Consider the following 106645-nt stretch of genomic DNA (forward strand, 5'->3'; position numbering starts at 1 on the left):
CCCCCCGCCCGCTCCCACGCCCGCCCCCCCCGCCTTGGTCCGGGGCCGGGGGGGGCGGGGGCCCGCGCACCCCCCCCCCGCCCCCCCAGGACCCCGTGCGGTGAGCCAGGACGCGGCACCGCGCGCCGTGCAGCACGCACACGAGAGGGCCCGGTCCAGGAAATCTCCTGGACCGGGCCCTCTCGTTCGTTCTGCGGGTCTCAGACCCCCGCGGCGACCGCAGCGGGCTCGGCCGCGATCAGCCGGGTCCGCTCCTCTTCGCTCATCCCGCCCCACACGCCGTACGGCTCGCGCACGGCGAGGGCGTGCTTGAGGCACGCGTCGAGGACCGGGCACCGACCGCAGACGGCCTTGGCCGCGCTCTGCCGTCGCGCCCGGGCCGGCCCGCGCTCACCGTCGGGGTGGAAGAAGAGGGACGTGTTCTCGCCACGGCATGCGCCGTGGAGCTGCCAGTCCCAGACCTCGGCGACGGGCGTCGGGAGTCTGCGGATGTCGGCCATGTCTCCTCCAGGACTCTATCGAGCCGGAGGGGGCTGTCCGGCTGCAAGGGGCCCGGTGCCCTCGGCGTCCCGCCGTCAAACACAGCCGATTCGCAACTTTTTGCGGTGTGCCCTGCGTCACCGCCCCCCGGTGCCGCTCACCCCGGGGGGTGAGGGCGTCTGTTCCCCCGGTCGGGAGTCGCTCACTGTGGCTCCAGGTCGCGTCGACGTCCGGGCGGGGGATCAACCCGGACGGCCCCGTGACCTGCGCAGAGGCGGCGGACCCCGGGTGGGGTCCTCCGCCCGAGCGACACCCGGCCGGGCGCTTCCCGGCCGGTGGGGGACCCGTCCGCCGTGCGGCCGGGAGGAGTGAGGAGCAGGCGTGATCGAGGACAGGATGCGTGCACCCGTGCACGGCGCGACCGTGTGGGTGTACGACGAGCGGCGGCGGGTCCGGGACGACGTCGCCTCGCGGCTGGTCGCCCTGCCCTTCGTCGGCCGGGTCGAGGTGGTCGGGGACGGTCAGTCGCTGATGTCCCGCCTGGCGACCCGTACCCCCGACGTCCTCGTCGTCGGCACCCAGCGCGCCGTCGACACCGGCCTGTCGGCCGCCACGCAGGCGTTGCGGGCCCACCCGGGCCTGCCGGTGCTGGTGCTCGGTGCCCCCGACGACGCCGAGAGCGTCCGGGCCGCCGTCGCCTTCGGTGCCCGGGGATACCTCCGCTGGGACGCGACCGCGATCGAGATGGGCCTCGGCCTCTCCCGCGTCGGGCTGCGCGCCGACGGCGGACGCATCCCGCAGCAGGCGCCCCAGCCGGTGCCGGCGTGGAGCGGCGCCGCCCCGCTGAACGGCTCCGCCCCGACCACGGTGCGTTCGACCGTCCGCGAGGTGCCGCCGCAGGCGAGCCTGTCGATGCGGGAGATGCAGGTGCTCACCGGCATGAGCCAGGGCAAGAGCAACGCGCAGATCGGCCGCGAGCTCTACCTGTCCGAGGACACCATCAAGACCCACGCGCGGCGGCTGTTCCGCAAGCTGGGTGCCAAGGACCGCGCCGAGGCGGTGGCCACCGGCTTCCGCCGCGGCATCATGACCTGACGGCCGCCCGGCCGACGAACGCACGCCGAGGGCCCTCTCCCGAGCCGGGAGAGGGCCCTCGACGTGCGTTCTCGTCCGCCTGCGCGCCGTGCCGACGGCCGAGTTCCGGGAAGTCGGGCCCTGAACACCGCGTCCGAGCCCGACTTCCCAGTTCTCGGCGCCCGGCACGTGCTCAGCTCAGCTGGGGGACGGCACCCGGCCGCGGTGCGGTCCGGAGGACCGCAGTGTCACAGCTCAGTCGTCGCGGGCGTGGCGGCCGGTGCGTCGGCCGCTGGGCTCGTCGCGCTCGGCGAGCGCCGCGACACCGTCGGCGTAGCCGCTGGCGTAGTCCCAGCTGACGTAGTCGTCGGGGTCGGGGTCGAACGGCGGCTCGTGCCGGCCGGTCTGCCCCTCGTCGAGGAGCTGGCGCAGGTTGGCCTGCATCAGCGCCCAGTCGACGTGGTGCTCCTCCTCGCAGTCGGGGCAGTCCACGACGATGCCCTTGATGCCGGTGGGCTCGAGGAGGGTGCGGAAGACCTCGAGCTCGGCGAGGTCGTCGAGGACCCCGGCGCGCTCCTCCATCGTGAGGGGCGGCGGACCGGAGCCGTCGGCCGGACCGAAGTCCGGTCCGGAGGCATCGTCGAACGGAGACACGGTCACACGGTAGCCGCCGAACAGGCGGCGCACCGCCCGTCGCGCCCCGCCGCCTACGATCGTCCTCAGGTCCCGCGCGCCCGCGAGGTGCGGCGGCCGGTGTCCGACCCGATCTGCCCCGAAGGGTGGCCGCGCACATGCAGCCCGACTCCGTGCCCGAGCTGCCGGCGAAGTTCGCCCGCCTCGGGCTCACCTACGACGACGTCCTCCTCATCCCGGGGGCGTCCGACGTCGTCCCGGCCGAGGTGGACACGAGCAGCCGCGTGACCCGCCGGATCACGCTGGCCGTGCCGCTGCTCTCCAGCGCGATGGACACCGTCACCGAGGCGCGCATGGCGATCGCCATGGCCCGGGTCGGCGGCATGGGTGTCCTGCACCGCAACCTCTCCGCCGAGGAGCAGGCCGGCCAGGCCGACCTGGTGAAGCGGTCCGAGGCCGGCATGGTCACCAACCCGGTCACCTGCTCGCCGGAGAACACCCTCGCCGAGGTCGACGCGCTCTCGGCGCGCTACCGCATCTCGGGTGCGCCGGTCGTCGACGCCGACGGCGTCCTGCTGGGCATCGTCACCAACCGGGACATGCGGTTCGAGACCGACATGAACCGGCTCGTGCGCGACGTCATGACGCCGATGCCGCTGATCACCGCCCCGGTGGGCGTGGACGCCGACACCGCGCTGAGCCTGCTCTCCCAGCACAAGATCGAGAAGCTGCCGCTGGTCGACGACGCCGGCCGGCTCCGCGGGCTGATCACCGTCAAGGACTTCGTCAAGCGCGACCAGTTCCCGCTCTCCACCAAGGACGCCGACGGCCGGCTGGTCGTGGGCGCGGCGCTGGGCGTGGGCGAGGACGCCTACAAGCGGGCCGGCCTCCTGGTCGACGCCGGTGTCGACGTGCTCGTCGTCGACACCGCGCACGGCCACCAGCGCGCGGTGCTGGAGATGGTCGCCCGCGTGAAGAAGGACTTCGGCGGCGATGCGGGCGTGGAGGTCGTCGGCGGCAACGTCGCCACCCGCGCCGGCGCGCAGGCGCTGGTCGACGCCGGTGTCGACGCGGTCAAGGTCGGTGTCGGGCCCGGGTCCATCTGCACCACCCGCGTGGTCGCCGGCGTCGGCGTCCCGCAGATCAGCGCGATCTACGAGGCGTGGCTGGCGGCCGGGCCGGCCGGGGTGCCGGTCATCGCCGACGGCGGGCTGCAGTACTCCGGTGACATCGCGAAGGCGCTGGTCGCCGGCGCCGACACGGTGATGATCGGCGGGCTGTTCGCCGGGGTCGAGGAGGCCCCGGGCGAGCTGGTCTTCATGAACGGCAAGCAGTACAAGACCTACCGCGGCATGGGCTCGCTGGGCGCCATGCAGAAGCGCGGCAACCAGTCCTTCAGCCGGGACCGGTACTTCGCCGACGACGTCCTCTCCGACGACAAGCTCGTCCCCGAGGGCATCGAGGGCCAGGTGCCCTACCGCGGCGCGCTGGCCGGCGTCGCGCACCAGCTCGTGGGCGGGCTGCAGGCCTCCATGGGCTACGCCGGTGCGGCGACCATCGCGGACCTCAAGGAGCGCGGTCAGCTGACCCGCATCACCTCCGCGGGGCTGGTGGAGAGCCACCCCCATGACATCCAGATGACCGTCGAGGCACCGAACTACCGGGGGCGCTGACCGTGAGCGTGCGCGACACCGTCGAGATCGGCCTCAACCGCTTCGCCCGCCGGGGCTACGACCTGGACGAGGTCTCGATCGTCCCGTCCCGGCGCACCCGCGACGTCGATGACGTCTCGACCGCCTGGCAGATCGACGCCTTCCGGTTCGACATCCCGCTGGTGACCAGCCCGAGCGACGCCGTCGTCAGCCCGGCGACGGCGATCGCCGTCGGCCGGGCCGGTGGCCTGGGGGTGCTCAACGGCGAGGGCCTGTGGGCCCGCTACGACGACCCGGCGCCGGTCTACCGCGAGCTCGCCGAGGCCGCCGCGGCCGGCGCCCCGCCCGTGGCGCTGCTGCAGAAGGTTTACGCCGAACCGGTGAAGGCCGACCTGATCACCGCGCGCATCAAGGAGATGAGCGACGCCGGGGTGACCACGGCGATCCGGGTCTCCCCGCAGCACACCGAGCAGCTGGCCCCGGCCGCGCTCTCGGCCGGCGTCGACCTGCTGGTCATCCAGGGCACGATCGTCTCCGCCGAGCACGTGACCAGCCAGGGTGACGCACTGAACCTCAAGGAGTTCATCGCCGATCTCGACGTCCCGGTGATCGTGGGTGGCGCGGCGAACTACACGACCGCGCTGCACCTCATGCGCACCGGCGCGGCCGGCGTGATCGTCGGCGTGGGCGCGGACACGTACTCCACGACGGACTCCGTCATGGGCATCCGGGTGCCGCTGGCCAGCGCGATCGCCGACGCAGCGGCGGCCCGCCGCGACTACCTCGACGAGACCGGCGGCCGGTACGTGCACGTCATCGCCAACGGCCGGATCGAGACCAGCGGCGGGATCGCCCGGGCGCTGGCCTGCGGTGCCGACGCCGTCCAGCTGGGGGAGCCCCTGCGCGTCGCCGCGGAGGCCCCCGGCGGCGGCGTCTGGTGGGACTCGGTGGCCGCCCACCCGCGGCTGCCACGCGGGGCGACCTCGGCGCAGATCGAGCCGGCCGGCTCCCTGGAGCAGGTGCTGCTCGGCCCGGCGGAGTCCGCCGACGGGCGCACCAACCTGTTCGGGGCGCTCGCCCGCACCATGGCCAAGACCGGCTACTCGGACCTCAAGGAGTTCCAGCGCGTCGACCTCGTGATCGGCGGCTGAGCGTGGACTTCCCGACCGTCCTGGTCGTCGACTTCGGCGCCCAGTACGCCCAGCTGATCGCCCGACGCATCCGCGAGGCCGGGGTCTACTCGGAGATCGTGTCGTCCCAGGTGCCGGCCGAGGAGATCGTCGCCCGGAAGCCGGCCGCGATCGTGCTCTCCGGCGGCCCGTCCAGCGTCTACGCGCCCGAGGCCCCGCAGGTCGACCCCACGCTGTTCGAGTCGGGGGTGCCGGCGTTCGGCATCTGCTACGGCTTCCAGGCGATGGCCGCCTCGCTCGGCGGCACGGTGTCCCGCACCGGCGACCGCGAGTACGGCGGCACCCCGCTGACGGTCACGACGCAGTCGCGCATGTTCGGGGCGCTGCCGGTGGAGCAGAACGTCTGGATGAGCCACGGCGACGCCGTCTCCGCCGCACCCCCCGGGTTCACCGTCACCGCCACCTCCACCGGTGCGCCGGTGGCCGCCTTCGAGGACGTCGACCGGCGGCTGGCCGGCGTGCAGTTCCACCCCGAGGTGCGGCACACCGCGCACGGGCAGACGGTGCTCGAGCACTTCCTGTTCGACATCGCCGGCCTGGAGCCGACCTGGACGATGAGCAACGTCGTCGACGAGCAGGTGGCGGCGATCCGCGAGCGGATCGGGGACCGGCGGGCGCTGTGCGCGCTGTCCGGCGGGGTCGACTCCGCGGTGGCTGCGGCGCTCGTGCAGCGGGCGATCGGCGACAAGCTCACCTGCGTCTACGTCGACCACGGGCTGATGCGCGCGGGGGAGACCGAGCAGATCGAGCGCGACTTCGCCGCCACCACCGGAGCGGACCTGAGGGTCGTCGACGCGAGCGGGCAGTTCCTCTCCGCGCTGGCCGGGGTCAGCGACCCGGAGGAGAAGCGGAAGATCATCGGCCGCGAGTTCATCCGGGTCTTCGAGCAGGCGGCCACCGACGTCGTCGCCGACGCCCAGGCGCACGGCGAGACCGTCGACTTCCTCGTGCAGGGCACGCTGTACCCCGACGTCGTCGAGTCCGGCGGTGGCAGCGGGACGGCGAACATCAAGAGCCACCACAACGTCGGCGGGCTGCCCGAGGACCTCACCTTCAGCCTGGTCGAGCCGCTGCGCGCGCTCTTCAAGGACGAGGTGCGCGAGGTCGGCCGGCAGCTCGGCCTGCCCGACCGGCTGGTGCAGCGCCAGCCGTTCCCCGGCCCCGGGCTCGGCATCCGCATCGTCGGCGAGGTCACCCGCGAGCGGCTCGACGTGCTGCGCAAGGCCGACGCCATCGCCCGGGAGGAGCTCACCGCGGCGAAGCTGGACGACGAGATCTGGCAGTGCCCGGTCGTGCTGCTGGCCGACGTCCGCTCGGTCGGCGTCCAGGGCGACGGGCGCACCTACGGCCACCCGGTGGTGCTGCGCCCGGTGTCCAGCGAGGACGCCATGACCGCCGACTGGACCCGGCTGCCCTACGACGTGCTGGCCCGGATCTCGACCCGGATCACCAACGAGGTCGAGGAGATCAACCGGGTCACCCTCGACGTGACGAGCAAGCCCCCGGGCACCATCGAGTGGGAGTAGCGGGACGCCGCTGCCCGGCCGCCTCGCGCTGAGTCGCGGGGTCAGGGGCAGGCTGGGGCGCGCACCGCGTGCGCGTCGGGCGGCGGCGTGCCGAACGCCCCGGGATCGCGCGCGGGCGCCGTCTCGGTGGTGAGATCGGCGGCCTCGATGCGGTCCCAGCGGAACCACCGCGGGGCGTCGCGCAGCCGACACCAGCCGATCAGGTACCAGCGGTCGCCCGTGCGGGCGAGCAGGTGCGGCTCCACCCGCCGGCGGGACACCTCTCCGGCGTCGTCCCGGTAGCGGATGGCGACCACGCGCCGTCGCAGGAGCGCCTCCTCGACGACGGACGCGGGAGCGGGCCGCCCCCGGGCCTCGCCCCGCACCCAGACCCGGCCGCCGAGCTCCCGGGCGGTCTCCCGTGCGCCCGGCCCCATGACGTCGAGGACCTTCTCCAGCGCGGCCCGGCCGTCCGCGGCGAACGGGGCCTCCGACGCCCCGGCCAGGGCGACCGCCAGCGCCACCGCCTGCGCCGGCGTGAGGTTCACCGGCGGCAGCGTCGCGGCCGCGTCGAGCACGTAACCGCCACCTGGGCCGGCGGTCGCCCAGATCGGCACCCCGGCCTGCTGCAGCGCGGCGACGTCCCGCTTGATCGTGCGGGGGGAGACCTCCAGCCAGTCGGCCAGCCGCTGCGCCGTCCGCCCCCGTGCACCGGCGCGACGCAGCTCCTCGGAGACGGCGTGCATCCGGTCCGTGCGGTTCATGCGGCGGATCGTGGCAGAGACGGTGACAGGACGGTGTCACCAGGTGCGCGGCACGGTGTTCCCATGACCGACATCGCGCTCTTCCACTCCGTCCTCGGCGTGCGGCCGGGGATCACCGACGCCGCCGACCGCCTGCGTGCGGCCGGGCACGAGGTGCTCGTCGTCGACCAGTACGACGGGCGGGTCTTCGACGACTACGGCGAGGCCGGTGCGTACGTGGCGGACGTCGGCTTTCCCGCGCTGATGTCCCGGGCGGTGGCGGCGGTGCAGGACCTGCCCGACGGGTTCATCGCCGCCGGCTTCTCCAACGGTGCGGGGATGGCGGAGTTCGTCGCCACGCAGCGGCGGTGCGGCGGCCTGCTGCTCTTCTCTGGCGCGCTGCCGCTGCAGATCTTGGGCGCCGATCGCTGGCCGTCGGGGCTGCCCGCCCAGCTGCACTACACCGAGGGTGACCCGTTCCGGCAGCAGGAGTGGATCGACGCGGTGGTCGCCGATGCCCGCCGCGCGGGCGCCGTGATCGACGTCCACGACCACCCGGGGACCGGCCACCTGTTCACCGACCCGAGCCTGCCGGCCGAGTACGACGCGGCGGCCACCGAGGTGCTGTGGACGCGGGCACTCGACTTCTGCGCGCGCGTGGCCGCCCCGGCGTCGGCGCAGACGGGGCCTCCGGTCACCTGATCGGGGCTCCGACGCGCCGGATGCGGACAGTCGTGGCGGGCTCGACGCCGGCCCCCTGCGCGGCCGGCGTAGCGGCGACTCAGGAACCCACCGGCGCCAGGTCGAAGACGACGAAGTACAGCCCGACGTGCACCAGCGCAGCGGCGCCCACCGTCAGGACGAGGACCGACCTGCCCCGCCGGCTCAGGTTCGCGCCCGCGAGGCAGGTCAGCAGGATCGCGGGCAGCAGCCACTTGAGTCGTCCGAAGCCGTACCAGAAGTCGTGCTCGAGGAGAACGAAGGACTCGAGCAGCGGGAAGGCGGCCACGAGGACCACCTCCCACTGGAACGTCGTGAGCATGCGCCCCGCGATCAGCACGACGACGAGCGCGGCGAGGAAGAACCCTCCGTAGTCGAGGACGAGGGCGTTGACGAACCGCCAGCTCAGCAGCGCGAAACCCTCCTGGGCGCCGACGGCCGACCGGACCTCGGCCCGGTTCAGGAGCGCGCGGAGGTAGGCGAGCGGGGTAGCGCCCGTGGTGACCAGCACGTGCGCGGTGATCAGCACGAGCGACACCGCCGTACCGACCGCTGCGAACAAGTTGGCCAGGTACGCCCGGTCCTTCGTCCGGTGGTGCTTGTACAGCCCGTAGAGCGACCACCCCACGGCGGCGACGGCGCCCGTCCACGTGACGGCGGTCATGGCCCCGCCGATGAGGAGGGCCTGCCACCAGCGCGGCCGACCGGCCCGCCGGACGAAGATGATCAGGGCGGCGAGGAAGACCGGCACCAGGAGCTCGTGGGACCAGTAGACGTGCATGTGGTACCAGAGCGTTCCGGTCGAGAACGTGTACATGGCCGCCCCCGTCACGGCCATGACCTTGTTCCGGGTGAGCAGGAGGACGAGGTACGCCACGAGCGCCACGCTCAGCCCGTGGAGCAGGAGGCCGAACACCTGGCTCGCTGCATAGGTGGTGCCCAGGCCGAGCGCATTCAGGACCAGGTGCAGGACGACGAAGTGGGTGGAGGGGAAGGAGGTGTACACGGTCAGCTGAGGAAGGGCCGCGTTGCGCAGGAACTGCGGATCCGCGCCGATGTACGAGGCGAACTTGTGCCCCGCGATCGGATTGCTGCCGTACACCTCGAGCACGTACTGGTTGTGGATCCACACGTTGGCGTTGTTCAGCCGCTGGTACGGCGTCCAGCCGGAGTTCTGGATCGGGTCCATGCCGAGCGAGGGCAGACGCAGCAGGACCGAGACGGCGAAGAGTGCGGCGACCGCGACGACGGGCCAGTAGCGGGATGAGGTGGTTCGCAACATGTGAGGGCCGCGTGCGCCTTTCCATCGGGGATCGCCGGCTCGGGCGGCCCCGCAGTGCTCGACCGTGCCCCGGGACCGAGCGTAGGGGCGGGCCGCCCCCGCCGATGGGCCCACGGTGACGGCTGAGACGGTCGCGACGGCTGTGCCGGGATGGGCGGTGCCGGTCCCGGCCAGGACGCGGACGGTGGCCGGTGATGGTCATCGCTGCACCCCTCGCCGACCCCCGGACGGGTGGTCCGGCTCGCCGTCCGGCCCGCTCCGTGCTGGGGTGGGAGACCGGACGGCGTCGAGGGTGAAGCGGGGGGAACGGTGACCACCTCGGCGTGGCCGTTCGTCCCGAGCCTGCTCGCGCTGGTCGCCATGGCCGTGGTCATCGTGGTCGCGGGTGTCCGCCTGACCCGCATCGCCGACGCACTCGCCGAGCGCACCGGGCTCGGGGACGCGGTCGGCGGGGCGCTGCTGCTCGGTGCCGTGACGTCGCTGCCCGGGAACGTCACCGTCCTCACCGGGGCGCTGGAGGGCGATCCCGGGTTCGCGCTCGGCAACCCGATCGGCGGGATCGCCCTGCAGACGGTCTGGCTGGCGATCGCCGACCTGCTCTACCGCCGGGTAAATCTCGAGCACGCGAGCGCGTCGCTGGAGAACGTGATGCAGGCGGTCATCCTCATGGCCCTGCTGGCGGTGCCGGTCATCGGCTACGCCACGCCGGGGCTGCGGCTGGGCTGGATCCACCCGGTCACGCTGCTGATCCCGCTCTTCTACGCCTACGGGCTGCGGCTGCTGCGCAGGATGCGGGAGGCACCGATGTGGGTGCCGACGCAGACCGACCAGACCGTGGACGGCGACGGCCACAGCGACGCCGACGGCGACGGCGAGGAGGACGGGGACGCCCGCTCGACCGGCCGCCTCTGGGCCGGCCTCGCCGGGCTCGGGCTGCTCGTCGGGGTGGCCGGCTGGATCGTCGGCCAGGCCGGACTGGGCGTGGTGGCGGCGACGGGGCTGGACAGCGGGCTGGTCGGGTTCACCCTGACGACGGGGATCAGCTCCCTGCCCGAGCTGGTGGTGCTGCTCACCGCCGTGCGGATGGGTCAGCTGACCCTCGGCGTCGGCAACATCATCGGCGGCAACGTCTACGACGTCCTGATGATCACGGTGGCCGACGTGGCCTACCTGGAGGGGCCCATCTACCGGGACGCGGGCCCGACCAGCCTGGTCCTGCTGGGCGGGACGGTGCTGATGATCGCGGTGCTGGCCGGTGGCCTGCTCATGCGGGACCGGAAGTGGATCGGGTTCGAGGGCGTCACCATCCCGCTGGTCTACGCGGGCACGGTCGCCCTGGTCTTCGCCAGCGGCTGACCGGACGCGCCGAGGGCCCGGGAGCGGCAGCTCCCGGGCCCTCGTGACGTCCGCACCCCTGCTCAGCGCCCCCGGTGCCGGGTCTTCTTCAGCTCCGAGATCAGCAACGACACCCCGCCGGCGATCAGCATGAACCAGACGAACCCGCCGTCCTCCACGATGCCCATCGGGATGCTCACGCCGGCCATGAGCACGACCGCGAGGACGATGAACACGATCCCGAAGGCCAGGGCCGGCCGGTCGACCGACCGCCGGGGCGGCTCGGGGGTGTCCTCGGTGGACAGCGGGGTCACGGTCTGCCAGTCCCGCAGCTGCTGCTCCTGCCAGGCGGTCGGGGTGGTGGGGAACTCGCTGTAGTCAGCCACGGGACACCTCCACGTCTCCGACGCCGAAGTCGATCGTGAGGAGGAACTCGGCCTGGTCGTCATCCGTCCAGGCCGCCGAGCCGGTGCCCGGGACGAGCCGGCCGTCGTCGGCATCGTCGTCGCCGAACACCCGGGCGTCGCCGATGCCCTGGTCCAGCCGCACGATGACGTCCGCCGACTCCGGCACGATGACGGTGAGGTCCCCGACGCCGTGCTCGATCGTGGTGCGGATCGGCTCGTCCACCTCGGAGAGGTCCACGTCGCTCAGGTCGACCGTCATCTCGCCGGCACCGATCTCGTACAGCGAGCGGACCTCCGCCGCGGTGGCCGGCCGGTAGCTGCGCTCACCCACCCCGCCGGACCCGGACATGTCCACCGTCGACACGCCGAACAGGACGCCCGAGAGGACGATGCCCAGGGCGATGAGGCCGCCCCGCCCGTTCCGGCGCCCGGTGAACGCGGAGGCGACCAGGCCGAGACCGACGACCACCAGCGCGCTGCCGAGGACGCCGCGGCCGCCGATGTCCCAGCCGGTGAAGTGGTTGATCATCGCCAGTAGCCCGAGCAGGATCAGCAGGGCGGCGACCGTGATGCGGGGGACCGGCGACCGAGGGGCCGCCGGCTGCTGCACCACGGGAGCGCCGGGGGTGCCCGGTGCCCCGGCGGCGGGCGGGCCAGCCGGCATGAGCGCCCACAGCAGCAGGTACACGATGACGCCGGTGCCCGCGGCGAGGGTCAGGGCCACGAAGCCGACCCGCCACAGCAGCGCGTCGATGCCGGTGTACTCGGCCAGGCCGCCGTTGACGCCGCCGAGGATCTTGTCCGTCTGGCTGCGGCGCAGCTGCGGGCGGACCGCCTGCGGCCCCTCCGGCGGGGGCGGCGGCCAGGACGGCGGTTCCATCGGCGGCAGGGGAGGGGGAGCCGCGGGAGGGGGTGCGGAGGTCATGGCACAGAGCCTGCCGATCAGGTGGCCGAGGATCCATCAGGGAACGCCCCCATCCGACCCTGGATCGCCGGCGACTGCTCTTCCAGGGTGATCACCGGTGTCCGAGGCGCGGTCGACGGTGCGACGATCGAGTACGTGACCACCCCTGCGACCGGAGCGCCGCCCGGCCCGTCCGCCGCGCGGCCGCCGCTGGTGCGCCCGCGGTCGGGGCGGCTGGTGGCCGGCGTCGCCGCGGGAACCGCCGCGCACCTGCGCCAGGACCCGCTGATCGTCCGGGTCGCCTTCGTCGTCCTGGCCAGCTTCGGCATCGGTGTCGTCCTGTACGCGCTGCTGTGGCTGACCATGTCCGTGGCCGCGCCGGGCGAGGACCCGACGCCGGGGACGGTGCGGCTGGAACACTCCACCGGCCGCGGCCAGCTGCTCACCCTGGTCCTCCTCGGGATCGCCGCCGCCACGGTCTTCGGTCAGCTGGCGAGCCTGAGCAGCGACAGCCTGGCGGTGCCGCTCGTCGTGGTCGCCGTCGGCCTGGCCGTCATCTGGCGCCAGCTGGACACCGACCGCACGCTGAGCCTCCCCGGCGTCCGGTGGGCGCTGGCCGGTGGTGCGGCGCTGGCCGCGGGTGGCCTCGTGCTGCTGCTGGCCACGACCGGCCAGCTCGCCAACGCCCGCAACGGCTTCGCCGCGACCCTGGTCATCCTCACCGGCGTGGTGCTGGCGACCGCGCCGATCTGGCGTCGCCTCCTCGCCTCCCGCGCCGAGGAGCGCTCGGCGCGCGTCCGCTCGGAGGAGCGGGCCGCCGTCGCCGCGCACCTGCACGACTCCGTCCTGCAGACGCTCGCCCTGATCCAGCGGCACGCCGAGGACGCGCAGGCGGTCAGCCGGCTGGCCCGCGGTCAGGAGCGGGAGCTGCGCGCCTGGCTGTACGACCCGAAGGTGGTCCGCGAGGGCGGCACCTGGGCCGGCCTGGTGGCGCAGATGGTGGCCGACGTGGAGGCCGACCACGACCTGCAGATCGAGCCGGTCGTCGTCGGTGACGCCCCCGCCGACGAGGACATCGTCGCCCTGGGCGCGGCCACCCGGGAGGCGCTGGTCAACGCGGCCAAGCACTCGGGCGCCACGGTGGCCGACCTGTACACCGAGGTCACGCCCGACCGGGTGTCGGTGTTCGTGCGCGACCGGGGGAAGGGCTTCGACCCGGGCACGGTGCCCGACGACCGCCGCGGGCTGCGGGACTCCGTCAGCGGCCGGCTGGCGCGGCTGGGCGGTACCGCCGTCGTCCGGTCCGCGCACGGCGAGGGAACCGAGGTGGAGCTGGTGCTCCCGAGAGGAGAGACATGACCGCCCCGCGCGTCTTCGTGGTCGACGACCACGCGATGGTCCGCGCCGGCGTGCGCGCCGAGCTGGGCGGCGACGTCACGTTCGTCGGGGAGGGCGCCGACGTCCCCTCCGCCGTCGAGGGGATCCGGGCCACCCGTCCGGACGTCGTCCTGCTGGACGTGCACATGCCGGGCGGCGGCGGCCGGACGGTGCTGGAGACCCTGCGCACCGAGCTGCCCGACGTGAAGTGGCTGGCGCTCTCGGTGTCCGACGCCGCCGAGGACGTGATCGCGGTCATCCGCGCGGGCGCCCGGGGCTACGTCACCAAGACCATCTCCGGGCCCGACCTGCTCGACGCCGTGCGCCGGGTCGCCGACGGCGACGTCGTCTTCAGCCCCCGGCTGGCCGGGTTCGTGCTCGACGCCTTCGCCGCCGGCGGCGCCGCGGCACCGGAGCCGGAGGCGGAGGCCACCGATCCCGGGCTGGACCTGCTCAGCGCGCGGGAGCGCGAGGTGATGCAGCTGCTCGCCCGTGGCTACACCTACCGGGAGATCGGCTCCCGGCTGTTCATCTCGGTGAAGACGGTCGAGTCGCACGCCTCGAACGTGCTGCGGAAGCTGCAGCTGTCCAACCGCAACGAGCTCACCCGGTGGGCGGCGACCAACCGGCTGCTCTGACCGGCCGGCTGCTCTGACCGGCCGACGAATGGCCGCTCCCGTGCACCTCCGATAAGCATGTGGCCGACACCACTGCAGGCCTGCCGGTGCAGGCCCGGAGGAGAGGACGGTCGGCATGCTGCGCACCCTGTCGCGCCCGCTGGTCGCGGGCGTGGAGCGGTACCTGCCGGGGGCCTTCGTCTTCGCGGTCGTCCTGACCGTGATCGTCGCGGTCCTCGCGCTGATCTTCGGTGACATCGGTCCCGCCGAGCTGACCCGGGCCTGGGGCGACGGCCTGTCCGGGCTGCTCGCCTTCATGACGCAGGTGGCCCTCGTGCTCCTGCTCGGCTACACGCTGGCGCTCACCAGGCCGGTCAAGGCCGGCCTCACCCGCATCGCCGACATCCCCAAGAGTCCCCGCGCGGCGTACGCCTTCGTCGCCCTGGTGTCGGCCGTCGCCTCCCTGATCAGCTTCGGGCTGGGGCTGGTCGTCGGCGGCGTCATCGCCCTCGAGGTCGGCCGGGCCGCCCGCCGCCGGGGCACCCAGCTGCACTACCCGCTGCTGGTCGCCAGCGCCTACTCCGGCTTCGCCGTCTGGCACATGGGCTACAGCGCCACCGGCCCGCTGGCCGCGGCGACCCCGGGCAGCTTCGTCGAGGAGGCGATCGGCCGCACCATCCCGATCAGCGAGACCGTCTACTCGCCGTGGAACCTGATCGCGATCGTCGTCGCCGTGGCCGCCATCGTGGGCACGGTCATGCTGCTGGCGCCCAAGGGCAGGGACCGCATCGTCGAGCTGCCCGAGCGGTTGGGCACCGAGGAGCCCGACATCGCGCTGACCACCCCGGGCACCCCGGCCGAGCGGATGGAGGCCTCGCGGCTGGTCACCCTCGTCCCCGGCGTCGCCCTGCTGGTCTACCTCGGCGTCTACTTCGCCCAGGAGGGCTTCGACCTCACCCTGGACATCGTCAACTGGTCGTTCCTCGCCGCGATCCTGCTGATCGTGCGCAGCCCGGCCGAGCTGGCGGAGCTCGTCGGCGGGGCGGTGCGCACGGTCGGGGAGGTGCTGCTCCAGTACCCGCTCTACGCCGGGATCATCGGGATGATGACCGCGTCGGGGCTGGCGGCGCAGCTGAGCGGGTGGTTCTCCGACATCGCCACCCCCGGGACCCTGGGCCTGTTCGCCTTCCTGTCGGCCGGCCTGCTCAACCTCTTCGTCCCGAGCGGTGGCGGTCAGTTCGCCGTCCAGGCGCCGATCTTCCTGGACGCCGCGGACTCGATCGGTGTCGATCCCGCCGTCATCACCATGGCGATCGCCTACGGCGACCAGTGGACCAACATGATCCAGCCGTTCTGGGCGCTGCCGCTGCTCGCGGTCGCCGGTCTGGGGGTGCGGGACATCTTCGGGTTCACCGCGATCACCTGCCTGATCACCGGCATCGTGTTCGCCGGCACCCTGCTCGTCCTCGGCGGCGGCTGAGCGGAGCCGCCGGCTCAGGCGGTGTGCACCACGTGGAAGGCCTCGGCGAAGCGGCCCGCCGGCAGACCGAGGCCTTCGGCGGTCTGCCGCATCCACGCGGTGACGAACTCCTCGAGCCGGCCCGCCGGCTGGTGGCTCACCTGGGTCACGTGGCTCCTCAGGGCGGCGAACTTGCGGTCCACCACGTCGGTCACGTCGACGGCGTGGTCGGCGCGCGGGCTCGCACCGAGCCAGACCTCCGACACCGTCCAGGCCTCCAGCCCCTCGTCGGCCAGCAGCTCGGGGAAGGCGAACGGGTTGCGCGCGTCGGGGTACACCGCCCGCAGCGTCGACTCGCCCACGGTCATGTGGTCGGGGTGGCTCGCACCGATCCGCTCCCAGAACCGCTCCGGCGAGCTGGTGAGCACCCGCTGCGGCCGGACCTGCCGGATCACCCGGCTGATGTCCCGGCGCAGGTCGAGGGTGAGCTCCAGCCGGCCGTCCGGGTACCCGAGGAAGCGCACGTCGGTCACGCCCACGGCGGCCGCGGCCGCCCGCTGCTCGGCCTGCCGGAGCGGCCCCATCTCGTGCCGGGGGGTGTCGTCGAAGCCGCCGGCGTCGCCGTCGGTGACGATCAGGTAGGTGACCTCCGTGCCGGCGGCGGTCCAGGTGGCCACCGTCCCGGCGCTGCCGAAGTCGACGTCGTCGGGGTGGGCCAGGACGCACAGCGCCCGCTCCACGTGCTCGGCGGGGCGCGGCGGCTGGGGGAGCGTCACGCGGCCGAGCCTAGGTCGGCGTCGGGAGGACGCCGAGCCCGGCCAGCTTGTCCGGATTGCGCACGATCAGCACCTGCTCGACCAGGCCGTCTGCGGACACCACCAGGGTCGCGGCCATGAACGGCCGTCCCTCCTGCCATGCCGCGATGCCGGGCCGCGCGTTGACCTCGGCCGGCAGCACGACGAACGACGGGTCGGCGCCGGTCGCGGCGATGGCCAGGAGGAACCGGGCCACCTTCTCGGCGCCGGTGATCGGCCGCAACGCGGCCCGCGCCTTGCCCCCGCCGTCGCTCACCAGTACGGCGGACGGCGCCAGCACGGAGAGCAGGGCCGAGACGTCCCCACCGGCGCAGGCGGCCAGGAACCGGTCGGTCACCTCCCGCTGCAGGGCCGGGGTGGGCTCGAAGCGGGGGCGGCGGGCCTGCACGTGCTCGCGCGCCCGGTGCCCCATCTGCCGGACGGCGGCCTCGCTGCGGCCGAGTCCCTCCGCCACTTCGGCCGCCGACAGCCCGAACACCTCGCGGAGGACGAACACGGCCCGCTCGGCGGGGGAGAGCGTCTCCAGCACGACCAGCATCGCCAGCGACACCTCCTCGCCCAGCTCGGCCGTGTCGGCCGGGTCCTGCGGGGCGGGGGCGCCCGCGACGGGGGTGGTCCCGGTGACCAGCGGCTCGGGCAGCCACGGGCCGACATAGCTCTCCCGCCGGCTGCGCGCGGAGTCCAGCCGGTCCAGGGCCAGCCGGGTGGCGATCCGCACCAGGTAGGCCCGTTCGTCGGCCACCTCACCGCGGTCGGCCGCCGACCAGCGCAGCCAGGTGTCCTGGACGACGTCCTCGGCGTCGGCGGCGATGCCGAGCATCCGGTAGGCGACCGAGAACAGCAGCCGGCGGTGCCGGTCGAAGGCGGCGAGGGGCGTGGTCACGGAGGTGCGCGCGGTCAGGAGGTGCGGGCCGGCGCGGCGCAGCGGTCGGAGAAGCCCTGGCTGGTCAGCCCGAGCGCGCTGTTGAGGCGGGACCGCGAGTTCTCCACGGCGACCATCATCGTCAGCTCGACGAGTTCGGCGTCGTCGAGGTGCCGCCGCAGTCCGGCCACCATCTCGTCGGTGACCTGCAGCGGCGTCGTCGTCATCGCCTCGGCGTAGGCTATGACGTCCCGCTCCAGCTGGGAGAAGACGTCGCTGTCGCGCCAGCGGGGCACCGCGCGCAGCTTCCGCGGGTCCACCCCCCGCTGGGTGGACTCCCAGTAGCCGAAGTCCAGGCACCAGCTGCACCCGATGGTCACGGCCGACGCCATCACGGCCAGCGCCTTCAGCGTCGGGTCGAGCCGGTTCCAGCGGGCCAGCGACGTCTCGTGCCGCACGTAGGTGCGCAGCACGCGGCCGTTGTGGGCGATCGCGGCGCCCGGGTCCAGCACCGCGCCGTACGTGCGCCGGGAGTACCACTCGGTGAGGCGGACGACGGGGGAGCGGGGCGGGTCGAGGGGGATGCGGGCCATGGTCGGTTCCTCTCCACGGGACGGTGTCCCCATGGAGACGGGACAGCGGCCCCGGACGTGACATCGGGGCGGTGGCACGGGGACGACGGCGGTCCCGCAGACTCGGCCCGTGCCCGAGTACACCCTCGCCCTCGCGCTCCGCTCCTCGGCCCCGCTGGACGACGACGCCGTCGACGCCGTCCGAGCGGTCCTGCGTCCGGACGACGCCGGGCTGCGGGTGTGGCGGGAGCCGGACCGGGCGGTGCTGCGGGTGACCACCGAGTGCACGGCCGAGGACCTCCGGGCGGCGCTGGAGCTGGGCCGCGACCTGGCCGACGAGGCGAACGACGCCTGCCCCGGCCGGGTGTTCGAGGTCGCCGCCATGGACGACGAGGACTCGATGGTCTGGCGCGCCGGCCCCTGATCGCCCTGGGACCCGGAGGCGGCCGGGCGTCAGAGGTGGCCGCGGCCCTGGCGCAGCAGCACCATGCCGAGCGCGGCGCCGTCGGGGCCGAGCTCCGTGCGGAAGCGGGAGAGCACCTGCTGCTCGCGGGAGAGCGACAGCCGGGTGCCGCCCGACGCGGCGCGCAGCGCCCCGATCTCCCGGGAGACCTCCAGGCGACGGCGGACGAGCTCGATGATCTCGGCGTCGCAGGCGTCGATCACGCCGCGCAGCTCGCCGATCCGCTCGGCCGGGTCATCGGGGGCGGTCGGGCCGGCGGCGGGGGGTGCGGTGAGGGTGCTCATGGGGTGTCCTCGGGAGTTCGTGGACCCGGGACCCCGAGAACGAGAAACGCCCCGGGCTCTCGGGCCCGGGGCGTCTGTTGCGGCGTGTGCTCAGCCAGCGGTGACGGACACCGGATCCCGGTGGCCGTAGTAAAAGCTGACGGTGGCGAGCACGGGGCCGAGTGTGGCACAGCCGCGCCGGACCGGGCCAGCCCGAGGGCACCGGGACGCGTGGTGCGGCTGGTCCCGTGGCCGCCGGGACCGTCACCCGTCCGGCTTACAGTGACGGGGCGATGAACCGACCTCACGAAGACGCTCCGCCGGCGCACCACGTCCCTGCGGGGGCCCCGGCATGAGCAGCGTCCAGCAGTCCCTCCCCGGTACCGCCGCCCTGCAGCGCAACGCCCCCGGCTCGGTCGGTCGCGAGCTGGACCGGATGCTCGCCGGCCTCAACGGCCCGCAGCGGGACGCCGTCGTCCACGAGGGCAGCCCGCTGCTCATCGTCGCCGGAGCCGGGTCGGGCAAGACCCGCGTGCTCACGCACCGGATCGCCTACCTGCTCGGCGCCCGGGGGGTGCAGCCGGGGGAGATCCTGGCGATCACCTTCACCAACAAGGCCGCCGGCGAGATGAAGGACCGGGTGGCCGCGCTGGTCGGGGCGCGGGCGCGGTCGATGTGGGTGTCGACCTTCCACTCGATGTGCGTGCGCATCCTGCGGGCCGAGGCCGCGAAGCTGGGCATGAAGTCGTCGTTCACGATCTACGACCAGGGCGACTCGATCCGGCTGATGACGATGGTCGCGCGCGACCTCGACCTGGATGCCAAGCGCTATCCCGGGCGGAGCCTGTCCAACCAGGTGTCCAACCTCAAGAACGAGCTCGTCGACGAGGAGTCGTTCAGCCCCCAGACGGCGCCGGAGAAGGTGCTCAAGGAGGCATACACGCTCTACCAGCGGCGGCTGCGCGAGGCGCACGCCATGGACTTCGACGACCTGATCATGACGACGGTCCACCTGCTGCAGGCCTTCCCCGACGTGGCCGAGCACTACCGCCGTCGCTTCCGGCACGTGCTGGTCGACGAGTACCAGGACACCAACCACGCCCAGTACATGCTGGTGCGCGAGCTGACCGGCACCGGTGCGGGCCCGGTCCCGCAGGCGGAACTGTGCGTCGTCGGTGACGCCGACCAGTCGATCTACGCGTTCCGCGGCGCGACTATCCGCAACATCGACGAGTTCGAGCGCGACTACCCGCAGGCGACCACGATCCTGCTGGAGCAGAACTACCGCTCCACCCAGCGGATCCTCAAGGCCGCGAACACCGTCATCGCCAAGAACACCGGCCGCCGGCCCAAGAACCTGTGGACCGACTCCGGCGACGGCGAGCTGATCGAGGGCTACGTCGCCGACAACGAGCACGACGAGGCCGCCTGGGTCGCCGAGCAGATCGACGCCCTGGTCGACGAGGGCGAGGTCAGGCCCGCCGACATCGCGGTCTTCTACCGCACCAACAACGCCTCCCGCGTGTTCGAGGAGGTGTTCATCCGCGTCGGCATGCCCTACAAGGTCGTCGGCGGGGTGCGGTTCTACGAGCGCAAGGAGGTCCGCGACGCGCTGGCCTACCTGAAGCTGGTCGCCAACCCGGCCGACGTGGTGAGCCTGCGCCGGATCATCAACGTGCCCAAGCGGGGGATCGGCGACAAGGCGGAGTCCTGCGTCGAGTCCTTCGCCGACCGGGAGCGGATCGCCTTCGGCACCGCGCTGCGGCGCTGCGCCGAGGTGCCGGATCTGGCCACCCGCTCGCTCAAGGCGCTGCAGGAGTTCGTCGCCCTGCTCGAGGAGTTCGAGCAGCTGGTGGAGACCGGGTCGGGCCCGGCGGCGCTGCTGGAGAGCATCCTCGACCGCACCGGCTACCTCGCCGAGCTGCAGGCGAGCACCGATCCGCAGGACGAGGGCCGCGTCGACAACCTCAACGAGCTGATCTCGGTCGCTGCCGAGTTCGAGGCCGCCAACCCCGGCGGTTCGGTCACCGACTTCCTGGAGCAGGTGTCGCTGGTGGCCGACGCCGACCAGATCCCGGTCTCCGGTGACGACGCCGGCGTGGTCACCCTGATGACCCTGCACACGGCGAAGGGCCTGGAGTTCCCGGTCGTCTTCCTGACCGGGCTGGAGGACGGCGTCTTCCCGCACCTGCGCGCGCTGGGTGACCCGCGCGAGCTGGAGGAGGAGCGCCGGCTGGCGTACGTGGGGATCACCCGCGCCCGGCAGCGGCTCTTCATCTCCCGGGCGACGGTGCGCACCAGCTGGGGGCAGCCGGCCTACAACCCGCCGTCCCGGTTCCTCGACGAGATCCCGGCCGAGACCATCCACTGGGAGCGCACCGACCCGGTGCCCGCCCCGTCGACCGGCTACAAGTCGGCCCAGACGCGGGTGGCCGCCACCGGCCTGTCGACCGGCGGCCTGCGCGGGGGCGCCGGCAACCGGCAGGTCATCTCGGTCGAGGTGGGGGACCGGGTCAGCCACGACGCGTTCGGGCTGGGCACGGTGGTGGAGGTGACCGGCGTCGGCGACAAGGCCCAGGCCACGGTCGACTTCGGCTCCGGAGGCACCAAGCGCCTCGTCCTCCGCTACGCCCCCCTCGTGAAGCTCTGACCTGAGGAGCGCGGGCCCGAAGGGTCCCCCGACGAAGGTCGAGAGCCGCGGCAGTCGGTGGAGGTCGCGCTCGGGTCGCGGATCATGACGGGACGCGCCCTGCGAGGTGCTCCGAGAAGAGGGCCCGGAGGGTCCTCGACGAGCGAGCAGGACGCGCTCAATACATCGGGGGACGGCACGTGGTCGCGGTGTCGGCCGGAGGCCGACGGATCAAAGAGCCGCGGCTCCTGGCCCTCGTCGGGGACCTTCCGGGCCCCGCTCCTCGAGCTACACACTCACTCCGCGCTCGCCCAGCCAGGCGCGCGGGTCGATCGGGCGGCCGTTCATGCCGCCGCGGTGGATCTCGTAGTGCAGGTGGGGGCCGGTGGACTGGCCCTCGTTGCCGACCTTGGCGATCTGGTCGCCCGCGGTGACGAGATCGCCGGCGGCGACGTCGTAGTAGCGCATGTGCCCGTAGATGTGCACGTTGCCGTCGGCGTCCTGGATGTAGACCGCGTTGCCGTAGCCGGAGGCCCGGCCCGCCCGGACGACGACGCCGTCGGTGGCGGCCAGGATCGGCGTGCCGAGCGGGGCGGCGAGGTCCAGCCCGTAGTGCATGGTGCCCCAGCGCCGGCAGAAGCAGGTGGTGAGCGTGCCCTGGGTGGGGGCAACGGTCTTCGGCTGGCGGGCGGCGCGCGAGGCGGCCAGCTCGCTGAGCCGGGCCTGCGCCTCGGCCTCGGTGATGCCCCGTCGCGCGTCGGCCCCCTCGAGGCCGCCGGCGAAGCTGACCTCGGTGCTCTCGCCGAGGCCGTAGTCCGACGCGCTGGCGGAGACGTTCTCCGGGGAGCCGGTCATGGCGGGGACGCCGGCGAGGACCGCGCCGGCGACGAGCGCGGCGAGCCACAGGGGGGCGCGGCGGCCCGGGGGGTGCGGCAGGCGGCGGCGGGTCGCGGGCTGGTCGGTGGCGGCGGGGACGGGGGCGGTCGCGGGCGCCTGGCTGTCGGGGGCGATCCGGGGCCGGGGCACGTGGGCGAGCCCGGCAGCCGGCTTCTCCAGCACCGTTGCACTGCTGCGAGACACGGCGAACCTTCCCGGACAACCTGGCCCGGCGAGCGCCGGGAGGCGTTCGTCGGGGGAGCGACGACGGCGAGGACGTCGCCGGAGCGGTGTCCGCCGGAGGACCCGGCGCCGTGATCGAACCGTAACGATGGGTCAGGACCCGACCAAGCACCGAACGATGCGTGTCGCGATGGCTGCAAGTCGTGATGACGCCGAGTCGACCCGGTACCGGACGTGCGGATCGATCCCGCGGCTCAGGCGACGGCGGCGACGGGGTGGTGCCGATCCTCGACGTCCCGGACGCCGGCCAGCGTGGCCGCGACCTCGTCGAGCACCCCCCGGTGGATGGGCAGCGACATGTGCCCCACCCCCCGGACGCGGACGTTGCGGGTGTCCAGGTCGGGGTGGTCGCAGCGCGCGGAGTTCGTGGGCAGCACCATCTGGTCGAGGTCGCTGTAGACGGCGGTGACCCGGGTCCGGCAGCCCGTGGCGGGCTCCTCGAGCTCCTGCAGCACCGGGGATCCGGGGCGGAGCTGGCGGACCAGCGGGGTGGGCCCCACGTGCGCCAGGATCGAGCCCTGGTGCGGGGTGCCGAGCGTCACCAGCGAGTCGATCCGCCGGTCACCGCCCTGCCGCTGCACGTGGTAGCGCGCGATCAGCCCGCCGAGGCTGTGGCCGACGACGTGCACCCGGTCGTGGCCGGTCTGCTCGCAGATCCGCTCGATGTGCCGGCCGAGGTCGGCGGCGCCCTGGGCGATGTCCGAGAGGAACGGGCTGTAGTTCCACGAGCACACGTGCGCGAAGCCGCGCCGGCGCAGGCTGCGGCGCATGACGGCGAACACGGAGCGGTTGTCGACCAGCCCGTGGACGAGCAGGACAGGGACGCGGGCGGCCAGCGGGTCGGCCGCGAAGAGCGCGCGTACCGCGGGCGGCTGCTCGCCGTTCCGCTTGCGCAGATCCGGGCGGAGCTGCTCCATGCGGGTGCCCAGCGGGTACATGAGGACGTGCGCGCCGACCCAGGCCAGCTCGGTGAGGCCGCCGGCCAGCGTGGTCGGCGAACACAGCGCCCGGAGTCCCCGTGGCGCGACCTCGGCGTCGGCCGCGGTGTGCCACCCTGGAGCGGAGCCCAGGTCGCTCGATGGGCGCATGGCTGCCCTCCCCGTTGGAGCCGTCGGCGGAGTTCGGCTCCGGCCGTCCCGCCGACGGCGGTGCACGGTGTGTGCTCCGTTCACCCGAAGGTAATGCCGCGGTGTGGCGGTCGTCACATGAACGTCACCGCTTCGGCGCCGATCGAGTCCTGTTCGTGACCACGCAGCCGAAGGGGGAGCCGTGTCCACCCGCGACGACCGCGCTCGGACCGACCGCACCGGAGCGACCGCCCGCCGGGCCGCCCGGGGCGCGGCCGCGTCGCCGGAGGCGGAGGAGGACCGCCTGGTGGTCGGCACCGTCCCACCGGCGGTCCGCATCTGCGGTCTGCTCCTGGTCCTGACCGGCCTCACCGGTGCCGCCGCCGCGCTGCCCACGTACCTGGTGGTCGGCGGCGAGGAGCTGCGGCACGTCCGCGGGCTCGGCGATGCGCTGGTCGCCTTCCTGGTCCCCGCTGTGCACGTGGCGGTCGGGGTGACCCTGCTGCGTCGCGCGGTGCCCAAGTTCGGCCTCGCCTACGCGGCCGTCGCCGGCGCGCTGGCGGTGGGGGAGCTGCTGATCGAGATTTACCGCGGCAGCAGTTCCACGTCGCGCCCCGGGATCGAGGTGCTGGCGGGGGAGCGGGTGCTGACCAGCAGCGTCCAGGTGGGCGCCGGCTGGATCCTGGGGATCGTCGCGCTGGTCCTGACGGTCGTGGCCGGCGTGGTCGCCATGGCGGCCTGGGGGCGGACCGTGATGGAGGACCGTGGCGCGCTCGACCCGATCCGCTCGCTGCTGGCCGGCGCGGCGGTGCTGCTGGCGGTCGCCGCCGTACTCTGCCTCGCCCTCCCGGCCGCCGACGTGCCCGGCCAGCTGCGCACCGACCCCGCGACCGGCCTGGAGGTCGTGGTGACCCGCGAGGGGCCGCAGGCGCTCCTCGAACGGCCCGGCCTCGCTCTGCTCGGTGGCCTGCTCCTGGCCGGGACGCTGCTGCTGTGCTCGGTCATCGCCCCGTCGCTGCGCCCGCGGCTGGGCGCGGTCGGCGGGCTGCTCGCCGTCGCCGTCACCGTGCTCGGCGCGGGGCTCGGTGGTCTGCGCGACGCGATCGCCTCGGACGAGCTGGTCTGGACGGTCCCCGGTGCCGGGCTGGTCGTGGTCGGTCTCGGGATGCTCGCCCTGACCCTCGTCGCGTGGCGGGCCGGGCGGTCGCGGACGTGACCCGCGCCACGTCCGCGGGCTGGAACTCCTAAGCTGCCACCCGTGGACGAACGCATCCGGGTGGTCATCGCGAAACCGGGACTGGACGGGCACGACCGCGGCGCCAAGGTGGTCGCGCGGGCGCTGCGCGACGCGGGGATGGAGGTCGTCTACACCGGCCTGCACCAGACGCCGGAGCAGATCGTGGAGACGGTCGTCCAGGAGGACGCCGATGCGGTGGGGCTCTCGGTCCTCTCCGGCGCCCACATGACGCTGTTCGCCCGGCTCACCGAGCTGCTGCGCGAGCGCGGGGTCGACGACGTCGTGGTCTTCGGCGGCGGGATCATCCCCGAGGAGGACGTGCCCGAGCTCGAGCGGCTCGGCGTCACCGGCATCTTCACCCCCGGCGCCACCACCACGGACATCGTCGACTGGGTGCGGACCCACGTGGGCGAGCCCGCCGGCGCCTGAGCCGGGCGGCAGGCCGGCTCCCTGGTGCGAACGGGTGAGTCGGCCTGTGATGCAGCCCACGCCGGAAGCGTCCCGTCCGCGCCCCGGGGCAGCGGGCTGGTGGCGAGCGGGCTACGGTGCCTTTTCGTGGATCTCTTCGAGTACCAGGCCCGTGACCTGTTGGCCTCGCACGGCGTCCCCGTGCTCCCCGGCGGCGTCGCCGAGACGCCCGATCAGGCGGAGGCGATCGCCCGCGAGATCGGGCAGCCCGTCGTCGTCAAGGCGCAGGTGAAGACCGGCGGCCGCGGCAAGGCCGGCGGCGTCAAGCTCGCCGACAACGCCGAGGACGCGAAGGCCCGCGCCCTGGACATCCTGGGCCTGGACATCAAGGGCCACATCACGCACCGCGTGATGGTCGCCCAGGCCAGCGACATCGCCGAGGAGTACTACTTCTCCTACCTGCTCGACCGCTCCAACCGCACCTTCCTGGCCATGGCCAGCGTCGAGGGCGGCGTGGAGATCGAGCAGCTCGCCGTCGAGCGCCCCGAGGCGCTGGCCCGCATCCCGATCGACGCCAGCAAGGGCGTCGACACCGCCAAGGCCGCCGAGATCGTGGACGCCGCCGGCTTCGCCGCCGAGGTGCGCGACCAGGTGATCGCCATCGCCGTGCAGCTGTGGGACGTCTTCAGCAAGGAGGACGCCACCCTGGTCGAGGTGAACCCGCTGGCCAAGGCGCCCGACGGCACCGTCCTCGCGCTCGACGCCAAGGTCACCCTCGACGAGAACGCCGGCTTCCGGCACACCGAGCACGCCGCGCTCGAGGACGCCGCCGCCGCCGACCCGCTCGAGGCCCGCGCCAAGGAGAAGGACCTCAACTACGTCAAGCTCGAGGGCCAGGTCGGGATCATCGGCAACGGTGCCGGCCTGGTCATGAGCACCCTGGACGTCGTCGCCTACGCCGGTGAGGAATTCGGCGGCGTCAAGCCGGCCAACTTCCTGGACATCGGTGGCGGCGCCTCCGCCGAGGTGATGGCCAACGGCCTGGAGATCATCCTCTCCGACCCCGACGTCAAGAGCGTGTTCGTGAACGTCTTCGGCGGGATCACCGCCTGCGATGCCGTCGCCAACGGCATCGTCGTCGCCCTGCAGCAGCTCGGTGACCAGGCCACCAAGCCGCTGGTGGTCCGCCTCGACGGCAACAACGTGGAGGAGGGCCGGCGCATCCTCGCCGACGCAAACCACCCGCTGGTCACCGTCGTGGACACGATGGACGGCGCCGCGCGCCGGGCCGCCGAGCTCGCCGCCGCCTGATCGCCCCGACTCCGGACAGGACACCACTCAGATGTCGATCTTCCTCAACGAGAACAGCAAGGTCATCGTCCAGGGCATGACCGGCTCCGAGGGCATGAAGCACACCTCGCGCATGCTCGCCTCCGGCACGGCCATCGTCGGCGGGGTGAACCCCCGCAAGGCCGGCACCAGCGTCGACTTCGACGGCACGAACGTGCCGGTCTTCGGCAGCGTCGCCGACGCCATGAAGGAGACCGGGGCCGACGTCACCGTCATCTTCGTGCCGCCGCCGTTCGCCAAGGCCGCGATCATCGAGGCCGTCGACGCCCAGATCGGGCTCGCCGTCGCCATCACCGAGGGCATCCCGGTGCACGACTCGACCTACGCATGGGCGCACGCCCAGGGCGGCGCGACGCGCATCATCGGCCCGAACTGCCCGGGTTTGATCAGCCCCGGGCGCAGCAACGCCGGCATCATCCCGGCCAACATCACGAAGCAGGGCAAGATCGGCCTGGTGTCGAAGTCGGGCACGCTGACCTACCAGATGATGTACGAGCTGCGGGACATCGGTTTCTCCACCGCGATCGGCATCGGTGGCGACCCGGTCGTCGGCACGACGCACATCGACGCCCTGCAGGCCTTCCAGGACGACCCGGAGACCGAGGCCATCGTGATGATCGGTGAGATCGGTGGCGACGCCGAGGAGCGGGCCGCCGACTTCATCAAGGCCAACGTGACCAAGCCGGTCGTCGGCTACGTCGCGGGCTTCACCGCCCCCGAGGGCAAGACGATGGGGCACGCCGGCGCCATCGTGTCCGGCTCGGCCGGCACCGCGCAGGCGAAGAAGGAGGCCCTCGAGGCCGCCGGCGTCCGCGTGGGCAAGACCCCGTCGGAGACGGCGCAGCTCATGCGCGAGCTCGTCGGCTCCTGATCGCCGGGCCCCCGTCCAGGGGCCGTCCACGTCACCTGCCCGGCGACCGCTCCCCGCGGTCGCCGGGCAGTGCCGTTCCCGGGCGGCGCGCCGGCCGGGGGACCCACCGTTGCGACCCCGAGGCCGCGACCGCCACGATCATGGCGCCCCTGATCCGTCCCGGAGGAGATCCAGTGACCGCCAGCCAGCCCCCGCAGCCGCCCGAGGACGGTCAGCCGCCCGCCGGCGCGCAGCCGCCCTCAGGGGAGGGGCCCCCGCCTCCCGGGCAGCAGGGGCCCGGTCCGCAGTACGGCCCTCCGCAGTACGGCGGTCCCCAGTACGGCGGTCCTCAGTACGGCGGTCCGCAGTACGGCGGTCCGCAGTACGGCGGTCCCCAGTACGGTCAGCAGCCCTACGGTCAGCCGGGGCAGGGACAGCCCGGTCACGGGCAGCCGCCGTACGCGGCGGGTCAGTACGGGCAGCCGCCGTACGGGCCGGGCCAGTACGGCCAGCAGCAGTACGGCCAGGGGCCCTACCCCCAGCAGCCCTACGGCCAGGCTCCGTACGGCCAGCCTCCGTACGGCCAGGCCCCGTACGGCCAGGCCCCGTACGGACAGCCTGGCTACGGGCAGCCCTACGGCGCACCCGGCTACGGCGCGCCCTACGGCGCTCCCGGGGAGCCGGGCGGCCGGCGGCCCGTGGGCGCCGACTTCTCGTTCGACCCGAAGCGGCCGTCCTGGCGCGACTACGCCGTCGCCGGCGGGTCGCTGCTGTTCCTGCTCGTCGCCCTCCTGCCCTGGTGGCGCTTCGGCGACGCGACGTTCGGGGTCACCTTCACCGGGATCGAGGACGGCATGGTGCGGTCGGCGTTCGTGCTGCTCCTGCTGGCAGGCACCTGGGCGGTGCTGCCGGCCTTCGTGCGCATGACGGTGACCTTCCCGCGGTCCGGGCTCACCGTGGCGCTGGCCGGGCTCGGTCTGGTGCTGACGCTCTTCGCCTGGCTGGACACGTTGCGCTACGCCTTCTCGTTCTGGGCGCTGCTCGGCCTCCTGACCGCCGCGGGCATCGCCACGGTCGCCGTGCTCGCCCTGCGCCAGGAACTGCGGGACCGCCCGGCCCGGCCGAGCGCTCCGCAGGGGCACTGGCCGGCGCAGCCCCATCCTTACGGTGCGCCACCGCCGTACGCGCCGGGGCAGTTCCCGCAGCAGGGGTACCCGGGGCAGCCGGGGCCCGGCCCGACGACACCCCCGTGGCCGTCATCGCCCCCGCCACCGTCCGGAGCGCCCGAGGGCGGGAGCAACGGCACGCCCCCCGGTGGCTCGACCGCCTCCGGCACTACCGACAGCGATCGTCCGCGCACGGACACCTGACCGTCGGTCCGGCGCCGCCGACACGGAGGAGCCGCTCCGGCGAGTGCGCCAGGCATCCGCCGGGGCGGCTTGCGAGAGTGGAGGGGTGGCCCCCCTGCTCGCACGCCTGCCCTCCCGGCGGGACGACGGGTCGGCCGCGCGGTCCGCTCCGCCCGCCGTCCTCGCCGCCGTCGCCGCCCTGGCCGTCACGGTCACCGGACTGGTCGGCCTCGGCCTCGCCCTCGTCGTCGTCCAGACGCTCGACCCCGACGGCGGCATGTCGGCGGGCGCGTCGGCGTCGCTGGGCGCCCGGCTCTGGCTGCTGGCACACGGCGCCGAGCTGCGGCCGTCGCCGGGGCCGCTGGCGCTGGCCCCCCTCCTCCTGACGGGGCTGGTGGCCAGTGGTCTGTCCTGGGCCGGGCGGGTGGCCGTCCGGGCGCTGGACGACGTCGCACCGGCGAGGGCCGTCGTCCGGGCGGCCGCGCTGGTCGTGGTCCTGCACGTGGCGCTCACCTGGCTCCTGGCCCTGGTGGTGGACGACGAGGCCGCGGGCACCGGATGGCCGCGCACGCTGCTCGTCCCCCCGGTGCTGGCCGTGCTCGCCGTCGGCTGGGGGGCCGGCCGGGAGTCGGGCCTGACCGGCGCCGCCCTGGACCGCCTGCCGGACGTCCTGCGGCCGGTCCTCCGCGGCGTGCTGGCCGGTCTGCTCGCCGCGCTCGCCCTCGGCCTGGTCGTCGTCGCGGTGGCGCTGGCCAGCGACGCCGGGGGCTACGCCGCGCTCTCGGGCACCCTCGGCGGAGCGGGCGCGGGCGCCGTCGGGCTGCTCGCGCTCGGGGCCCTGTACCTGCCGAACGCGGCCGTGGCCGTCCTCGGCCTGGCGGCGGGTCCCGGCTTTTACGTGGGCAGCGGCACGCTCGTCTCGGTGCACGGCGTGACGCTGGGCGCGGTGCCCGCCCTGCCGCTGCTCGCCGCCCTGCCGGACACCCAGGCGGTGCCGCTGGTCGCCTTCGTCTCGCAGGCGATCCCCGCCGTCGCCGGCCTCGTGGCGGGGACGACGCTGGGCCGGTGGTTCGACGACCGCCACGGCGGTTCGGTCGTCGCCGGCCTCGCGGGGCTGCTGGCCGGGTTGCTGCTCGGCGTCCTCACCGGGGGGCTGGCCTGGTTCGCCGGCGGTTCCCTCGGCGACGGCGCCCTCGCGGTGGTCGGCGCCCCACCCGTGGCCACCGGCCTGGCGATCGCGGTGCAGGCGGGGATCGCCGCGGCGGTGGCCGGCGCGGTCACCCGCTGGCGGTCGCTGGGCTGACCGGGACCGGCCCGTCGGGAGCCCGGACGACCCCGGATAGGGTCGCGGACGTGCCCGCCGACGAGCCTGCCCAGCGGGCGCGCGTCGTCGTCCTGCTGTCGGGCACCGGCTCGCTGTGCGCCGCCCTGCTGGACGCGACCGACGACCCCTCGTACCCGGCCGGCGTGGTCGCCGTCGGCGCCGACCGCGACGCCCCCGGCCTGGAGCACGCCCGCCGGCGGGGGCTGCCCACCTTCGTCTGCGCGCTGGCCGATCACCCCGACCGCAGCGCCTGGGACCGCGCGCTGGCCGACCGGATCGCCGGTTTCGCACCCGACCTCGTCGTCTCCGCCGGGTTCATGAAGATCGTCGGCCCGGCGGTCCTCGACGGGTTCGAGGGCCGGCTGATCAACACCCACCCGGCGTTGCTGCCGGCGTTCCCCGGCGCGCACGCGGTGCGCGACGCCCTCGCGGCCGGGGTCGCGACGACGGGCTCGACCGTGCACCTGGTCGACGCCGGGGTCGACACCGGACCGGTGCTGGCCCAGCGCGAGGTGCCGGTGCTGCCCGGCGACGACGAGGCGCGCCTGCACGAACGGATCAAGCACGTGGAGCGCGAGCTCCTGGTGGAGACGGTGGCGGAGTTCGTCACCCCACCCCCGACCAGCCCGCACCGGACGAGGAAGAGCCCCTGATGAGCGACCGCACGCCGATCCGCCGCGCCCTGCTGGGTGTGTACGACAAGACCGGTATCGAGGAGCTGGCCGCCGGGCTGGCCGCTGCCGGCGTGGAGCTGGTGAGCACCGGCGCGACCGCCCGGCGCATCGCCGACGCCGGGGTGCCGGTCACCCCCGTCGAGCAGGTCACCGGCTTCCCCGAGTGCCTCGACGGCCGGGTCAAGACGCTGCACCCGGCCGTGCACGCCGGGATCCTCGCCGACCGCCGCAAGGCCGACCACGTCGCGCAGCTGGAGGAGCTCGGCATCGCGGCGTTCGACCTCGTCGTCGTCAACCTCTACCCGTTCACCGAGACCGTGGCCTCGGGTGCCACGCCGGACGAGTGCGTCGAGCAGATCGACATCGGCGGGCCGGCGATGGTGCGGGCCGCGGCCAAGAACCACCCGTCGGTCGCCGTCGTCGTCGACCCGGCCCGGTACGACGACGTCCTCGCCGCCGTGTCCGCCGGCGGGTTCACCATGGCCGAGCGGCAGCGGCTGGCCGCCGCCGCGTTCCGGCACACCGCCTCCTACGACATCGCCGTCGCCTCCTGGATGGGCAACGTGCTGGCGCCCGACGACGAGAGCGGCTTCCCGGCGTGGGTGGGGGGCAACTGGGAGCGCGCCGACGTGCTCCGCTACGGCGAGAACCCGCACCAGGCGGCGGCGCTGTACCAGGCCGGGCGGCCGGGGCTGGCGCACGCCGAGCAGCTGCACGGCAAGCAGATGTCCTACAACAACTACGTCGACACCGACGCCGCCTGGCGGGCCGCGCACGACCACGACGAGCCGTGCGTCGCGATCATCAAGCACGCCAACCCGTGCGGCATCGCCGTCGGCGCCGACATCGCCGCCGCGCACCGCAAGGCGCACGCCTGCGACCCCGTGTCGGCCTTCGGCGGCGTGATCGCCGCCAACCGCGAGGTCGACCTGACCATGGCCGAGCAGGTGGCCGAGGTGTTCACCGAGGTGGTCGTGGCCCCCGCGTTCACCGACGACGCCGTCGCGGTGCTCACCGGCAAGAAGAACATCCGGCTGCTCCGGCTGCCACACCTGCCGGAGGCCGGCGTGGAGCTGCGCCCGATCAGCGGCGGTCTGCTCGTGCAGACCCGCGACCGCATCGACGCCGTCGGCGACGACCCCACCACCTGGACCCTCGCCACCGGGGAGCCGCTGGACGCCGCCGGCCTCGACGACCTGGTCTTCGCCTGGCGGGCGGTGCGCGCGGTGAAGAGCAACGCGATCCTGCTGGCCCACGACCGGGCCACGGTCGGTGTCGGCATGGGCCAGGTCAACCGGGTCGACTCCGCGCGCCTGGCCGTCGCCCGGGCGGGGGAGCGGGCCGCGGGCGCGGTCGCGGCCTCGGACGCGTTCTTCCCGTTCGCCGACGGCCTGCAGGTGCTGCTCGACGCCGGCGTGCGCGCCGTCGTCCAGCCGGGCGGGTCGGTGCGCGACGAGGAGGTCGTCGCCGCCGCCGCGGCGGCCGGCGTGCCGCTGTACCTGACCGGCACCCGCCACTTCGCCCACTGAGGAGACCGGTGATCAGCACGCGGCCGCACGTCGGCCCGCCGGAGGCCGGCGCGGTCGTCGAGGACGAGGACTTCGCGCGGGTCGACTGGTGGGGAGCCGAGCTCGACGGCGTCACCTTCGTCCGGTGCCGGTTCGACGACGCCGGGCTGGAGGAGCTGGTCACGCGGCGCTGCGTGTTCGAGGAGTGCGTGCTGACCGGGGTGCGCATGGCGGGCGCGCGGCACTCGGGGTCGGCGTTCCTCTCCTGCCGGTTCGACCGCGCCACCCTGGTCGACGTCACCTGGGACGGCTGCAAGCTCACCGGATCGCAGTTCCCGGGCGCGCAGCTGCGCCCGATGACGGTGACCGACTGCGACTGGAGCTACGCCGCGCTGCGCGGTGCGGACCTCTCCGGGCTCGACCTGTCCGGTCAGCGGTTCCGCGAGGCCGACCTGACCGACGCCGACCTGCGCGAGTGCGACCTCACCCGCGCCGTCCTCGACCGCGCCCGGCTGCAGGGCACCAAGCTGCGCGGGACCGACCTGCGCGGCGCGTCGACCGACGGGATCAACTGGCGCGCCCTCGAGCTCACCGGCGTGCGCCTCGATCTCGTCCAGGCGGTGCAGTTCACCGCCGCCCACGGCGCGCTGGTCGAGAGCTAGCGCGGATACCGGGGGCCGGTCAGCACGGCCTTGAGCGAGCCCAGCAGGCCGAGGACGGCGACGGCGACGGCGCACCAGAAGCCGGGGCCGAAGGAACCGACGTCGAAGCCGGCGTCGGCCAGGGGGACGATCACGGCGGCCGCGACGACGCCGCTCACCACCAGGGCCACGAACCCGACGATCCTGTGGCTGCGGGCGGGCAGCCACAGGGCGATGCCCAGGAGGAGCAGGAGGCCACCGCCGAGCACGATGGCCAGGGGCTGCCAGCCGCCGTCGTCGACGATCTCCCCGAGGTCGCCGAACGCGTCCCGCACCAGGCGCCAGCCGCTGTCGTCGCGATCGCGCAGCCACTCCAGTGGCAGGCTGATGGCGGCGGCGATCCCGGCGAGGATGAGCAGCAGTCCACCGAGGCTCTCGGGCCCCCGGAAGGCCACGGGCCGGTCGGAGTAGACCGGCGCCGTCGCACCGGTCGGGATCTGGTCGCGCTCGGTCATCGCGCACCTCCGCATGTCCGCAGGGCAGGGTCCCCGCCACCGGAACCCTAGGGCCGCGGCGACACCCACGACACCCGCGGCAGCCTCTCCGGCAGACTGTCGGCGTGCCCGCGACGACATTGGACGGCAAGGCCACCGCGGCGGCGATCCGCGCCGAGCTCACCGAGCGGGTGGCCGCTCTCACCGCGGCCGGTCACCGGCCCGGTCTCGGCACGCTGCTGGTGGGTGACGACCCCGGCAGCCGCTGGTACGTGGGCGCCAAGCACTCCGACTGCGCCCAGGTGGGCATCGCCAGCATCCAGCGCGAGCTGCCGGCGACCGCCACCGAGGCCGACGTGCTCGCCGTGGTCGCGGAGCTCAACGCCGACCCGGCCTGCACCGGCTACATCGTGCAGCTGCCGCTGCCCGCGGGCATCGCGGAGAGCACGGTCCTCGAGGCGATGGACCCGGCCAAGGACGCCGACGGGCTGCACCCGGTCAACCTCGGACGGCTGGTGCTCAACGTGCCCGGGCCGCTGCCCTGCACCCCCGTCGGCATCGTGGAGCTGCTGCGCCGGTACGAGGTGCCGATCGCCGGCGCCGAGGTCGTCGTCATCGGCCGCGGCATCACCGTCGGCCGCCCCCTGGGCCTGCTGCTCACCCGCCGCTCGGAGAACGCCACGGTGACCCTGTGCCACACCGGCACCCGCGACCTGGCGGCGCACGTGCGCGCGGCCGACGTCGTCGTCGCCGCGGCAGGGGTGCCCGGCCTGATCACCGCCGACATGGTGAAGCCGGGGGCCGCCGTCCTCGACGTCGGGGTCAGTCGGGTCGACGGGAAGATCGCCGGGGACGTCGCCCGGGACGTGGCCGACGTCGCCGGGCACGTGGCACCCAACCCCGGCGGCGTGGGCCCGATGACCCGCGCGATGCTGCTGCGGAACGTGGTGCTCGCCGCCGAGCAGGCCGCGGCAGCCGAGGCGCTGTCGGCCTGACCGTGACGCGCCCGCCGCTCTACGTCCGCCGCCCCTTCCTCGCGGGGCTGGTGCGGCAGCTGCCGCTGCTGGCGGTGCTCGTCGTGGTGGCCGCCGGGCTGCTGCTGGTCACCTTCGAGCACTGGCGCTGGGGGCTGGTCGTCGTCGGGCTGGCGATCGTCGGGGCAGCGCTGCTGCGCCTGCTCCTCCCGGTGCGGCGGGTGGGCTTCCTGGCCGTGCGCAGCCGCCCGGTCGACGTCGTGCTGCTCGCCGGTGCCGGGATCGCGCTCACCGCCGTCGCGCTGGCCATCCCGGGCACGTGAGAACTCACCCGGGGCGGCACGAGGCGCCGACCAGCGCTAGGTTGACGGCCATGGCGAAGCAGCCCAGGAACGGGAAGGTCACCGTGGTCGGTGCCGGCTTCTACGGCTCCACCACCGCACTCCGCCTGGCCGAGTACGACATCTTCGAGACCGTCGTGCTCACCGACATCGTGGAGGGCAAGCCCGAAGGGCTCGCGCTGGACATGAACCAGTCGCGACCGATCGAGGGATTCGAGACCGAGGTGGTCGGGGTCGGCGGGGGCTCCTACGAGGGCACCGAGGGCTCCGACGTCGTCGTCGTCACCGCCGGCCTGCCGCGCAAGCCCGGCATGAGCCGCATGGACCTCATCGAGACCAACGCGAAGATCGTCCGCCAGGTCTCGGAGAACATCGCGTCCACCTCGCCCGACGCGGTGGTGGTCGTCGTCTCCAACCCGCTGGACGAGATGACCGCGCTGGCGCAGCTGGCCACCGGTTTCCCGCACCAGCGGGTGATGGGGCAGGCGGGCATGCTCGACACCGCGCGCTTCACCAACTTCGTCGCCGAGGAGCTCGGTGTGCCCGTCGCGTCGGTCCGGACGCTGACCCTCGGGTCGCACGGCGACACGATGGTGCCGGTGCCCTCGCGCTGCACCGTCGACGGCAAGCCGCTGGCCGACGTGCTGGCCCCGGACCGCATCGAGCACCTCGTGCAGCGCACCCGGAACGGTGGCGCCGAGGTGGTCGCCCTGCTCAAGACCGGATCGGCCTACTACGCTCCTTCCGCCGCGGCTGCCCGCATGGCCCGCGCGGTCATGGAGGACTCCGGCGCAGTGATGCCGGTGTGCACGTGGGTCGACGGCGAGTACGGCATCTCCGGGGTGTACCTGGGGGTGGAGGCCGAGATCGGCCGCGGGGGCGTCAAGCGCGTCGTCGAGAGCGACCTGTCGGAAACCGAACGGGCCGGCCTGCGGGAGGCGGCCGAAGCCGTACGCGCCAAGCAGGCCGACGTAGCCGACCTCTGACCGAGCCGGTCAGAGCTGCAGAGAGGGAATCAACCACGTGAGCAAGATCAAGGTCGAGGGCACCGTCGTCGAGCTCGACGGCGACGAGATGACCCGGATCATCTGGCAGTTCATCAAGGACCAGCTGATCCTCCCGTACCTCGACGTCAACCTCGAGTACTACGACCTCGGCATGGAGCACCGCGACGCCACCGACGACCAGGTGACCGTCGACTCCGCCAACGCGATCAAGAAGCACGGCGTCGGCGTCAAGTGCGCGACCATCACGCCCGACGAGGCGCGGGTCGAGGAGTTCGGGCTGAAGAAGATGTGGCGGTCCCCGAACGGGACGATCCGCAACATCCTCGGCGGCGTGATCTTCCGTGAGCCGATCATCATGCAGAACGTGCCGCGCCTGGTGCCGGGCTGGACCAAGCCGATCATCGTCGGCCGGCACGCCTACGGCGACCAGTACCGCGCCACCGACTTCAAGTTCCCGTCGGCCGGCAAGCTGACCGTCACCTTCACCCCGGACGACGGCTCGCAGCCGATCGAGCACGAGGTGTTCCAGGCGCCCGGCGCCGGTGTCTCGCTGTCGATGTACAACCTCGACGACTCCATCCGCGACTTCGCGCGCGCCTCGCTGAACTACGGCCTGGACCGCAAGTACCCGGTGTACCTCTCCACGAAGAACACGATCCTCAAGGCCTACGACGGCCGGTTCAAGGACATCTTCGAGGAGACGTACCAGGCTGAGTTCGCCGACAAGTTCAAGGCCGCCGGCATCACCTACGAGCACCGGCTCATCGACGACATGGTCGCCGCCTCGCTCAAGTGGGAGGGCGGCTACGTCTGGGCGTGCAAGAACTACGACGGTGACGTGCAGTCCGACACCGTGGCCCAGGGCTTCGGCTCGCTGGGCCTCATGACGTCGGTGCTCGCGACCCCGGACGGCCGCACGGTCGAGGCCGAGGCCGCGCACGGCACGGTGACCCGGCACTACCGGCAGCACCAGAAGGGCGAGCAGACGTCGACCAACCCGATCGCGTCGATCTTCGCCTGGACCCGGGGCCTGGCCCACCGCGGCAAGCTGGACAACACCCCCGAGGTGACCCGCTTCGCCGAGACCCTGGAGAAGGTCTGCATCGACACCGTCGAGAGCGGCCAGATGACCAAGGACCTCGCGCTGCTGATCTCCAAGGACCAGCCGTGGCTGAACACCCAGGACTTCCTGGCGGCCATCGACGCCAACCTGCAGAAGGCCATGGCCTGACGTAGGCACCCGTCCCCGCGGGCCCCTCGACCTCCGGGTCGGGGGGCCCGCGGGCGTTCCGGCCCACTCGCCCGCCGGCGAGTGGCCCACTTCCCCGAAGTCGGGCTCCAGAGGGCTTTGCGGAGGCCTGCTTCCCCGAAGTCGGACTCCGGTGCCGCGCCGGGCGTGCCTGTGGATGACGCCGACAGCCGATCCGCCGCTCGGGCACGCTTCGCCGGTGCCTGCCCCTCACCGCCCGCCGGCCCTCCGTGGACGCGTCTTCCGGAAGCGGGACGTCGTCGCCGACGGGCTGCTGACGCCTGACGCGCTCCGCAGCTCCGCATGGCGCCGGCTCTACCGCGGGGTCTACGCCGACGCCGCACTGCCGGACTCCTACGGTCTGCGCATCACCGGTGCAGCGCTGCTCGTACCGGCGTCGTCGGCGTACAGCGGTCGGACGGCGGCGCACCTGCTCGGGGCCCGGGAGCTCGCCGAGGCCGACGCCGTGGTCGAGGTGTCCGTGCCGGCAGGCGTTCGGTTCGGGCCGGTCGCAGGCCTGCGGGTCCGCCAGGTACGCCTGGAGCCGTCCGATGTGACGACCGTCGGGGGTCACAGGTGCACGACCGGTCTCCGGACCGCGCTGGACATCGCCAGGCGGGAGGCGCTGCCCGACGCCGTGGCAGCAGTCGACGTCCTGGTGGCGCGAGGGGTCGTGGGCATCGGCGAGCTGACCGAGCACGCTGCTGCCGGGGAGGGACGGGGCGCTGCGCGTGCCCGCCGGGCTGGTGAACCCGCTGGCCGAGTCCCAGCCGGAGAGCCGGCTCCGCGTGGCGCTCGCGCTGTCCGGCCTGCACGCCGTGCCGCAGTACTCGGTGCGCGACGCAGCTGGTGACTTCGTGGCCCGCGTGGACCTCGCGTTCCCCGAACAGCGGGTCGCACTCGAGTACGACGGGCTCTGGCATGCCGGGCCGGCCCAGTTCGCCAAGGACCTGCGACGCCTGAACCGCCTGGTGGCGGCCGGTTGGACGGTCCTCCACGTGACCGCAGCCGACCTGGGACGACTCGACGAGCTGGTCGTGCGGGTGCGCGCGCTTCTCGAGAGGACCGGCACTTCTTCGGGGAAGTAGGGCTCCCGGACGGTCGCCGAGGCCCTGCTTCCCCGAAGTGGGGCGCGAGGAGGGTGGTCCGTGGGTGCGGGTCAGGCGAAGAGCTGGGTCCACCAGGTGCCGCCGGTGCCGCTGGCCAGCCCGACGCCGAGGCTGCGCAGCGTGCAGTCGAGGATGTTGGCCCGGTGCCCGGGGCTGGCCATCCACGAGCCGACGACAGCGGTGGCGTCCTGTTGGCCGCGGGCGATGTTCTCCGCCCGCGCGGTGAGCCCGGCCGCCGTCGCGCGGTCGAACGGGCTCCGCCCGTCGGGGTCGTCGTGGCCGAAGAAGCCCCGGTCACGCATGTCGGCGCTGTGCGCGCGGGCGACGGCGGCCAGCCGGGCGTCCGAGGTCAGCGGCGAGCAGCCGGCCCGTGCGCGCTCCTCGTTGACCAGCGCCACCACCCGGGCCTCCGCGTCGACGGCCGCGGCCGTGGGGGCGGTCGTCGTGGCGCCGGTGGTCGTGGGGCTGGTGGTCGTGGGGCTGGTGGTCGTGGGGCTGGTGGTCGTGGCCGCGGTGGCCGCGGTGGGCGCCGGGGCCGACGCGGTGCCGTCGGCCGGGCTGTCGCCGGTGGTGGGGGTGCCGGCCGCGGTGGCGGGGGGCCCGGCCGGCATCCCCGTCGTCGACGGCGGCACGGTCGGTTCCTCCGTCTGCGCGCGCGCGTCCGGGACGCGGTCGCCGTCCGCAGCGGAGGTCGACGTCGGGCCTCCGGTGACGGCCGACGGCTCCCCGGCATCCGGCGACTCCGCGGCGGACGACGGCGATCCGGTCCCCGCCGTCCCCGCCGGGACCCGGGCCGATCCGGACGCCGGACCGGCCGCCGACGAGCCTGCCGCCGACGAGCCCGCCGCCGACCTGGCCGCCGACGACTGCGACGAGGCGTCCAGGGCGACCGACGGCGACTCCGTCGGCCCGGTCGCCACGGGCACGGCCAGCACCGCCGCGGTGACCGCCACGGTCACGAGGACGCCGAGTCCCACCCGGCGGGCGTGCCGGTGCGCCCAGCGGGACAGCAGGAGCCCGGCTCGGTGGAGCGCCGCGCTCAGGCGGGCGGACAGCGGGGGACCGGACGGCAGGTGGTGCATGTGGGTCCTCAGAACTATCACGATCCGTTATCGACCGCAGACTAACCGTGTTCAGACCTCAGCGGTAGCCCGCAAGAGTGCGCACCCTCACCCACCCGGTTCGGGCACCCGGGCATGCGCGCCGCACCGCCGGGCAGCATGCAACCGGCACCATGGACCCGTCCGCCCGTACCCAACCCCCCGAGGAGCACGCCGCCGGTGAGCGACGTCTGGCTCAGCATCGTCATGGTCGTCGCCTTCATCATGCTCGGCGGCGTCTTCGCCGGAGCCGAGATCGCCCTGGTCTCGCTGCGCGAGTCGCAGGTCCGGGCCATGGCCGAGCAGGGTGGCCGCCGCGGTCAGGCGGTGCAGAAGCTGCTCAAGGACCCGAACCAGTTCCTGGCCGCCGTGCAGGTGGGCGTGACCCTGGCCGGCTTCTTCTCGGCCGCCTTCGGTGCCAGCACCCTGTCCGCCCCGCTGGCTGACTGGATGCAGGGCCGCGGCGTGAGCGAGGGCCTGTCGGGCACGCTCGCCCTGGTGCTGGTCACCATCGCGATCAGCTACGTCTCGCTGGTCGTCGGCGAGTTGACGCCCAAGCGGCTGGCCCTGCAGCGCGCCGAGGGCTTCTCGCTCACCGTCGCCGCGCCGCTCAACCTGATCGCCAAGCTGTCCCGCCCGGTCATCTGGCTGCTGTCGAAGTCCACCAACGGCCTCGTCCGGCTGGTCGGTGGTGACCCGAAGGCCAGCGGCGAATCGATCAGCCAGGAGGAGCTGCGCGACCTGGTGGCGGCGCACGAGTCGCTCAGCAGCGACGAGCGACGGCTGATCGACGAGGTGTTCCGCGCCGGCGAGCGCGAGGTGCGCGAGGTGATGACGCCGCGCACCGAGGTGCAGTTCCTCGACGCCTCGATGACCGCGAGCCGGGCCGCCAAGCTCGTCGCCGAGTCGAACTGGTCGCGGTTCCCCGTGGCCGGGCGCGACGAGGACGACGTCATCGGCTTCGTGCACGTCCGCGACCTGTTCCTGCCCAACCACCCCGCGGGGCGGGCGGCGACCGTCGGCGACCTGGCCCGCGAGGTGACGCGGCTGCCCGGCACCGCCGCCGTGCTCACCGTGCTCAGCGAGATGCGCCGGGACAACCAGCACCTGGCGATCGTCGTCGACGAGTACGGCGGCACCGACGGCATCGTCACCCTCGAGGACCTGATCGAGGAGGTCATCGGGGAGATCTACGACGAGTACGACGAGGAGGTCGCCCCGGAGGACCGGCAGTCACCCGACGCACCGCGCGAGGTCGACGGCCTGCTGAACCTGGACGACTTCACCGAGGCCACCGGGCTGGAGCTGCCCGAGGGGCCGTACGAGACGGTGGCCGGCTACGTGCTTGCCGAGCTCGGCCGGCTGCCCGGGATCGGCGACTCCATCGAGGTCGAGGGCCGCACCGTGCAGGTGCTGGAGCTCGACGGACGACGGATCTCCCGCCTGCTGGTCGGCCCCCCGCCGGCTCCGGCGCCCGGGGACGACGAGAGCAGCGAGACCCCGGCCGGCTGACCGCGGGAGGCGTCAGCGGCGGGCCTGCGCGACCTCCCAGGCGTCGCGGACGATGCCGACCAGGTCGGTGTGCTTCGGCGTCCAGCCCAGGTCGGCCCGGATCCGGTCGCTGGCGGCGACCAGCTGGGCGGGGTCGCCGGACCGGCGCTCGCCGACGGTGACCGGGATGGGGTGGCCGGTGACCTCGCGGGCGGCCTCGACCACCTCCTGGACGGAGAAGCCGGTCCCGTTGCCCAGGTTGTAGATCCGGTGCTCGCCCGCGGCCGGGGCGGGCAGGGCCAGCAGGTGGGCGTCGGAGAGGTCCTCGACGTGCACGTAGTCGCGGATGCAGGTGCCGTCCGGGGTCGGGTAGTCCTGGCCGTAGACGGTCAGCGACTCCCGCTGCCCGGCCGCCACCTGGAGCGCGATCGGGATGAGGTGGGTCTCGGTGGCGTGCCGCTCGCCGAGCCCGTAGGCGGCGCCCGCGACGTTGAAGTACCGCAGGCTCACCGCGGCGAAGCCGTGGGCGACGGCGTACGAGGTGAGCATGTGGTCGACGGCGAGCTTGGAGGCGCCGTAGGTGTTGGTCGGCCGGGTCGGCGCGTCCTCGCGGATCGGCACCTGGTCGGGCTCGCCGTAGGTGGCCGCGGTGGAGGAGAAGACGATCCGGCGGCAGTCGGCGGCGCGCATCGCCTCGAGGAGCGCGAACGAGCCCGCCACGTTGGTCTGCCAGTAGTCCTCGGGACGCTGCTGGGAGACGCCGACCAGGCTCTTGGCGGCGAAGTGCAGCACCGCCTCCGGGCGGACCTCGGCCAGCACGGGCGCCGAGTCGTGCAGGGAGACCTCGGCCAGCGTGGCACCGGCGGGCACGGCGTCCGCGTGACCGGTCGAGAGATCGTCGAGGACGGTGACGTCGTGGCCGTCGGCCAGCAGAGCCGCCGTCACTACGCTGCCGATGTAGCCGGCTCCGCCGGCGACGAGTACGCGCATGGGCTCACCTTATGAGGGCGGCCCCGGAGGTGGAGGAACTCGATGGTCAGTGCCCGACCGGCGGTGCAGTCGCTCCCGGCCTACAAGCCCGGCCGCAACCCGGCCGACCTGGCCCGGGAGATCGGCGTCGAGCGGGCGGTGAAGCTCGCCAGCAACGAGGTCGCGTTCCCGCCGCTGCCCGCCGTCGTCGAGGCGGTGTCCGCGGCCGTGACCGAGACCCACCGCTACCCCGACAACGGCGCGGTCGTCCTCACCGGCGCCCTGGCGCAGCGGTACGGGGTGGACGCGGCGCAGGTCGCCGTCGGCTGCGGCGCGGTGGCCATCTGCCAGCAGCTGGCCCAGGCCTACAACGACCCGGGGACGGCGATCGCCTTCGCCTGGCGGTCGTTCGAGATGTACCCGCTGCTGGCGCGGGTGGCCGGCGCCCACGCGATCCAGGTGCCGCTGACCCCCGGCCGGCCGGGCGGGGCCGCCGACACCCACGACCTGGACGCGCTCGCCGCCGCGGTCGACGGCACGACCCGGCTGGTCTTCGTCTGCAACCCGAACAACCCCACGGGGACGGCGGTGCGGCGCGCGGAGCTGGAGCGGTTCCTCGACGCGGTGCCGGCGGAGACGCTCGTGGTGCTCGACGAGGCCTACCGCGAGTTCGTCACCGACCCCGAGGTCCCCGACGGCGTCGAGCTGATGCGGGGGCGGCCGAACGTCGCCGTCCTCCGCACGTTCTCCAAGGCCTGGGGCCTGGCCGGGTTGCGGGTCGGCTACCTGCTGGCCGAGGCCCCTGCGGTCGCGGAGGCGGTGCGCCGGACGCACCTGCCCTTCAGCGTGGGCATGGTCGCCCAGGCCGCCGCGGTGGCCGCGCTGACCAGCGAGGACGAGGTGCGGGCCCGGTGCGCCGCGGTCGTGACCGAGCGGGCCCGGCTGACCGGCGAGCTGCGCGCGCGGGGCCTCGAGGTGGCCGACAGCCAGGCCAACTTCGTGTGGCTCCCGGTGGGGGAGCGCGCCGTCGGCCTGGCGGCCGCGCTGGAGGCCCGCGCGGTGATCACCCGCCCCTTCGCCGGGGAGGGCATCCGGGTCACGGTCGGCACTCCCGAGGAGGACGACGTGTTCCTCGGCGCGCTCGACGACGCGCTGGCCGCGACGCCCTCCTGACCTGGGGTGGGACGCCCCCGCGGACCGGCCCGCGGCGCGGAGGGACGGGGGAGGGCGGCACGGCGGGCGGTCCCGGCTGGTTTGATGGCCGACGTGGCTCTTCCCCGTGTCCTCTCCGGCATCCAGCCGACCGCGGACTCCTTCCACCTCGGCAACTACGTGGGTGCGCTCCGGCAGTGGGTCAGCATGCAGGAGGACCACGAGGCCTTCTACTGCGTCGTCGACCTGCACGCCATCACCCTGGAGCAGCCGGATCCGGCGGTCCTCCGCCGGCGCACCCTGGTGTCGGCCGCCCAGCTGCTGGCCCTCGGGGTGGACCCCGACCGGAGCACCCTGTTCGTGCAGAGCCACGTGCCCGAGCACGCCCAGCTGGCGTGGGTCCTGCAGTGCCTGACCGGGTTCGGCGAGGCCAGCCGGATGACCCAGTTCAAGGACAAGAGCACCCGCGAGGGCGCCGGCCCCACGTCGGTGGGGCTGTTCACCTACCCGGTGCTGCAGGCCGCGGACATCCTGCTCTACCAGGCGCAGCGCGTGCCGGTGGGCGAGGACCAGCGGCAGCACCTCGAGCTGACCCGTGACCTCGCCACCCGCTTCAACGGCCGGTACGGCGCCACGTTCACGCTGCCGGAGGCCTACATCCCGGCGGGTGGGGCGAAGGTGCTCGACCTGCAGACGCCGGAGAAGAAGATGAGCAAGAGCCTGCCGCCGGCCGGCTGCATCAACCTCCTCGACGAGCCGAAGGTGACGGCCAAGAAGCTCCGCTCGGCGGTCACCGACACCGGCCGCGAGGTCGTGGCCGACCCGGTGGCCAAGCCAGGCGTCACCAACCTGCTCACCATCCACTCGGCCTTCTCCGGGAAGAGCACCGCCGAGCTGGAGGAGCACTTCGCCGGCCGGGGCTACGGCGACCTGAAGAAGGAGCTCGCCGAGGTCGTCACCGAGGCCCTGGCGCCGATCCAGCAGCGCACGGCCGAGCTGCTGGCCGACACCGCCGAGCTCGAGCGGGTGCTGGTCGCGGGGGCCGCGCGGGCCCGGGAGGTGGCCGGTACCACGCTGGAGACCGTCTACGAGCGGGTCGGCTTCCTGCCCCCGGCCGGGCCCCGCCCGTGAACGACGACACCTTCGTGGGCCGGCTGGAGGCACCGCCGGAGACCGCGGTCCTGGGCGTCATCGTCCCGGTGCCCGAGCCGTGGGCGACGCTGCTGGTCGACTGGCGCACCAAGGTGGGCGACCCCCAGGCGGCGCTGGTCCCCCCGCACGTGACGCTGCTGCCGCCCACCGAGGTGCCGGTCGCCTCGCGGGGCGCCATCGCCGAGCACCTGGCCGCGGTCGCCGCGGGCCACCCCCCGTTCGACATGCACCTGGCCGGCACGGGCACGTTCACGCCCGTCTCCGACGTCGTCTTCGTGACCGTGGCGCGGGGCATCGGCAACTGCGAGCTGCTGGCCAACGACGTCCGCCAGGGCCCGCTGGCCCGGGCGCTGTCCTTCCCGTATCACCCGCACGTCACCGTCGCCCACGACGTGCCGGCCGACATGCTGGAGCTGGCCTACAGCGGGTTGCAGGAGCTGTCGGCGGAGTTCCGGGTCGAGCACTTCACGGAGTTCGAGCAGGTCCCCGGCGGCGGCTGGGCGGTCGCCCGCGAGTACCCGCTCACCGGTTCCGCGCGCTGAGGGCGCGGCGCGGGGGCCGATCGCCCAGACTCGGGCGGTGAGTTCCGCGAGCTCCGGTGACGCCCCGGCCCGGAAGGGCTGGCCGGCCCGGATGTGGGACCGCGTCGAGGGCACCATCGACGCCGCGCGCCGGCGGTCCCCGTGGTTCGACCACCTGGCTCGCGCCGGCGGCCGCTACCGCCGGGTGCAGGGCGACCTGATGGCCGCCGGCGTCACGTACTTCGTGTTCCTGGGGCTGTTCCCCGTCCTCCTCATGGCCGCCTCGGCGATCGGGCTGGTGCTCGCCGGCGACGAACTGCTCCAGGCCGAGCTGTACGACGCCATCCGGGAGACGTTCCCCGGCACCACGGGGCAGGAGATCGTGGCGCAGCTGCGCGGCGCCGTCGGCTCGGCCGAGGTGGTCGGCGTCATCGGGCTGGTCGGCTTCCTCTACGCCGGACTGCGCGCGATGGACAAGCTGCGCGTCGGCATGGAGCGCATCTGGAAGGGGCACGCCGACGAGCCGGAGTTCCTCCGGGACAACGTCCAGGACCTCCTGGCGCTGGTCCTGCTCGGAGTCGTCGGCCTGCTCAGCCTGGGGCTGACGGGGGTCGCCACATGGGCGACGTCCTGGGTCCTGGAGGTGCTCGGTCTCGACGGCGCGCCGGGGCTCTTCGTGCTCACCGCGGTCGTCAGCCTGGCGCTGGCCTTCGCCGGCGACACGGTGGTGTTCCTGTGGCTGCTGAAGGTGGTGTCCTCGACGCCGCACCCGGTGCGGCGGCTGCTGCCCGGGGCGCTGTTCGGCGCGGCCGGCTTCGAGGCGATGAAGCTGATCGGCAACCTCTACCTGTCGCTGATCTCCGGCAGCGTCACGGCGTCGGCCTTCGGCGGCGCGGTGGGCATCCTGGTGTGGATCAACATCGTCTTCCGGTTCGCCTTCTTCACCGCCGCCTGGACCGCCAGCCACCCCGCGGTGGAGGGCGCCGCCCAGGAGTCGGCTCCGGAGGAGTCGGACGTGCCCGACGACGAGCGGGAACCGTCGCGCTGACCGCGCCGAGCACCGCGAGCGCGACCACGGCGAATGCGGCCGCCGTCCACTGCCGGCCGGCCCCGTCGGCGACCGGTCCGGCCTCCGCCTGGGCGGCCGCCGTGCCCGGGAGGGCGACCGCCGGCGGGGTGGTGCTCCGCGTCGTCGTCGGCGTCGACACGAGGTCGCCGGGGCGGACCAGCCGGCCCACCCCGGTGCCGGTCGGGGGGACGGCGAAGCCCCAGTCGAGCAGCCGGGCGGCCTGGTCGGCGGCCCGCAGCGGCACGTTCTCGGTGTCCAGCACGCTGACCACCAGCCGGCGGCCGTCCCGCTCGGCGGCGGTGACGAAGGTGTGCCGCGCGGCGTCGGTGAACCCGGTCTTGCCCCCGAGGTTGCCCGGGTAGCTGCCGAGCAGCGGGTTCTGGTTCTGGATCTGGAAGCCGGGCCCCCGCCCCTCGACGGCCGGCATGTCGGCCGTCGGGGTCCGCAGCACCTCCGCGGTCACCGGGTCCTCGACGAGCGCGCGGAAGATCAGGGCCAGGTCGTAGGGCGACGTCGACTGCCCCGCGACATCCAGCCCCGACGGGCTGCCGGCGACGGTGTCGAAGGCGCCCAGCTCCGCGGCGGTCCGGTTCATCGCGGCGAGCGTGGCCGCCTCCCCGCCGGCCGCCCGGGCCAGTGCCGACGCCGCGTCGTTGCCCGACTGCAGCACCAGGGCGGTGAACAGCAGCGGGACGGGGTAGCGGCCTCCGGCGACCAGACCCACCCGGCTGCCCTCGATCTGCTCGTCATCCACCGTGCCCTCCACGACCTGCGCCGGGTCGAGCCTGGGGACCAGCGCGAGGAGGGTGAGGGTCTTGAGCGTGCTCGCCGGGTAGTAGCGCCCGTGCGGGTCCCGCGCGCCGAGCACCGCGCCGGTCCCGGCGTCGGCGACCAGCCAGCCGGAGGCGGCGATGCCGTCGGGCAGCGGGGGAGCGTCGGCGGTCACGACCACGCCGCGGGTGCGCAGCCGCTCGCCGCCCACGGTGCTGCCGTCGGGGGCGCTGCCCCGGGGAGGCAGGCCGGTGCGGGGCGCCGTGGGCGTCGGGGCGGTGGGATCGGCCGTGGGTCGGGGCGACGTCCGGGTCGCCCCGGCGGCCGGGTCCGCCTGCGCCGGGACGGGCGCCGGAACCCCGGTCACGAGCGCCGCGGCGAGCACCACGGACGCCGCCCGCCACCGTCGTCCCATGTCAGGGCAGGTTATCCGCCGTGACGCAGGCCACCGCGATGGGGAGGCCCGGGACACGAACGCATGAGGGTTCGCAACGATCGGGTCTCAGTCCGGACCAGACGTTGTAGACCCCTCGGTCAGCGGGATTAGCGTCCGTGGTCGTCCCTTCCCGTGGGTCGCCCGAGGCGGCTTCCGGGGACACGTGCTTCCCACCCCCGGGAGACCCGCCTCGAGGCGGGACATCCCCCCAGAAAAGGAGATCGTCTTGCGCCGAGCGCGGATGACGAAGGCCGCGGCGCTGCTGCTGGCCGGCAGCCTGGCCCTCGCGGCCTGTGCCAGCGACGAGGACAGCACCTCGGGCGGCACCAGCGGCGGCGGCGAGAGCGACCTCATGGTCGGTGTCGCCTACGACACCGGCGGTCGTGGCGACAAGTCCTTCAACGACTCGGCGATCGCCGGTGTCGAGGCCGCCATCGAGGACCTGGGCGGCAGCGTCGAGGACGACATCCAGGAGCTCTCGCCGAACGAGGACGGCTCCGACCGCGCCGAGCTGCTGACCCAGCTCGCCGAGAACGGCTACAACCCGGTGATCGCGGTCGGCTTCGCCTACGGCGACATCATCGGCGACATCGCCGCCGACTACCCCGAGACCCAGTTCGCGATCGTCGACACCTCGGTCGCCGACATGGGCGTGGACAACCTCACCGGTCTCATCTTCGCCGAGGAGGAGGGCAGCTTCCTCGCCGGCGTCGCCGCCGCGTCGAAGAGCGCCACCGGGCACATCGGCTTCGTGGGTGGCCAGCAGAGCCCGCTGATCGAGAAGTTCCAGGCGGGCTTCGAGGCCGGCGCGCGGGCGGTCGACCCCGACATCATCGTGGACACCCAGTACCTGTCCCCGGCCGGTGACCCCTCCGGCTTCGGTGACCCCGAGGGCGGCAAGGTCGCGGCGCAGGGCATGTTCCAGAACGGTGCGGACATCGTGTTCCACGCCGCGGGCGGCTCCGGTGAGGGCGTCTTCGAGGCGGCCGTCGAGGCCGGCCAGCGCGCCATCGGCGTCGACTCCGACCAGTACGCGAGCGCCTCGCCCGACCAGCAGGCCGTCATCATGACGTCGATGCTCAAGCGGGTCGACAACGCGGTGGAGGCCTACATCAAGGACTTCGCCGAGGGCAACATCGACGGCGGCGTGGACATCCTCAACGACCTGTCCACCGGCGGTGTCGGCCTGGCCACCTCGGGCGGCTTCATCGACGACATCCAGGACGTCATCGAGGACTACCGTCAGCAGATCATCGACGGTGACATCGAGGTCCCGACCACCCCGTGATCGGTGCGGGCCCGCCTGCCGGCGGGCCCGCGTCCACCGGAACGGTCCACGGCGGGCCCGGGCGCACACGCCCGGGCCCGCCGTCGTGGTCCCGGGTGCCGCACCGGCGCGGGGGCGGGCTCCGGTGACGCGGGGCGGTGGGGGATCATGCCCGGGCCGGATCGGCTGGGCCGTCCCCCGGTCCCCGGTACGACCCGGCGTGACGGAGAGACCCCGTCGTCGCCGGAGCAGACGAGTGGACGTGCGCCGCCTACCCGCGGCCGCACCGCGAGAGAGAGGCCCCCATGGCCGCAGCAGGAGCGACCGGCGGAACACCGCCGGCCGGTGACGGACCGGGCTCCGGTGCCCCCTACGCCGTGGAGCTGCGCGGGATCACCAAGCGCTTCCCCGGCGTCGTCGCCAACCGCGACATCGAGCTGCGGGTCCGCCGCGGCGAGGTGCACGCCATCGTGGGGGAGAACGGCGCCGGCAAGTCGACGCTGATGAAGACCCTCTACGGGATGCACCGGCCCGACGAGGGCACGATCCTGCTGGACGGCCGCGAGGTGTCGCTGCGCAGCCCGGCCGACGCGATCGCCGCGGGCATCGGCATGGTGCACCAGCACTTCATGCTCGCCGACAACTTCACCGTCCTCGAGAACATCGTCCTCGGCAGCGAGCCGACCAAGGGTGGCCGGCTGGACCGGGCCGAGGCACGGCGCCGCATCCGGGACATCTCCGACCGGTACGCCCTCAACCTCGAGCCCGACGTGCTGGTCGAGGACCTGGGCGTCGGCGACCGGCAGCGGGTCGAGATCGCGAAGGTCCTGTACCGCGGCGCGACGACGCTCATCCTCGACGAGCCCACCGCGGTCCTGGTGCCGCAGGAGGTCGACGAGCTCTTCGGCAACCTCGGCGAGCTCAAGCGCGAGGGGCTCACCGTCATCTTCATCTCGCACAAGCTGGACGAGGTCCGCAAGGTGGCCGACTCGATCACCGTGATCCGGCGCGGCACCACGGTCGGCACGGCGGACCCGGAGACCACCACCGCCCACGAGCTGGCCGAGCTCATGGTCGGCTCGGAGCTGCCCTCCCCGGGGGCCCGCACGTCCACCGTCCGCGAGACCCCGGTGCTGCAGCTCCGGGACGTCACCGTCACCACGCCGGGGGCCCGCCGGCCGGCCGTCGACGACGTCACGCTCACCGTCCGCGAGGGCGAGGTCGTCGGCATCGCCGGCGTCGAGGGCAACGGCCAGGCCGAGCTGGTCGAGGCGATCATGGGCCTGCGCCCGCTGGCGGGGGGCTCGGTCGTCCTCGCCGGCGAGGACGTGACCGGCTGGAGCACCCGGGCCCGGCGCGAGGCCGGCGTCGGCTTCATCCCCGAGGACCGGCACCGCCAGGGCATGCTGCTCGACGCCCCGCTGTGGGAGAACCGCATCCTCGGCCACCAGACCCGTCCGCCGGCCGTCAAGGGGCCGTTCATCGACCGCAGGGGCGCCCGGGCGGACACCCAGCGGATCATGCGCGAGTACGACGTCCGCGCGCCCGGACCCGACACGCTGGCGGTGGCCCTCTCCGGCGGCAACCAGCAGAAGCTGATCATCGGGCGGGAGATGAGCTCGGCTCCCCGGCTGCTGCTCGCCGCGCACCCCACCCGGGGTGTCGACGTCGGCGCCCAGTCCTCGATCTGGGAGCTGCTCAAGGACGCCCGCGCGGAGGGGATGGGGATCCTGTTGATCTCGGCCGACCTGGACGAGCTGATCGGCCTGTCCGACACGCTGCACGTGATGCTGCGCGGCCGGCTGGTCGCCAGCCTGGACCCGACGTCGGTGACGCCGGAGCAGTTGGGCGGGCACATGACCGGGGCCACCGGCGGCTCGGTGGGTGCCGCGTGACCGCCGTCCGCCGGCTCGGCTCGTCCCTGCTCGCGCCCGCCCTGGCCGTCGCCGTCGCGATCGTCATCACGACGCTGGTCATCCTCGCCATCGGGCAGAACCCGGCCACCGCGCTGCAGGTGCTCTTCGACTTCGGCGACACCCCGTCGCAGCAGACGCAGGCCATCGTGGTGATCCTCAACCGCGCGGTGCCGCTGTTCCTCGCGGGGCTGGCCGTCTCGGTCGCCTTCCGGATGGGCCTGTTCAACATCGGCGTCGAGGGCCAGTACCGCATGGCGACGGTCCTCGCCGCCGGTGCGGGGGCGGCCGTGGTGCTCCCCGCGCCCCTGCACCTGCTGCTGATCATGGTCGTCGCCATGGCGGTCGGCGCGTTCTGGGCCGGCATCGTGGCCGTCCTGAAGGTCACCCGGGGCGTGAGCGAGGTGATCAGCTCGATCATGCTCAACTTCATCGCCCTGGGCACCGCCTCCTTCCTCCTCACCGGGCCGCTCCGGGGCAGCGAGGAGGGCGCGGCGATCATCACCACCGAGGACCTCCCGGAGTCCGGCCGCTTCCCGGCGCTCAACGGGCTGTTCGACGTCGTCGGGCTGGCCCAGCCGCGCTCCTCGCTGTACGGCTTCCTGCTCGTGGCGGTCGTGGTGGGCATCGTCGTCTCGGTGCTCGTCAAGCGCACCCGGTTCGGCTTCGACCTGCGCGCCACCGGGTTCTCGCCGTCCGCGGCCACGGCCAGCGGGATCGACGCCAAGGCCATGGTCATCAAGACGATGCTCATCTCCGGCGCGATCGCGGGCCTCATCGGCCTGCCCGACCTGCTGGGGCGCACCTACCACTTCGGCACCGAGTTCACCGCCGGCCTGGGCTTCCTGGGCATCGCGGTGGCGCTCCTCGGCCGCAACAACCCGCTCGGCATCGCGTTCGCCGCGCTGCTGTTCGCCTTCCTGGACCGGGCCGCGGTGCCGCTGCAGTTCGCCGACATCCCGGCCTCGGTCGTCACGATCATCCAGGGCACGATCGTGCTGTCGGTGGTCGTCGCCAACGAGGTCGCCCGCCAGCTCACCCGCCGGCGGGCCGGGCGGGACAGCGGCCAGGGCGACACGGGGACCGCCGACGGCGGCACCTCCGCCGGCCCCGAGGGCCCGATCGGCACCCGGATCACCGACGACCGCCAGGAGGCGGGACGATGAGCACCGCGACGTCCGCACCCGCCACCACGCCCAGCCGGGGCCCGCTCACCGAGCTCTTCTTCGGCGGCGGCCGGGCCCGGCGCTTCGCCTGGCTGTTCATCGGCCTGATCCTGCTGATGTCGGTCGTCCGGATCATCTCCGGCGAGCAGGCGCTCACGTCGTCGTCCACCTTCGCGGCGGCGCTGCTGCTGGCCGTGCCGATCGGCCTGGCCGCGCTCGGCGGTCTGTTCGCCGAGCGCGCGGGCGTGGTCAACATCGGCCTCGAGGGCATGATGATCCTGGGCACCTGGGGCGCCGGCTGGGCCGGCTACCAGTGGGGCTGGGTGGCCGCGATCATCGGCGGCGCCGTCTTCGGCGCGCTGGGCGGGCTGCTGCACGCGGTCGCGACCGTGACCTTCGGCGTCGACCACGTCGTCTCCGGCGTGGCGATCAACATCCTCGCCGAGGGCGTCGTGCGCTTCCTGTCCGAGCTGCTGTACGCCGGCGGCACCGAGGGCGGTGGCGTGACCCAGTCCCCGGCGCTGGCCAGCCGGCCGCCGAACTTCTCCCTGCCGGTGCTCTCCTCCGGCCCGGACCTGCTGGGCGACGTCGAGAGCACCGACGTCTTCCTGCTCTCCGACATCGCCGGGCTGCTGCGCGGCCTGACCAGCGGCGTCGGGGTGCTCACCCTGATCGCCGTGCTGCTGGTGCCCGCCAGCTACCTGCTGCTGTGGCGCACCGCCTTCGGCCTGCGGCTGCGCTCGTGCGGCGAGAACCCGGCGGCCGCCGACTCACTCGGCGTCCCGGTCTACCGGCTCAAGTACCTCGCGGTGATCATCTCCGGGGCGCTCGCCGGGCTGGGCGGCGTCGCCCTGGTGTTCGTGGCCAACATCTACCGCGAGGGGCAGACGGGCGGCCGCGGCTTCATCGGCCTGGCCGCGCTGATCTTCGGCAACTGGCGCCCCGGCGGCCTGGCGGCCGGCGCGGGCCTGTTCGGTTACGCCGATGGGTTGCAGCTGCGCAGCCGCGGCGCGGTCGTCGCCCTCCTGCTGCTCATCGCGATCCTGCTGCTGGCCGTCGCCTTCTACCAGGTCGGCCGGCGCCGGCTCGTCCAGGCGGGGCTCGCCGTCGTCTTCGCCGCCGCCAGCCTGGTGGCGTTCCTGACCATCGAGGAGCTGCCCGAGGGCATCGTCTCGTTCACCCCGCACCTGATCACGCTGCTGGTGCTCTCGCTGGCCGCCCAGCGGCTGCGGATGCCCAAGGCGGACGGACTCGTGTACCGACGAGGGGACCACTAGTGACCGCCCTGCCCGAGCCCGACTGGGAGGCCCTGCGGGCCGCGGCCCGCGAGGCCATGACGCACGCCTACGCCCCCTACTCGCAGTTCCCGGTGGGCGTCGCCGGGCTGGTGGACGACGGCCGCGTCGTCACCGGCTGCAACGTGGAGAACGCCTCCTACGGGCTGGCGCTGTGCGCCGAGTGCGGCATGGTCAGCGACCTCGCCCGCACCGGCGGCGGCCGGCTGGTGGCGGTGGCCTGCGTCGGCGGGGACGGGCAGCCGCTCATGCCCTGCGGCCGGTGCCGGCAGCTGCTGTGGGAGCACGGCGGCGCCGACATGCTCATCGAGACGGTGTCGCTCGGCATCGTCCCGATGCGCGAGGTGCTGCCCGATGCCTTCGGCCCCGAGGACCTCACGGCTGCCGCCACGCGGTCCGCCGGTGGGGCAGCGACGGCCGAGCGGGGGCAGGGCTGATGGCCGCGCACGACGCGATCGACGTCATCCGCGCCAAGCGGGACGGCGCCGAGCTCTCGCCCGAGCAGATCCGCTGGGTGATCGACGCCTACACCCGGGGCGCAGTGCCCGACGAGCAGATGAGCGCGCTGCTGATGGCGGTGTTCTTCCGCGGGATGGCCGCCGGCGAGCTCGCCGCCTGGACGCAGGCGATGATCGACTCCGGCGAGCGCAAGGACCTCTCGTCCCTGGGCCGGCCGACCGCCGACAAGCACTCCACCGGCGGCGTCGGCGACAAGATCACCCTGCCGCTGGCCCCGCTCGTGGCGGCGTGCGGGGTTGCCGTGCCGCAGCTGTCGGGCCGGGGCCTCGGGCACACCGGCGGCACGCTGGACAAGCTCGAGGCGATCCCCGGGTGGCGCGCCGACGTGCACGAGAAGGCCTACCTGGCGCAGCTGCGCGACGTGGGCGCCGTCGTCTGCGCGGCCGGCCACGACCTGGCTCCCGCGGACAAGCTGCTCTACGCGCTGCGCGACGTCACAGGGACCGTCGAGTCGATCCCGCTGATCGCCAGCTCGATCATGAGCAAGAAGATCGCCGAGGGCGCCGACGCGCTCGTGCTCGACGTCAAGACCGGTTCGGGTGCCTTCATGAAGAGCGCCGACGACGCCCGCACGCTGGCCCGCACCATGGTCGGCCTGGGCGAGGCGGCCGGCGTGCGCACCGTGGCCCTGGTGACGGCGATGGACCGGCCGCTGGGCCGGGCCGCGGGCAACGCGGTCGAGGTCGCCGAGTCCGTCGAGGTGCTCGCCGGCGGCGGCCCGGCCGACGTGGTGGAGCTGACCCTCGCCCTGGCCCGGGAGATGCTCGCCGGCGCCGGGCGGGAGGACGTCGACCCCGCGGAGGCGCTCCGCGACGGCCGGGCCATGGACGTGTGGCGGCGGATGATCGCCGCCCAGGGGGGCGACCCCGACGCCCCGCTGCCGCGGCCGGCCGAGACCCACGTGGTGACCGCGCCGGCCACCGGCACCCTCACCCGGCTGGACGCCTACTCCCTCGGCGTCGCCGCGTGGCGGCTGGGCGCCGGGCGGGCCCGCAAGGAGGACCCGGTGCAGGCCGCCGCCGGCATCGTGTGGACCGCCGGGGTGGGGGAGCAGGTGACCGCCGGCCAGCCGCTGCTCGAGCTGCAGACCGACGACGCCGACCGGATCCCGCGCGCGCTGGCCGCGCTGGAGGGCGCCATCGGCGTCGACACCGGTGACGAGCCGCTCCCGCTGGTCCTCGACCGCATCACCGCAGGGTCGTAGGGGACACTGGTCTGTCGTGACCCGAACGACGGCGACGGCGGCGCCGCTGCGGCAGCCGGCCTCCCCGCTCGACCCCGAGGCCGCCATCTCCATCCGCGGCCTGGTCAAGCGGTACGGGGAGCGGGCCGCCGTCGACGGTCTGGACCTCGACATCCGGCGCGGCGAGATCTTCGCGCTGCTCGGCCCCAACGGCGCCGGCAAGACGACGACGGTCGAGATCTGCGAGGGCTACCGCGGGCGCGACGGCGGTGAGGTGCGCGTGCTGGGGGTCGACCCGGCGAAGGGCGGCCGCCGCTGGAAGGCCGACCTCGGCATCGTGCTGCAGTCCGGCGCCGGGGACAGCCAGCTGTCGGTCCGCGAGCTGCTGACCGCCCAGGCGTCCTACTTCGCCGACCCCCGCGACCCGGACGAGGTGCTCGAGCTGGTCGGTCTGACCGACAAGGCCGGCGCCCGCGGCCGGACGCTGTCGGGCGGCCAGCGCCGCCGGCTGGACGTGGCGCTGGGCATCGTCGGCCGGCCCCGGCTGCTCTTCCTCGACGAGCCGACGACCGGGTTCGACCCCGAGGCGCGGCGCCAGTTCTGGGCGCTCATCCGGTCGCTGCGCGAGCTGGGCACGACCATGCTGCTGACCACCCACTACCTCGACGAGGCCGAGGAGCTGGCCGACCGGGTCGGTGTCCTCGCCCACGGGCAGCTCGCCGAGGTCGCCGTCCCCACGGCGCTGGGCGGACGCGGCACCGCGCCCGCCGTCGTCAGCTGGACCGAGGGCGGCGCCCGGCGGACCGCCGAGACGGCCACGCCGACCGCGTTCGTCGCCGAGCTCGCCGCGCGCTTTCCCGGCGAGGTGCCCGATCTCGCGGTGAACCGGCCGACGCTCGAGGACGTCTACCTGAAGATGATCGGGGACCACTCGTGACCGCCACCGCGCCCGCACGCACCGCCCTGCCGTCGGTCGGCCGGGTCTGCCGCTCGCGGGCCGGGGTGGAGCTCAAGGAGTTCTTCCGGCAGCGCGAGTCCGTCGTGTTCACCCTGCTGTTCCCGGTGATCCTGCTGCTCGGCCTCGGGGCGGTGCTCGACTACGACCTCGGCTCGGGCGTCGACTTCCCGCAGTACTTCATGGCCGGGGTGATCACCGCGGGCATCGTCGGGGCGAGCCTGCAGAACATGGCGATCCACATCGCCGGCGAGCGGTCCGATGGCACGCTCAAGGCCCTGGCCGGCACCCCGATGCCCAAGAGCGCCTACTTCGTCGGCAAGGTCGCGCAGGTGGTCGCCGTGACGCTGGCGACGATCCTCGTCCTGCTGCTCGTCGGCGTCCTCGTCTTCGGCATCGACCTGCCGTCCGGGGGGGACTGGCTGACCTTCGCGTGGGTCACCGTGCTCGGCGCGGCTGCCTGCACGCTGCTGGGCATCGCCGTCTCGTCGCTGGCCCGCAACTCCCGGTCGGCGTCGGCGACGGTGACCCCGATCGCCCTGGTGCTCGAGTTCGTCTCCGGCGTCTTCATGCCCTTCGACCAGGTGCCCCGCTGGCTGCAGGACGTCGCGGCGGTCTTCCCCGTCAAGTGGCTGGCGCAGGGGCTGCGGTCGGTCTTCCTGCCGGACTCCCTGGCCGCCCGCGAACCGGCCGGCTCCTGGGAGCTCGGCACGGTGGCGATCGTGCTCGGGATCTGGTGCGTCGTCGGCCTCCTCCTGTGCGTGCGCACCTTCCGCTGGCAGGACCGGTGAGCCGCTGGGTCACCCCTGCCCGGACCCCTCCGGGGCCCACTCGGCGTGACCCGTAGCGTTGTGACCATGGCAGTGCTGAACGCCGAGAACGTCCGTCGCGCCCCGAAGGTCCTGCTGCACGACCACCTGGACGGCGGGCTGCGACCGCAGACGGTGCTGGAGCTGGCCGACGAGCTCGGCTACCGCGCGCTCCCCGCTGCCGACGCCGAGGCCCTGGGCCGCTGGTTCCGGGAAGCCGCGGACTCGGGGTCCCTGGTCCAGTACCTGGAGACGTTCGCGCACACCGTCGGCGTGATGCAGACCCCCGAGGCTGTCCAGCGGGTCGCCCGCGAGTGCGCGCTGGACCTGGCCGCGGACGGCGTCGTGTACGCCGAGGTCCGCATGGCCCCCGAGCTGCTCACCACCGGCATGCCGATGGAGGCGGCCGTCGAGGCGATGCTCGACGGCTACGCGCAGGGCAGCCGGGAGGCGGCGGAGGCGGGGACGCCGATCCGCATCGGCACCCTGCTCTGCGCGATGCGGCAAGCCGACCGCTGGGACGAGGTCGCCGGGCTCGTCGTCCGGTACCGCGACGCGGGCGTGGTCGGCTTCGACCTCGCCGGCCCGGAGATCGGCTTCCCGCCGGACCGGATCCCCTCGGCCCTCGCCGTCCTCGACCGGGCGCAGGCGCACCGCACCATCCACGCCGGCGAGGCGGCGGGCATCGACAGCATCGTCGCCGCACTCGACGGGGCACGCGCCGAGCGGCTGGGCCACGGCGTGCGGATCGCCGACGAGGTCGCCGCCGACGGCACCCTCGGGCCGGTGGCCCGGCGGGTACGCGACGAGCGGATCGTCCTGGAGATCGCCCCGTCGTCCAACGTGCAGACCGGCGCCTACGCCTCGCTCGCCGACCACCCGGTGGACCGGCTGCACCGGCTCGGCTTCGCCGTGACCCTCAACACCGACAACCGGCTGATGAGCGGGGTCTCGGTGACCAGCGAGGTCACCGCCGTGGCGACGGAGTCCGGCTGGACCTGGGAGGACGTACGGACGGTGACCGAGCAGGCCCTGGCCGGGGCCTTCCTGCCCGACGCGGAGCGGCAGCGGCTGCTCGACGACGTCGTCCGCCCCGGCTACGCGGCACTGCTGGGCTGACCCGTGTCAGAGCTCGCCGGTCCGACCGGGCAGACATGGGCCCAGGTCGGTGATCTGGGGGTCGCGTTCGTGCTCTCGGCGCTCATCGGCTTCGAGCGTGAACTGCGGCACAAGGCGGCGGGGCTGCGGACGCTCACCGTCGTCGGGTTCGCCGCGGCGCTGTTCATGGTCATCAGCCAGGCGCAGTTCGGCGATTCCCGGGTGGCGGCGCAGGTGGTCTCCGGCCTCGGGTTCATCGGGGGCGGGCTGATCTTCGTGCGGCGCGACGCGGTCCGCGGGCTGACGACGGCGGCGATCGTCTGGCTGACCGCGGCCGTGGGGATGGCGGCCGGCGCGGGGCTGTGGCTGTTCGCCGTCGTCGCGACCGCCGCGCACTTCGCCATCTCCTACGGGTTCACCCCGCTCGCCCGCCGGCTGTCCGGCCGGATCACGCGGGTGCACTCCCTGGTGCTCACCTACCGGGACGGCGAGGGGGTGCTGCGCCGGGCGCTGGCCGAGTGCACGCAGCGCGGCTTCGCCGTGCGCGACCTGGCCACGGCCACCGACGACGGCGGGGGCGGCACCGGGTCCGGGCAGGCGACGGTACGGCTCTCGGTGGAGGGCACCGGCCCGGTGACCTGGCTCGCGGCGGAGCTCGCGGACCTCGACGGCGTACTGGCGGTCAGCGCCGATGACGCCGACGAGGAGGCCGACTGACCTGCGGCGTGGGCGTCGTCACCCCCGGTCGCGGGAACAGCGTCGCGATCTTCGCTGCTACCGTAGGCGTACCGGCACAAGGCCGGTCATCCTCCCGGACGGTTTGTCCGGGCACGAGCGCATCCGTGCAGATCCCGCGTTCCATCCCTGGGCGCAGACGATCGCCAAGTGAGGACGCCGGTACGTCACGGTGCTCCTCCTCTTTCACGGGACGCGCTCCGAGCAGTATCGGAGCCCCACCCCGCATGACTTTGGTCCACCCTGCTTCGTTCGAGTCCAAGACGACCCAGAACGACGGTCAGAACACCACTGAGAACGTCATCGAGAACACCGCCGCGGCCGCCGCGGTGGAGAACACCGTCGAGGCCCCGTCGGGCCCCACGTTCCACGAGCTGGGCCTGCCCCAGCCGCTGGTGACCGCGCTCGAGCGGCGCGGCATCCACCGCCCCTTCGCCATCCAGACCTCGGCCCTGCCCGACGCGCTCGCCGGGCGCGATGTGCTGGGCAAGGCGGCCACCGGCTCGGGCAAGACCCTGGCCTTCGGCCTGCCGCTGCTGGCCCGCATCGGTGCGGAGGTCAAGAACGGCCGCCGCGCGCCCCGCGGGCTGGTCCTCGTGCCGACCCGCGAGCTCGCGCAGCAGGTGCACGACAACCTGGCCCCGCTCGGCCAGGCGACCGGCGTGCAGCTCGCCACCGTCTACGGCGGTGCGCCCATGTACCGCCAGATCCAGCAGCTGCGCCGCGGCGTCGACGTCGTCATCGCCACCCCCGGCCGGCTGCAGGACCTGATCAGCCAGGGCGAGTGCACCCTGGCCGAGGTCGTCATCACCGTGCTGGACGAGGCCGACTTCATGGCCGACCTGGGCTTCCTCCCGGTCGTCAAGGAGCTGCTCGACCAGACCGACCGCAACGCCCAGCGCCTGCTGTTCTCGGCGACGCTGGACGGCGAGGTCGACTCGCTGGTGCGCCGCTACCTGAAGGACCCGGCCCGGCACGAGGTCGTCCGCCCCGGCGGCGAGGCCCCGCCGGCCGAGCACCTGGCCTTCACCCTCGCGTTCCGCGACAAGCTGCAGGTGGCCACCGAGCTCGCCGGCCGCCCCGGACGCACGATCATCTTCGCCCGCACCCAGCTGGGCGTGGACCGGCTGGCCGAGAACCTGAAGGCCGCCGGGATCAAGGCCGAGGCCATCCACGGTGGTCTGCCGCAGGCGGCGCGCAAGCGTGCGCTGGAGGAGTTCACCGACGCCCGCTCGCCGGTGCTGGTGGCCACCGACGTCGCCGCCCGCGGCATCCACGTCGACGACGTCTCCCTGGTGCTGCACTACGACCCGCCGACGGACGCCAAGACCTACCTGCACCGCTCGGGCCGCACGGCTCGCGCCGGGGCCGCCGGTGTCGTCGTCTCGCTGCTGCTGCCCGACCAGGTCGGTCAGGCCAAGCGGCGGTTCCGCACCGCGAAGGTCGACCCGCCGCTCGACCGGACCCGCCCGGGTGACAAGCCGATCCTGGACCTGGTCGCGGCCGGCATCCCGGTCGAGCCCAAGGAGCGCACCCAGCGCGACATGCGCCGCGGCGGCGGTGGCCCCGGTGGCCGTCCGCGCCGCGACGGCGACCGCCCCGGCGGTCCGCGCCGGTCCTACGGCGACCGCAACCGCTCCGGCGGCGGCGAGCGCTCGGGCCGGCCCGGTGGCGATCGCCGGTTCACCGGTGAGCGCTCCGCGCGTCCCCCGCGCCAGGGCTGATCACCCGCACCACCCACGACGGCGGCCCGTCCCGGAATCCCGGGGCGGGCCGCCGTCGTCGTCGGTCCCCGGTCAGTCGCGGAAGACCAGGGCACCGCTCACGGTGGTGACGATCTCGTCCCACTCCGGGCGCAGCTTTGCGGCGTCGGCGGCGGCCAGCGGCGTCTCGGGCTGCCGGTCGGCGCGGGCGACGGCCTGGCCCACGGGCGCGGACGGGGCGAGCAGCTCCTCGACCCGGGACAGGCCGGCGTACTCGGCGAGGTCGCGCGCCCCCTCGACCGGCTGCAGCAGCGCGCGGTGGGGGACCAGCCCGGCGGCGCCGTCGGCGACCTCGGCGAGGACCTCGGAGAGCTCGGTGAGGTCGTAGCGGTCCTGCTCGGCGGGCAGCGGCGGGGTGTCGGTGTCGGCGACCTCGGGCCAGGAGGCGATCTCGGTGAGGTCGTGCGGCTCGTCGCTCGCGCAGAACCGGGCCAGGTCTGTCGGGGTGTCGAAGACGAACACCTCGCCGTCCCGGCCCAGGAAGCGGGCGACGTCCTCCACGTAGCAGCGCAGGGTCACCCCGGCGCCCTCGGGGACGACGATCTCGACCGGCAGGATGCCGACTGCCTCCCAGAACTCCGCGGCCGCGGCGACCGCGGCGGGGGAGGCGGTGACCCGGCCGCCCCGCGCGATGGTGCGGACCCCGCCCCGGGTGGCCGCCGAGGCGGCGGTCGCGCCGGTGCGGGCGGCGCCGGCGGTCCGGCCCGCGACCACCGGGGTGTCGTCGTCCTCGTCCTCGTCGTCCTCGGGGATGCCGAGTGCGGAGTCCTGCTCGGCCGTCTCGGAGGCCGAGGGGTACTCCTCGACCGTGGCGGTGCCCCCGCCGGTCCAGTCGAGGTGCTCCGAGAGCTCCTCGACGACGTCCTCCCAGAGCTCGTCGAGCACGGTGCCGACACCGATCCAGGCGTCCTCGCCGGAACGCCCGACGAAGGCCTCCACGCCGAGGCCGAGCGAGCCGATCTCCGGCTTGCCGGCCAGTTCGGCGACGGCCTCGAACTGCTCGTCGTCGTCCTCGTCGGTGGTGTCCAGGCACTCGGCCAGCCGGCTGACGATGTCGACGGTCGCGGCCAGCTCCTCCACCGCCCACCGGTCGGGGTTCTCCGCGGCGATGTCGTACACGCCGTCGAGGTCGTAGCGGTGGTCGTCGTCGGGGGTCAGGTCGGGGGCGCCGAGCCCGGCGACGACCGGCCACACCGGGTGGTCGGCGAGGTCGTGGTCGGTGCTGGTGCGGCAGAACGCCGCGAGCTTGGCCGGCGTGGGGAAGAGGTGCACGGTGGCGACGTCGCCCTCGGTGGTGCCGAGGAACGCCTGCCACTCCTCGCCGTCCTCCTCCCACGGCGGAGCCCACAGGGTGTACCCCGTGCGGTCGTCGAGGGTCAGTGCGATGGGGACGATGCTGGGCCTGGCCACCCGACCATCCTGCCCTGTCGGGCAAGCGGCGCACCTCGGGGTGGTGACGGGTCGCCACCGGGCCGGTCGGAGGTCGGACGCCTGGCCCGGCGCGGCCGGATCAGACCCCGATCGGGTGCCAGACGGTCTTCGTCTCCAGGAACGGGGTCATCCGGGACAGGCCCGGGTCGGCGGTCCAGTCGGGCTCGGTCACCGGCGGGCGCACGACCCGCTTGATGGTGCCGGCGGCCTCCCGCTCGAACTCCATGGCCCGGCCCGCGGGGGCGCCGGTGAGGTCGATGCCGTCGACGTCGGCGTGCTCGGCCAGCCACGGGCCCAGCTCCTCGGCGTCGCCGGTGAGCAGGTTGACCACGCCGCCGGGGACGTCGCTGGTCGCCAGCACCTCGCCGAGGGTGACGGCCGGGATCGGCCGCTCCGCGGAGGTGACGACGACGGCGGTGTTCCCGGTGGCGAGCACCGGGGCCAGGACGCTGACCAGGCCCAGCAGGCTCGACTGCTGCGGGGCCAGCACGGCGACGACCCCGGAGGGCTCGGGCAGGGAGAAGTCGAAGTACGGCCCGGCCACAGGGTTGGCGCTGCCCAGGACCGCGGCCAGCTTGTCGGTCCAGCCCGCGTACCAGACCCAGCGGTCGATGGCGGCGTCGACCGCGGCCCGTGCCTTGGACCCGGACAGGCCCTCGGCGGCGGCGACCTCCTCGCAGAACTGGACGTGCCGGCCCTCCATCACCTCGGCCACGCGGTAGAGCACCTGGCCGCGGTTGTAGGCGGTGGCACCCGACCACTTCCCGAAGGCTGCGCGCGCGGCGACGACGGCGTCCCGGGCGTCCTTGCGGGAGGCCCGGGCGACGTTGGCCAGGAAGTGGCCCTTGGCGTCGGTGACCTCGTAGGTGCGGCCGCTCTCCGAGCGCGGGAAGGCGCCGTTCACGTACAGCTTGTAGGTCTTGCGCACGGCGAGGCGGTCGTTGCCGATCACTGGTCGTTCCCCTTGTCGTCAGGGAGCTTCCGCGCGCGCTCCGCTCCTCGCTCGTTCCTCGCTGCGATGCTCACTTGCTGTCAGCTCCCGTCAGGTAGGCGGCCAGGCCGTGGCGGCCGCCCTCTCGCCCGTAGCCGGACTGCTTGTAGCCGCCGAAGGGCGACGTCGGGTCGAACTTGTTGAACGTGTTGGCCCACACCACGCCGGCGCGCAGCTGATCGGCGATCTTCAGGATCCGCGACCCCTTCTCGCTCCAGATGCCGGCCGACAACCCGTAGGTGGTGTTGTTCGCCTTCGCGACGGCCTCGTCGGGCGTGCGGAAGGTGAGCACGCTCAGGACCGGGCCGAAGACCTCGTCGCGGGCGATGCGGTGCGCCGGGGAGACGTCGGTGAAGACGGTCGGCGGGAACCAGTAGCCGCGCTCGGGCAGCTCGCCGGCCGGCTGCCAGCGCTGGGCGCCCTCGGCCTCGCCGATGTCGGACAGCTCCCGGATGCGGGCGAGCTGCTCGGCGGAGTTGATGGCGCCGATGTCGGTGTTCTTGTCCAGCGGGTCGCCGACGCGCAGGGTGCCGATCCGCCGCTGGAGGCTCGCGACCACCTCGTCGTGGATCGACTCCTGGACCAGCAGCCGGGAGCCGGCGCAGCAGACGTGCCCCTGGTTGAAGAAGATCCCCTGGACGATCCCCTCGACCGCCTGGTCGATGGGGGCGTCGTCGAAGACGATGTTCGCTGCCTTGCCACCCAGCTCCAGGGTCAGCTTCTTGCGGGTGCCGGCGACGGCGCGGGCGATGGACCGGCCCACCTCGGTGGAGCCGGTGAACGCCACCTTGTCGACGTCGTCGTGCTCCACGACCGCCCGGCCGGTCTCCCCGGCGCCGGTGACGACGTTGACCACGCCCGGCGGCAGGTCGGCCTGCCGGCAGATCTCGGCGAACAGCAGCGCGGTCAGCGGCGTCGTCTCGGCCGGCTTGAGGACGACGGTGTTGCCGGTGGCCAGGGCGGGCGCGACCTTCCACGCCAGCATCAGCAGCGGGAAGTTCCACGGGATGACCTGCCCGGCCACGCCGAGGGGGCGGGGGTCCGGGCCGAGGCCCGCGTGCTCGAGCTTGTCGGCCCAGCCCGCGTGGTAGAAGAAGTGCGCCGCGGCCAGGGGGACGTCGACGTCACGGGACTCCCGGATCGGCTTGCCGTTGTCCAGCGACTCGAGGACGGCGAACTCGCGGGCGCGCTCCTGCAGCAGCCGCGCGATGCGGAAGAGGTACTTGCCGCGGTCGGCGGGGCGCATCGGCCCCCAGGTCTTCTCGAACGCCTTCCGGGCGGCGCGCACCGCGCGGTCGACGTCGGCGGCGGTGCCGGTGGCGACCTCGGTGAGCACCTCCTCGGTGGCCGGGTTCACCGTCTTCATCGGCTCACCGGAGCCGTCGACGAACTCGCCGTCGACGAAGAGCCCGTAGGACGGCGCGATGTCGACGATGGACCGCGACTCGGGGGCGGGTGCGTACTCGAAAACGCTGGTCATCGCTGTCAGTCCACCGTGACGTAGTCGGGGCCGGAGTAGTGGCCGGTGCGCAGCTTCTGCCGCTGCAGGAGGAGGTCGTTGAGCAGGCTGGAGGCGCCGAAGCGGAACCAGTCGGGGTCCAGCCAGTCGGGGCCGGCGGTCTCGTTGATCAGCACCAGGTGCTTGATCGCGTCCTTCGTCGTCCGGATGCCGCCGGCCGGCTTGAAGCCGACCTGGCGGCCGGTGGCGGCGCGGAAGTCGCGGACCGCCTCCAGCATCACCAGCCCGACCGGGAGGGTGGCGGCGGGGCTCACCTTGCCGGTCGAGGTCTTGATGAAGTCGCCACCGGCGAGCATCGCGATCCAGCTGGCCCGGCGGACGTTGTCGAGGGTGACCAGCTCCCCGGTCTCCAGGATCACCTTGAGGTGCGCGTCCCCGCACGCCTCCTTCACCGCGACGATCTCCTCGTAGACGTCGAGGTAGCGGCCGGTGAGGAAGGCGCCCCGGTCGATGACCATGTCGATCTCGTCGGCGCCGTTGGCCACGGCGTCCCGCACGTCGGCGATCTTCACCGCGCGGCTGGCGCGGCCGCTCGGGAAGGCGGTGGCGACGGCGGCGACGTGGATGCCGCTGTCGCCGAGGGCCTCCCGGGCCACGCCGGCGAGGTCGCCGTAGACGCAGACCGCGGCGACCTGGGGCGTCGTAGGGTCGGACGGGTCGGGCCGCCGGGCCTTCGCGGCCAGGCTGCGGACCTTGCCGGGGGTGTCGGCGCCCTCGAGGGTGGTGAGGTCGACCATCGAGATCGCGGTGTCGATGGCCCAGGCCTTCGACGTCGTCTTGATCGAGCGGGTGCCCAGCTGCGCCACCCGGGCCTCGGCGCCGACCTGGTCGACGCCGGGCAGGCCGTGGAGGAAGGTGCGGAACGCCGAGTCCGAGCGCGTGACGTCGTCGTAGGGGGGCGTCGGCGCGGCCAGCGCCCGGGCGTCGTCCGACAGCGCGCCGGGATCGAGCACGTGGGTCATGCCGGCCATTCTCCCCTGCGCCGTCCGGACGGCCGACACTGCTCACCCGCGGTGGGGGCGCAGCGCACCGGACGGCGTCCTCCCGGAGTGGGGGAGGGCACCGCACCGCGCCGGGCGTCGTCCCCTCAGCGGACATCCGGGGCGGCGGGATGTCCGCGCCGAGGACACCGCCTCCCGCCGTCGGGAGAGCGCAGCCGGGCCGTCCGCTGCCCGGCGTCGGAGGTGCTACCGCGCCGTCCGGGGCATCGCATCCGGGAGGCAGGTGCGGGCGGGACCCCGCCGTGCCCGGCGACGGCCGATACGGTGTCCGCCGTGCAGCTCACCGTCGTCGACCACCCGCTCGCCCGTGCCCGCCTCACCCGCATGCGGGACGAGCGCACGGACAACGCCATGTTCCGGGCCGCCCTGCGCGAGCTCACCCAGATGCTCGTCTACGAGGCCACCCGCGATCTCGAGGTGGCCGAGGAGAAGATCACCACCCCGGTCACGACGACGACGGGCTACCGGCTGGCCGCCCCCCCGCTGATCGTCCCCGTGCTGCGGGCGGGCCTCGGCATGGCCGACACCGCGCACGGGATGCTGCCCGAGTCGCAGATGGGCTTCGTCGGGCTGGCCCGCAACGAGGAGACCTTCCAGCCCGAGGCCTACATGGCCTCGCTGCCGGAGACGCTGGTCGGGCGCGACGTCTTCGTCCTCGACCCGATGCTGGCCACCGGTGGCTCGCTGGTGCACTGCTGCGAGCTGCTCACCGCCCGCGGCACGACGTCGATCACCGTGCTGTGCGCGCTCGCCGCGCCGGACGGCATCCGCCGGCTGGAGGAGAGCGGCCTGCCGCTGCGGGTGTTCACCGCCAGCATCGACGAGGGCCTCAACGAGAAGGCCTACATCGTCCCGGGGCTGGGCGACGCCGGCGACCGCCAGTTCGGCGCGGTCTGACCATGCGCTTCGGGGTGCTCGGCACCGGTCACTGGGCGGGTGCCGTGCACGCGACCGCGCTCGCCGGCCACCCGTCCGCCGAGCTGGTGGGCGTGTGGGGGCGCGACGTCGCCAAGGCGAAGGCGCTGGGTGCCGAGTTCGACGTCCCCGGCTACGCCGACGTGACGGCCCTGCTGGCCGACGTCGACGCCGTCGCGATCGCCCTCCCGCCCGACGTCCAGGCGCCGCTCGCGGTGCAGGCGGCCGAGGCCGGCAAGCACCTGCTCCTGGAGAAGCCGATCGCCCTCGACGTCGCCGGGGCCGACCGCGTGGTCGACGCGGTGCGGAGCTCCGGCGTCGCGTCGGTCGTGTTCTTCACCTTCCGCTTCCAGGCGGCGACGTCGACCTGGCTGACGCAGGCCGCGCGCACCCGGCTGGCCGGCGGTGCCGGGTCGTGGCTGTCCTCCCTGGCCGGGACGCCGTTCGCCGGTTCTTCCTGGCGGCAGGAGCGCGGCGCGCTCTGGGACATCGGCCCGCACGCGCTCTCGGTGCTGCTGCCGGCGCTGGGACCGGTGGTGGCGGTGCAGGCCGGCGCCGGGCTCCGGGACACCGTGCACCTGGTGCTCACCCACGAGTCGGGCACCGCCTCGACGGTCACGCTGTCGCACACGGTCGCCCCCATGTCGACCGGCATCGAGTTCTACGTGCACGGCGACGCCGGCCGGCTGGTGCTGCTGCCCGACGTCGACGCCCCGGTCGAGGCGTTCCGCGTGGCGGTGGACGAACTCGGCGCCGCGGCGGTCGCCGGGGGCACCCACCCCTGCGACGTCGGCTTCGGCCGGGACGTCGTCGCCGTCCTGGCGACGGCGGCCCGCGCGCTGGAGTCCGGCTGCCGGGAGCCGGTCGCGGGCTGACCGCTGCTCAGGGGCGCCGGACGGCGTAGCGCAGCAGGACGACGCCGTTGCCGAACTGCCGGGTCTCCACCAGATCCAGGTCGGTCGGGGAGTCCGCCGTCTCGAACAGCCGTCGCCCGCGGCCGAGGACCACCGGCATGACGTAGAGGCGGTACTCGTCGATCAGGTCCAGGCGCCGGAAGGTCTCGACCACGTCGGCGCCGCCGAGCGTCATGTCACCGCCCGGCTGCTGCTTCAGCGCGCGCATCTCGTCGGCATCCACCTCGGAGCGGACCGTCGCGTTCGGGCCGGGCTGCCGCAACGTGCGGGAGAAGACGATCTTCGGCACGGACCGCCAGATGCCGGCGAACTCCTTCGTGGTCGGCGGGTTGTCCGGGTCCTGGTCGGCGGTGGGCCAGTACGACTCCATCAGCTCGTAGGTGACCCGGCCCTCGAGGAACGTGCTCATCGTCGCGAGGTGCTGGTTGAAGTGGGCGTGCAGCTCCTCGTCCACGAGATGCCAGCTGATGTCGCGGTCCGGGCCCTCGAAGAACCCGTCCAGCGACAGCCCCATCTGCACGACGATCCTGCGCATCGTTCCTCCTGGCCTCGCGCCGACGTCGACAGCTCCGACCGGGGGAGGCCGCCGAACTCATCGGTGGGGGCCGGTCAGATCCCCAGGGCCGCGGACATCTCCGTGCGCAGCTGGTCGAGCTCGTCGGCCCCGCGTCCGCGGGCGGCGATCAGGCCGGCGTCGTCGTGCACCGGGACGACGGTCTCCAGGTAGGCCTTCAGCTTCGGCTCGGTGCCGCTGGGCCGCACGATCACCCGCACCCCGTCACCGAGCAGCCGGACGGCGTCCACCGGCGGCGTCCCGTGCGCCAGGTCGGCGAACTCCACCGGCCGGCCGAGCAGCGCGGCCGGGGGTGCCGACCGCAGCCGGGCCATGGCGCCGGAGATGACCGAGAGGTCCTCCACCCGCACCGACAGCTGCCCGGTGACGAAGAGCCCGTGCTCGTCCGCCAGCTCGTCGAGCCGGTCCAGCAGGGTGCGCCCGTCGGCCTTGAGCTCGGCCGCCAGCAGCGCCACCGCGAGGGCGGCCGAGATGCCGTCCTTGTCCCGGACGACGTCCGGCGCCACCGAGTAGCCCAGCGCCTCCTCGTAGCCGTACACCAGGGGAGCCGACTCCGACCCGGCCCGCATGATCCACTTGAAGCCGGTCGGGGTCTCCTCCGACGGCGCCCCCGAGGCCTCGGCGATCGCGTGCATCAGCGAGCCGCTGACCAGCGACGACGCGTACGTCCCGCGCACGCCGCGGCGCAGCAGCCAGTCGGCCAGCAGCGCGCCCACCTCGTCACCGGTGAGCTGCCGGCCGCCGCACACGACGGAGCAGCGGTCGGCGTCGGGGTCCTCGGCGATCGCCACGTCGGCGCCCACCCGCTCGGCCAGGGCGACCAGCAGGTCGACCGCGCCGGGCTCCTCCGGGTTCGGGAAGGAGACCGTCGGGAACGCCGGGTCGGGCGCGTCCTGCTCGGGCACGCAGGCCGGCTCCGCGAACCCCGCGGCGGCGAACACCAGCCGGGTCGTCGAGGCGCCCACCCCGTGCAGAGCGGTGTAGGCCACCGTCAGCGCGGCGCGGTCGGCGGCCGGGACCCGCTCGGGGTCCAGCGCCTGCACCACCGCGGTCACGTACTCGGTGAGGATGTCGTCACCCAGGATCCCGTGGCCGCCGGTGAGCGGGATCTCCCGCGCCGGGCCGACGGCGTCGATGGCCGCCTCGATCGCCCGGTCGGCCGGTGGGACGAGCTGCGCCCCCTGCTCCAGGTAGAGCTTGTAGCCGTTGTCGTCCGGCGGGTTGTGGCTCGCGGTGACCATCACCCCGGCCACCGCGCCGAGGTGCCGGACGGCGAAGGCCAGCACCGGGGTGGGCAGCGGCCGCGCCATCAGCTGCACGGCGAAGCCGAGCCCGGAGAACACCTGGGCGGAGAGCGTGGCGAACTCGTCGGACCGCCGCCGTGCGTCGAACCCGATGACGACGGTCCCGCCGCCGTGCCCGGTGTCCAGCAGGTGCCGGCCCACCCCTGCCGCGGCGCGGAGCACCACCGCGGCGTTCATCCCGGCCGGCCCCGCGCGCAGCGGTCCGCGCAGCCCCGCCGTCCCGAAGGTCAGCGGTCCGGCGAAGCGGCGACCGAGCTCGGCCCGGTCGCCCGCCTCGATCAGCGCCTCGATCTCGGCGCGGTCGCCCGCGTGCGGATCGGCGTCGGCCCAGGCCCGGGCGGTGGCGAGCAGGTCGTCGGTCATGCCGGGAAGTTCTCCGCGTCGAACTCAGACGTCGTGTACTCGCCGCCCACGCGGCGGTGCACCGGGTCGGTCAGGTCGGGCTCGCCGTGGACCTCGATCAGCGCGCCGGCGTACCGCTCGGCGTCGTCGGTGGACCGGTACCCCAGCGCCTCGGCGGCCGAGAGGTCCCACCAGCGGCGGGTGTTGCCGGAGACGCCCCACACCACCGAGAAGCCGGGGGACGGGGCGGAGAGCGCGGCGTCGACCAGCGACACGGTGTCGGCGGGGGAGAGCCAGGTGGACAGCTGTCGGGTGGTCGTCGGCTCGGCGAAGGCGCTGCCGATCCGCAGGCAGACGACGTCGAGGCCGTACCGGTCGACGTACAGCGAGCCGAGGGCCTCCATGGCCACCTTCGAGACGCCGTAGTAGGTGTCCGGCCGCGGCGGTGCGTCGGCCTCGCGCAGCATCCCGTCGGCGGGCCGCTCGGTGTAGCCGGAGGCGTGGTTGCTGCTGGCCAGGACCACGCGGGGGACGCCGGCCAGCCGGGCGGCCTCGAGCGCGCAGTAGGTACCCTCGATGTTGGCGTGCGAGATCGCCGCCCACGTCGACTCGCCGGAGATGCCGGCCAGGTGGACGACGGCCGAGGCGCCCCGGGTGGCCTCGGTCATCGCCGCCAGGTCGGTGACGTCGGCGACGAGGTGCTCCTCGCCCGGGCGCGGCTCGGGCACCGGCACGACGTCCAGCGAGCGCACCGCCCAGCCGCGTTCGGGCAGCCCGGCCCGGAGCACCGTGCCGATCCGGCCGGCGGCGCCGGTGACGAGGACGGGGCCGCCGTCGCCCTGTCCGCTCACGGCAGCCGCCCGATGAGCTCGACCAGGAACTCCCCGAGCCGGCCCGCGGCCGCCCGGCCCGCGGTGATGACCTCGTCGGCGTCCAGCTTCTCGCCGGTGACCCCGGCAGCGGCGTTGGTGACCAGCGAGAGCCCGAAGACCTCCAGGCCGGCGGCGTGCGCGGCGATCGCCTCGAGTGCGGTCGACATGCCCACGAGGTCGGCGCCCAGCGTGCGGAGCATCCGGATCTCGGCCGGGGTCTCGTAGTGCGGCCCGGGCAGTGCCGCGTAGACGCCCTCGCTCAGGCCCGGGTCGAGCTCGCGGGCCAGCGTGCGCAGCCGTGCGGAGTAGAGGTCGGTGAGGTCGACGAAGTGCGCGCCCACCAGCGGCGACCGCGCCGTGAGGTTCAGGTGGTCGGAGATGATCACCGCCTGGCCGACCTGGTGCTCCGGGGCGAGCCCGCCGGCGGCGTTGGTGAGGATCACCGTCTTCACCCCGGCGGCGGCGGCGGTGCGCACGCCGTGCACGACCGGCTCCACACCGCGGCCCTCGTAGTAGTGGGTGCGGCCCAGGAAGAGCAGGACCTTGCGGTCGCCCACCCGCACCGAGCGGACCTGACCGCCGTGCCCCACCGCGGTCGGCGCCGCGAAGCCCGGGAGGTCGCCGATCGCCACGGCGGCGTCCGCCTCGCCGAAGGCGTCGGCTGCGGGCGCCCAGCCCGAGCCCATGACGACGGCCACGTCGTGCGGTCCGCCGACGGCGCGGACCAGCTCCTCGGCGGCGAGGGTGGCGAGGGTCTGCGGGTCGTTCCCGGGGGGCTGGCTCACGCAGGGACGCTAACGCAGATGCCTCCGGACGACGCCGTCGCGATACCACCGGCCCCGCCCGGGGCGCTGACCTGCGCATCCGGTCGGCGGGGCCGGACACCGCCCTCGGTTAGCGTGCACCGGGGAGTTCCGCAGCGACGACGATCGGGGAGGTATGGACGACCTGGAGCTGATCGCGACCGAGCAGGGCGTCACGTACCTCGTGCGCGGCCCCGAGGACCACGGCCGGATCCTGGACCTCGAGATCGACGGGCGACGGGTGTGGTCCTTCCCCGTGGCCGACGACCCCGCCCCACCGGAGGAGCGACCTCCCGGTGTGCCGGCCGACCGGGCCCGGTTCCAGGCCTGGCCACCGAGCCTCAAGGAGCAGCTGAGCGGCCGGTTCGAGGTCGGTGTCCGGTCCACCGACGGGATGCCGGCGCCGATCGAGGCCACGACCGAGGTCCGGCTGGGCGACGGCGACGGGCCCGTGCAGCTGACCGACGAGCACGGCCGGCCCTACGTCGTCAACAAGTGGGGCCGTCTCGGGCACGCCTTCGCCGACGCCCACCCCGACCTGGTGGAGCGGCTCCTCGACAACATGCAGGGCATCCGCCGCCTGCTGCAGGACCGCCTGGGCGACCGGGTGTTCGTCTCCGGGGGGACCCTGCTGGGCCCCGTGCGCAGCGGTGGCTCGCTCATCGAGCACGACGACGACGCGGACCTCGGCTACGTGAGCCGGCACGACCACCCGGCCGACATCGCACGGGAGGGCTTCGAGCTGGGCCGGCTGCTGCGGGCAGCCGGCTACCAGGTGGTCCGGCTGTCGGCCGGGCACCTCCAGATCCACTTCGACGACGACGGGGTGCCGGACCACCACGTCGACGTCTTCACCGGCTTCCTCGCCGGGGGCTGGTGGTACCAGGTCTTCAACATCCGTGCGCGAGCCGACGAGCAGGACCTGCTCCCTCCGCGCCCGGTGCTCGTCGAGGGCCGGCAGGAGCCGGCGCCGCGGCGGCCGGAGGTGAAGCTCGAGGCCCTCTACGGCTCCGGATGGCGGGTGCCGGACCCGTCGTTCACCTTCTCCCTGCCCCCGTCCACGGCGGACCGGTTCCACGGATGGTTCGCCGACTACAACGTCGACCGCGAGCAGTGGGACGACGACTACCTGCTGCGGCGATCCGGGCCGGAGCAGCCGGAGGAGGCCGCGCCGTCGCCGTTCGTGGCCTGGGCCGCCGCGCAGTCCCCGCCGGGGTCGCCGGTGCTGGAGCTGGGGTGCGGTACCGGCGCGGACGCGCGCGCCCTCGCCGCGGCCGGTCGCACCGTGCACGCCGTCGACTACTCACGGCGGGCCATCGCGCTCGCCTCCGCCGCCCGGCCACGGCAGGGCGGCCACCCGGCCTTCCGGGTGCTCAACCTGCTCGACCTGCGGCTGGTCCTCCGGCTGGGTGCCGAGCTCGCTGCCCAGGGCGCCGGCTGGACCCTCCTCGGGCGGCAGCTGCTCGACGCGCTCGAGGACCGGGGCCGGGACAACGTCTTCCGGCTGTGCGCCATGCTGCTGCGCGACGGCGGCGCGGCGTACTTCGACGTCGTGGCCGACCCGGAGGTCCCCGCCGACCGGCCGGGCGGACCGCTCACCGTGGCCGGCCTGCGCCGGGAGGCCGGCCGGCACCGTCTGGAGGTGGTCGCGGTGGACGAGGCGAGCGAGCAGGTGGTGCGGCTCGGCGACCCGGAGCCCCGGCTCGTCCGGACGGCACGTCTCACGGTCCGCAGGGCACCGGAACGAAGGAGGTCGGCATGATCCGCGGCTGGTTGGTGCGAGGCCCGGTACGGGCACTCCGCCGCGTCCTGGCGCCGGCCTCCCTCGAGCTGGCGGGCGAACTGCCCGGGCTCCGCGCGGAGCTGGGCCGGCTGACCGCCGAGAACGCCGGCCTCCGCGAGGCGCTGGACGACGCACGCCAGGCGCTGGACGACGCGCGCGAGACGCTGCGCCGGGTCGAGGAGCGCGTGGCCCTGGGGGAGCAGCGGGACGTGGAGCTGGACGAGGGGCTCCGCGAGGCCCGGCGGCTGAACCTCCGGATCGCCGAGCTGACCGACGTCGTCACCGAGCTCGTGCTCCCCCTGCACCACCGCGAGGTGGATCCCGCCGTCCTCGCGCGGCTGGCACCCGACACGCTGTGACGGCGGGCCGGGCCGGGGACGGTCCCGGTCCGGGGGCCGTCGCCCGGTGGGGGACGGTGATCGAACCTAGACTCCCGATGGTGGAGATCCCCTTCCGTAGCTCGGAGCGCGCCAGCCTCGGTGTGGAGTGGGAGCTGCAGCTCGTCGACCGGGAGACCCGCGAACTCTCGCCCGGCGCCGTGGAGATCCTCGAGGCGCTCCGGCCCGAGGGCGCCGAGGAGCACCCCAAGGCCAAGCACGAGCTGCTGCAGTCGACCGTCGAGATCATCACCGGCGTCTGCACCACGGTGAGCGAGGCGAAGGCCGACCTGGCGGGCACGCTCGCCGACGTCGTGGCGCAGGCCGACCGGCGCGGCCTCGGCGTGCTGTGCGCCGGCACGCACCCGTTCACCGACTGGCAGACCCAGGAGATCTCGCCCAAGGAGCGCTACCAGGACCTGGTCGAGCGGATGCAGTGGCTGGCCCGGCGGATGCAGATCTTCGGCGTCCACGTGCACGTCGGCGTCCGGGCTCCGGAGAAGGTCATCCCGATCGTCAACGCGCTGTGCCAGTACGTGCCGCACTTCCTGGCGCTGTCGTCGTCCTCGCCGTTCTGGGTCGGCTGCGACACCGGGCTGGCGTCGGCCCGCACCAAGGTCTTCGAGGGCATGCCCACGGCCGGGCTGCCCTTCCAGCTCGCCGACTGGGACGAGTTCGAGGAGTACATGGAGACGCTGATCTCCACGAAGAGCATCGAGAGCGTCCGGGAGGTGTGGTGGGACATCCGCCCGCACCCCGACTTCGGCACCGTGGAGCTCCGGATCTGCGACGGGCTGCCGACCCTCGACGAGGTGGGTGCGGTCGCCGCCCTCGCACAGTGCCTGGTCGAGCAGTTCGACACCCAGCTCGACCGGGGCTACACCCTGCCCCGGCCCGAGGAGTGGGTGGTCCGGGAGAACAAGTGGCGGGCGGCCCGCTACGGGTTGGACGCCGAGATCATCGTCGACGAGCACTTCGCCGTCCGGCCGGTGCGCGAGGCGATCGCCGAGCTGGTGGAGGAGCTCATGCCCACCGCCAGGCGGCTGTCCTGCGAGGAGGAGCTGACCGACGTGCTGCGCGTCCTGGAGGTCGGCGCCTCCTACCAGCGGCAGCGGGCGGTGGCCCTGGAGCACGACGGTGCGCTCGCGCCCGTCGTCGACGGCCTGCTGGCCGAGCTGCGCGACGGCCTCCCGGCGACCGGCCCCGCGGGACACCCCGACGGCCCGGTGCCCGGGCCGGCCGAGTGCGCGGGCGGGCACGCCGCATGACCCCCGTCGTCGAGAAGCTGGCCACGGCCGTCGACGACTGGGTCGGGACCCACCACCCCGAGCTCGTGTCGGTCCGGCGGCACCTGCACGCCCACCCGGAGCTCGCCTTCGCCGAGTTCGAGACGACGTCGTTCATCGAGCAGCGGCTGCGCGCGGCCGGGCTGCGCCCGCGCCGGCTGCCGACCGGCACCGGCCTGGTCTGCGAGGTCGGCGCCGGTGACGGACCGGTCGTCGTGCTGCGCGCCGACATCGACGCCCTGCCGCTCGCCGACCTGAAGGACGTGCCGTACGCCTCCACCCGCGAGGGGCTCTGCCACGCCTGCGGGCACGACGTGCACACCACCGTCGTGCTGGGCGTCGCGCTGGCGCTCGCCGAGCTCGACGGCATCCCGGGCCGGGTGCGCTGCGTCTTCCAGCCCGCCGAGGAGACGGTGCCCGGCGGGGCCACCGAGGTGGTCGCCTCCGGGGTCCTCGACGGCGCCTCGCGCGCCTTCGCCCTGCACTGCGACCCGTCGGTGCCGGCCGGGAAGGTCGGGCTGCGCACCGGCCCGATCACCGCCGCGTGCGACCGCATGGACGTCACCCTCACCGGTCCTGGCGGGCACACCGCCCGGCCGCAGCTCACCGTCGACCTGGTCGACGCCCTCGGCCGGCTGATCACCGACCTGCCCTCGCTGCTGTCGCGGCAGGTGGATCCCCGCGTCGGGATGTCGCTGGTCTGGGGCGCGGTCAACGCCGGGGTGGCCGCCAACGCGATCCCGCAGCGCGGCACGCTGCGCGGCACGGTGCGGGTGCTCGACCGCGACGCGTGGAAGGGCGCCGAGGAGCTGCTGCGCTCGCTGGTGGAGCGGGTGGCCGCGACGACGGGCGCGGAGGTCGGCGTCGACTACATCCGCGGCGTGCCGCCCGTGGTCAACGATCCCCGCTCCGTGGCGCTCCTGCGGTCGGCCGCGCTCGGCAGTGTCGGGGCGGAGCACCTGGTCCTCTCGCCGCAGAGCATGGGCGGGGAGGACTTCGGCTGGTTCGCCGACGTCATGCCGATCGCGCTGGCCCGGCTGGGCACCCACGGGGGCGGCGCCCCCTACGACCTGCACCGGGGCACCTTCGACGTCGACGAGCGGGCGATCGGCGTCGGCGTGCGGCTGCTGGCGCGCACCGCGCTGCTCGCGCTGGAGGCCGACGCGGAGGCGTCCCCGACCGGCCCGCAGCCACCCCCTCGCACGCGCCGACCGGCGCCCGGAGACACTTCAGCCCGACCCTCTGGGGAGGAGACCCACCGACGATGAGTTCCACCGGACAGCAGGCTCCCGCGGCGGCCGACGCCGAGGTGCCGGCCGAGCACGAGGTGCCCGAGGCCCTGGCGCTCGCGGGCGAGTTCGACGCGGTGACCCGCGACCAGTGGCGGGAACTGGTCGCCGGCGTGCTGCGCAAGGCCGGCCGCGAGGACCTCCCCGACCCGGTCGAGGACGCGCTGCGCCGCCCGGTGGCCCCCGGCGTGACCGTCGCCCCGCTGTACACCGCCGAGGACGCCGGCGACCTCCCGGCCGCGGTCGGGCAGCCCGGCCTCCCGCCCTTCGTGCGCGGTTCCCGCCCGTCCGGCGGCCCGGCCGGATCGGCCGAGGTCACGGCCGCCGGTGGGGCCGACGGTGGCGCCCCCGGCGGGTGGGACATCCGCCAGCGGCACGCGCACCCCGACGTCGCCGTCACCAAGGAGGCGATCGCCGCCGACCTGGAGAACGGCGTCACCTCGCTGTGGCTGGTGGTCGGCGACGGCGCGATCCCGGTCGACTCCCTCCGCGACGTCCTCGCCGACGTCTACCTCGACCTGGCGCCGGTGACCGTCCAGGGCGTCGGCCCGGGCGCGGGCGTCGAGGCGGCCGAGGGGTTCCTCGCGCTCGTCGACGGGCGCACCGACCTCGCCCCCGGCGGTTCGCTGGGCCTGGACCCGCTCGGCGTCCAGGCCGCCACCGGCGAGGAGCAGGACCTCGCCGGGCTGGCCGACGTCGCCCGCCGCGCCGCCGCCCATCCCGGCCTGCGCACCGTCGTCGTCGACGGCACGGTCTTCGCCGACGCCGGGGCCTCCGTGGTCGAGGAGCTCGGCTGCTCGCTGGCCGCCGGGGTGGCCTACCTCCGGGCGCTGACCGATGGCGGGATGGGCGTCGACGAGGCGGTCGCCGCCCTGGAGTTCCGCTACTCCGCCTCCGCCGACCAGTTCACGACCATCGCCGCGCTGCGCGCCGCCCGCCGGCTGTGGGACCGCGTCGGCGAGGTCAGCGGCGCGTCGGCGGAGCTGCGCGGCCAGCACCAGCACGCGGTCACCTCGTCGGTGATGACGACCAGGCGCGATCCGTGGGTGAACATGCTGCGCACCACCGTGGCCTGCTTCGCCGCCGGCGTCGGCGGTGCGGACACCGTCACGGTGCAGCCGTTCGACGCCGCGCTGGGCCTGCCCGACGCCTTCTCCCGCCGGATCGCCCGCAACACCCAGAGCCTGCTGGTGGAGGAGGGGCACCTCGCCCGTGTCCTCGACCCGGCCGGCGGCTCCTGGTACGTCGAGTCGCTGACCGACGAGCTGGCCCGCGCGGCCTGGGAGTGGTTCACCGAGATCGAGCGGGCCGGCGGGTTGTCCGCCGCCCTGACCTCGGGCCTGGTGCGGGACCGGATCGGTCAGGCCTGGGACGCCCGCGCGAAGCGGCTGGCCACCCGTGCCGACCCGCTCACCGGCGTCAGCGAGTTCCCCAACCTCGCCGAGAAGCTGCCCGAGCGGCAGCCGGCGGCGGAGGTCCTGCCGGCCACCGGCGGACTGCCGCGCGTGCGGGCCGCGCAGGAGTTCGAGGCGCTCCGCGACGCCGCCGACGCGGTGGGGGAGCGGCCCGCCGTCTACCTCGCCACGATCGGCCCGATCGCGCGGCACACGGCCCGGGCAACCTTCGCCGGCAACCTGTTCCAGGCCGGCGGGCTGGCCACGCCGGCCGACGACGCGGCGAGCGGGTTCCCGGCGGCGGGCACGACGGTGGCCTGCATCTGCGGCACCGACAAGGACTACGCGTCCGGGGCCGCCGCGCTCGCGGCGGAGCTCAGGGCCGCCGGCGCCACGCAGGTGTGGCTGGCCGGGAAGCCGGACCTCGCCGTGGACGGGGTCGACGGATACGTCTTCGCCGGGTGCGACGCCCTCGCGGCGCTGCGCACGGTGCACGCCGAGCTGGGTCTCGAAGGAGTGCAGGCATGAGCGCGATCCCCGACTTCGGTTCCGTCGAGCTGGGCCGCCCGGCCGCGTCGGCCTCGGCGGACGACTGGGCCAAGGCGTTCGAGGAGGCGACCGGCCGCAGCGTGGCGGAGGCGACCTGGGAGACTCCCGAGGGCATCGCCGTCCCGCCGCTGTACGCGCCGGCCGACCTGCAGGACCTGGACTTCCTGGAGACCCTGCCCGGGCTGCCGCCGTTCCTGCGCGGCCCCTACCCGACGATGTACACCACGCAGCCGTGGACGGTCCGTCAGTACGCGGGCTTCTCCACCGCCGCGGAGTCGAACGCCTTCTACCGGCGCAACCTCGCCGCCGGGCAGAAGGGGCTGTCGATCGCCTTCGACCTGCCCACCCACCGCGGCTACGACTCCGACCACCCGCGGGTGCCCGGCGACGTCGGCATGGCGGGCGTCGCCATCGACTCGATCCTGGACATGCGGCAGCTGTTCGACGGCATCCCGCTGGACCGGATGAGCGTCTCGATGACGATGAACGGCGCGGTGCTGCCGGTGCTCGCGCTCTACATCGTCGCGGCCGAGGAGCAGGGGGTGGCGCCGGAGCAGCTGACCGGCACCATCCAGAACGACATCCTCAAAGAGTTCATGGTGCGGAACACCTACATCTACCCGCCCAAGCCCTCGATGCAGATCATCAGCGACATCTTCAGCTTCACCTCGCAGCGGATGCCGAAGTTCAACTCCATCTCGATCTCCGGCTACCACATCCAGGAGGCCGGGGCGACGGCCGACCTGGAGCTGGCGTACACGCTGGCCGACGGCGTCGAGTACCTGAAGGCCGGTCAGGCCGCCGGGATGGACGTCGACGCGTTCGCGCCCCGCCTGAGCTTCTTCTGGGCCATCGGCATGAACTTCTTCATGGAGGTGGCGAAGCTCCGGGCCGGCCGCCTGCTGTGGGCCAAGCTGGTGAAGGAGGCCGGTGCGCAGAACCCGAAGTCGCTGTCGCTGCGCACCCACTCGCAGACCTCCGGCTGGTCGCTGACCGCGCAGGACGTCTACAACAACGTCGTCCGCACCTGCCTGGAGGCGATGGCCGCGACCCAGGGGCACACCCAGTCGCTGCACACCAACGCCCTCGACGAGGCGCTCGCGCTGCCCACCGACTTCTCCGCGCGGATCGCCCGCAACACCCAGCTGATGCTGCAGCAGGAGTCGGGCACCACCCGCGTCGTCGACCCGTGGGGCGGCTCGGCCTACGTCGAGAAGCTGACCTACGACCTGGCCCGCCGCGCCTGGGCGCACATCCAGGAGGTCGCCGAGCACGGCGGCATGGCGCAGGCCATCGACGACGGCATCCCGAAGCTGCGCATCGAGGAGGCCGCGGCCCGCACCCAGGCGCGGATCGACTCCGGCCGCCAGCCGGTCATCGGGGTGAACAAGTACCGGGTCGACGCCGACGAGGCCATCGAGGTGCTCAAGGTCGACAACGCCGACGTGCTCGCCCAGCAGAAGGCCAAGCTGGAGCAGCTGCGGGCCGACCGGGACGGCCGTGCGGTGACCGAGGCGCTGGGCCGGCTCACCGACGCCGCCCGCGCCGCCGCCGAGGGGCGCCGCGGCAACGACCTCGACGCCAACCTGCTGAAGCTCGCCGTCGACGCCGCGCGGGCCAAGGCGACCGTCGGGGAGATCTCCGACGCCCTCGAGGCCGTCTACGGCCGGCACGCCGGCCAGGTGCGCACCATCTCCGGCGTCTACCGCGACGAGGCAGGAGCTTCCGGGCCCATGGAGGAGACGCGGCGGCTGGCCGAGGAGTTCGCCGAGGCCGAGGGTCGGCGCCCCCGCATCCTGGTGGCCAAGATGGGCCAGGACGGGCACGACCGCGGCCAGAAGGTCATCGCCACCGCCTTCGCCGACCTCGGCTTCGACGTCGACGTCGGCCCGCTGTTCCAGACGCCCGACGAGGTCGCCCGGCAGGCGGTCGAGGCCGACGTGCACGTCGTCGGCGTCTCGTCGCTGGCCGCCGGCCACCTCACGCTGGTGCCGGCGCTGCGCGACGCGCTGGCCGAGCTCGGTGCCGACGACGTGCTGATCGTCGTCGGCGGGGTCATCCCGCCCGACGACGTGCCGACCCTCAAGGAGATGGGCGCCGCCGCGGTCTTCCCGCCCGGCACGGTCATCGCCGAGGCGGCGCAGGAGCTGCTGCGGGAGCTGTCGCAGCGCCTCGGTCACTGAGCATGGCGCGTGAGATCGACGTAGCCGCGCTGGTCGAGGGGGTGCGGGCCGGCGACCGGCGGGTGATGGCGCGCGCCATCACGCTGGTCGAGTCCCGCCGGGCCGACCACCGCGAAAAGGCGCAGGAGCTGCTGGTCGAGCTGCTCCCGCACGCCGGGGGAGCGCGCCGGGTCGGCATCAGCGGGGTGCCCGGCGTCGGGAAGTCGACCTTCATCGACCAGCTCGGGGTGGACCTCACGGCCGGCGGGTCGAAGGTCGCCGTGCTCGCCGTCGACCCGTCGTCGGCCCGGTCGGGCGGCTCGATCCTGGGCGACAAGACCCGCATGGCCCGGCTGGCGGTCGACGAACACGCGTTCATCCGGCCCTCGCCCACCTCCGGCACCCTCGGCGGGGTCGCGCAGGCGACCCGCGAGTCGATGGTCGTCGTCGAGGCGGCCGGCTACGACGTCGTCCTGGTGGAGACCGTCGGCGTCGGCCAGTCGGAGATCACCGTCGCCGAGATGGTGGACTCGTTCCTCTTCCTGACCATCGCGCGCACCGGTGACCAGCTGCAGGGCATCAAGCGCGGCATCCTCGAGATCGCCGACGTCATCGCCGTCAACAAGGCCGACGGGCCGGCCGCCGCCGATGCCCGGAAGGCCGCGCGCGAGCTCTCCTCCGCGATCCGGATGCTGCGCGGGCGCGGGGAGCCGTGGGACGTGCCGGTCCTGACCTGCGCCGGGCTCACCGGCGAGGGGATCGACGAGGTGTGGGCCAAGCTGGTCGAGCACCAGGAGCGGGCGAAGCTCTCCGGGGCCTTCGACGAGCGCCGCCGCGCCCAGCAGGTGCGCTGGACCTGGCAGCTGGTCCGCGACTCCCTCGAGCACTCCCTGCGGGCGCACCCCGGCGTGCGCGCCGCCGTCCCCGACCTGGAGAAGGCGGTGCTGGCCGGCGAGCTCACCCCGGCGCTGGCCGCCCGGCAGATCCTGGACACCTTCCGGACCGCCTGACCCCTCCGGTCAGGGACCGGTGGAGCGGCAGTCGCGGACGCGCAGTTCGCGGACGTAGTCGTCGGGTGCGCCGGCGGACTCGGCGGCGTCGGCGACGGCACCGAGGTGGCGCGCCGAGGGCAGCCCGCCCTCGAAGGCGTCGAGCACGTAGACGTAGGCGACGGCATCCCCGCCGAGGGTGTGCACCCGCAGGTGCACCCGGCGGTAGAGGCCGGAGTCGGCGCCCTCCCACGCGTCCAGGGCCCGCTCGTCGGCCTCGGTCAGGTCGTAGAGCGCCACGAAGACGCCCGGTACGTCGTCACCGGTGGGCACCAGGGTCGGCAGGGCGCCCTCCCAGCCCAGCTCCTCGCCGCCGAACGTGAGCCGCCAGCCGCGGATCCAGCCGGTGCCGGTGTGCGGTGACGACGGGCAGCGGCGCAGCATCTGCGCGGGATCCATGTTCGACCCGTACGCGGCGTAGAGGGCCATCAGGGGCGAGACTAACCGGGGCGCCCGGCAGGCCGGGAGCGGGCGGTGGCGCGGAACCCGAGCGGCACCGGGGACAATGGGCGCCGACCGACCGCTCGGCGAGGAAAGTTGGACCCATGACCAGGATCGTCATCATCGGTGGTGGCCCGGCCGGTTACGAGGCGGCGCTGGTCGCCGCGCAGCTCGGCGCCGAGGTCACCGTGATCGAGCGCGACGGCATCGGCGGGGCCAGCGTGCTCACCGACTGCGTGCCCTCCAAGACCCTCATCGCCGCAGCCGGCGCCATGACGTCGGTGCGTGACTCCGCCGTCCTGGGCGTGCACGGCGCCGAGCTGGCCACGGTGAGCCTGGACCTGCCCGCGGCCAACCAGCGGGTGAAGAACCTCGCCATGGCGCAGTCGGCCGACATCCACGCCCGCCTCGAGGCGGAGGGCGTCCGGATCATCTCCGGCCAGGCCCGGCTCGCCGACGACGAGCCCGGCCTGGCCGCGCACGAGGTGGAGGTCCTCGACGCCGGCGGCAGGGTCGTGGAGGAGGTCGAGGGCGACGTCGTCCTCATCGCCACCGGCGCCGACCCCCGGGTGCTGCCGGGGGCCGAGCCCGACGGCGAGCGGATCCTCGACTGGCGCGACGTCTACGACCTGCAGGAGCCGCCCGAGCACCTGGTCGTCGTCGGCTCGGGGGTCACCGGTGCCGAGTTCGCCTCCGGCTACCTGGAGGCCGGTGTACCGGTCACCCTCGTCTCGTCCCGCGACCGGGTGCTGCCCGGCGAGGACTCCGACGCCGCCGAGGTGCTCGAGCAGGTCTTCCAGTCCCGCGGTGGCCGCCTCGAGCGCGGCCGGGCGGCCGGCGTGCGCCGCACCGAGAAGGGCATCGCCGTCGAGCTCACCGACGGGCGCTGCGTCGAGGCCTCGCACGCCCTGATGACGGTCGGCACCGTGCCGAACACTGCCGGGCTCAACCTGGAGCAGCACGGCATCCAGGTCACCGAGTCCGGGCACGTCGTCGTCGACCGGGTCTCGCGCACCTCGGTGCCGGGCATCTACGCCGCCGGCGACGTCACCGGTGTCTTCCAGCTGGCCTCCGTGGCCGCCATGCAGGGGCGGATCGCCATGTGGCACGCCCTGGGCGAGGCGGTCGCGCCGATCAAGCTCAAGACGGTCGCCGCCAACGTCTTCACCCACCCCGAGATCGCCACCGTCGGGGTGCAGGAGAAGGCGCTGGCCGAGAGCGTTGACGTCGAGGCGGTGCGGCTGCCGCTGGCGACCAACGCGCGGGCCAAGATGGGCGACCTGCACGACGGCTTCGTGAAGCTGTTCGCCCGCCGCTCCACCGGCGTGATCATGGGCGGCGTGGTGGTGGCCCCGGGCGCCTCCGAGCTGATCCTGCCGATCGCGCTGGCCGTGACCAAGGGGCTGACGGTCGACGACCTGGCGCAGACCTTCGCGATCTACCCGTCGCTGTCGGGCTCGATCACCGAGGCGGGGCGCCGCCTGATGGGCGCCGACGACCTCGCCTGAGGTGGTTCCCCGGAGGAGTCCGGGGCGCCTGCGGCGGGTGTGACGGGAGTTCGGCTCAACATCGCCGATCCCGTGCCGACCGGGCGCGGGGCCGCCGATTCAGGAGTCGATGTCTGCTGACCACGACTCCCGTCGTCCCCGCGGCCCCCGTCGTCCGATCCGCGCCCTGGCGCTGGCCGGGGCGGTGCTGTCCGGGGCTCTCGGCGTCGTGGCGGTCCCGGGGATCGCCGCCGCCGACAGCGGCACGACCGTCGTCGGCGAGCTGGTGCACGCCTGGGCGGAGGGGCAGCCGGCGAGCGCCGGCCACGCGGGCGGGGACGACCACGACGGGGACACCCTGCTCAGCTGGGTCGCCACCGCCGACGGCGCCGTCCGCGTGCCGTCGGACCAGGTCGCCGCCGTGCCGGCCGGCTCCAAGGTCGAGCTGACCGTCGGCGAGCAGGTCGAGGACGAGGCCGGCGAGGACGGCTACGAGCCGGCCGTCACGGTGCTCGAGAGCGACGTCCTCACCCCGCCGCCGGCCGCGGACCCCGAGCCGGTGCCCGCTCCGCGGGGCGGGGTGACCAACGAGGTCACCGTCGTCATGGTGGCCCCGGCCGGCACCACCCCGGACGGCACGAGCCTGCGGGACGTCGTGGCGACCGTGGACGGCGAGGTGTCGGCCTTCTGGTCCGAGCAGACCGGCGGCGCGATCACCGTCGGCGTCACCGGGCGCCAGGACTGGATCAGCACCTCGGCCGGCTGCGCCACGCCGGAGGCGCTGTGGAACGAGGTCGCGGCCACGGTCGGCTTCGTCCCGGGACCCGGCAAGCACCTGCTGCTCCGGCTGAGCAGCCAGACCGCCACCCAGCCGGGATGCGCCTACGCGTTGGCCCAGGTCGGCGTCGCGCCCGCCTCCGGTGGCCGGCTGTACGTGCGGGACACCTCCGCCGCGGTGATCGCCCACGAGCTCGGCCACAACTTCGGCCTGGGCCACTCGTCGGGGCTCCAGTGCGACGGCACGGTCGAGGAGGGCACCTGCCGCACCGCCGGCTACCGCGATTACTACGACGTGATGGGTGCGTCGTGGGCCCGCTTCGGGGCGCTCAACGCCGTCCAGGCGTCGGCCCTCGGCGTGCTCTCCGGCGACGCGGAGCGCACCGTGCAGGTGGGGGAGGCCGCCACCAGCGTGACGCTGGCGCCGCTGGCCGGCCGCACCGGCGTGCGGGCCCTCCGGCTGGTCGACGCCGAGGGGACCGCCTACTGGCTGGAGCTGCGGGCCGCGGCCGGGCGCGACGGCTGGCTGGCCACCCGCGACAACGTGTACCGGCTCGATGCCGGGGTGCTGCTCCACCGGGCCGGCCGGTTCCCGGACACCTCGCTCCTCCTGGACGGCACGCCGGGCGCGGCGGCCCGCTGGGACGCCGACCTGCAGTCCGCCGTCCCGGTGGGCACGCCGCTCGTGCTCTCCGGCGGGGACTTCACCGTCACGGTGCGCAGCGTCGACGGTGGTGCGGCGGTGCTGGACGTCGTGCCGGCACCGGAGCCCGCCGCCGGGCAGGCAGCGGGCCAGGCCGTCGGCGGGTCCGCGAGCTCCGCCGGCAGCTCGGGCCAGGGGGGTCGCGGCACCCTCACCGGTACGCCCCTGGTGGTTCCGGAGGCGGCCGAGGTCGCGCCGCAGGCGGCGCCGTACTGGGCACCGGACGGCGGGCTCAGCGTGCCGCGCGGCGGGGTCGCGCTCGAGCCGGTCGCCGACAGCTCCGGCTTCCTCGGGGCACTCCTGCTGCCCGGCGCGGGCGCCGTGCTCAGCGGGGCCACGCTGCTGCTGCTCCAGGCGCTGCGTCGCTCCCGTCTGCGCGGGCGCTGAGGGCCTCCCGGTCCGCCCGGCGACGGGCACCGATCCGCCGCGCACGGTTCAGTTCCGCCTCCCGCACGCCGATGCAGGGAGCAGTCCCTTCGTCCTGGAGTCCTGCCGTGCGCGCTGCCCTTGGGGGCTGGTCCCTGCGACCGCCTGTCGTCGTCACCGTGGCCGCCGTGCTGCTCGGCATGGTCACCGCTCCGCCGGTGCGGGCGGAAGAGCCGTCCGCGGCCGCCGGTGAGGTCGTCGTCGGGGAGCTGGTCCAGGCCTGGCCCGACCCCGAGCCCGTCGCCCCGGACGCCGAGCACGGTGACGAGCACGGAGACGAGCACGAGGCCGAGCACTCCGACGAGGGGCTGCTCAGCTGGATCGACGTCGCCGACGGCGAGTCGGTCCGCGTCCCCACCGACGACGTCGCGGACATCGAGGTGGGCGCGACGGTCGAGGTGACCGTCGGTGCCGAGGTCCGGGACGAGGCGACGGTGGAGCAGGGCCTGGAGCCCGCCCGCGAGGTCGTCACCGCCGAGGTCGTCGCCCCGGCGGAGCCCGCGGCCGCCACCGTGCCGCACACCAACGGCGTGACCGTGGTGATGGTCCAGCCCGGCGGCGCGCCCCGCGACACCCGGCAGCTGGCCGACGTCGTGGCCGCGGTCGACGGCTCGGTCCGGCAGTTCTGGCAGGAGCAGAGCGACGGCGCCGTCACCGTGGCGGTCACCGCCGGCCACGACTGGATCACCACGACGGCTGACTGCAGCGCCCCTCTCCAGCTGTGGCAGGAGGCGGCCACCGCCGTCGGGTGGACCGGCGGGGCGGGGAAGCACCTGCTGCTCTACGTGCCGAACGGCACCCCCGGCTGCTCCTACGGACTGGGCACGATCGGCTCCGGCGTCGGTACGGGCGGCCGGGCGTACGCGCAGGCCATCACCACCTCGGTGCTCGCCCACGAGCTGGGGCACAACTTCGGGCTCGGGCACTCGTCGGCGGTCCAGTGCGACGCCTCGCCGGAGTCAGCGCCGTGCCGGACGGTGGCGTACCAGGACATGTACGACGTCATGGGCGTCTCCTGGCACCAGGTCGGCTCCCTCAACGCCCCGAACGCCGCGCTGCTGGGTCTTCTGCCGTCGTCGGCGCAGCAGCCGGTGTCCTCCACCGGCACCGGGGGCACGTACACGCTCACCCCGATGGGCAGCCGCAGCGGCCTCCGGGTGCTGGCGCTGACCGCGGGCACCGCGCGCTACTGGGTCGAGTACCGCACCGCGACGGGCCGCGACACCTGGCTGTCCGACCCCGCTGCGAACTACGGCCTGCAGGCCGGTGTCCTCGTGCGCCGCGACGGTCCAGGGTCGACCAGCGACACCTCGCTGCTGCTCGACGGCACCCCGGCGGCGCAGGCGGACTGGGACCGCGACGAGCAGACCGTGCTGCCCGCCGGGGGCCGGATCTCCCTCGGTGAGGGGCTGACCGTCAGCGTCACCCGCACCTCCTCGACGGGGGCGACGGTGACCGTGCGGACCGCGGCCGACGGTCCGGTGGCCGACAGCCCGATCACCGTCCTCTACACGTCGCTCGGCGGTCCGCGCAGCTGGCTGGGGGCCGCCCTCGCGGCCGAGCGGTGCGGGTTGCGCGACGGCGGGTGCATGCAGTCGTTCGAGCGCGGGTCGATCTACTGGTCGCCGGCCACCGGGGCCCGGACCCTCAGCGGGGCGCTGGGCGCCCGCTGGGCGGAGCTCGGGGCCGAGACGAGCTGGCTGCGCTACCCGACGGGGAACGCCGTCTGCGGTCTGCGCAACGGCGGCTGCTTCCAGCTGTTCCAGGGCGGCGGGCTGTACTGGTCGCCGGCGACCGGCGCCCGGGCGGTGAGCGGTGGTCTCTGGGGGCGGTGGGGGTCGCTGGGCTACGAGGGTGGCCAGTTGGGCTATCCGACCGGCGATCCGGTGTGCGGGCTGCGGGACGGCGGGTGTTTCCAGCTGTTCCAGGGGGGTGGGCTGTACTGGTCGCCGGCGACCGGCGCGCGGTTGGTGAGCGGTGGTCTCTGGGGGCGGTGGGGGTCGCTGGGCTACGAGGGCGGCTGGTTGGGCTACCCGGCCACCGACCCGGTCTGCGGGCTGCGCGACGGCGGCTGCTTCCAGCACTTCCAGCGGGGATCGCTGTACTGGTCGCCGGCGACCGGCGCCCGGGCGGTGAGCGGTGGTCTCGGACTGCGCTGGGGCTCGCTGGGCTACGAGAACGGCCGACTGGGCTACCCGACCGGCGATCCGGTGTGCGGGCTGCGGGACGGCGGGTGTTTCCAGCTGTTCCAGGGGGGTGGGCTGTACTGGTCGCCGGCGACCGGCGCGCAGCTGGTGAGCGGTGGTCTCTGGGGACGGTGGGGGTCGCTGGGCTACGAGGGCGGCTGGTTGGGCTACCCGGCCACCGATCCCGTATGCGGGCTGCGCGACGGCGGGTGCTTCCAGCACTTCCAGCGAGGGTCGCTGTACTGGTCGCCGGCGACCGGCGCCCGGGCGGTGAGCGGTGGTCTCGGACTGCGCTGGGGCGCGTTGGGCTACGAGTACGGCTTCCTCGCGTACCCGACGACCGACGGCATCTGCGGGCTGCGCGACGGCGGGTGTTTCCAGCTGTTCCAGGGCGGGGCCCTGTACTGGACGCCGGCCACGGGGGCGCTGATCATGTACGGACCCATCTACGCGGCGTGGGCCGCGACCGGGTGGGAGACCGGACCGCTGGGCTACCCCGTCGAGGACCCGCGCCCGGCCGGCGGAGGGCAGTCCCAGCGTTTCCAGGGCGGCGTCCTGACGCTGGAGACGCGTACCGGTCAGGTGCGCCGTACGGCGTGACCGCGGGGAGCGGCCACGCCGTACGGCCGGCTACTCGCCGGCGTCGGCGATCGTGCAGATGACCGCGCCACTGGTGACCGAGGCGCCGACCTCGGCCGACAGGCCGGAGACCGTGCCGGCCTTGTGCGCGGTGATCGGCTGTTCCATCTTCATCGCCTCGAGCACGACGACCAGGTCGCCGGCCTCGACGGTGGCGCCGTCCTCGACCGCGACCTTGACGATGGTGCCCTGCATGGGCGAGGTGAGGGAGTCGCCCGAGGCGGCCGCGCCGCCGCCGCCGCCCCCGCGCTTGCGCGGCTTGGCGGCCGCACCGGGCGCCGCAGCGCCGCCCCCGGCGGCCAGGCCGGCCGGCAGTGACACCTCGAGGCGACGGCCACCGACCTCGACGACGACCGTCTGCCGGGGGGCGGCCTCGTCCTGCTCGGACGGAGCGGCGTCGTAGGGCTGGACCTGGTTGTCCCACTCGGTCTCGATCCACCGGGTGTGCACCGTGAAGGGCTCGGTGGTGAAGGCCTCGTCGCGGACGACCGCCCGGTGGAACGGGATGACCGTGGGCATGCCCTCGACGACGAGCTCGTCCAGCGCGCGCCGGGCCCGCTGCAGGGCCTCCTCGCGGGTGGCGCCGGTGACGATGAGCTTGGCCAGCATGGAGTCGAACGCCCCGGCGACCTCGCCGCCGGTCTCGACGCCGGAGTCCCAGCGCACGCCGGGCCCCTGCGGGATCTCCAGCCGGTCCACCGGGCCGGGGGCCGGCATGAAGTTGCGGCCGGCGTCCTCGGCGTTGATCCGGAACTCGATGCTGTGACCGCGCGGCTCCGGGTCCTCGGTGAGCTCCAGCGGGAGCCCCTCCGCGATGCGGAACTGCTGGCGGACCAGGTCGATGCCCGAGGTCTCCTCGGAGACCGGGTGCTCGACCTGGAGCCGGGTGTTGACCTCGAGGAAGGAGATCGAGCCGTCGGTGCCGACGAGGTACTCGACGGTGCCGGCACCGTGGTAGCCGGCCTCGGCGCAGATGGCCTTGGCGGAGGAGTGGATGCGCTCCCGCTGCTCGTCGGTGAGGAACGGCGCCGGCGCTTCCTCGACGAGCTTCTGGTTGCGGCGCTGCAGGGAGCAGTCCCGGGTGCCGACGACGATCACGTTGCCGTGGGTGTCGGCGAGGACCTGGGCCTCGACGTGCCGGGGCTTGTCGAGGAACCGCTCGACGAAGCACTCGCCGCGGCCGAAGGCGGAGACCGCCTCGCGGACGGCGGAGTCGAACAGCTCGGGGATCTCCTCGATGGTGCGGGCCACCTTGAGCCCGCGCCCGCCACCGCCGAACGCCGCCTTGATCGCGACGGGCAGGCCGTGCTCCTTCGCGAACGCGACGACCTCGTCGGCGCCGCCGACCGGGTCCTTCGTGCCCGGGACGAGCGGCGCGCCCGCGCGGGTGGCGATGTGCCGGGCGGCGACCTTGTCACCCAGGTCGATGATCGCCTGGGGCGACGGGCCGATCCAGGTCAGCCCGGCGTCGATGACCGCCTGGGCGAAGTCGGCGTTCTCCGACAGGAAGCCGTAGCCGGGGTGGATCGCGTCCGCGCCGGACTGCTTCGCCGCGTCGAGGATCTTGTCGATCACCAGGTAGGAGTCACCGGGCGTCGTGCCGCCCAGGGCGAACGCCTCGTCCGCGACGCGCACGTGCAGCGCGTCCCGGTCGGGCTCGGCGTAGACCGCCACGCTGGTCAGACCCGCGTCCTTGCACGCGCGGGCCACCCGGACCGCGATCTCGCCACGGTTGGCGATCAAGACCTTCTGCACCGGTGCTCTCCCTCTTCTGTGGGCCGGTCGGACTGTTGTCGGTACCGCGCGGGCGCGGTCGATCGGGGACCTCGGTGCGGCTCAGCGGCGCCAGAGGTCGGTGATGGCCAGACCGCGCTTGGCCAGCTGGGTGCGCAGGACGGTCAGCGACAACCCCACCACGGCGGCCGGGTCACCCTCGACCCGGCGCACGAAGGGGGCGCCGAGGCCGTCCAGGGTGAATGCGCCCGCCACCGCCAGCGGCTCGCCGGTGGCGAGGTAGGCCTCCACCTCCGGCGGCGTGGGCTCGGCGAAGTAGACGACGGTCGACGCCACCGCGATGTCCCGGCTGACCACCGCGCCGTCCCGGACGTCGAACAGCGCCTGGCCGGTGTGCAGGACGCCGGAGCGCCCGGCCATGCGCCGCCACCGGTCGCGCGCCTCGGCGGCGTCGGCGGGCTTGCCCTGCGGCTTCCCGGCGAACTCGAGCAGCGAGTCCGCACCGATGACCAGGGCGTCGGTCTCCTGCTTGGCGACGGCGGTGGCCTTGGCGGCGGCGAGCAGGGCGACCTGCTCGGCGACGCGGGGGGCGGTGTGGGTGGACTCGTCGACGTGGCTCACCACGACCTCGGGCGCGAGGCCCGCCTGCCGCAGCAGGGACAGCCGGGCCGGGGACGCCGACGCCAGCACCAGCCGGCGGTCGACGCTCATGCCGGGCCCCCCGCGGCGCGCCAGCCGCCGGGGCCGGCCTGCAGCGGACGGCGGTGGGTGCGGCCGGACGAGCCCCACGCGCCCACGGGGGTGGGGCGCTTGCGGGGCCGGCGCTGGGAGAGCGCGGCGACGACGACGGTGAGCGCGGCCAGCTCCTCGGCCGACGGCGCACCCCTGACCACCCGGAGCAGCGGGCGCTGGTCCTCGCTCACAGGGGGATGTTCCCGTGCTTCTTCGGCGGCAGCGTCTGGCGCTTGTTGGCCAGCACGCGCAGCGCCTTGGTCACCTGCACGCGGGTGTGCGACGGCGGGATGACCGCGTCGACGTAGCCGCGGTCGGCGGCGATGTACGGGTTGGCGAGGGTGTCCTCGTACTCCGCGATCAGCTCGGCGCGACGGGTGTCCGGGTCCTCGGCGGCGGCCAGCTCCTTGCGGTACAGGATCCCGACCGCGCCCTGGGCGCCCACCACGGCGATCTGCGCCGTCGGCCAGGCGAGGTTCACGTCCGCGCCCAGGTGCTTGGAGCCCATGACGTCGTAGGCGCCGCCGTAGGCCTTGCGCGTGATGATCGTGACCTTCGGGACGGTGGCCTCGGCGTAGGCGTAGATCAGCTTGGCGCCGCGGCGGATGATCCCCTCCCACTCCTGCGAGGTGCCCGGCAGGAAGCCCGGGACGTCGACGAAGGTGAGCACCGGGATGTTGAAGGCGTCGCAGGTGCGGACGAACCGCGCTGCCTTCTCGCTGGCGTCGATGTCCAGGGTGCCGGCGAACTGGGTGGGCTGGTTGGCCACGATGCCGACCGGCCGGCCCTCGACCCGGCCGAAGCCGATGAGGATGTTCGGCGCGAACAGCGGCTGCACCTCGAGGAACTCGCCGTCGTCGAGCACGTGCTCGATGACGGTGTGCATGTCGTACGGGGTGTTCGCCGAGTCGGGGACGAACGAGTCGAGCTCGAGGTCCTCGTCGGTCAGCGCCTCCGGCAGCACGGTCTCCACCGGCGCCGTCTCGAGCGCCGGCAGGGGGTCGAGGTTGTTGCTCGGGAGGTAGGACAGCAGCGCCTTGACGTAGTCGAGGGCGTCGGCCTCGTCCTCGGCCAGGTAGTGCGCGACACCGGACCTGGTGTTGTGCGTGCGCGCGCCGCCGAGCTCCTCGAGGGAGACGTCCTCGCCGGTCACGGTCTTCACGACGTCCGGGCCGGTGATGAACATCTGGCTGGTCTTGTCGACCATGACGATGAAGTCGGTGAGCGCGGGGGAGTAGACGTGCCCGCCGGCCGCCGGGCCCATGACCAGCGAGATCTGCGGGATGACGCCCGAGGCGTGCACGTTCCGCCGGAAGATCTCGCCGTAGAGGCCCAGGGAGACCACGCCCTCCTGGATGCGGGCGCCACCGCCCTCGTTGATCCCGATGACCGGGCAGCCGTTCTGGATCGCGAAGTCCTGGACCTTGACGATCTTCTCGCCGTAGACCTCGCCGAGGCTCCCGCCGAAGACGGTCACGTCCTGCGAGAAGATCGCCACCGGCCGGCCGTCGACCGTGCCGTAGCCGGTGACGACGCCGTCGCCGAAGGGGCGCTTGCCGGCCATCCCGAAGTTCGTCGACCGGTGCCGGGCGAACTCGTCGAACTCGGTGAACGAACCCGGGTCGAGCAGCGCCTCGATCCGCTCGCGGGCGGTCATCTTGCCCGCGGCGTGCTGCTTCTCCACGGCCCGCTCGGAGCCCGCGTGCTGGGCCTCCTGCACGCGGCGCTCGAAGTCGGCGAGCTTCCCGGCCGTCGTGTGGATGTCGATGTCGTCGGGGATCTGCTCCCCGGCGCTCTCCAGTTCAGCCGCGCTCACGTGTCCTCCTCGCTGGCGCCCTCGGCCGCGTCCGCGCGCCGCTGGTCTGCTCGTCCGTGACCCACCCGGCCGGTCACGTGTCCTGCCTCGCGGATGACCGGAAGGCCCTCGCGTCCGTGCCGTGCCCGTGTGCCGGCCCCGGCGTGCCGGGGCTCCGGGTTCCGTAGCGTAGGGGAGTCCCCGGGACGTCTTCCTGCTGGCGTCCGGTGGTCCGCCGTTCGGGTGCCCGGCGGAACGGGCCGGAGGGCGCCGCCGGGCGCCGGTGGCTAGCGTGGCCGGGTGCCCGATGCCCCCTCCTCCCGATGGTCGGACCTGGAGCGCCCGGCGCTCGACGCGCGGGCGCTCGGGTCGGCGCTGCGCCGGGACAGCGGCCTGTGGCGGTCGTTGGAGGTCGTCGACGAGATCGGCTCGACCAACGCCGCGCTCGCCGCGGCCGCTGCGGGGGATGCCCCCGAGGGCACCGTGCTCGTCGCCGAGCACCAGGTCACCGGGCGGGGCCGGCTCGACCGGGTGTGGACCTCGCCCCCGCGGGCCGGGCTGACCGTGTCCTTCCTGCTGCGTCCGGACGTGCCGGCCGCCCGCCGGGGCTGGCTGCCCCTCCTCACCGGAGTGGCGCTCGCCGAGTCGGTGCGGGAGGTCAGCGGGGTGCTCGCGTCGGTGAAGTGGCCCAACGACCTGCTCGCCGGCGACGGGCGCAAGCTCGCCGGCATCCTGGCCGAGTCGGTTCCCGGCGGCGACCTCCCGGCCGGCGTCGTCGTCGGTGTCGGGCTCAACGTCTCGACCACGGCCGCCGAGCTGCCGGAGACGGGGACGTCCCTGTCGGTGGTCACCGGCGGCACCGTCGACCGGGCGCCGGTGCTGCTGGGTTTCCTGCGCGCCCTCGAGCGGCGCTACCGCGGCTGGGTCGCGGCGCTGGGCGATCCGGTGGTCTCCGGCCTGGCGCGGGACTACCTGACCTGGTCGTCGACGATCGGCAGCACCGTGGAGGTGACCCTGCCGGACGGTTCGGCCCTGGTCGGCACCGCGCGGGCGATCGACTGGGACGGCCGGCTCGTGGTCGATGCCGCCGAGGGCACCGTCGAGCTGGCCAGTGGTGACGTCCGACATGTCCGCCCGGCCTGACCTCGGTGGCACGGGCGGGATCCGTGTGACGGGCGGGACCGACACCCCCGTCCGAGGCGCCGGCGCTCCCGGTCGGCGGGCGGCCGGCGGCCTAGCGTGCCCGTTCGATGACGCACCGTCGCCGACCGCCGGCACCCACCGTGACCACGCCGCGGTCGGCGGGGGGCGAGATCCGCGCGCTCACCGGGCTCCGGCTGGTCGCCGCCCTCTGGGTCGTCGCGCACCACTTCTGGCTGTTCACGCCTGATCCGTCGTGGGCCCTGCGCCTCGAGCCGCTCCTCCCTCTGCTGGCGAGCGGCTGGCTCGGCGTGGACCTCTTCTTCGTGCTCAGCGGCTTCGTGCTGGCGCACAACTACGTCACCGTCCTCGGCAGCCGCCCCGGCCTGCGTGCGACGGCCGACTTCTACTGGGCCAGGCTCAGCCGCATCTGGCCGACGTGGATGGTGGTCCTGGGCGCGGTCAGCGTCGGCCTCGTCGTCCGGGAGTCGCTCACCGGGCAGGCGTCCCGGGCCGCGACGGGCTCCGGTCTCGATGCGGCGGCCGTGCTGCGGCAGGTGCTGCTCGTGCAGGTCTGGGACCGGCCCGACTACGCCGCCACCGGTCCGGTGGGACCGGGGTGGTCGCTGAGCGCCGAGTGGCTGGCCTACCTGGTTTTCCCCCTCGTGGTCGTCCTGCTCTTCCGGGTGCGCGGGTGGCGGCCGGCGGTCCTGGGTGGGCTGGCCGTGGCGGCGGTGACCCCGTTCGCCTGGGCCTGCGTGGCGTCCGGCACGCACGACTGGCGCTGGAGCTGGCTGCTGCGCCTGGCCGGGTGCTTCCTCGCGGGGGCGCTGGTCGCGCTCTGCGCCCGCCGGATCCGCGCGACCGGACGTGCGGTGCGTGCGGCGGGCGGAGTCGCCGCGGGGGCGGCGGTGCTGATCGTCCTCGTGGCCTGGGTGGCCGGTGCGGAGCGCAGCGGCGTGGCCGTGGTCGCCTTCCCGGTCCTGGTCGGTGCCCTCGCCCTGGCGGACGGCGGGCCGGCACGGGCGCTGGCGGCGGGGCCCGTGGTCCTGGGTGGCCGGGTCTCCTTCGCGCTCTACCTCGTCCACATGGCGGTCTTCGAGACGGCCTGGACCCTGGCGGACGTCGTGCCGGGGGCGGGGCCGCTCCTGCACCTGCTGGTGCCGGTCCTGCCGCTGCCCGCGGCGTGGCTGCTCTGGCGGTTCGTCGAGGAGCCCGCCCGGAGGCGGATGCGCGCGCTCGGTCCCGCACGTCCGCGAGCCACACCCGCTCGGCCACCGGCGGTGCGGGTGGACGCGCCGGTGCCGGCGAACGCCTGAATCGCCCTGGTTCGCGGCATCCTTGGACCGTGCCGTACCCCGACAAGCTCCTCGCCGACGACGAAGAGGTGGTACGCCACCTGCACCCGCACTGGCTCACCGTCTTCTGGCCGGTGGTGTTCTTCCTGCTCGTGGTCGGTGGCGCCTCGTTCGGCGCTGCGCTCGTCCCCGCCGGTCCGCAGCAGGGGATGATCCGGCTGGCGATCGTGGTGCTGGCGGCGCTGCTGCTGCTCGTCCTCGTCGTCGTCCCGCTGTTGCGCTGGCGGACGACGCACTACGTGGTCACGACGCACCGGCTGCTGTTCCGCGAGGGCGTCCTGGCCCGCCGCGGCCGCGACATCGGGCTGGCGCGGATCACCGACGTCTCCTACACCCAGACGCTGTGGGAGCGGATCATCAGGTCCGGGACGCTGACCATCGAGACCGCCGGGGACGGCGGCGCCACCGTGCTGCGGCAGATCCCCGACAGCGAGGGCGTCCAGCAGTTGATCAACGTCATGGTCGAGGAGGACGCCGACCGGCGGGCCCAGGAGAGCGCCGGCTACCTCCGCGGCGAGGAGGGCTGGCCGCCACCGGACGGCTGGCGGACCACCAGCGTGCTCTGATCGCGGACCGCATGTGACGGGTCCGTCACGGCGCGCCTGAGCGGTTCTGTCGGACCCCCTCCCTACCTTCCGTTCCCATGCGGCTGCTGCACACCTCGGACTGGCACATCGGCCGCACCCTGCACGGCACCGACCTGCTCGCCGAGCAGGAGGCGGTCCTCGGCGGGCTGGCCGCGGTCGTCACCGCCGAGGGCGTCGACGTCGTGGTCGTCGCCGGGGATGTCTACGACCGCGCGGTGCCCTCGGCCGACGCCACCGGCGTGCTGGACCGCGTCATCGGCCGGCTGCTGGCCACCGGCGCCCGGGTGGTCCTCACCCCGGGCAACCACGACTCCGCCCGCCGGCTCGGCACGTTCTCCGGCCTGCTCAGCGCGGCCGGCCTGCACGTCCGGGCGGTCACCCCTCGGCTCGACGAGCCGGTGCTGCTCGCCGACGAGCACGGCGAGGTGGCGGTCTACGGCATCCCCTACCTCGAGCCGGAGGTGGCCCGCCACGAGCTGGGCGTCCCCGGCGCGCGGGGCCACGAGGCGGTGCTGCGCGAGGCGATGGACCGGGTGCGCGCCGACCTGTTCCTGCGGCCGGGGGCCCGGTCGGTGGTGCTCGCGCACGCCTTCGTCGGCGGCGGGGTGGCCAGCGAGAGCGAGCGGGACATCTGCGTCGGCGGGGTCGACCTGGTGCCGGCGGACGTCTTCGACGGCGTGGACTACGTCGCGCTCGGGCACCTGCACCGGCCGCAGACGCTCTCCCCGCGGATGCGGTACAGCGGGTCGCCGCTGGCCTACTCCTTCGGCGAGGCCGGGCAGCAGAAGCAGGCGTGGCTGGTGGAGCTCGACGCCGCGGGGCTCGCCGAGGTGCGCGCGGTGCCGCTGCCCACGCCCCGGCCGCTGTCGGTGCTCACCGGCACCCTGGAGGAGCTGCTGGGTGAGCCGGCGCACGCCGCCGCGGAGCAGCACTTCGTCTCCGCCCGCCTCACCGACCCGGCCCGCCCGGCCGACCCCATGCGCCGGCTGCAGGAGCGGTTCCCGTTCTGCGTGCACCTGGACTGGGCGGGTGCGGGGACGGCGGGCGAGGGCGGCAGCTACCAGGAGCGGATGAAGGGGCGCAGCGCCCTCGACGTCGCCGGCGAGTTCGTCAGCCACGTGCGCGGCGTGCCGGCCACCGCTGGGGAGCGGGAGCTGCTGGCCCGGGCGCTGGGGGCCGCTGACCGCGCGGAGGCGGCCCGATGAGGCTGCACCGGCTGTCGGTCACCGCGTTCGGCCCGTTCGCCGGCACCGTCGAGGTCGACCTGGACGAGGTCGGCCGCGACGGCCTGTTCCTGCTCTGGGGCCCCACCGGCGCCGGCAAGACCACCCTGCTCGACGCCGTGGTGTTCGCCCTCTACGGGCGGGTGCCCGGTGCGCGCGGCGAGGAGAAGCGGCTGCGCAGCGACCACGCCGACGCGGCCACGCGCACGGAGGTCACCTGCGAGCTGACCCTGGGCGCGGAGCGGCTGCGGGTGGTCCGGCGGCCGGAGCAGCAGCGGCCGAAGAAGCGCGGCGAGGGGTGGGCCACCGAGCAGGCCAAGCTGCTGGTCTCCCGGCTCACCGACGGTGGCTGGGAGCCGGTCAGCACCCGGATCGACGAGGGGTCCGAGCACCTGCGCACGCGGCTGGGGCTCGACGTCCACCAGTTCTGCCAGGTCGTGCTGCTCCCGCAGGGCGACTTCGCGCGCTTCCTGCGCGCCGAGCCGGAGCACCGGGCCGAGCTGCTGCGCACGCTCTTCGACGTCGACCGGTTCGCCCGGGCGGAGGACTGGCTGGCCGAGGAGCGCGCGGCGGCCCGGGAGCGCACCGCGGCCCAGCGCGCGCAGCTGGGCACGCTGGTCGCCCGGGTGGCCCAGATCGCCGACGTCGACGTGCCCGAGGAGCTCGCCCCGGAGCTGGTCGGGGCGGGTCCGGGCACCCGGGTCGTGCCGTGGGTCGAGCAGGTCCGCTCGGCGGCGACCGCGCGCCTGGCGCAGGAGGCGGCGCGGGCCGATGCGGCCGCCGCGGAGGTCGCCACGATCGACGCCGAGCTGGCCGCCGCCCGGACGCTGGAGGAGCGGCACGCCCGGCGGGCCCAGGCCGTCACGGAGCTGGCCGGGCTGACGCAGCGCGAGCCCGCGCTGGCGCCCCTGCGTGCGGAGCGGGACGCCGGCCGCCGGGCCGAGCCGCTGCGCGACGTGCTGCAGGCGGCCGGTGCGGCCGCCCTGGCCGCGGAGCACGCGGCGGACGTGCTGTCGGCCGCGGCCGCCGCCTGGACGCCGGTGGCCGACGGGCGCGCGGCCACCCCGGCGGTCGTCCGCGAGTTGCGGGACCAGGTGGCCGGAGCGCGGGCGCTGCTGCCCGAGCTGGAGCGGGCGGCGGCGGTCGAGCGCACCGTCGCGGCGCTGGACCGCACCGTCGCCGAGCTGGCCGGGCGCTGTGCCGAGGGGGAGCGGGCCCTCGCCGGCTTCCCTGCCCTCATCGCCGACCACGAGGAGCGCCTCGCCCGGGCGCGGACGGCAGCCACCGAGCTGCCGGCGCAGCGGAGCGCGCTCGACGCCGCCCGGGCCGCGCTGGAGGCCGCCCGCGCCGCCGAGGCGCTGGACCGCCGGCTGGAGGGCCTGCGCGAGGACGTCCGGACGCGCCGCGAGGTGTGGGCCGACGCCCGCGAGCGATGGCTTGACCTGCGCGGGCGGCGGCTGGACGGGATGGCCGCGGAGCTGGCCGCTGCGCTCGCCGACGGGGAGGGGTGCCCGGTCTGCGGCGCCACCGAGCACCCGCGGCCGGCGGTGCACGAGGGCGCGCGGGTCACCGCGGCCGACGAGGATGCCGCCCGGGCGGGGGCCGACGCCGAGGAGGCCGCGCTCGGCACGGCGGTCGCCCGGCTCGACGCCGTTGAGCGGGAGCTGGCCGGGCTGCGCGCCCGCGCGGGGGAGCTCCCGGGGGCGGAGCAGGCCGAGCGGGTCGCCGACCTGGTCACCGCCGTGCAGGCCGTGGAGGAGCTGGCCGGCGGGCTCGCCGCGGCCGAGGCCGCGCTGCAGCGGCTGGCCGGCGAGCGGGAGGCCGCCGTCACCGGGCTGGCGGCGGACCGCGAGGAGCGACGTGCGCGGACCGCGGAACGGGAGGCGCTCGCCCTGGGGCTGGCCGAGCTGACCGAGCGGCTGACCGCTGCGCGCGGGAACGACGCCGACCTCCCGGCCCGCGTCGCGCGGCTGTCGGCGGCGGCCGACCGGTGCGAGGCGGTCGTCACCGCCGGGGCCGAGGACGTGCGGGCGCGCGCGCAGGCGGAGGCCGCCCGCCGGGCCGCCGAGGAGCGGGTGGCGGCTGCGGGCTTCGACGACCTGCTCGACGCGGCGGCGGCCCTGCTCGAGCCAGGCCGCCTCGTCCGGCTGGACCGGGAGCTGGACGAGCATGACCAGCGCGTCGCGCTGCTGCGCGGGCGGCTGGCCGACGCCGAGCTCGCGGACCTCCCCCCGCGGCCCGACCTGGGCGCCCTGGAGCACCGCTGCGCGGGCGTGACCCGGCGGCGGGAGGACGCGGTGGCCGCGCTCGAGCAGGCGCGGCGCTGCACCGCGTCCCTGGCCGACCTCGTCGGCCGGGTGACCGCCGCGGAGATGGAGCTGGCCGAGCTGCGCGGCTGGGCCGATCAGGTGACCGCGCTGGCCGACCTGGCCCACGGCCGCGGTGCGAACACCCGCCGGATGCGGCTGCAGTCCTTCGTGCTCGCCGCCCGCCTGGAGCAGGTGGCCGAGGTCGCCAGCCGGCGGCTGCTGGACATGTCCGGCGGCCGGTACACCTTCCTGCACAGCGACGCGCAGGGCCGGCACGGTGCCCGGGGCGGGCTCGGCCTGGACGTCTTCGACGAGTACACCGGCGTCCGGCGGCCGACGAAGACGCTCTCCGGTGGGGAGAGCTTCATGGCCTCGCTGGCGCTGGCCCTCGGCCTCGCCGACGTCGTCACCGCCGAGACCGGTGGCGTGCGCATCGACACGCTCTTCGTCGACGAGGGCTTCGGCACCCTCGACGCGCAGGCGCTGGACGCGGTGATGACCGTGCTGGACGAGCTGCGGCGGGGCGGTCGCACGGTCGGTGTGATCAGCCACCTGGAGGAGCTGCGCACCCGCATCCCCACGCGGCTCGAGGTGATCGCGGGCCGCAACGGGTCTCGCCTGGCCGGCTGACCTCGAGCGGCCCGAGCGCAACCGGCCGGGCTCAGGCAGAGCGCGCCGTCGGAGGCGGGGCGGCGGGCGGTCAGTCGGTCGGCGGCGGGAAGGCGCGATCCTCCAGACGACGGATGCGCTCCTCGTACGCGGACAGAGACGACAGACGAGCGCGGATGCGGGCGTGCTCGTCGCGCACGACCTCCACCAGCATGCGCGACTCGGGCAGGTCGGCACCGTCGGACCGGACGACGAGCGGCCGGGCCTCGCGCTCCAGCCGCTGCTCGAACGCCGCCGCCTGCGGCGCCAGTCGGGAGATCTGGTGGGCGTTCCAGGTCGCCTGCTCGTCCAGCCGCCGGAGCTGCTCCCCGGCCGCTCCGGTGACCTGGTCGAGCCGGTCCACGCGCTCGGAGACGTTCTTCAGGTCCACGGCGGCGGCCAGCTCGTCGATGCGGGCGGCCATGGCGTCCAGCCGGCGGTCGAGGTGGTCGTTGCGCTCGTGCAGTGCGCGCAGGCTCTCGTCGATGCGCGCCTGGACGAGACGGTGCAGGCGCACGCGGACGGGACGGGGAAGCAGGCTCATCGGGGTCCTCTCGTAGGCGAGGGCGTCGGTCCGGTCAGGACCACATGCGGGTGCGGTCGTCGGCCAGCCAGCCCCGCATCAGGGCCGCCTCCTCGGCGAGCCGGTGCTCCGGCGTGATGGTGGTGGTGTTCCCGGAGGCGTGCGACCAGCTGGTCTGGGTGGCGTCCTCGACGAAGGAGTAGCCGGCCAGCTCGACGCGGGCGTCCGGGAACGCGTCGAGCGCCCACCAGGCGGCCAGGGTGCCGGTCGTCGACCAGACCCCGTCCCGGATGCTGTCCAGGCCGAGCTGGTCGGACAGCCGCAGGGTCGCATCGGCGTTGGAGAGGTGCACCTGGCCCAGGTCGGCCGGCCACCAGTCGGGCAGCGCCTCGCGCTCCCAGTGCAGGCGACCTGGCTCCACCAGGACGTAGAGCCGGTCGTGGTAGTTCTCGAAGAACCAGCGGGTGGCCACCACCCCGCGGTGGAAGAAGACCGTGTCGACGCGGCGGCCGTAGGCCGGCGGCTCGCCGTCCTCGTCCACCCGGAAGCTGTTGACCCGGATCACCAGGTCGCAGTCGTCGACCGCCGCGGCCCGCTCGGAGGAGGGCTCCAGCGGCTTGTTGCCCAGCACGGCGACCGAGCGCACCCGGCGGTCGCGTGCGTAGCTCCGGACGAGCTCGCGCACGTCGTTGCGCCGCTGCACGTCCGTCGTCTCGCTCATGGTCCTCCAGCCGTCCGCGCGGTCCGGCCGATGGTAGAGCGCGCCCCGGCCCGCTCCGCCCGGTGCCGGGCGGTGGGCCGGGACAGCGGGGGAGAACGGCCCGGCTGCTGTGGCTGCGGTGAACGCGTGGGGCGGACGGGCCGTGGGGTCGTCGTCCGGGCGACCGACCGGCGGCGTTCCTCTACCGTGGGTGACATGTCGGCACCTGCCCCGAAGATGACGATCGGTGCCCGCCCGATCGGGCCCGGACACCGCCCGCTGGTCATCGCCGAACTCGGCATCAACCACGACGGCGACCTGGACCGGATGCACCGCATGATCGACGACGCGGCCGACGCCGGGGTCGAGTGCGTCAAGTTCCAGTCGCACGTCGTCGAGGACGAGATGATCCCCAACGACGTCGTCCCGGGGAACGCCGACGAGTCGATCTACACGATGATGCAGCGCTGCGCCCTGTCCGCCGCCGAGGAGAAGGACGTCTTCGCGCACGCGCACGACCGCGGGCTGATCGCGCTGTCCACGCCGTTCAGCCGTGCCGCCGCCGACCGGCTGGCCGGCATGGACGTCCCGGCGTTCAAGATCGGCTCGGGCGAGTGCAACAACTACCCGCTGGTGCGGCACATCGCCTCGTTCGGCAAGCCGGTGCTGCTCAGCACGGGGATGAACGACGTCTCCACGATCCGCCCGTCGGTCGAGCTGCTCCGGGCCGCCGGCGTGCCGTTCGCGCTGATGCACTGCACGAGCCTCTACCCGACGCCGCCGGAGAAGGTCCGCCTCGGCGGGATCACCGAGCTGCAGGAGGCGTTCCCCGACGCGGTGCTGGGGCTGTCGGACCACACCACGTCGATCTACGCCTGCCTCGGCGGGGTGGCGGTGGGCGCCGACGTGCTCGAGCGCCACTTCACCTCCGACATGTCGTGGCCCGGGCCCGACATCCCGATCTCCAGCCTGCCGGCCGACTTCGGCCGGCTGATCGAGGGCGCGGACGTCCTCGCCGCGGCCCGCGGGGGCCGCAAGGAGATCCTCCCGGAGGAGCAGCCCACCATCGACTTCGCCTACGCCTGCGTGGTCACCATCGCCCCTGTGGCGGCGGGCGAGCCGTTCGGCGTCGACAACGTGTGGGTCAAGCGACCCGGCACCGGCGAGCTCAAGGCCGTGGACTACGACACGGTGCTGGGCCGGGTGGCCGCCCGCGACCTGCCCGCCGACGTGCAGCTGTCCTGGGCGGACCTGGCGGCCGGGTGAGCGAGCCGGCCAGGGCCCGCCGCATCATCGGCATCACCGGCACGCGGGCCGACTTCGGGAAGATGCGCGACGTCTTCCTCGGCCTGCAGGACGCCCCCGACGTCGACTTCTCGCTCGTGGTCACCGGCATGCACCTGCTGCGCCGGTACGGATACACCGTCCGCGAGATCGAGCGCGCCGGGCTCCGGCACGTCCACCACGTGCCCAACCAGGTCGAGGACGAGCCGATGGCCCTCGTGCTCGCCAACAGTCTCAACTCCATCGCCCGGCTGCTGCTCGCCGAGTCCGCGGACATGGTGCTGGTGCACGGGGACCGCGTCGAGGCGCTGGCCGGCGGGCTGGCCGGCAGCCTCACCAACACCCGGGTCGCCCACGTGGAGGGCGGCGAGGTCTCCGGGACGATCGACGACTCGATCCGGCACTCGCTGACCAAGCAGGCGCACGTCCACTTCGTCGCCAACGAGTCGGCGTGCGCACGGGTCCGGCAGCTCGGCGAGGACGAGGACCGCATCTTCGTCGTGGGCAGTCCGGAGGCCGATGCCCTCGCCGCCGCGGCGGCCAGCCCGCTGGGGCCGGTGCGCGAGCGGTACGACACCCCCGAGCCGCCGTACGGGATCGTCGCCATGCACCCCGTCACCACCGAGGCCGGCTCCAACCGCCGCCAGGCCGAGGAGCTCGTCGACGCCGTCCTGGAGATCGGGGGTCCCTGGGTGGTGATCGACCCCAACAACGACGAGGGCACCCCCGACATCCGGGCCGCGCTCGAACGCCTGCACGGGCTGCCGGGCATCGTCCGGCTGCCGTCCATGCGCTTTCCCGCGTACCTGACCCTGCTCCGGCACGCCGAGGTCATCGTCGGGAACTCCAGCAGCGGGGTGCGCGAGGCGCCGGTGCTCGGTACCCCGGCCGTCGACGTGGGCTCCCGGCAGAACGGCCGGTCCCCGGCCACGTCGGTGCAGCACGTCGAGGCGCGCGCCGAGGAGATCGTGGCCGCCGTCCGCCGGGCCCGGGCACAGGGTCGGACGCCGCCGGAGGAGCACTTCGGGTCGGTGGGGGCCGCCGGGCGCATCGTGTCGCTGCTGCGCGACGACGCGGTGTGGCGGCTGCCGCTGCAGAAGCGGTTCGCCGACCGCTGACCTCCGCCTAGCCCGCGTCGGGGTCGCCCGCCGCCGCGCGCACCCGGTCGAGGTCCTGGAGGGTGTCGACGTCGGCGCTCCGCTCGGCGGGCATCGGGACCGCTGCCACCTCGGGGACGATCACCGAGTCCGCGGCGCGCATGGCGCCCAGGGCGGTGGCGTAGACGGCGCCGTTGATCCGCAGCGCCTCGGGGAGCTCCTGCCGGGGAGCCTCCAGGTCCGGCCAGGTGCGCACCGGGCGCGCGGAGCCGTCCGGTCCGACCAGCAGCTGCTTGTAGGGGTGGTGCTCGGCGGGGGTGACGGTGAGCGTCGTGCGCACGTCACCCCGGGCGTGCCGCTCGAGGACGGCGCGGACGTCGCCGGCCGTGCGCAACGGGGACGTCGGCTGGAGCAGGACGACCGTCGCGTCGTCGGGCAGGTCGAGCGCCTCCGCGGCGTGCAGCAGCGCGGAGACCGTCCGGCTGCTCCCGGTCGACAGCTCGGCCGGCCGGTGCACCACCGTCGCTCCCAGCCGCTCCGCCTCGGCGGCGATGTCGGCGCCGTCGGTGCTGACGACGACCTGCTCGATGCCGGCCCCCCGCGCGCTGCGGACGGCGCGGGCCACCAGGGACGCGCCTCCGACCGTCATGAGGTTCTTCCCCGGCAGGCCGCGGGAGCCGGCCCGGGCCGGGACGACGGCGACCACCCGGCCGCCCGGGGCCGGCCTGCTCACCGGGTCCGCTCGGCCACGGGCGGCTCGGCCACGGGCGGCTCGTCCCGGGTCGCAGCGGGCTCCTCGACGAACACCCACCGCCGGTACGCGAGGAAGCGCAGCACCGTGCCGAGCCCGATGGAGAGGAGGTTGGCTCCCTGCAGCACCAGCGCGCTGTCCTGCCCGAGCGGGTAGCGGACGACGCCGATGATGGCCAGGCCCAGGAGCAGGGCGGCGGCGTTGACCACGACGAAGAGGGTGTACTCGCGGCGCAGGCCGGTGCGGGCGCGGTCGGAGAACGACCAGAACCGGTGCCCGACGAACGCGAGGGACATCGACACCAGCGTGGCCAGCAGCTTCGACGTCACCGCGCCGAGGCCCACCTCGGCGTAGAGCAGCTGGAACAGGCCCACGTCGACCAGGAAGCACACCGCGCCCACGACCCCGAAGGCGCTCAGTTCCCGCACGAGGCGGCTGGGGCCGTCGCGCAGGAGCCGGCGCAGCTGCGCGAGGGGGGCCACGGCCGCAGTCTACGGAGGACCCGGAGGGTGCCGCGGTCACGAGGGCGCCGGGCTAGCCTTCGGGCACCATGTCTGCTGCCCTGCACCCGCACACCGGCCTGCCCGTGGTCGCCATGGTCGGCGGCGGCCAGCTCGCCCGCATGACCCACCAGGCCGCCGTCGCGCTCGGCCAGTCGCTGCGCGTCCTGGCCGCCGGCCCCGAGGAGTCCGCCGCCCTCGTCGCCGCCGACGTGCGCTTCGGGGACCACCGGGATCTCGACGCCCTGCGCGCGCTGGCCGAGGGCGCCACCGTCGTCACCTTCGACCACGAGCACGTGCCGACCGAGCACCTGGAGTCGCTCGAGGCGGCGGGCACCCGGGTCGCGCCGGGCCCGCGGGCGCTGGTGCACGCCCAGGACAAGCTCGTGCTCCGGCGGGCGCTGGCCGAGGCGGGGGAGCCGCAGCCCGCGTGGGTGGAGGCGCGCACCGTCCACGACGTCACCGTGTTCGCCGACGACGTCGGCTGGCCGGTCGTGCTCAAGACCCCGCGCGGCGGCTACGACGGCAAGGGCGTCTTCGTCGTGCACGGGCCCGACGAGGTCGCCGAGCTGCTCGAGCGGCACGGCACGCTGCTGGCCGAGGAACGGGTGCGCATGGTGCGCGAGCTGTCCGCGCAGGTGGCCCGGTCGCCGTTCGGCCAGGTCGCCGTGTGGCCGGTGGTGGAGACCGTCCAGCGCGACGGGGTGTGCGCCGAGGTGATCGCCCCGGCGCCCGGCCTGCCCGAGGAGCGGGCGGTCGCGGCGCAGGAGCTCGCCGTGCGGATCGCCGACTCCCTCGGCGTCGTGGGCATGCTCGCCGTCGAGCTGTTCGAGACCCCCGACGGCGTGCTGGTCAACGAGCTGGCCATGCGCCCGCACAACTCCGGGCACTGGACCATCGAAGGCGCCCGCACGAGCCAGTTCGAGCAGCACCTGCGCGCCGTCCTCGACTACCCGCTGGGCTCGACGGCGATGACCGCGCCGGTCGCGGTGATGGCCAACGTCCTGGGTGGTGCCGCGGCGGCCGAGGGCTGGTCGGGGCCGGCGCTCGACGAGCGCGTGCACCACTGCATGGCGCACTGGCCGGACGTGAAGCTGCACTGGTACGGCAAGACGCAGCGCCCGGGCCGCAAGCTCGGGCACGTGACGGCGCTGGGCGACGACGTCGTCGAGGTGCGGGCCCGGGCGGTCGCCGCCGCGCGCTACCTCGCCGACGGGGTCGTGGACCCCGCCTTCGCCTTCGAGCACGACCACTGAGCGCCCGATCCCCCGAGCCCCGAGGAGGCCCCCGTGAGCCAGCCGGTCCCCGCCGACGACCCGGTCGTCGGCATCGTCATGGGCAGCGACTCCGACTGGCCGATGATGGCGCCGGCGGCCGAGGCGCTGGCGGAGTTCGGCATCGCCTACGAGGCGCACGTCGTCTCGGCCCACCGGACCCCGCGCCGCATGCTCGACTACGCCGAGGGCGCGGCCGCCCGGGGGCTGCGGGTGATCGTCGCCGGCGCCGGGGGAGCGGCGCACCTGCCGGGCATGGTGGCCGCCGCCACGCCGCTGCCGGTCATCGGTGTGCCCCGGCCGCTGGACCGGCTCGACGGGCTCGACAGCCTGCTGTCGATCGTGCAGATGCCGGCCGGCGTACCGGTGGCGACCGTGGGCATCGGTGGCGGGCGGAACGCCGGCCTGCTCGCCGTCCGCATCCTCGCCGCCGCCGACCCGGAGCTGCGCGCCCGGGTCGAGCGGTTCCAGGCCGAGCTCGCCGAGAGCGTCGTCGCCCGCGACGCCGCGCTGACCGAGCGACTCCGCTCCGACCGGTGACCCGCGCAGCAGGGAGGACGGCGAGGGGCCTGCTGGCCACCGTGCGACCGCGGCTGGCCCGGCGTGCCCGGCCGGCCCTCCGGCGCGCCGTCTTCGGCGTGCGTCCCGTCGACGAGCTTGCGGAGCAGCTCGGCCTGGACGGTGAGGACGTCGCCCTCGCCGAGCACTTCAACCGGTCGCGGGAATCCTTCCCGAGGCGGCTGCCCGGTCTGGTGCGCTGGCAGCGGGCGACCCAGCCGTGGCACTGGACCGACCGGGGCAACCGGCTGGCGCGCTACTACGTGCAGCGCTGGTGCGGCTTCACCGTCGGGCGGTACACCTACGGGTTCGAGCAGTGGATCGAGCACCCGAGGCCGGCGCTGGCGTCGATCGGGTCGTTCACCAGCATCGCCCTGGACGTGACGATCGCCGGGTTCAACCACCCGCTCGACCGGGTCACCACCAACCCCATCACCTACCTCCGGTCACGGGGCTTCGTCGACCACGACGGCGAGGCAGAGCTGGTGGACCGGCCGAACAACCGGCCGGTCACCATCGGGGACGACGTGTGGATCGGTGGTCGGGTCACCATCGTGCGGGGGGTGCACATCGGCACGGGGGCGGTCGTCGCCGCGGGCGCCGTGGTCACCCGGGACGTGCCGCCCTACGCCATCGTCGGTGGGGTGCCTGCCCGCCTGATCCGGTGGCGGTTCCGGGAGGAGGTCCGCGAGGCCATGCTCCGCTCGCAGTGGTGGACCTGGCCGGACGACCTCATCCGGGAGCGGATCGCGGACTTCTCCGACCCCGAGTCGTTCGCCCGCCGCTACGGAGGTCTCGGGACCGCACCGGACCAGTCCCCGGCCTGACAGCTGCTCACCCGCATGGAGCGCCTCGCTACCGACGGGTAATCGGACGTCCTACGATCGGCGGCGTGGGTACGAACAGCGGGCTGTACGCGTTGACCGAGGAGCACGAGGCGATCCGGGCGGCGGTGCGCGACATCGCCGAGCGGGAGATCGCCCCCTACGCCGCCGAGGTGGACGCGGACTCGCGCTACCCGATCGAGGCGCAGAAGGCGCTCACCGCGGCCGGCTTCCACGCCACGCACATCCCCGAGGAGTACGGCGGCGAGGGCGCGGACGCGATCGCCACCTGCATCGTCATCGAGGAGGTCGCCCGCGTCGACGTCAGCGCCTCGCTGATCCCCGCGGTCAACAAGCTCGGGTCGATGCCGATCATCCTGTCCGCGTCCGAGGACGTGAAGCGGAAGGTCCTGCCGTCGATCGCCTCGGGCGACGCGATGATCAGCTACGGCCTGTCCGAGCGCGAGGCCGGCTCCGACGCCGCCGCGATGAAGACCCGCGCCCGGCTGGAGGGCGACTCCTGGGTGCTCGACGGCACCAAGGCCTGGATCACCAACTCGGGCATCTCCGAGTGGTACACGGTCATGGCCGTCACCGACCCGGGGAAGGGGGCCAACGGCATCTCCGCGTTCGCCGTGCACCGCGACGACCCCGGCTTCGCCGTGGGCCCGAAGGAACGCAAGATGGGCATCAAGGGCTCGCCCACCTGCGAGCTGTACTTCACCGGCTGCACCATCCCCGCCGACCGGATCATCGGCGCGCCCGGGACCGGCTTCAAGACGGCGCTGCGCACGCTGGACTTCACCCGGCCGACCATCGGCGCGCAGGCCGTCGGCGTGGCCCAGGGCGCGCTGGACGCGTCGGTGGCCTACGTCAAGGAGCGCCGGCAGTTCGGGACGTCGATCGGCTCGTTCCAGGGCGTGCAGTTCATGCTCGCCGACATGGAGATGAAGATCGAGGCCGCCCGCCACCTGGTCTACGTCGCCGCGGCGGCGGGGGAGCAGGGCCGGCCCGACGTCACCCGCGTCTCGGCCTCGGCCAAGGCCTTCGCCTCCGACGTCGCCATGCAGGTGACCACCGACGCCGTCCAGCTCTTCGGCGGCGCCGGCTACACCCAGGACTTCCCGGTCGAGCGGATGATGCGCGACGCCAAGATCACCCAGATCTACGAGGGCACCAACCAGGTGCAGCGCATGGTCATCGCGCGGAGCCTCCTGAAGTAGCCGCGGGGGGGGGGGGGGGGGGGGGGGGGGGGGGGGGGGGGGGGGGGGGGGGGGGGGGGGGGGGGGGGGGGGGGGGGGGCGGCGGGCGGCTCGGGGGGCGGCGGGGCGGGGGTGGGGGGGGGCG

The 106645-nt window shown here is 74.3% G+C and carries 97 protein-coding genes; 64 read left to right on the plus strand and 33 right to left on the minus strand.

Annotated elements, in window-relative coordinates; translation table 11 throughout:
- Nucleotides 1–200: 200 nt before the first annotated feature.
- Nucleotides 201–500, minus strand: coding sequence for a WhiB family transcriptional regulator (locus tag ACI79T_RS14905; protein WP_456610855.1), 300 nt, complete (start codon nucleotides 498–500; stop codon nucleotides 201–203).
- A 361-nt stretch (nucleotides 501–861) separates the two neighbouring features.
- Between ACI79T_RS14905 and ACI79T_RS14910 the strand changes: the two genes are divergently transcribed.
- Entirely contained in the window at nucleotides 862–1575 is a 714-nt protein-coding gene (locus tag ACI79T_RS14910) for a response regulator transcription factor (protein ID WP_456610856.1), read from the plus strand.
- Nucleotides 1576–1809: 234 nt separating this feature from the next.
- On the opposite strand, the gene ACI79T_RS14915 is transcribed toward ACI79T_RS14910, so the two are convergent.
- On the minus strand, nucleotides 1810–2208 hold the full coding sequence (locus ACI79T_RS14915) for a DUF5319 family protein (RefSeq protein ID WP_269192835.1): 399 nt from the start codon (nucleotides 2206–2208) through the stop codon (nucleotides 1810–1812).
- Nucleotides 2209–2345: 137 nt separating this feature from the next.
- Here ACI79T_RS14915 and guaB point away from each other — a divergent pair, with 137 nt between their 5' ends.
- From guaB to guaA, 3 genes are read left to right on the plus strand one after another with little or no spacing between them, the layout of a single operon-like run.
- Entirely contained in the window at nucleotides 2346–3860 is a 1515-nt protein-coding gene (gene guaB, locus ACI79T_RS14920) for an IMP dehydrogenase (RefSeq protein ID WP_456610857.1), read from the plus strand.
- An 8-nt stretch (nucleotides 3861–3868) separates the two neighbouring features.
- The gene (locus ACI79T_RS14925) at nucleotides 3869–4990 is read left to right on the plus strand and encodes a GuaB3 family IMP dehydrogenase-related protein (protein ID WP_456610858.1); all 1122 of its coding nucleotides are present in this window, start codon (nucleotides 3869–3871) and stop codon (nucleotides 4988–4990) included.
- 2 nt (nucleotides 4991–4992) lie between these two features.
- Entirely contained in the window at nucleotides 4993–6555 is a 1563-nt protein-coding gene (gene guaA / locus ACI79T_RS14930; RefSeq protein WP_456610859.1) for a glutamine-hydrolyzing GMP synthase, read from the plus strand.
- Nucleotides 6556–6596: 41 nt separating this feature from the next.
- Here the strand turns inward: guaA and ACI79T_RS14935 are convergent, their stop codons facing one another.
- A complete protein-coding gene (locus tag ACI79T_RS14935; protein WP_456610860.1) occupies nucleotides 6597–7298 on the minus strand; it encodes a helix-turn-helix transcriptional regulator in 702 nt (233 codons plus the stop codon).
- Nucleotides 7299–7361: 63 nt separating this feature from the next.
- On the opposite strand from ACI79T_RS14935, the gene ACI79T_RS14940 reads away from it, so the two are divergent.
- Nucleotides 7362–7979: a dienelactone hydrolase family protein gene (locus ACI79T_RS14940; RefSeq protein WP_456610861.1), complete on the plus strand. Its 618-nt coding sequence runs from the start codon at nucleotides 7362–7364 to the stop codon at nucleotides 7977–7979.
- A gap of 79 nt (nucleotides 7980–8058) precedes the next feature.
- On the opposite strand, the gene ACI79T_RS14945 is transcribed toward ACI79T_RS14940, so the two are convergent.
- The gene (locus tag ACI79T_RS14945) at nucleotides 8059–9279 is read right to left on the minus strand and encodes a hypothetical protein (RefSeq protein ID WP_456610862.1); all 1221 of its coding nucleotides are present in this window, start codon (nucleotides 9277–9279) and stop codon (nucleotides 8059–8061) included.
- Between the two features lie 309 nt (nucleotides 9280–9588).
- On the opposite strand from ACI79T_RS14945, the gene ACI79T_RS14950 reads away from it, so the two are divergent.
- Nucleotides 9589–10635: a sodium:calcium antiporter gene (locus ACI79T_RS14950; protein ID WP_456610863.1), complete on the plus strand. Its 1047-nt coding sequence runs from the start codon at nucleotides 9589–9591 to the stop codon at nucleotides 10633–10635.
- A 62-nt stretch (nucleotides 10636–10697) separates the two neighbouring features.
- On the opposite strand, the gene ACI79T_RS14955 is transcribed toward ACI79T_RS14950, so the two are convergent.
- Nucleotides 10698–11000 (minus strand): hypothetical protein, encoded by a 303-nt coding sequence (locus tag ACI79T_RS14955; protein WP_456610864.1) that lies wholly within the window; start codon nucleotides 10998–11000, stop codon nucleotides 10698–10700.
- On the minus strand, nucleotides 10993–11901 hold the full coding sequence (locus ACI79T_RS14960; RefSeq protein ID WP_456610865.1) for a PspC domain-containing protein: 909 nt from the start codon (nucleotides 11899–11901) through the stop codon (nucleotides 10993–10995). Before ACI79T_RS14960 ends, ACI79T_RS14955 begins: the two co-directional genes overlap by 8 nt.
- A gap of 180 nt (nucleotides 11902–12081) precedes the next feature.
- Between ACI79T_RS14960 and ACI79T_RS14965 the strand changes: the two genes are divergently transcribed.
- The 3 genes from ACI79T_RS14965 (at nucleotide 12082) to ACI79T_RS14975 (ending at nucleotide 15399) form a co-directional block, all read left to right on the plus strand.
- On the plus strand, nucleotides 12082–13284 hold the full coding sequence (locus ACI79T_RS14965) for an ATP-binding protein (protein WP_456610866.1): 1203 nt from the start codon (nucleotides 12082–12084) through the stop codon (nucleotides 13282–13284).
- Entirely contained in the window at nucleotides 13281–13940 is a 660-nt protein-coding gene (locus ACI79T_RS14970) for a response regulator (protein WP_456610867.1), read from the plus strand. The genes ACI79T_RS14965 and ACI79T_RS14970 overlap by 4 nt, the downstream gene beginning before the upstream one ends.
- Nucleotides 13941–14055: 115 nt before the next feature.
- Complete coding sequence (locus ACI79T_RS14975) at nucleotides 14056–15399, plus strand: short-chain fatty acid transporter (protein ID WP_456610868.1); 1344 nt, start codon at nucleotides 14056–14058, stop codon at nucleotides 15397–15399.
- 14 nt (nucleotides 15400–15413) lie between these two features.
- Here ACI79T_RS14975 and ACI79T_RS14980 read toward each other — a convergent pair whose 3' ends face one another.
- The 3 genes from ACI79T_RS14980 to ACI79T_RS14990 are packed head-to-tail and all read right to left on the minus strand — an operon-like array spanning nucleotide 15414 to nucleotide 17648.
- Nucleotides 15414–16154, minus strand: a complete 741-nt coding sequence (locus ACI79T_RS14980; protein ID WP_456610869.1) for a PIG-L deacetylase family protein — start codon at nucleotides 16152–16154, stop codon at nucleotides 15414–15416.
- A 10-nt stretch (nucleotides 16155–16164) separates the two neighbouring features.
- The gene (locus ACI79T_RS14985) at nucleotides 16165–17076 is read right to left on the minus strand and encodes an RNA polymerase sigma-70 factor (RefSeq protein WP_456610870.1); all 912 of its coding nucleotides are present in this window, start codon (nucleotides 17074–17076) and stop codon (nucleotides 16165–16167) included.
- 14 nt (nucleotides 17077–17090) lie between these two features.
- Nucleotides 17091–17648, minus strand: coding sequence for a carboxymuconolactone decarboxylase family protein (locus ACI79T_RS14990; RefSeq protein WP_456610871.1), 558 nt, complete (start codon nucleotides 17646–17648; stop codon nucleotides 17091–17093).
- A gap of 109 nt (nucleotides 17649–17757) precedes the next feature.
- Between ACI79T_RS14990 and ACI79T_RS14995 the strand changes: the two genes are divergently transcribed.
- Entirely contained in the window at nucleotides 17758–18051 is a 294-nt protein-coding gene (locus tag ACI79T_RS14995) for a hypothetical protein (protein WP_456610872.1), read from the plus strand.
- Nucleotides 18052–18080: 29 nt separating this feature from the next.
- Here the strand turns inward: ACI79T_RS14995 and ACI79T_RS15000 are convergent, their stop codons facing one another.
- Nucleotides 18081–18374, minus strand: coding sequence for a chorismate mutase (locus ACI79T_RS15000; protein ID WP_456610873.1), 294 nt, complete (start codon nucleotides 18372–18374; stop codon nucleotides 18081–18083).
- 331 nt (nucleotides 18375–18705) lie between these two features.
- Here ACI79T_RS15000 and pcrA point away from each other — a divergent pair, with 331 nt between their 5' ends.
- Nucleotides 18706–21003: a DNA helicase PcrA gene (gene pcrA, locus ACI79T_RS15005; protein ID WP_456610874.1), complete on the plus strand. Its 2298-nt coding sequence runs from the start codon at nucleotides 18706–18708 to the stop codon at nucleotides 21001–21003.
- Between the two features lie 267 nt (nucleotides 21004–21270).
- Here the strand turns inward: pcrA and ACI79T_RS15010 are convergent, their stop codons facing one another.
- Nucleotides 21271–22062 (minus strand): M23 family metallopeptidase, encoded by a 792-nt coding sequence (locus ACI79T_RS15010; protein ID WP_456610875.1) that lies wholly within the window; start codon nucleotides 22060–22062, stop codon nucleotides 21271–21273.
- Between the two features lie 233 nt (nucleotides 22063–22295).
- Complete coding sequence (locus ACI79T_RS15015) at nucleotides 22296–23189, minus strand: esterase/lipase family protein (RefSeq protein ID WP_456610876.1); 894 nt, start codon at nucleotides 23187–23189, stop codon at nucleotides 22296–22298.
- Nucleotides 23190–23370: 181 nt separating this feature from the next.
- On the opposite strand from ACI79T_RS15015, the gene ACI79T_RS15020 reads away from it, so the two are divergent.
- The 9 genes from ACI79T_RS15020 (at nucleotide 23371) to ACI79T_RS15060 (ending at nucleotide 32530) form a co-directional block, all read left to right on the plus strand.
- The gene (locus ACI79T_RS15020; RefSeq protein ID WP_456610877.1) at nucleotides 23371–24384 is read left to right on the plus strand and encodes a hypothetical protein; all 1014 of its coding nucleotides are present in this window, start codon (nucleotides 23371–23373) and stop codon (nucleotides 24382–24384) included.
- 42 nt (nucleotides 24385–24426) lie between these two features.
- Nucleotides 24427–24834, plus strand: a complete 408-nt coding sequence (locus ACI79T_RS15025; RefSeq protein WP_269192854.1) for a cobalamin B12-binding domain-containing protein — start codon at nucleotides 24427–24429, stop codon at nucleotides 24832–24834.
- A 126-nt stretch (nucleotides 24835–24960) separates the two neighbouring features.
- Nucleotides 24961–26124, plus strand: coding sequence for an ADP-forming succinate--CoA ligase subunit beta (gene sucC / locus ACI79T_RS15030; RefSeq protein ID WP_456610878.1), 1164 nt, complete (start codon nucleotides 24961–24963; stop codon nucleotides 26122–26124).
- A gap of 31 nt (nucleotides 26125–26155) precedes the next feature.
- Nucleotides 26156–27034 (plus strand): succinate--CoA ligase subunit alpha, encoded by an 879-nt coding sequence (gene sucD / locus ACI79T_RS15035; RefSeq protein WP_456610879.1) that lies wholly within the window; start codon nucleotides 26156–26158, stop codon nucleotides 27032–27034.
- A 173-nt stretch (nucleotides 27035–27207) separates the two neighbouring features.
- Entirely contained in the window at nucleotides 27208–28383 is a 1176-nt protein-coding gene (locus ACI79T_RS15040) for a hypothetical protein (protein ID WP_456610880.1), read from the plus strand.
- 85 nt (nucleotides 28384–28468) lie between these two features.
- Nucleotides 28469–29665, plus strand: coding sequence for a cell division protein PerM (locus ACI79T_RS15045; RefSeq protein WP_456610881.1), 1197 nt, complete (start codon nucleotides 28469–28471; stop codon nucleotides 29663–29665).
- A 50-nt stretch (nucleotides 29666–29715) separates the two neighbouring features.
- Entirely contained in the window at nucleotides 29716–30339 is a 624-nt protein-coding gene (gene purN, locus ACI79T_RS15050; RefSeq protein WP_456610882.1) for a phosphoribosylglycinamide formyltransferase, read from the plus strand.
- Nucleotides 30339–31889: a bifunctional phosphoribosylaminoimidazolecarboxamide formyltransferase/IMP cyclohydrolase gene (purH, locus tag ACI79T_RS15055; protein ID WP_456610883.1), complete on the plus strand. Its 1551-nt coding sequence runs from the start codon at nucleotides 30339–30341 to the stop codon at nucleotides 31887–31889. The genes purN and purH overlap by 1 nt, the downstream gene beginning before the upstream one ends.
- 8 nt (nucleotides 31890–31897) lie before the next feature.
- On the plus strand, nucleotides 31898–32530 hold the full coding sequence (locus ACI79T_RS15060; protein WP_456610884.1) for a pentapeptide repeat-containing protein: 633 nt from the start codon (nucleotides 31898–31900) through the stop codon (nucleotides 32528–32530).
- Here ACI79T_RS15060 and ACI79T_RS15065 read toward each other — a convergent pair.
- Nucleotides 32527–33024, minus strand: a complete 498-nt coding sequence (locus tag ACI79T_RS15065; RefSeq protein WP_456610885.1) for a hypothetical protein — start codon at nucleotides 33022–33024, stop codon at nucleotides 32527–32529. The genes ACI79T_RS15060 and ACI79T_RS15065 overlap by 4 nt on opposite strands.
- Before the next feature lie 104 nt (nucleotides 33025–33128).
- On the opposite strand from ACI79T_RS15065, the gene ACI79T_RS15070 reads away from it, so the two are divergent.
- The 5 genes from ACI79T_RS15070 (at nucleotide 33129) to ACI79T_RS15090 (ending at nucleotide 37662) form a co-directional block, all read left to right on the plus strand.
- On the plus strand, nucleotides 33129–33998 hold the full coding sequence (locus ACI79T_RS15070) for a bifunctional methylenetetrahydrofolate dehydrogenase/methenyltetrahydrofolate cyclohydrolase (protein WP_456610886.1): 870 nt from the start codon (nucleotides 33129–33131) through the stop codon (nucleotides 33996–33998).
- A gap of 2 nt (nucleotides 33999–34000) precedes the next feature.
- A complete protein-coding gene (locus ACI79T_RS15075) occupies nucleotides 34001–34300 on the plus strand; it encodes a DUF3017 domain-containing protein (protein ID WP_456610887.1) in 300 nt (99 codons plus the stop codon).
- A gap of 50 nt (nucleotides 34301–34350) precedes the next feature.
- Nucleotides 34351–35304 carry a malate dehydrogenase gene (gene mdh / locus ACI79T_RS15080; protein ID WP_456610888.1) on the plus strand — a complete coding sequence of 318 codons (954 nt, stop codon included), beginning with the start codon at nucleotides 34351–34353 and terminating at the stop codon, nucleotides 35302–35304.
- A gap of 37 nt (nucleotides 35305–35341) precedes the next feature.
- Nucleotides 35342–36556: an NADP-dependent isocitrate dehydrogenase gene (locus ACI79T_RS15085; protein WP_456610889.1), complete on the plus strand. Its 1215-nt coding sequence runs from the start codon at nucleotides 35342–35344 to the stop codon at nucleotides 36554–36556.
- A gap of 749 nt (nucleotides 36557–37305) precedes the next feature.
- Complete coding sequence (locus ACI79T_RS15090) at nucleotides 37306–37662, plus strand: endonuclease domain-containing protein (protein WP_456610890.1); 357 nt, start codon at nucleotides 37306–37308, stop codon at nucleotides 37660–37662.
- A 71-nt stretch (nucleotides 37663–37733) separates the two neighbouring features.
- Here ACI79T_RS15090 and ACI79T_RS15095 read toward each other — a convergent pair whose 3' ends face one another.
- On the minus strand, nucleotides 37734–38765 hold the full coding sequence (locus ACI79T_RS15095) for a CAP domain-containing protein (protein WP_456610891.1): 1032 nt from the start codon (nucleotides 38763–38765) through the stop codon (nucleotides 37734–37736).
- 198 nt (nucleotides 38766–38963) lie between these two features.
- Between ACI79T_RS15095 and ACI79T_RS15100 the strand changes: the two genes are divergently transcribed.
- On the plus strand, nucleotides 38964–40295 hold the full coding sequence (locus ACI79T_RS15100; protein WP_456610892.1) for a hemolysin family protein: 1332 nt from the start codon (nucleotides 38964–38966) through the stop codon (nucleotides 40293–40295).
- A gap of 12 nt (nucleotides 40296–40307) precedes the next feature.
- Here ACI79T_RS15100 and galE read toward each other — a convergent pair whose 3' ends face one another.
- Nucleotides 40308–41264, minus strand: a complete 957-nt coding sequence (gene galE, locus ACI79T_RS15105) for a UDP-glucose 4-epimerase GalE (RefSeq protein ID WP_456610893.1) — start codon at nucleotides 41262–41264, stop codon at nucleotides 40308–40310.
- Nucleotides 41265–41306: 42 nt separating this feature from the next.
- Here galE and hisC point away from each other — a divergent pair, with 42 nt between their 5' ends.
- The 4 genes from hisC to ACI79T_RS15125 all read left to right on the plus strand — a co-directional run bounded on the left by hisC (nucleotide 41307) and on the right by ACI79T_RS15125 (nucleotide 45116).
- Entirely contained in the window at nucleotides 41307–42416 is a 1110-nt protein-coding gene (gene hisC, locus ACI79T_RS15110; protein WP_456610894.1) for a histidinol-phosphate transaminase, read from the plus strand.
- Between the two features lie 84 nt (nucleotides 42417–42500).
- Nucleotides 42501–43526: a tryptophan--tRNA ligase gene (gene trpS, locus ACI79T_RS15115; RefSeq protein WP_456610895.1), complete on the plus strand. Its 1026-nt coding sequence runs from the start codon at nucleotides 42501–42503 to the stop codon at nucleotides 43524–43526.
- Entirely contained in the window at nucleotides 43523–44089 is a 567-nt protein-coding gene (locus ACI79T_RS15120) for a 2'-5' RNA ligase family protein (RefSeq protein ID WP_456610896.1), read from the plus strand. The genes trpS and ACI79T_RS15120 overlap by 4 nt, the downstream gene beginning before the upstream one ends.
- Before the next feature lie 37 nt (nucleotides 44090–44126).
- Complete coding sequence (locus ACI79T_RS15125) at nucleotides 44127–45116, plus strand: YihY/virulence factor BrkB family protein (RefSeq protein ID WP_456610897.1); 990 nt, start codon at nucleotides 44127–44129, stop codon at nucleotides 45114–45116.
- Here ACI79T_RS15125 and ACI79T_RS15130 read toward each other — a convergent pair.
- A complete protein-coding gene (locus ACI79T_RS15130) occupies nucleotides 45010–46323 on the minus strand; it encodes a D-alanyl-D-alanine carboxypeptidase family protein (RefSeq protein ID WP_456610898.1) in 1314 nt (437 codons plus the stop codon). The two genes, ACI79T_RS15125 and ACI79T_RS15130, sit on opposite strands and share 107 nt — an antisense overlap.
- Before the next feature lie 247 nt (nucleotides 46324–46570).
- Here ACI79T_RS15130 and ACI79T_RS15135 point away from each other — a divergent pair, with 247 nt between their 5' ends.
- The 11 genes from ACI79T_RS15135 to ACI79T_RS15185 all read left to right on the plus strand — a co-directional run bounded on the left by ACI79T_RS15135 (nucleotide 46571) and on the right by ACI79T_RS15185 (nucleotide 59008).
- The gene (locus ACI79T_RS15135; RefSeq protein WP_456610899.1) at nucleotides 46571–47632 is read left to right on the plus strand and encodes a BMP family lipoprotein; all 1062 of its coding nucleotides are present in this window, start codon (nucleotides 46571–46573) and stop codon (nucleotides 47630–47632) included.
- A 284-nt stretch (nucleotides 47633–47916) separates the two neighbouring features.
- Complete coding sequence (locus ACI79T_RS15140) at nucleotides 47917–49506, plus strand: ABC transporter ATP-binding protein (protein WP_456610900.1); 1590 nt, start codon at nucleotides 47917–47919, stop codon at nucleotides 49504–49506.
- Nucleotides 49503–50690: an ABC transporter permease gene (locus ACI79T_RS15145; protein WP_456610901.1), complete on the plus strand. Its 1188-nt coding sequence runs from the start codon at nucleotides 49503–49505 to the stop codon at nucleotides 50688–50690. Before ACI79T_RS15140 ends, ACI79T_RS15145 begins: the two co-directional genes overlap by 4 nt.
- Nucleotides 50687–51967 carry an ABC transporter permease gene (locus ACI79T_RS15150; protein ID WP_456610902.1) on the plus strand — a complete coding sequence of 427 codons (1281 nt, stop codon included), beginning with the start codon at nucleotides 50687–50689 and terminating at the stop codon, nucleotides 51965–51967. The genes ACI79T_RS15145 and ACI79T_RS15150 overlap by 4 nt, the downstream gene beginning before the upstream one ends.
- Nucleotides 51967–52422 carry a cytidine deaminase gene (locus ACI79T_RS15155; RefSeq protein ID WP_456610903.1) on the plus strand — a complete coding sequence of 152 codons (456 nt, stop codon included), beginning with the start codon at nucleotides 51967–51969 and terminating at the stop codon, nucleotides 52420–52422. Before ACI79T_RS15150 ends, ACI79T_RS15155 begins: the two co-directional genes overlap by 1 nt.
- The gene (locus ACI79T_RS15160; RefSeq protein WP_456610904.1) at nucleotides 52422–53708 is read left to right on the plus strand and encodes a thymidine phosphorylase; all 1287 of its coding nucleotides are present in this window, start codon (nucleotides 52422–52424) and stop codon (nucleotides 53706–53708) included. Before ACI79T_RS15155 ends, ACI79T_RS15160 begins: the two co-directional genes overlap by 1 nt.
- A gap of 16 nt (nucleotides 53709–53724) precedes the next feature.
- Nucleotides 53725–54624, plus strand: coding sequence for an ABC transporter ATP-binding protein (locus ACI79T_RS15165; protein ID WP_456610905.1), 900 nt, complete (start codon nucleotides 53725–53727; stop codon nucleotides 54622–54624).
- Entirely contained in the window at nucleotides 54621–55433 is an 813-nt protein-coding gene (locus tag ACI79T_RS15170) for an ABC transporter permease (RefSeq protein WP_456610906.1), read from the plus strand. Before ACI79T_RS15165 ends, ACI79T_RS15170 begins: the two co-directional genes overlap by 4 nt.
- Before the next feature lie 66 nt (nucleotides 55434–55499).
- Nucleotides 55500–56570: an adenosine deaminase gene (locus ACI79T_RS15175; RefSeq protein ID WP_456610907.1), complete on the plus strand. Its 1071-nt coding sequence runs from the start codon at nucleotides 55500–55502 to the stop codon at nucleotides 56568–56570.
- Nucleotides 56571–56573: 3 nt separating this feature from the next.
- Nucleotides 56574–57266: an MgtC/SapB family protein gene (locus ACI79T_RS15180; protein WP_456610908.1), complete on the plus strand. Its 693-nt coding sequence runs from the start codon at nucleotides 56574–56576 to the stop codon at nucleotides 57264–57266.
- Nucleotides 57267–57511: 245 nt separating this feature from the next.
- A complete protein-coding gene (locus ACI79T_RS15185; RefSeq protein WP_456610909.1) occupies nucleotides 57512–59008 on the plus strand; it encodes a DEAD/DEAH box helicase in 1497 nt (498 codons plus the stop codon).
- 72 nt (nucleotides 59009–59080) lie between these two features.
- Here the strand turns inward: ACI79T_RS15185 and ACI79T_RS15190 are convergent, their stop codons facing one another.
- The 4 genes from ACI79T_RS15190 to deoC all read right to left on the minus strand — a co-directional run bounded on the left by ACI79T_RS15190 (nucleotide 59081) and on the right by deoC (nucleotide 63950).
- Complete coding sequence (locus ACI79T_RS15190) at nucleotides 59081–60457, minus strand: hypothetical protein (RefSeq protein ID WP_456610910.1); 1377 nt, start codon at nucleotides 60455–60457, stop codon at nucleotides 59081–59083.
- A gap of 100 nt (nucleotides 60458–60557) precedes the next feature.
- Nucleotides 60558–61430 (minus strand): aldehyde dehydrogenase family protein, encoded by an 873-nt coding sequence (locus ACI79T_RS15195; protein WP_456610911.1) that lies wholly within the window; start codon nucleotides 61428–61430, stop codon nucleotides 60558–60560.
- A 70-nt stretch (nucleotides 61431–61500) separates the two neighbouring features.
- A complete protein-coding gene (locus ACI79T_RS15200; protein WP_456610912.1) occupies nucleotides 61501–62949 on the minus strand; it encodes an aldehyde dehydrogenase family protein in 1449 nt (482 codons plus the stop codon).
- A gap of 5 nt (nucleotides 62950–62954) precedes the next feature.
- Nucleotides 62955–63950: a deoxyribose-phosphate aldolase gene (deoC, locus tag ACI79T_RS15205; protein WP_456610913.1), complete on the minus strand. Its 996-nt coding sequence runs from the start codon at nucleotides 63948–63950 to the stop codon at nucleotides 62955–62957.
- Nucleotides 63951–64262: 312 nt separating this feature from the next.
- On the opposite strand from deoC, the gene upp reads away from it, so the two are divergent.
- Nucleotides 64263–64886, plus strand: a complete 624-nt coding sequence (upp, locus tag ACI79T_RS15210; RefSeq protein WP_456610914.1) for a uracil phosphoribosyltransferase — start codon at nucleotides 64263–64265, stop codon at nucleotides 64884–64886.
- 2 nt (nucleotides 64887–64888) lie between these two features.
- The gene (locus ACI79T_RS15215; RefSeq protein ID WP_456610915.1) at nucleotides 64889–65779 is read left to right on the plus strand and encodes a Gfo/Idh/MocA family protein; all 891 of its coding nucleotides are present in this window, start codon (nucleotides 64889–64891) and stop codon (nucleotides 65777–65779) included.
- 7 nt (nucleotides 65780–65786) lie between these two features.
- Here ACI79T_RS15215 and ACI79T_RS15220 read toward each other — a convergent pair whose 3' ends face one another.
- The 4 genes from ACI79T_RS15220 to ACI79T_RS15235 all read right to left on the minus strand — a co-directional run bounded on the left by ACI79T_RS15220 (nucleotide 65787) and on the right by ACI79T_RS15235 (nucleotide 69695).
- Entirely contained in the window at nucleotides 65787–66353 is a 567-nt protein-coding gene (locus ACI79T_RS15220) for a dihydrofolate reductase family protein (protein WP_456610916.1), read from the minus strand.
- Nucleotides 66354–66427: 74 nt separating this feature from the next.
- Nucleotides 66428–68059, minus strand: a complete 1632-nt coding sequence (locus tag ACI79T_RS15225) for a phospho-sugar mutase (RefSeq protein ID WP_456610917.1) — start codon at nucleotides 68057–68059, stop codon at nucleotides 66428–66430.
- Entirely contained in the window at nucleotides 68056–68889 is an 834-nt protein-coding gene (locus tag ACI79T_RS15230) for an NAD-dependent epimerase/dehydratase family protein (RefSeq protein WP_456610918.1), read from the minus strand. Before ACI79T_RS15230 ends, ACI79T_RS15225 begins: the two co-directional genes overlap by 4 nt.
- Nucleotides 68886–69695 carry a purine-nucleoside phosphorylase gene (locus ACI79T_RS15235; RefSeq protein WP_456610919.1) on the minus strand — a complete coding sequence of 270 codons (810 nt, stop codon included), beginning with the start codon at nucleotides 69693–69695 and terminating at the stop codon, nucleotides 68886–68888. Before ACI79T_RS15235 ends, ACI79T_RS15230 begins: the two co-directional genes overlap by 4 nt.
- Before the next feature lie 154 nt (nucleotides 69696–69849).
- Here ACI79T_RS15235 and ACI79T_RS15240 point away from each other — a divergent pair, with 154 nt between their 5' ends.
- From ACI79T_RS15240 to meaB, 7 genes are all read left to right on the plus strand, one after another.
- Nucleotides 69850–71475, plus strand: a complete 1626-nt coding sequence (locus tag ACI79T_RS15240; RefSeq protein ID WP_456610920.1) for a methyltransferase domain-containing protein — start codon at nucleotides 69850–69852, stop codon at nucleotides 71473–71475.
- Nucleotides 71472–71855 (plus strand): DUF6752 domain-containing protein, encoded by a 384-nt coding sequence (locus ACI79T_RS15245; RefSeq protein ID WP_456610921.1) that lies wholly within the window; start codon nucleotides 71472–71474, stop codon nucleotides 71853–71855. The genes ACI79T_RS15240 and ACI79T_RS15245 overlap by 4 nt, the downstream gene beginning before the upstream one ends.
- A gap of 77 nt (nucleotides 71856–71932) precedes the next feature.
- Complete coding sequence (locus ACI79T_RS15250) at nucleotides 71933–73141, plus strand: glutamate--cysteine ligase (protein ID WP_456610922.1); 1209 nt, start codon at nucleotides 71933–71935, stop codon at nucleotides 73139–73141.
- Nucleotides 73138–74427 (plus strand): amidohydrolase, encoded by a 1290-nt coding sequence (locus ACI79T_RS15255; RefSeq protein WP_456610923.1) that lies wholly within the window; start codon nucleotides 73138–73140, stop codon nucleotides 74425–74427. The genes ACI79T_RS15250 and ACI79T_RS15255 overlap by 4 nt, the downstream gene beginning before the upstream one ends.
- Entirely contained in the window at nucleotides 74424–76370 is a 1947-nt protein-coding gene (locus tag ACI79T_RS15260; RefSeq protein WP_456610924.1) for a methylmalonyl-CoA mutase subunit beta, read from the plus strand. The genes ACI79T_RS15255 and ACI79T_RS15260 overlap by 4 nt, the downstream gene beginning before the upstream one ends.
- Complete coding sequence (gene scpA / locus ACI79T_RS15265) at nucleotides 76367–78574, plus strand: methylmalonyl-CoA mutase (protein ID WP_456610925.1); 2208 nt, start codon at nucleotides 76367–76369, stop codon at nucleotides 78572–78574. Before ACI79T_RS15260 ends, scpA begins: the two co-directional genes overlap by 4 nt.
- A gap of 2 nt (nucleotides 78575–78576) precedes the next feature.
- Nucleotides 78577–79563 carry a methylmalonyl Co-A mutase-associated GTPase MeaB gene (gene meaB / locus ACI79T_RS15270; protein ID WP_456610926.1) on the plus strand — a complete coding sequence of 329 codons (987 nt, stop codon included), beginning with the start codon at nucleotides 78577–78579 and terminating at the stop codon, nucleotides 79561–79563.
- A gap of 9 nt (nucleotides 79564–79572) precedes the next feature.
- Here meaB and ACI79T_RS15275 read toward each other — a convergent pair whose 3' ends face one another.
- Nucleotides 79573–80031 (minus strand): gamma-glutamylcyclotransferase, encoded by a 459-nt coding sequence (locus tag ACI79T_RS15275; protein WP_456610927.1) that lies wholly within the window; start codon nucleotides 80029–80031, stop codon nucleotides 79573–79575.
- 116 nt (nucleotides 80032–80147) lie between these two features.
- On the opposite strand from ACI79T_RS15275, the gene ACI79T_RS15280 reads away from it, so the two are divergent.
- The 3 genes from ACI79T_RS15280 (at nucleotide 80148) to ACI79T_RS15290 (ending at nucleotide 86222) form a co-directional block, all read left to right on the plus strand.
- Nucleotides 80148–81551 carry an NAD(P)H-quinone dehydrogenase gene (locus ACI79T_RS15280; RefSeq protein ID WP_456610928.1) on the plus strand — a complete coding sequence of 468 codons (1404 nt, stop codon included), beginning with the start codon at nucleotides 80148–80150 and terminating at the stop codon, nucleotides 81549–81551.
- A gap of 109 nt (nucleotides 81552–81660) precedes the next feature.
- Nucleotides 81661–83397, plus strand: coding sequence for a reprolysin-like metallopeptidase (locus ACI79T_RS15285; RefSeq protein WP_456610929.1), 1737 nt, complete (start codon nucleotides 81661–81663; stop codon nucleotides 83395–83397).
- A 158-nt stretch (nucleotides 83398–83555) separates the two neighbouring features.
- Nucleotides 83556–86222, plus strand: coding sequence for a reprolysin-like metallopeptidase (locus ACI79T_RS15290; protein ID WP_456610930.1), 2667 nt, complete (start codon nucleotides 83556–83558; stop codon nucleotides 86220–86222).
- Nucleotides 86223–86252: 30 nt separating this feature from the next.
- Here the strand turns inward: ACI79T_RS15290 and ACI79T_RS15295 are convergent, their stop codons facing one another.
- From ACI79T_RS15295 to ACI79T_RS15310, 4 genes are all read right to left on the minus strand, one after another.
- The gene (locus ACI79T_RS15295) at nucleotides 86253–88016 is read right to left on the minus strand and encodes an acetyl/propionyl/methylcrotonyl-CoA carboxylase subunit alpha (RefSeq protein WP_456610931.1); all 1764 of its coding nucleotides are present in this window, start codon (nucleotides 88014–88016) and stop codon (nucleotides 86253–86255) included.
- A gap of 81 nt (nucleotides 88017–88097) precedes the next feature.
- Nucleotides 88098–88706, minus strand: a complete 609-nt coding sequence (locus ACI79T_RS15300; protein ID WP_456610932.1) for a Maf family protein — start codon at nucleotides 88704–88706, stop codon at nucleotides 88098–88100.
- Nucleotides 88703–88918, minus strand: coding sequence for an acyl-CoA carboxylase subunit epsilon (locus tag ACI79T_RS15305; protein ID WP_456610933.1), 216 nt, complete (start codon nucleotides 88916–88918; stop codon nucleotides 88703–88705). The genes ACI79T_RS15300 and ACI79T_RS15305 overlap by 4 nt, the downstream gene beginning before the upstream one ends.
- The gene (locus ACI79T_RS15310) at nucleotides 88915–90543 is read right to left on the minus strand and encodes an acyl-CoA carboxylase subunit beta (RefSeq protein ID WP_456610934.1); all 1629 of its coding nucleotides are present in this window, start codon (nucleotides 90541–90543) and stop codon (nucleotides 88915–88917) included. The genes ACI79T_RS15305 and ACI79T_RS15310 overlap by 4 nt, the downstream gene beginning before the upstream one ends.
- Nucleotides 90544–90822: 279 nt before the next feature.
- On the opposite strand from ACI79T_RS15310, the gene ACI79T_RS15315 reads away from it, so the two are divergent.
- From ACI79T_RS15315 to ACI79T_RS15335, 5 genes are all read left to right on the plus strand, one after another.
- On the plus strand, nucleotides 90823–91665 hold the full coding sequence (locus tag ACI79T_RS15315; protein WP_456610935.1) for a biotin--[acetyl-CoA-carboxylase] ligase: 843 nt from the start codon (nucleotides 90823–90825) through the stop codon (nucleotides 91663–91665).
- Between the two features lie 140 nt (nucleotides 91666–91805).
- Nucleotides 91806–92981, plus strand: a complete 1176-nt coding sequence (locus ACI79T_RS15320; protein ID WP_456610936.1) for an acyltransferase family protein — start codon at nucleotides 91806–91808, stop codon at nucleotides 92979–92981.
- Nucleotides 92982–93010: 29 nt separating this feature from the next.
- The gene (locus tag ACI79T_RS15325) at nucleotides 93011–93586 is read left to right on the plus strand and encodes a PH domain-containing protein (protein ID WP_456610937.1); all 576 of its coding nucleotides are present in this window, start codon (nucleotides 93011–93013) and stop codon (nucleotides 93584–93586) included.
- A gap of 77 nt (nucleotides 93587–93663) precedes the next feature.
- Nucleotides 93664–94812 (plus strand): exonuclease SbcCD subunit D, encoded by a 1149-nt coding sequence (locus ACI79T_RS15330; protein WP_456610938.1) that lies wholly within the window; start codon nucleotides 93664–93666, stop codon nucleotides 94810–94812.
- Entirely contained in the window at nucleotides 94809–97769 is a 2961-nt protein-coding gene (locus ACI79T_RS15335; RefSeq protein ID WP_456610939.1) for an AAA family ATPase, read from the plus strand. The genes ACI79T_RS15330 and ACI79T_RS15335 overlap by 4 nt, the downstream gene beginning before the upstream one ends.
- A 70-nt stretch (nucleotides 97770–97839) precedes the next feature.
- Here the strand turns inward: ACI79T_RS15335 and ACI79T_RS15340 are convergent, their stop codons facing one another.
- On the minus strand, nucleotides 97840–98331 hold the full coding sequence (locus tag ACI79T_RS15340; RefSeq protein ID WP_456610940.1) for a hypothetical protein: 492 nt from the start codon (nucleotides 98329–98331) through the stop codon (nucleotides 97840–97842).
- 34 nt (nucleotides 98332–98365) lie between these two features.
- Nucleotides 98366–99031 (minus strand): hypothetical protein, encoded by a 666-nt coding sequence (locus tag ACI79T_RS15345; RefSeq protein ID WP_456610941.1) that lies wholly within the window; start codon nucleotides 99029–99031, stop codon nucleotides 98366–98368.
- A gap of 195 nt (nucleotides 99032–99226) precedes the next feature.
- Between ACI79T_RS15345 and ACI79T_RS15350 the strand changes: the two genes are divergently transcribed.
- The gene (locus ACI79T_RS15350; RefSeq protein WP_456610942.1) at nucleotides 99227–100276 is read left to right on the plus strand and encodes an N-acetylneuraminate synthase family protein; all 1050 of its coding nucleotides are present in this window, start codon (nucleotides 99227–99229) and stop codon (nucleotides 100274–100276) included.
- Nucleotides 100273–101412 carry a UDP-N-acetylglucosamine 2-epimerase gene (gene neuC / locus ACI79T_RS15355; protein WP_456610943.1) on the plus strand — a complete coding sequence of 380 codons (1140 nt, stop codon included), beginning with the start codon at nucleotides 100273–100275 and terminating at the stop codon, nucleotides 101410–101412. The genes ACI79T_RS15350 and neuC overlap by 4 nt, the downstream gene beginning before the upstream one ends.
- Before the next feature lie 7 nt (nucleotides 101413–101419).
- On the opposite strand, the gene ACI79T_RS15360 is transcribed toward neuC, so the two are convergent.
- Together ACI79T_RS15360 and ACI79T_RS15365 are read right to left on the minus strand one after the other, a co-directional pair.
- Nucleotides 101420–102124 (minus strand): acylneuraminate cytidylyltransferase family protein, encoded by a 705-nt coding sequence (locus tag ACI79T_RS15360; protein WP_456610944.1) that lies wholly within the window; start codon nucleotides 102122–102124, stop codon nucleotides 101420–101422.
- On the minus strand, nucleotides 102121–102624 hold the full coding sequence (locus ACI79T_RS15365) for a GtrA family protein (protein WP_456610945.1): 504 nt from the start codon (nucleotides 102622–102624) through the stop codon (nucleotides 102121–102123). The genes ACI79T_RS15360 and ACI79T_RS15365 overlap by 4 nt, the downstream gene beginning before the upstream one ends.
- 68 nt (nucleotides 102625–102692) lie before the next feature.
- Here ACI79T_RS15365 and ACI79T_RS15370 point away from each other — a divergent pair, with 68 nt between their 5' ends.
- The 4 genes from ACI79T_RS15370 to ACI79T_RS15385 all read left to right on the plus strand — a co-directional run bounded on the left by ACI79T_RS15370 (nucleotide 102693) and on the right by ACI79T_RS15385 (nucleotide 106521).
- On the plus strand, nucleotides 102693–103898 hold the full coding sequence (locus tag ACI79T_RS15370) for a 5-(carboxyamino)imidazole ribonucleotide synthase (RefSeq protein ID WP_456610946.1): 1206 nt from the start codon (nucleotides 102693–102695) through the stop codon (nucleotides 103896–103898).
- A 33-nt stretch (nucleotides 103899–103931) separates the two neighbouring features.
- Nucleotides 103932–104456, plus strand: a complete 525-nt coding sequence (gene purE, locus ACI79T_RS15375) for a 5-(carboxyamino)imidazole ribonucleotide mutase (RefSeq protein WP_456610947.1) — start codon at nucleotides 103932–103934, stop codon at nucleotides 104454–104456.
- Nucleotides 104453–105301: a CatB-related O-acetyltransferase gene (locus tag ACI79T_RS15380; protein WP_456610948.1), complete on the plus strand. Its 849-nt coding sequence runs from the start codon at nucleotides 104453–104455 to the stop codon at nucleotides 105299–105301. The genes purE and ACI79T_RS15380 overlap by 4 nt, the downstream gene beginning before the upstream one ends.
- A gap of 65 nt (nucleotides 105302–105366) precedes the next feature.
- On the plus strand, nucleotides 105367–106521 hold the full coding sequence (locus ACI79T_RS15385; protein WP_456610949.1) for an acyl-CoA dehydrogenase family protein: 1155 nt from the start codon (nucleotides 105367–105369) through the stop codon (nucleotides 106519–106521).
- Nucleotides 106522–106645: the final 124 nt, after the last annotated feature.

It is taken from the genome of Blastococcus sp. SYSU DS0619 (assembly GCF_054051035.1).

What these genes read in the sequence shown, in the direction of transcription:
- ACI79T_RS15245 (WP_456610921.1), top strand. Translation starts at nt 71,472, where the DNA reads ATGATCCGCGGCTGGTTGGTGCGAGGCCCGGTACGGGCACTCCGCCGC.
- ACI79T_RS15350 (WP_456610942.1), top strand. Translation starts at nt 99,227, where the DNA reads ATGTCGGCACCTGCCCCGAAGATGACGATCGGTGCCCGCCCGATCGGG.
- ACI79T_RS14905 (WP_456610855.1), bottom strand. Translation starts at nt 500, where the DNA reads ATGGCCGACATCCGCAGACTCCCGACGCCCGTCGCCGAGGTCTGGGAC.
- ACI79T_RS15160 (WP_456610904.1), top strand. Translation starts at nt 52,422, where the DNA reads ATGGCCGCGCACGACGCGATCGACGTCATCCGCGCCAAGCGGGACGGC.
- meaB (WP_456610926.1), top strand. Translation starts at nt 78,577, where the DNA reads ATGGCGCGTGAGATCGACGTAGCCGCGCTGGTCGAGGGGGTGCGGGCC.
- ACI79T_RS15200 (WP_456610912.1), bottom strand. Translation starts at nt 62,949, where the DNA reads ATGACCAGCGTTTTCGAGTACGCACCCGCCCCCGAGTCGCGGTCCATC.
- ACI79T_RS15150 (WP_456610902.1), top strand. Translation starts at nt 50,687, where the DNA reads ATGAGCACCGCGACGTCCGCACCCGCCACCACGCCCAGCCGGGGCCCG.
- ACI79T_RS15345 (WP_456610941.1), bottom strand. Translation starts at nt 99,031, where the DNA reads ATGAGCGAGACGACGGACGTGCAGCGGCGCAACGACGTGCGCGAGCTC.
- ACI79T_RS15250 (WP_456610922.1), top strand. Translation starts at nt 71,933, where the DNA reads ATGGTGGAGATCCCCTTCCGTAGCTCGGAGCGCGCCAGCCTCGGTGTG.
- purH (WP_456610883.1), top strand. Translation starts at nt 30,339, where the DNA reads ATGAGCGACCGCACGCCGATCCGCCGCGCCCTGCTGGGTGTGTACGAC.
- ACI79T_RS15185 (WP_456610909.1), top strand. Translation starts at nt 57,512, where the DNA reads ATGACTTTGGTCCACCCTGCTTCGTTCGAGTCCAAGACGACCCAGAAC.
- ACI79T_RS15260 (WP_456610924.1), top strand. Translation starts at nt 74,424, where the DNA reads ATGAGTTCCACCGGACAGCAGGCTCCCGCGGCGGCCGACGCCGAGGTG.
- ACI79T_RS15130 (WP_456610898.1), bottom strand. Translation starts at nt 46,323, where the DNA reads ATGGGACGACGGTGGCGGGCGGCGTCCGTGGTGCTCGCCGCGGCGCTC.
- ACI79T_RS14960 (WP_456610865.1), bottom strand. Translation starts at nt 11,901, where the DNA reads ATGGAACCGCCGTCCTGGCCGCCGCCCCCGCCGGAGGGGCCGCAGGCG.
- ACI79T_RS14990 (WP_456610871.1), bottom strand. Translation starts at nt 17,648, where the DNA reads ATGGCCCGCATCCCCCTCGACCCGCCCCGCTCCCCCGTCGTCCGCCTC.
- ACI79T_RS15000 (WP_456610873.1), bottom strand. Translation starts at nt 18,374, where the DNA reads ATGAGCACCCTCACCGCACCCCCCGCCGCCGGCCCGACCGCCCCCGAT.
- ACI79T_RS14970 (WP_456610867.1), top strand. Translation starts at nt 13,281, where the DNA reads ATGACCGCCCCGCGCGTCTTCGTGGTCGACGACCACGCGATGGTCCGC.
- ACI79T_RS14945 (WP_456610862.1), bottom strand. Translation starts at nt 9,279, where the DNA reads ATGTTGCGAACCACCTCATCCCGCTACTGGCCCGTCGTCGCGGTCGCC.
- deoC (WP_456610913.1), bottom strand. Translation starts at nt 63,950, where the DNA reads ATGACCCACGTGCTCGATCCCGGCGCGCTGTCGGACGACGCCCGGGCG.
- ACI79T_RS15335 (WP_456610939.1), top strand. Translation starts at nt 94,809, where the DNA reads ATGAGGCTGCACCGGCTGTCGGTCACCGCGTTCGGCCCGTTCGCCGGC.
- ACI79T_RS15215 (WP_456610915.1), top strand. Translation starts at nt 64,889, where the DNA reads ATGCGCTTCGGGGTGCTCGGCACCGGTCACTGGGCGGGTGCCGTGCAC.
- ACI79T_RS15340 (WP_456610940.1), bottom strand. Translation starts at nt 98,331, where the DNA reads ATGAGCCTGCTTCCCCGTCCCGTCCGCGTGCGCCTGCACCGTCTCGTC.
- ACI79T_RS15255 (WP_456610923.1), top strand. Translation starts at nt 73,138, where the DNA reads ATGACCCCCGTCGTCGAGAAGCTGGCCACGGCCGTCGACGACTGGGTC.
- guaB (WP_456610857.1), top strand. Translation starts at nt 2,346, where the DNA reads ATGCAGCCCGACTCCGTGCCCGAGCTGCCGGCGAAGTTCGCCCGCCTC.
- ACI79T_RS15330 (WP_456610938.1), top strand. Translation starts at nt 93,664, where the DNA reads ATGCGGCTGCTGCACACCTCGGACTGGCACATCGGCCGCACCCTGCAC.
- trpS (WP_456610895.1), top strand. Translation starts at nt 42,501, where the DNA reads ATGGCCGACGTGGCTCTTCCCCGTGTCCTCTCCGGCATCCAGCCGACC.
- ACI79T_RS15275 (WP_456610927.1), bottom strand. Translation starts at nt 80,031, where the DNA reads ATGGCCCTCTACGCCGCGTACGGGTCGAACATGGATCCCGCGCAGATG.
- ACI79T_RS15175 (WP_456610907.1), top strand. Translation starts at nt 55,500, where the DNA reads ATGGCAGTGCTGAACGCCGAGAACGTCCGTCGCGCCCCGAAGGTCCTG.
- pcrA (WP_456610874.1), top strand. Translation starts at nt 18,706, where the DNA reads ATGAGCAGCGTCCAGCAGTCCCTCCCCGGTACCGCCGCCCTGCAGCGC.
- hisC (WP_456610894.1), top strand. Translation starts at nt 41,307, where the DNA reads ATGGTCAGTGCCCGACCGGCGGTGCAGTCGCTCCCGGCCTACAAGCCC.
- ACI79T_RS14975 (WP_456610868.1), top strand. Translation starts at nt 14,056, where the DNA reads ATGCTGCGCACCCTGTCGCGCCCGCTGGTCGCGGGCGTGGAGCGGTAC.
- sucD (WP_456610879.1), top strand. Translation starts at nt 26,156, where the DNA reads ATGTCGATCTTCCTCAACGAGAACAGCAAGGTCATCGTCCAGGGCATG.
- ACI79T_RS14935 (WP_456610860.1), bottom strand. Translation starts at nt 7,298, where the DNA reads ATGAACCGCACGGACCGGATGCACGCCGTCTCCGAGGAGCTGCGTCGC.
- ACI79T_RS15220 (WP_456610916.1), bottom strand. Translation starts at nt 66,353, where the DNA reads ATGCGCAGGATCGTCGTGCAGATGGGGCTGTCGCTGGACGGGTTCTTC.
- galE (WP_456610893.1), bottom strand. Translation starts at nt 41,264, where the DNA reads ATGCGCGTACTCGTCGCCGGCGGAGCCGGCTACATCGGCAGCGTAGTG.
- mdh (WP_456610888.1), top strand. Translation starts at nt 34,351, where the DNA reads ATGGCGAAGCAGCCCAGGAACGGGAAGGTCACCGTGGTCGGTGCCGGC.
- ACI79T_RS15280 (WP_456610928.1), top strand. Translation starts at nt 80,148, where the DNA reads ATGACCAGGATCGTCATCATCGGTGGTGGCCCGGCCGGTTACGAGGCG.
- ACI79T_RS15015 (WP_456610876.1), bottom strand. Translation starts at nt 23,189, where the DNA reads ATGCGCCCATCGAGCGACCTGGGCTCCGCTCCAGGGTGGCACACCGCG.
- ACI79T_RS15370 (WP_456610946.1), top strand. Translation starts at nt 102,693, where the DNA reads ATGTCTGCTGCCCTGCACCCGCACACCGGCCTGCCCGTGGTCGCCATG.
- ACI79T_RS15225 (WP_456610917.1), bottom strand. Translation starts at nt 68,059, where the DNA reads ATGACCGACGACCTGCTCGCCACCGCCCGGGCCTGGGCCGACGCCGAT.
- ACI79T_RS15065 (WP_456610885.1), bottom strand. Translation starts at nt 33,024, where the DNA reads ATGACCGAGCGCGACCAGATCCCGACCGGTGCGACGGCGCCGGTCTAC.
- ACI79T_RS15285 (WP_456610929.1), top strand. Translation starts at nt 81,661, where the DNA reads ATGTCTGCTGACCACGACTCCCGTCGTCCCCGCGGCCCCCGTCGTCCG.
- ACI79T_RS15240 (WP_456610920.1), top strand. Translation starts at nt 69,850, where the DNA reads ATGGACGACCTGGAGCTGATCGCGACCGAGCAGGGCGTCACGTACCTC.
- ACI79T_RS15095 (WP_456610891.1), bottom strand. Translation starts at nt 38,765, where the DNA reads ATGCACCACCTGCCGTCCGGTCCCCCGCTGTCCGCCCGCCTGAGCGCG.
- ACI79T_RS15300 (WP_456610932.1), bottom strand. Translation starts at nt 88,706, where the DNA reads ATGAGCGTCGACCGCCGGCTGGTGCTGGCGTCGGCGTCCCCGGCCCGG.
- ACI79T_RS15140 (WP_456610900.1), top strand. Translation starts at nt 47,917, where the DNA reads ATGGCCGCAGCAGGAGCGACCGGCGGAACACCGCCGGCCGGTGACGGA.
- scpA (WP_456610925.1), top strand. Translation starts at nt 76,367, where the DNA reads ATGAGCGCGATCCCCGACTTCGGTTCCGTCGAGCTGGGCCGCCCGGCC.
- ACI79T_RS14940 (WP_456610861.1), top strand. Translation starts at nt 7,362, where the DNA reads ATGACCGACATCGCGCTCTTCCACTCCGTCCTCGGCGTGCGGCCGGGG.